General features: G+C 72.7%; 113 protein-coding genes and 1 pseudogene (1 of these 114 only partly in view). 50 read left to right on the top strand and 64 right to left on the bottom strand.

Going from position 1 to position 110,406, the window contains the following annotated elements; all coding sequences use genetic code 11:
* The 6 genes from KV205_RS10250 to KV205_RS10225 form a co-directional block, all read right to left on the bottom strand.
* Positions 1–998, bottom strand: the 5' portion of a protein-coding gene (locus tag KV205_RS10250; RefSeq protein ID WP_265863822.1) for an acyl-CoA carboxylase subunit beta. The gene continues 613 nt to the left of window position 1, outside the view; the window shows 998 of its 1,611 coding nt (coding positions 1–998); it begins with the start codon at positions 996–998; the stop codon falls past the left edge of the window.
* On the bottom strand, positions 995–2,692 hold the full coding sequence (locus tag KV205_RS10245; RefSeq protein WP_265863821.1) for an acyclic terpene utilization AtuA family protein: 1,698 nt from the start codon (positions 2,690–2,692) through the stop codon (positions 995–997). Before KV205_RS10245 ends, KV205_RS10250 begins: the two co-directional genes overlap by 4 nt.
* The gene (locus KV205_RS10240; protein WP_265863820.1) at positions 2,689–3,480 is read right to left on the bottom strand and encodes a TIGR03084 family metal-binding protein; all 792 of its coding nucleotides are present in this window, start codon (positions 3,478–3,480) and stop codon (positions 2,689–2,691) included. The genes KV205_RS10245 and KV205_RS10240 overlap by 4 nt, the downstream gene beginning before the upstream one ends.
* 200 nt (positions 3,481–3,680) lie before the next feature.
* A complete protein-coding gene (locus KV205_RS10235; RefSeq protein WP_265863819.1) occupies positions 3,681–4,271 on the bottom strand; it encodes a DUF664 domain-containing protein in 591 nt (196 codons plus the stop codon).
* 89 nt (positions 4,272–4,360) lie between these two features.
* The gene (locus KV205_RS10230) at positions 4,361–4,549 is read right to left on the bottom strand and encodes a DUF1272 domain-containing protein (RefSeq protein WP_265863818.1); all 189 of its coding nucleotides are present in this window, start codon (positions 4,547–4,549) and stop codon (positions 4,361–4,363) included.
* 102 nt (positions 4,550–4,651) lie between these two features.
* The gene (locus tag KV205_RS10225; protein ID WP_374214659.1) at positions 4,652–5,569 is read right to left on the bottom strand and encodes a DMT family transporter; all 918 of its coding nucleotides are present in this window, start codon (positions 5,567–5,569) and stop codon (positions 4,652–4,654) included.
* A 196-nt stretch (positions 5,570–5,765) separates the two neighbouring features.
* Here KV205_RS10225 and KV205_RS10220 point away from each other — a divergent pair, with 196 nt between their 5' ends.
* Both KV205_RS10220 and KV205_RS10215 read left to right on the top strand, forming a co-directional pair.
* Entirely contained in the window at positions 5,766–6,686 is a 921-nt protein-coding gene (locus KV205_RS10220; protein ID WP_265863817.1) for a LysR family transcriptional regulator, read from the top strand.
* 82 nt (positions 6,687–6,768) lie between these two features.
* Positions 6,769–7,428 (top strand): DNA alkylation repair protein, encoded by a 660-nt coding sequence (locus tag KV205_RS10215; protein ID WP_265864064.1) that lies wholly within the window; start codon positions 6,769–6,771, stop codon positions 7,426–7,428.
* Positions 7,429–7,461: 33 nt separating this feature from the next.
* Here the strand turns inward: KV205_RS10215 and KV205_RS10210 are convergent, their stop codons facing one another.
* Positions 7,462–8,214 (bottom strand): helix-turn-helix domain-containing protein, encoded by a 753-nt coding sequence (locus KV205_RS10210; protein ID WP_265863816.1) that lies wholly within the window; start codon positions 8,212–8,214, stop codon positions 7,462–7,464.
* A gap of 267 nt (positions 8,215–8,481) precedes the next feature.
* On the opposite strand from KV205_RS10210, the gene KV205_RS10205 reads away from it, so the two are divergent.
* From KV205_RS10205 to KV205_RS10195, 3 genes are read left to right on the top strand one after another with little or no spacing between them, the layout of a single operon-like run.
* Positions 8,482–9,153: a DUF4097 family beta strand repeat-containing protein gene (locus KV205_RS10205; protein WP_265863815.1), complete on the top strand. Its 672-nt coding sequence runs from the start codon at positions 8,482–8,484 to the stop codon at positions 9,151–9,153.
* A gap of 39 nt (positions 9,154–9,192) precedes the next feature.
* The gene (locus KV205_RS10200) at positions 9,193–10,203 is read left to right on the top strand and encodes an ATP-binding cassette domain-containing protein (protein WP_265863814.1); all 1,011 of its coding nucleotides are present in this window, start codon (positions 9,193–9,195) and stop codon (positions 10,201–10,203) included.
* Positions 10,200–11,000, top strand: coding sequence for an ABC transporter permease (locus KV205_RS10195; RefSeq protein ID WP_265863813.1), 801 nt, complete (start codon positions 10,200–10,202; stop codon positions 10,998–11,000). Before KV205_RS10200 ends, KV205_RS10195 begins: the two co-directional genes overlap by 4 nt.
* A 13-nt stretch (positions 11,001–11,013) precedes the next feature.
* On the opposite strand, the gene KV205_RS10190 is transcribed toward KV205_RS10195, so the two are convergent.
* Positions 11,014–13,878, bottom strand: coding sequence for an FAD-binding and (Fe-S)-binding domain-containing protein (locus KV205_RS10190; protein WP_265863812.1), 2,865 nt, complete (start codon positions 13,876–13,878; stop codon positions 11,014–11,016).
* A 51-nt stretch (positions 13,879–13,929) separates the two neighbouring features.
* Between KV205_RS10190 and serC the strand changes: the two genes are divergently transcribed.
* On the top strand, positions 13,930–15,048 hold the full coding sequence (serC, locus tag KV205_RS10185) for a phosphoserine transaminase (protein WP_265863811.1): 1,119 nt from the start codon (positions 13,930–13,932) through the stop codon (positions 15,046–15,048).
* 82 nt (positions 15,049–15,130) lie between these two features.
* On the opposite strand, the gene KV205_RS10180 is transcribed toward serC, so the two are convergent.
* Positions 15,131–16,135, bottom strand: a complete 1,005-nt coding sequence (locus KV205_RS10180) for a WD40 repeat domain-containing protein (protein ID WP_265863810.1) — start codon at positions 16,133–16,135, stop codon at positions 15,131–15,133.
* A 142-nt stretch (positions 16,136–16,277) separates the two neighbouring features.
* Between KV205_RS10180 and KV205_RS10175 the strand changes: the two genes are divergently transcribed.
* Both KV205_RS10175 and KV205_RS10170 read left to right on the top strand, forming a co-directional pair.
* Positions 16,278–16,481 (top strand): hypothetical protein, encoded by a 204-nt coding sequence (locus KV205_RS10175; RefSeq protein ID WP_265863809.1) that lies wholly within the window; start codon positions 16,278–16,280, stop codon positions 16,479–16,481.
* 73 nt (positions 16,482–16,554) lie between these two features.
* Positions 16,555–17,247, top strand: coding sequence for a GDSL-type esterase/lipase family protein (locus KV205_RS10170; protein ID WP_265863808.1), 693 nt, complete (start codon positions 16,555–16,557; stop codon positions 17,245–17,247).
* Here the strand turns inward: KV205_RS10170 and KV205_RS10165 are convergent.
* The gene (locus tag KV205_RS10165) at positions 17,244–17,651 is read right to left on the bottom strand and encodes a RidA family protein (RefSeq protein WP_265863807.1); all 408 of its coding nucleotides are present in this window, start codon (positions 17,649–17,651) and stop codon (positions 17,244–17,246) included. The two genes, KV205_RS10170 and KV205_RS10165, sit on opposite strands and share 4 nt — an antisense overlap.
* The gene (locus KV205_RS10160; RefSeq protein WP_265863806.1) at positions 17,648–18,073 is read right to left on the bottom strand and encodes a carboxymuconolactone decarboxylase family protein; all 426 of its coding nucleotides are present in this window, start codon (positions 18,071–18,073) and stop codon (positions 17,648–17,650) included. The genes KV205_RS10165 and KV205_RS10160 overlap by 4 nt, the downstream gene beginning before the upstream one ends.
* Positions 18,074–18,115: 42 nt before the next feature.
* Between KV205_RS10160 and KV205_RS10155 the strand changes: the two genes are divergently transcribed.
* On the top strand, positions 18,116–18,670 hold the full coding sequence (locus tag KV205_RS10155; protein WP_265863805.1) for a MarR family winged helix-turn-helix transcriptional regulator: 555 nt from the start codon (positions 18,116–18,118) through the stop codon (positions 18,668–18,670).
* An 18-nt stretch (positions 18,671–18,688) separates the two neighbouring features.
* On the opposite strand, the gene KV205_RS10150 is transcribed toward KV205_RS10155, so the two are convergent.
* Both KV205_RS10150 and thpR read right to left on the bottom strand, forming a co-directional pair.
* Positions 18,689–19,681, bottom strand: coding sequence for an aldo/keto reductase (locus tag KV205_RS10150; protein WP_265863804.1), 993 nt, complete (start codon positions 19,679–19,681; stop codon positions 18,689–18,691).
* Between the two features lie 188 nt (positions 19,682–19,869).
* Positions 19,870–20,454: an RNA 2',3'-cyclic phosphodiesterase gene (gene thpR / locus KV205_RS10145; RefSeq protein WP_265863803.1), complete on the bottom strand. Its 585-nt coding sequence runs from the start codon at positions 20,452–20,454 to the stop codon at positions 19,870–19,872.
* 33 nt (positions 20,455–20,487) lie between these two features.
* Here thpR and KV205_RS10140 point away from each other — a divergent pair, with 33 nt between their 5' ends.
* Entirely contained in the window at positions 20,488–21,000 is a 513-nt protein-coding gene (locus KV205_RS10140) for a GNAT family N-acetyltransferase (protein WP_265863802.1), read from the top strand.
* Between the two features lie 97 nt (positions 21,001–21,097).
* Here the strand turns inward: KV205_RS10140 and KV205_RS10135 are convergent, their stop codons facing one another.
* The 3 genes from KV205_RS10135 to KV205_RS10125 all read right to left on the bottom strand — a co-directional run bounded on the left by KV205_RS10135 (position 21,098) and on the right by KV205_RS10125 (position 23,459).
* A complete protein-coding gene (locus KV205_RS10135; RefSeq protein WP_265863801.1) occupies positions 21,098–21,337 on the bottom strand; it encodes a hypothetical protein in 240 nt (79 codons plus the stop codon).
* A gap of 274 nt (positions 21,338–21,611) precedes the next feature.
* Positions 21,612–22,958, bottom strand: coding sequence for an MFS transporter (locus KV205_RS10130; protein WP_265863800.1), 1,347 nt, complete (start codon positions 22,956–22,958; stop codon positions 21,612–21,614).
* A gap of 57 nt (positions 22,959–23,015) precedes the next feature.
* Entirely contained in the window at positions 23,016–23,459 is a 444-nt protein-coding gene (locus KV205_RS10125; RefSeq protein ID WP_265863799.1) for a MarR family winged helix-turn-helix transcriptional regulator, read from the bottom strand.
* A gap of 131 nt (positions 23,460–23,590) precedes the next feature.
* Here KV205_RS10125 and KV205_RS10120 point away from each other — a divergent pair, with 131 nt between their 5' ends.
* A complete protein-coding gene (locus tag KV205_RS10120) occupies positions 23,591–23,815 on the top strand; it encodes a ribbon-helix-helix protein, CopG family (RefSeq protein WP_265863798.1) in 225 nt (74 codons plus the stop codon).
* Here KV205_RS10120 and KV205_RS10115 read toward each other — a convergent pair.
* Positions 23,785–25,242 carry an NCS2 family permease gene (locus KV205_RS10115; RefSeq protein WP_265863797.1) on the bottom strand — a complete coding sequence of 486 codons (1,458 nt, stop codon included), beginning with the start codon at positions 25,240–25,242 and terminating at the stop codon, positions 23,785–23,787. The two genes, KV205_RS10120 and KV205_RS10115, sit on opposite strands and share 31 nt — an antisense overlap.
* Before the next feature lie 141 nt (positions 25,243–25,383).
* Between KV205_RS10115 and KV205_RS10110 the strand changes: the two genes are divergently transcribed.
* From KV205_RS10110 to KV205_RS10100, 3 genes are all read left to right on the top strand, one after another.
* Positions 25,384–25,665, top strand: a complete 282-nt coding sequence (locus KV205_RS10110; protein ID WP_265863796.1) for a DUF2530 domain-containing protein — start codon at positions 25,384–25,386, stop codon at positions 25,663–25,665.
* A 172-nt stretch (positions 25,666–25,837) separates the two neighbouring features.
* Complete coding sequence (locus KV205_RS10105) at positions 25,838–28,216, top strand: HAD-IC family P-type ATPase (RefSeq protein ID WP_374214658.1); 2,379 nt, start codon at positions 25,838–25,840, stop codon at positions 28,214–28,216.
* A 24-nt stretch (positions 28,217–28,240) separates the two neighbouring features.
* Entirely contained in the window at positions 28,241–29,140 is a 900-nt protein-coding gene (locus KV205_RS10100) for a hypothetical protein (RefSeq protein ID WP_265863794.1), read from the top strand.
* 26 nt (positions 29,141–29,166) lie between these two features.
* Here KV205_RS10100 and KV205_RS10095 read toward each other — a convergent pair whose 3' ends face one another.
* The 4 genes from KV205_RS10095 to KV205_RS10080 all read right to left on the bottom strand — a co-directional run bounded on the left by KV205_RS10095 (position 29,167) and on the right by KV205_RS10080 (position 34,570).
* Positions 29,167–29,598: a MarR family transcriptional regulator gene (locus KV205_RS10095; protein ID WP_265863793.1), complete on the bottom strand. Its 432-nt coding sequence runs from the start codon at positions 29,596–29,598 to the stop codon at positions 29,167–29,169.
* On the bottom strand, positions 29,598–30,014 hold the full coding sequence (locus KV205_RS10090) for an SRPBCC family protein (protein WP_265863792.1): 417 nt from the start codon (positions 30,012–30,014) through the stop codon (positions 29,598–29,600). The genes KV205_RS10095 and KV205_RS10090 overlap by 1 nt, the downstream gene beginning before the upstream one ends.
* Positions 30,015–30,191: 177 nt before the next feature.
* A complete protein-coding gene (locus tag KV205_RS10085; RefSeq protein WP_265863791.1) occupies positions 30,192–33,395 on the bottom strand; it encodes a sacsin N-terminal ATP-binding-like domain-containing protein in 3,204 nt (1,067 codons plus the stop codon).
* A gap of 236 nt (positions 33,396–33,631) precedes the next feature.
* Complete coding sequence (locus KV205_RS10080; protein WP_265863790.1) at positions 33,632–34,570, bottom strand: DUF3027 domain-containing protein; 939 nt, start codon at positions 34,568–34,570, stop codon at positions 33,632–33,634.
* 370 nt (positions 34,571–34,940) lie between these two features.
* Here KV205_RS10080 and KV205_RS10075 point away from each other — a divergent pair, with 370 nt between their 5' ends.
* The 4 genes from KV205_RS10075 (at position 34,941) to KV205_RS10060 (ending at position 38,569) form a co-directional block, all read left to right on the top strand.
* Positions 34,941–36,338, top strand: a complete 1,398-nt coding sequence (locus KV205_RS10075; RefSeq protein WP_374214655.1) for an MFS transporter — start codon at positions 34,941–34,943, stop codon at positions 36,336–36,338.
* Positions 36,339–36,502: 164 nt separating this feature from the next.
* Entirely contained in the window at positions 36,503–36,985 is a 483-nt protein-coding gene (locus KV205_RS10070) for a DUF2771 domain-containing protein (protein WP_265863788.1), read from the top strand.
* A gap of 7 nt (positions 36,986–36,992) precedes the next feature.
* Entirely contained in the window at positions 36,993–37,727 is a 735-nt protein-coding gene (locus KV205_RS10065; protein WP_265863787.1) for a futalosine hydrolase, read from the top strand.
* Entirely contained in the window at positions 37,715–38,569 is an 855-nt protein-coding gene (locus KV205_RS10060) for a 1,4-dihydroxy-6-naphthoate synthase (protein WP_265863786.1), read from the top strand. Before KV205_RS10065 ends, KV205_RS10060 begins: the two co-directional genes overlap by 13 nt.
* 21 nt (positions 38,570–38,590) lie before the next feature.
* Here the strand turns inward: KV205_RS10060 and KV205_RS36125 are convergent, their stop codons facing one another.
* Positions 38,591–38,974 (bottom strand): cold-shock protein, encoded by a 384-nt coding sequence (locus KV205_RS36125; RefSeq protein ID WP_308404074.1) that lies wholly within the window; start codon positions 38,972–38,974, stop codon positions 38,591–38,593.
* Positions 38,975–39,181: 207 nt separating this feature from the next.
* Between KV205_RS36125 and KV205_RS10050 the strand changes: the two genes are divergently transcribed.
* Positions 39,182–39,454 carry a hypothetical protein gene (locus tag KV205_RS10050; RefSeq protein ID WP_265863785.1) on the top strand — a complete coding sequence of 91 codons (273 nt, stop codon included), beginning with the start codon at positions 39,182–39,184 and terminating at the stop codon, positions 39,452–39,454.
* Here the strand turns inward: KV205_RS10050 and KV205_RS10045 are convergent.
* Positions 39,451–40,098: an HAD family hydrolase gene (locus tag KV205_RS10045; RefSeq protein WP_265863784.1), complete on the bottom strand. Its 648-nt coding sequence runs from the start codon at positions 40,096–40,098 to the stop codon at positions 39,451–39,453. The genes KV205_RS10050 and KV205_RS10045 overlap by 4 nt on opposite strands.
* A gap of 79 nt (positions 40,099–40,177) precedes the next feature.
* Between KV205_RS10045 and KV205_RS10040 the strand changes: the two genes are divergently transcribed.
* Genes KV205_RS10040 through KV205_RS10030 form a run of 3 tightly spaced genes read left to right on the top strand, consistent with a single transcriptional unit; the run spans position 40,178 to position 43,097 of the window.
* Complete coding sequence (locus KV205_RS10040) at positions 40,178–41,191, top strand: iron ABC transporter permease (RefSeq protein ID WP_265863783.1); 1,014 nt, start codon at positions 40,178–40,180, stop codon at positions 41,189–41,191.
* Positions 41,188–42,246: an iron chelate uptake ABC transporter family permease subunit gene (locus KV205_RS10035; RefSeq protein WP_265863782.1), complete on the top strand. Its 1,059-nt coding sequence runs from the start codon at positions 41,188–41,190 to the stop codon at positions 42,244–42,246. Before KV205_RS10040 ends, KV205_RS10035 begins: the two co-directional genes overlap by 4 nt.
* Complete coding sequence (locus KV205_RS10030; protein WP_265863781.1) at positions 42,243–43,097, top strand: ABC transporter ATP-binding protein; 855 nt, start codon at positions 42,243–42,245, stop codon at positions 43,095–43,097. The genes KV205_RS10035 and KV205_RS10030 overlap by 4 nt, the downstream gene beginning before the upstream one ends.
* Before the next feature lie 30 nt (positions 43,098–43,127).
* Here the strand turns inward: KV205_RS10030 and KV205_RS10025 are convergent, their stop codons facing one another.
* Complete coding sequence (locus KV205_RS10025) at positions 43,128–43,922, bottom strand: hypothetical protein (RefSeq protein ID WP_265863779.1); 795 nt, start codon at positions 43,920–43,922, stop codon at positions 43,128–43,130.
* A 41-nt stretch (positions 43,923–43,963) separates the two neighbouring features.
* Between KV205_RS10025 and KV205_RS10020 the strand changes: the two genes are divergently transcribed.
* Positions 43,964–46,549: a helicase C-terminal domain-containing protein gene (locus KV205_RS10020; RefSeq protein ID WP_265863778.1), complete on the top strand. Its 2,586-nt coding sequence runs from the start codon at positions 43,964–43,966 to the stop codon at positions 46,547–46,549.
* On the opposite strand, the gene KV205_RS10015 is transcribed toward KV205_RS10020, so the two are convergent.
* From KV205_RS10015 to KV205_RS09995, 5 genes are all read right to left on the bottom strand, one after another.
* The gene (locus KV205_RS10015; protein WP_265863777.1) at positions 46,546–48,021 is read right to left on the bottom strand and encodes an HAD-IA family hydrolase; all 1,476 of its coding nucleotides are present in this window, start codon (positions 48,019–48,021) and stop codon (positions 46,546–46,548) included. The genes KV205_RS10020 and KV205_RS10015 overlap by 4 nt on opposite strands.
* A gap of 61 nt (positions 48,022–48,082) precedes the next feature.
* Positions 48,083–49,168, bottom strand: coding sequence for an ABC transporter ATP-binding protein (locus KV205_RS10010; protein WP_265863776.1), 1,086 nt, complete (start codon positions 49,166–49,168; stop codon positions 48,083–48,085).
* A 2-nt stretch (positions 49,169–49,170) separates the two neighbouring features.
* Positions 49,171–50,001 (bottom strand): ABC transporter permease, encoded by an 831-nt coding sequence (locus KV205_RS10005; RefSeq protein WP_265863775.1) that lies wholly within the window; start codon positions 49,999–50,001, stop codon positions 49,171–49,173.
* The gene (locus KV205_RS10000; RefSeq protein ID WP_265863774.1) at positions 49,989–50,885 is read right to left on the bottom strand and encodes an ABC transporter permease subunit; all 897 of its coding nucleotides are present in this window, start codon (positions 50,883–50,885) and stop codon (positions 49,989–49,991) included. Before KV205_RS10000 ends, KV205_RS10005 begins: the two co-directional genes overlap by 13 nt.
* Positions 50,882–52,042, bottom strand: a complete 1,161-nt coding sequence (locus KV205_RS09995) for an ABC transporter substrate-binding protein (protein WP_265863773.1) — start codon at positions 52,040–52,042, stop codon at positions 50,882–50,884. Before KV205_RS09995 ends, KV205_RS10000 begins: the two co-directional genes overlap by 4 nt.
* Before the next feature lie 235 nt (positions 52,043–52,277).
* Here KV205_RS09995 and KV205_RS09990 point away from each other — a divergent pair, with 235 nt between their 5' ends.
* Together KV205_RS09990 and KV205_RS09985 are read left to right on the top strand one after the other, a co-directional pair.
* Positions 52,278–53,018 carry a GntR family transcriptional regulator gene (locus KV205_RS09990; protein ID WP_265863772.1) on the top strand — a complete coding sequence of 247 codons (741 nt, stop codon included), beginning with the start codon at positions 52,278–52,280 and terminating at the stop codon, positions 53,016–53,018.
* Positions 53,019–53,107: 89 nt separating this feature from the next.
* Complete coding sequence (locus tag KV205_RS09985; RefSeq protein ID WP_265863771.1) at positions 53,108–54,751, top strand: DNA repair helicase XPB; 1,644 nt, start codon at positions 53,108–53,110, stop codon at positions 54,749–54,751.
* A 72-nt stretch (positions 54,752–54,823) separates the two neighbouring features.
* On the opposite strand, the gene KV205_RS09980 is transcribed toward KV205_RS09985, so the two are convergent.
* Together KV205_RS09980 and KV205_RS09975 are read right to left on the bottom strand one after the other, a co-directional pair.
* Positions 54,824–57,955: a hypothetical protein gene (locus KV205_RS09980; protein WP_265863770.1), complete on the bottom strand. Its 3,132-nt coding sequence runs from the start codon at positions 57,953–57,955 to the stop codon at positions 54,824–54,826.
* A gap of 181 nt (positions 57,956–58,136) precedes the next feature.
* A complete protein-coding gene (locus KV205_RS09975) occupies positions 58,137–58,325 on the bottom strand; it encodes a hypothetical protein (RefSeq protein ID WP_265863769.1) in 189 nt (62 codons plus the stop codon).
* A gap of 282 nt (positions 58,326–58,607) precedes the next feature.
* On the opposite strand from KV205_RS09975, the gene KV205_RS09970 reads away from it, so the two are divergent.
* Positions 58,608–60,638: a UvrD-helicase domain-containing protein gene (locus KV205_RS09970; RefSeq protein ID WP_265863768.1), complete on the top strand. Its 2,031-nt coding sequence runs from the start codon at positions 58,608–58,610 to the stop codon at positions 60,636–60,638.
* 122 nt (positions 60,639–60,760) lie between these two features.
* Here KV205_RS09970 and KV205_RS09965 read toward each other — a convergent pair.
* From KV205_RS09965 to amcB, 7 genes and pseudogenes are all read right to left on the bottom strand, one after another.
* Positions 60,761–61,432 (bottom strand): annotated as a pseudogene (locus tag KV205_RS09965) (aminoglycoside phosphotransferase family protein); the annotation flags it as partial.
* A gap of 207 nt (positions 61,433–61,639) precedes the next feature.
* Positions 61,640–61,885, bottom strand: a complete 246-nt coding sequence (locus KV205_RS09960; RefSeq protein ID WP_265863767.1) for a helix-turn-helix transcriptional regulator — start codon at positions 61,883–61,885, stop codon at positions 61,640–61,642.
* Positions 61,885–62,376, bottom strand: a complete 492-nt coding sequence (locus KV205_RS09955) for a DUF2975 domain-containing protein (protein ID WP_265863766.1) — start codon at positions 62,374–62,376, stop codon at positions 61,885–61,887. Before KV205_RS09955 ends, KV205_RS09960 begins: the two co-directional genes overlap by 1 nt.
* A gap of 33 nt (positions 62,377–62,409) precedes the next feature.
* Entirely contained in the window at positions 62,410–62,994 is a 585-nt protein-coding gene (locus tag KV205_RS09950; protein ID WP_265863765.1) for a GNAT family N-acetyltransferase, read from the bottom strand.
* A gap of 51 nt (positions 62,995–63,045) precedes the next feature.
* The gene (locus KV205_RS09945; RefSeq protein ID WP_265863764.1) at positions 63,046–63,723 is read right to left on the bottom strand and encodes a pentapeptide repeat-containing protein; all 678 of its coding nucleotides are present in this window, start codon (positions 63,721–63,723) and stop codon (positions 63,046–63,048) included.
* 28 nt (positions 63,724–63,751) lie between these two features.
* Positions 63,752–63,928 (bottom strand): multiple cyclophane-containing RiPP AmcA, encoded by a 177-nt coding sequence (gene amcA / locus KV205_RS09940; RefSeq protein ID WP_265863763.1) that lies wholly within the window; start codon positions 63,926–63,928, stop codon positions 63,752–63,754.
* The gene (amcB, locus tag KV205_RS09935; RefSeq protein WP_265863762.1) at positions 63,906–65,042 is read right to left on the bottom strand and encodes a cyclophane-forming radical SAM peptide maturase AmcB; all 1,137 of its coding nucleotides are present in this window, start codon (positions 65,040–65,042) and stop codon (positions 63,906–63,908) included. The genes amcA and amcB overlap by 23 nt, the downstream gene beginning before the upstream one ends.
* 502 nt (positions 65,043–65,544) lie before the next feature.
* On the opposite strand from amcB, the gene KV205_RS09930 reads away from it, so the two are divergent.
* From KV205_RS09930 to KV205_RS09915, 4 genes are all read left to right on the top strand, one after another.
* Positions 65,545–66,915, top strand: a complete 1,371-nt coding sequence (locus KV205_RS09930) for a tetratricopeptide repeat protein (RefSeq protein ID WP_265863761.1) — start codon at positions 65,545–65,547, stop codon at positions 66,913–66,915.
* A 59-nt stretch (positions 66,916–66,974) separates the two neighbouring features.
* Positions 66,975–67,814 (top strand): glycosyltransferase, encoded by an 840-nt coding sequence (locus tag KV205_RS09925; protein ID WP_265864063.1) that lies wholly within the window; start codon positions 66,975–66,977, stop codon positions 67,812–67,814.
* 387 nt (positions 67,815–68,201) lie between these two features.
* Positions 68,202–68,915 carry a hypothetical protein gene (locus tag KV205_RS09920; RefSeq protein WP_265863759.1) on the top strand — a complete coding sequence of 238 codons (714 nt, stop codon included), beginning with the start codon at positions 68,202–68,204 and terminating at the stop codon, positions 68,913–68,915.
* Positions 68,916–68,983: 68 nt separating this feature from the next.
* Positions 68,984–69,490, top strand: a complete 507-nt coding sequence (locus tag KV205_RS09915) for a DinB family protein (protein ID WP_265863758.1) — start codon at positions 68,984–68,986, stop codon at positions 69,488–69,490.
* A 12-nt stretch (positions 69,491–69,502) separates the two neighbouring features.
* On the opposite strand, the gene KV205_RS09910 is transcribed toward KV205_RS09915, so the two are convergent.
* The 4 genes from KV205_RS09910 to KV205_RS09895 form a co-directional block, all read right to left on the bottom strand.
* Positions 69,503–70,177 carry a hypothetical protein gene (locus tag KV205_RS09910; protein ID WP_265863757.1) on the bottom strand — a complete coding sequence of 225 codons (675 nt, stop codon included), beginning with the start codon at positions 70,175–70,177 and terminating at the stop codon, positions 69,503–69,505.
* A gap of 183 nt (positions 70,178–70,360) precedes the next feature.
* Positions 70,361–71,401 (bottom strand): SGNH/GDSL hydrolase family protein, encoded by a 1,041-nt coding sequence (locus tag KV205_RS09905; protein ID WP_265863756.1) that lies wholly within the window; start codon positions 71,399–71,401, stop codon positions 70,361–70,363.
* A gap of 366 nt (positions 71,402–71,767) precedes the next feature.
* Positions 71,768–72,463 (bottom strand): copper homeostasis protein CutC, encoded by a 696-nt coding sequence (locus KV205_RS09900; protein WP_265863755.1) that lies wholly within the window; start codon positions 72,461–72,463, stop codon positions 71,768–71,770.
* A gap of 65 nt (positions 72,464–72,528) precedes the next feature.
* Complete coding sequence (locus tag KV205_RS09895) at positions 72,529–73,512, bottom strand: hypothetical protein (protein WP_265863754.1); 984 nt, start codon at positions 73,510–73,512, stop codon at positions 72,529–72,531.
* Positions 73,513–73,702: 190 nt separating this feature from the next.
* Here KV205_RS09895 and KV205_RS09890 point away from each other — a divergent pair, with 190 nt between their 5' ends.
* The 11 genes from KV205_RS09890 (at position 73,703) to KV205_RS09840 (ending at position 83,140) form a co-directional block, all read left to right on the top strand.
* On the top strand, positions 73,703–73,993 hold the full coding sequence (locus KV205_RS09890) for a heavy-metal-associated domain-containing protein (RefSeq protein WP_265863753.1): 291 nt from the start codon (positions 73,703–73,705) through the stop codon (positions 73,991–73,993).
* Between the two features lie 253 nt (positions 73,994–74,246).
* Positions 74,247–76,520, top strand: coding sequence for a cation-translocating P-type ATPase (locus tag KV205_RS09885; RefSeq protein WP_265863752.1), 2,274 nt, complete (start codon positions 74,247–74,249; stop codon positions 76,518–76,520).
* Positions 76,521–76,582: 62 nt separating this feature from the next.
* The gene (locus KV205_RS09880) at positions 76,583–76,864 is read left to right on the top strand and encodes a metal-sensitive transcriptional regulator (RefSeq protein WP_265863751.1); all 282 of its coding nucleotides are present in this window, start codon (positions 76,583–76,585) and stop codon (positions 76,862–76,864) included.
* Positions 76,865–77,020: 156 nt separating this feature from the next.
* Positions 77,021–77,395 (top strand): BlaI/MecI/CopY family transcriptional regulator, encoded by a 375-nt coding sequence (locus KV205_RS09875; protein ID WP_265863750.1) that lies wholly within the window; start codon positions 77,021–77,023, stop codon positions 77,393–77,395.
* Positions 77,392–78,303: a M56 family metallopeptidase gene (locus KV205_RS09870; protein WP_265863749.1), complete on the top strand. Its 912-nt coding sequence runs from the start codon at positions 77,392–77,394 to the stop codon at positions 78,301–78,303. Before KV205_RS09875 ends, KV205_RS09870 begins: the two co-directional genes overlap by 4 nt.
* A gap of 228 nt (positions 78,304–78,531) precedes the next feature.
* Complete coding sequence (locus KV205_RS09865) at positions 78,532–78,891, top strand: N-acetyltransferase (RefSeq protein WP_265863747.1); 360 nt, start codon at positions 78,532–78,534, stop codon at positions 78,889–78,891.
* 211 nt (positions 78,892–79,102) lie between these two features.
* Positions 79,103–79,993, top strand: a complete 891-nt coding sequence (locus KV205_RS09860; RefSeq protein ID WP_265863746.1) for a cyclopropane-fatty-acyl-phospholipid synthase family protein — start codon at positions 79,103–79,105, stop codon at positions 79,991–79,993.
* Between the two features lie 151 nt (positions 79,994–80,144).
* Positions 80,145–80,597, top strand: a complete 453-nt coding sequence (locus KV205_RS09855; protein ID WP_265863745.1) for a Fur family transcriptional regulator — start codon at positions 80,145–80,147, stop codon at positions 80,595–80,597.
* Between the two features lie 97 nt (positions 80,598–80,694).
* Complete coding sequence (locus tag KV205_RS36285) at positions 80,695–81,729, top strand: helix-turn-helix domain-containing protein (RefSeq protein ID WP_265863744.1); 1,035 nt, start codon at positions 80,695–80,697, stop codon at positions 81,727–81,729.
* A gap of 110 nt (positions 81,730–81,839) precedes the next feature.
* On the top strand, positions 81,840–82,007 hold the full coding sequence (locus KV205_RS09845; protein ID WP_265863743.1) for a hypothetical protein: 168 nt from the start codon (positions 81,840–81,842) through the stop codon (positions 82,005–82,007).
* A gap of 44 nt (positions 82,008–82,051) precedes the next feature.
* The gene (locus tag KV205_RS09840; RefSeq protein WP_265863742.1) at positions 82,052–83,140 is read left to right on the top strand and encodes a helix-turn-helix domain-containing protein; all 1,089 of its coding nucleotides are present in this window, start codon (positions 82,052–82,054) and stop codon (positions 83,138–83,140) included.
* A gap of 94 nt (positions 83,141–83,234) precedes the next feature.
* Here KV205_RS09840 and KV205_RS09835 read toward each other — a convergent pair whose 3' ends face one another.
* The 6 genes from KV205_RS09835 to asnB form a co-directional block, all read right to left on the bottom strand.
* Positions 83,235–83,417: a hypothetical protein gene (locus KV205_RS09835; RefSeq protein WP_265863741.1), complete on the bottom strand. Its 183-nt coding sequence runs from the start codon at positions 83,415–83,417 to the stop codon at positions 83,235–83,237.
* 217 nt (positions 83,418–83,634) lie between these two features.
* The gene (gene mshA, locus KV205_RS09830; RefSeq protein WP_265864062.1) at positions 83,635–85,002 is read right to left on the bottom strand and encodes a D-inositol-3-phosphate glycosyltransferase; all 1,368 of its coding nucleotides are present in this window, start codon (positions 85,000–85,002) and stop codon (positions 83,635–83,637) included.
* Positions 85,003–85,207: 205 nt separating this feature from the next.
* Complete coding sequence (locus KV205_RS09825; protein ID WP_265863740.1) at positions 85,208–86,773, bottom strand: class I tRNA ligase family protein; 1,566 nt, start codon at positions 86,771–86,773, stop codon at positions 85,208–85,210.
* A gap of 18 nt (positions 86,774–86,791) precedes the next feature.
* Positions 86,792–87,538, bottom strand: a complete 747-nt coding sequence (locus KV205_RS09820; RefSeq protein WP_265863739.1) for an SDR family oxidoreductase — start codon at positions 87,536–87,538, stop codon at positions 86,792–86,794.
* A gap of 134 nt (positions 87,539–87,672) precedes the next feature.
* The gene (locus KV205_RS09815) at positions 87,673–88,545 is read right to left on the bottom strand and encodes a hypothetical protein (RefSeq protein WP_265863738.1); all 873 of its coding nucleotides are present in this window, start codon (positions 88,543–88,545) and stop codon (positions 87,673–87,675) included.
* Between the two features lie 328 nt (positions 88,546–88,873).
* Positions 88,874–90,712 (bottom strand): asparagine synthase (glutamine-hydrolyzing), encoded by a 1,839-nt coding sequence (gene asnB, locus KV205_RS09810; RefSeq protein WP_374214654.1) that lies wholly within the window; start codon positions 90,710–90,712, stop codon positions 88,874–88,876.
* A gap of 152 nt (positions 90,713–90,864) precedes the next feature.
* On the opposite strand from asnB, the gene KV205_RS09805 reads away from it, so the two are divergent.
* Positions 90,865–91,620 (top strand): PIG-L deacetylase family protein, encoded by a 756-nt coding sequence (locus KV205_RS09805; protein ID WP_265863737.1) that lies wholly within the window; start codon positions 90,865–90,867, stop codon positions 91,618–91,620.
* Positions 91,621–91,657: 37 nt separating this feature from the next.
* Positions 91,658–91,936 carry a hypothetical protein gene (locus KV205_RS09800; RefSeq protein WP_265863736.1) on the top strand — a complete coding sequence of 93 codons (279 nt, stop codon included), beginning with the start codon at positions 91,658–91,660 and terminating at the stop codon, positions 91,934–91,936.
* Positions 91,937–92,008: 72 nt separating this feature from the next.
* On the opposite strand, the gene KV205_RS09795 is transcribed toward KV205_RS09800, so the two are convergent.
* Positions 92,009–92,665 carry a hypothetical protein gene (locus KV205_RS09795; protein WP_265863735.1) on the bottom strand — a complete coding sequence of 219 codons (657 nt, stop codon included), beginning with the start codon at positions 92,663–92,665 and terminating at the stop codon, positions 92,009–92,011.
* A 143-nt stretch (positions 92,666–92,808) separates the two neighbouring features.
* Here KV205_RS09795 and KV205_RS09790 point away from each other — a divergent pair, with 143 nt between their 5' ends.
* A complete protein-coding gene (locus KV205_RS09790) occupies positions 92,809–93,216 on the top strand; it encodes a DUF302 domain-containing protein (RefSeq protein ID WP_265863734.1) in 408 nt (135 codons plus the stop codon).
* A 95-nt stretch (positions 93,217–93,311) separates the two neighbouring features.
* Here KV205_RS09790 and KV205_RS09785 read toward each other — a convergent pair whose 3' ends face one another.
* The 5 genes from KV205_RS09785 to KV205_RS09765 form a co-directional block, all read right to left on the bottom strand.
* Positions 93,312–93,587, bottom strand: coding sequence for a hypothetical protein (locus tag KV205_RS09785; protein ID WP_265863733.1), 276 nt, complete (start codon positions 93,585–93,587; stop codon positions 93,312–93,314).
* A complete protein-coding gene (locus KV205_RS09780) occupies positions 93,584–93,955 on the bottom strand; it encodes a hypothetical protein (RefSeq protein WP_265863732.1) in 372 nt (123 codons plus the stop codon). The genes KV205_RS09785 and KV205_RS09780 overlap by 4 nt, the downstream gene beginning before the upstream one ends.
* 417 nt (positions 93,956–94,372) lie before the next feature.
* On the bottom strand, positions 94,373–94,789 hold the full coding sequence (locus tag KV205_RS09775; protein ID WP_265863731.1) for a hypothetical protein: 417 nt from the start codon (positions 94,787–94,789) through the stop codon (positions 94,373–94,375).
* 61 nt (positions 94,790–94,850) lie between these two features.
* Positions 94,851–95,462 (bottom strand): SMI1/KNR4 family protein, encoded by a 612-nt coding sequence (locus KV205_RS09770; RefSeq protein ID WP_265863730.1) that lies wholly within the window; start codon positions 95,460–95,462, stop codon positions 94,851–94,853.
* Positions 95,459–95,746: a hypothetical protein gene (locus tag KV205_RS09765; RefSeq protein WP_265863729.1), complete on the bottom strand. Its 288-nt coding sequence runs from the start codon at positions 95,744–95,746 to the stop codon at positions 95,459–95,461. Before KV205_RS09765 ends, KV205_RS09770 begins: the two co-directional genes overlap by 4 nt.
* A gap of 340 nt (positions 95,747–96,086) precedes the next feature.
* Between KV205_RS09765 and KV205_RS09760 the strand changes: the two genes are divergently transcribed.
* Both KV205_RS09760 and KV205_RS09755 read left to right on the top strand, forming a co-directional pair.
* A complete protein-coding gene (locus KV205_RS09760) occupies positions 96,087–97,163 on the top strand; it encodes a pentapeptide repeat-containing protein (protein ID WP_265863728.1) in 1,077 nt (358 codons plus the stop codon).
* Between the two features lie 40 nt (positions 97,164–97,203).
* Positions 97,204–97,722 (top strand): GNAT family N-acetyltransferase, encoded by a 519-nt coding sequence (locus KV205_RS09755; RefSeq protein WP_265863727.1) that lies wholly within the window; start codon positions 97,204–97,206, stop codon positions 97,720–97,722.
* A gap of 10 nt (positions 97,723–97,732) precedes the next feature.
* Here the strand turns inward: KV205_RS09755 and KV205_RS09750 are convergent, their stop codons facing one another.
* Together KV205_RS09750 and KV205_RS09745 are read right to left on the bottom strand one after the other, a co-directional pair.
* Positions 97,733–98,095 (bottom strand): VOC family protein, encoded by a 363-nt coding sequence (locus KV205_RS09750; protein ID WP_265863726.1) that lies wholly within the window; start codon positions 98,093–98,095, stop codon positions 97,733–97,735.
* Between the two features lie 51 nt (positions 98,096–98,146).
* Positions 98,147–98,533 (bottom strand): VOC family protein, encoded by a 387-nt coding sequence (locus KV205_RS09745; protein WP_265863725.1) that lies wholly within the window; start codon positions 98,531–98,533, stop codon positions 98,147–98,149.
* Positions 98,534–98,690: 157 nt separating this feature from the next.
* Here KV205_RS09745 and KV205_RS09740 point away from each other — a divergent pair, with 157 nt between their 5' ends.
* Positions 98,691–99,317 carry a histidine phosphatase family protein gene (locus tag KV205_RS09740; RefSeq protein ID WP_265863724.1) on the top strand — a complete coding sequence of 209 codons (627 nt, stop codon included), beginning with the start codon at positions 98,691–98,693 and terminating at the stop codon, positions 99,315–99,317.
* A 104-nt stretch (positions 99,318–99,421) separates the two neighbouring features.
* On the opposite strand, the gene KV205_RS09735 is transcribed toward KV205_RS09740, so the two are convergent.
* Positions 99,422–100,231 (bottom strand): class I SAM-dependent methyltransferase, encoded by an 810-nt coding sequence (locus KV205_RS09735; RefSeq protein WP_265863723.1) that lies wholly within the window; start codon positions 100,229–100,231, stop codon positions 99,422–99,424.
* Between the two features lie 16 nt (positions 100,232–100,247).
* Positions 100,248–101,060 (bottom strand): MBL fold metallo-hydrolase, encoded by an 813-nt coding sequence (locus KV205_RS09730; protein WP_265863722.1) that lies wholly within the window; start codon positions 101,058–101,060, stop codon positions 100,248–100,250.
* Positions 101,061–101,274: 214 nt separating this feature from the next.
* On the opposite strand from KV205_RS09730, the gene tpx reads away from it, so the two are divergent.
* Entirely contained in the window at positions 101,275–101,775 is a 501-nt protein-coding gene (tpx, locus tag KV205_RS09725; protein WP_265863721.1) for a thiol peroxidase, read from the top strand.
* 106 nt (positions 101,776–101,881) lie between these two features.
* Here the strand turns inward: tpx and KV205_RS09720 are convergent, their stop codons facing one another.
* Positions 101,882–102,130, bottom strand: a complete 249-nt coding sequence (locus KV205_RS09720) for a hypothetical protein (protein ID WP_265863720.1) — start codon at positions 102,128–102,130, stop codon at positions 101,882–101,884.
* A gap of 79 nt (positions 102,131–102,209) precedes the next feature.
* On the opposite strand from KV205_RS09720, the gene KV205_RS09715 reads away from it, so the two are divergent.
* Positions 102,210–103,601 (top strand): FAD-binding oxidoreductase, encoded by a 1,392-nt coding sequence (locus tag KV205_RS09715; RefSeq protein ID WP_265863719.1) that lies wholly within the window; start codon positions 102,210–102,212, stop codon positions 103,599–103,601.
* An 82-nt stretch (positions 103,602–103,683) separates the two neighbouring features.
* Positions 103,684–104,256: a dihydrofolate reductase family protein gene (locus KV205_RS09710; protein ID WP_265863718.1), complete on the top strand. Its 573-nt coding sequence runs from the start codon at positions 103,684–103,686 to the stop codon at positions 104,254–104,256.
* A 36-nt stretch (positions 104,257–104,292) separates the two neighbouring features.
* On the opposite strand, the gene KV205_RS09705 is transcribed toward KV205_RS09710, so the two are convergent.
* The 5 genes from KV205_RS09705 to KV205_RS09685 form a co-directional block, all read right to left on the bottom strand.
* Positions 104,293–104,919, bottom strand: a complete 627-nt coding sequence (locus KV205_RS09705) for a LysE family transporter (RefSeq protein ID WP_265863717.1) — start codon at positions 104,917–104,919, stop codon at positions 104,293–104,295.
* A 192-nt stretch (positions 104,920–105,111) separates the two neighbouring features.
* Positions 105,112–105,393: an antibiotic biosynthesis monooxygenase gene (locus KV205_RS09700; RefSeq protein WP_265863716.1), complete on the bottom strand. Its 282-nt coding sequence runs from the start codon at positions 105,391–105,393 to the stop codon at positions 105,112–105,114.
* An 86-nt stretch (positions 105,394–105,479) separates the two neighbouring features.
* Positions 105,480–109,241, bottom strand: coding sequence for an amino acid adenylation domain-containing protein (locus KV205_RS09695; RefSeq protein ID WP_265863715.1), 3,762 nt, complete (start codon positions 109,239–109,241; stop codon positions 105,480–105,482).
* A gap of 69 nt (positions 109,242–109,310) precedes the next feature.
* Positions 109,311–110,012 carry a maleylpyruvate isomerase family mycothiol-dependent enzyme gene (locus tag KV205_RS09690; RefSeq protein ID WP_265863714.1) on the bottom strand — a complete coding sequence of 234 codons (702 nt, stop codon included), beginning with the start codon at positions 110,010–110,012 and terminating at the stop codon, positions 109,311–109,313.
* 6 nt (positions 110,013–110,018) lie between these two features.
* The coding region (locus tag KV205_RS09685; protein WP_265863713.1) for an adenosylhomocysteinase at positions 110,019–110,406 on the bottom strand (388 nt) is incomplete at its 5' end.

Below are 110,406 nucleotides of genomic sequence, written 5' to 3'. Positions count from 1 at the left end.
TGCAGCCGCGCCCAGCCGGTCACCAGGCTCGTCCCGTACAGCGGCTTGAACTCGTCGAAGTCCGAGCCGTCGACGAGCCGGGCGATCACCTCGCGCGGGTCGAACGGGATCTTGAGGTCTCCGGGGACGATGCCGAGGAGCTCCTCCGCGTCGTACTTCGGGGGCTCGGCCGGCTCCCGGCCCGCCGCCGGATCGGGGTGCGCCTTGCGGTGGTTGAGGCGGGCGACGATCCGGCGGGCCTGGCGCAGGGCGTCGGGCTCGTCGACGGCGTAGTGGTCGGCGAGGCCGCTGGTGCGGGCGTGCATCTCGGCGCCGCCGAGGGACTCGTCGTCGCTCTCCTCGCCGGTCGCCATCTTGACCAGCGGCGGGCCGCCGAGGAAGACCTTCGACCGCTCCTTGATCATCACGGTGTGGTCGGACATGCCGGGGACGTAGGCCCCGCCGGCCGTCGAGTTGCCGAAGACGACGGCGATGGTGGGGATGCCGGCGGCGGAGAGCCGGGTGAGGTCGCGGAAGAGCGCCCCGCCGGGGATGAAGATCTCCTTCTGGGAGGGCAGGTCGGCGCCGCCGGACTCGACGAGCGAGATGACGGGGAGGCGGTTGGCGAAGGCGATCTCGTTCGCCCGCAGCGCCTTCTTCAGAGTCCACGGGTTGGAGGCGCCGCCGCGCACGGTCGGGTCGTTGGCGGTGATCAGGCACTCGACGCCCTCGACGACCCCGATGCCGGTCACCAGGGACGCCCCTACGGGGTAGTCGCTGCCCCAGGCGGCGAGCGGCGACAGCTCCAGGAACGGCGAGTCGGGGTCGACGAGCAGCTCGATCCGTTCGCGGGCGAGCAGCTTGCCGCGCTTGTGGTGCCGGGCCGTGTACTTCTCGCCGCCGCCCGCGAGCGCCTTGGCGTGCTCGGCGTCGAGGGCGACCAGTTTCTCCAGCATGGCGGCGCGGTGGGCCGCGTGGTCGGGTCCGCCGGTGTCGAGGGCGGAGGCGAGCACGGTCACAGCAGTTCCTCCGGGATGTCGAGGTGGCGCGAGCGCAGCCACTCGCCGAGGGCCTTGGCCTGGGGGTCGAAGCGGGCCTGGGAGGCGACGCCCTCGCCGAGGATTCCGGCGACGGTGAAGTTGAGCGCGCGGAGGTTGGGCAGCACGTGCCGGGTGACGGTCAAGTCCGCGGTCTCCGGGAGGAGTTCGCGGAACCTGTCGGTGGTGAGGGCGTGCGCGAGCCAGCGCCACTCCGCCTCTGTCCGGACCCACACGCCGACGTTGGCGTCCCCGCCCTTGTCGCCGCTGCGGGCGCCGGCGACGAGGCCGAGCGGGGCCCGCCGGGTCGGCGTCGTCTCGGGGAGCGGCTCCGGAAGCTCCGGATCCGGTACGGGTTCCAGGGCACGGGTCGTCGGCGGTACGGGCACGGGGGCGCGGGTCCCGTCGGGCAGCACCGCCGTGTGCGGGACCTCCCCGGCGGGGACGTACGCGCTGTCGAAGACCCCGTAGGGGGCACCCTTGCCCGGCGGGGCGGTCACATGGAAGCCGGGGTAGGAGGCGAGGGCCAGTTCGATCGCGGCCCCTGTCAGGGTGCGGCCGACCTTCTCGGGGTCGGGGTCGCGGACGACGAGCCGGAGCAGGGCGCTCGCGGTCTCCTCGGTGGGGGCGTCGGTGTGGTCGGTGCGGGCCAGGTCCCAGCGGACCTCGGCGGGCGGGTTCTTGGCCAGGGCGTCGTGGAGCTGCGCCCGCACGAGCTCCGCCTTGGCCCCGATGTCGAGGCCGGTGAGGACGAACACGACCTCGTTGCGGAAGCCGCCGAGCCTGCTGAGCCCGACCTTGAGCGTCGGGGGCGGGGCCTCGCCCCGCACGCCCTCGATCCGCACCCGGTCCGGGCCCTCCTGGGTGAGCCGGACGGTGTCGAGGCGTGCGGTGACGTCGGGTCCGGCGTAGCGGGCACCGCCCGTCTCGTAGAGGAGCTGGGCGGTGACCGTGCCGGTGTCGACGAGGCCGCCGGTGCCGGGGTGCTTGGTGATGACGGCGCTGCCGTCGGCGTGGAGTTCGGCGAGCGGGAAGCCGGGGCGGCGGAGGAGAGCGGGGTCGTGGCCGCGGAAGAAGGCGTAGTTGCCGCCGGTGGCCTGGGTGCCGCACTCCAGGACGTGGCCGGCGACGACCGCGCCCGCCAGCTTGTCGTACCGGTCGGTGTCCTCCGGCCCCCAGCCGAAGAACCACTGCGCGGGCCCGGTGACCAGCGCCGCGTCCGTGACCCGGCCGGTGACGACCACGTCCGCGCCGGCGGTCAGGCAGGCCGCGATGCCGGCGCCGCCGAGGTAGGCGTTGGCGGCGAGCGTTCCCTGCCGGGGCGGGAGTCGGTCGCCTTCGACGTGGGCGATCCGGACCGGCAGGCCCAGCCGCTCGGCGAGCGCGCGCAGGGCGTCGGCGAGTCCGGCGGGGTTGAGGCCGCCCGCGTTGGCGACGATCCGGGTGCCGCGCTCGTGGGCGAGCCCGAGGCCCTCCTCCATCTGGCGCAGGAAGGTCTTGGCGTAACCGGCCGAGGGGTCCTTGAGGAGGTCGCGGCCGAGGATGAGCATGGTCAGCTCGGCGAGGTAGTCCCCGGTGAGAACGTCCAGCTCACCTCCTGTGAGCATCTCCCGCACGGCGTCGAAGCGGTCGCCGTAGAAGCCGGAGGCGTTGCCGATCCGGAGGACGCGCTTCACGCGGCCCCCTTGGGGGCGCGGCCGTCGCCCGCCGGGCCGGCGAAGGCCTGGGCGATGCCGAGCCATTCCTCGGCGTCGGCGCCGACGGCGGTCAGGGCGGTGTCGTCGCGGTGGGCGCGCTGGGTCACGAGCAGGCAGAAGTCGAGGGCGGGCCCGGTGATCTTCTGAGCCGCGTCCTCCGGCCCGTACGTCCACAACTCGCCGCTCGGCGCGGTGAGTTCGACGCGGAAGGGCTCGGCGGGTGGGGTCAGGCCGCGCACGAAGTACGCGTAGTCCCGGGCCCGCAGCCCGATCCAGGCCACGTGCCGCAGCCGCGCGGTCGGCTGCCGTACGACTCCGAGGGCGTCGGCCACGTCCTGGCCGTGCGCCCAGGTCTCCATCAGGCGGGCGGTCGCGAGCGACCCGGCGCTCATGGCCGGCCCGTACCAGGGGAACCGCGTCCCGGGCGGCGCCTCGGCCAGGACCCGGTGCAGCCGCTCGCGGCCCTCGCGCCAGCGGGCGAGCAGGACGGCGGGCGGCTGGGCGGCGCCCTCGTCGGCGCCGTCGTCGACGAAGCGGTCGGGCGCGGCGAGCGCCTTCTCGGTCTCGGCGGCGAAGCCCTCGGGATCGGTCGCGGCGAGCAGCGCGGCGGCGTCGGTCCAGGCGAGGTGGGCGATCTGGTGGGCGACCGTCCAGCGCGGCGCGGGCGTGGGCAGCGCCCACTGCTCGGCGGTCAACCCCCTTACCAGTTCGTCGACTTCCTCGCTCTCGGCGCGCAGGTCGGCGAGGACGGCGGCGGGGTCGGACACGGTGCGCTCCCCTCGGGGGACGGGCGGGTCACGGGCGTGCGTGAGGAGCATGGCAGCCGGGCCAGAAACAATCAAGCGTGCTTGCTTTGGATTCTGCGTGCGGTTTCGGGCCGCCACGCCGGAGAGCCTGGAACGCGAGGAGGGCCGGGGGTTTCCGCCCCGGCCCCCCTCGCGTGCGCCCCTCAGGGCCTGCCTGACTCCTACTGACCTACCCGCCCGTCGACGCACTCCCGCAGCAGGTCCGCGTGCCCGCAGTGGCGGGCGTACTCGTCGATGCGGTGCACCATCAGCTCGCGGATCGCGATCTCGTCGGAGCCGACCCGTTCGCCCAGGTCGGCGTAGGCGGCGAGGGCGGCGTCCGTCGCCGCCTGCTCGCGCTCCAGGTCGCGGAAGGCCTCCGCGACCACGTCCGGGTCGGCGACGGCGCCGTGGAAGTCGGCGTCCCGCGCCCCGTACAGCTTCGGCTGCCGCTTGTCGTCGCCGAGCCAGCCGCGCCAGTCCCGCTCGACCTCGGCGAGGTGCCGTACGAGACCGAGGAGCGACATGGTGGACGGCGGGACGGAACGGCGGGCGAGCTGTTCGGCGTCCAGGCCATCACACTTCATGCGGAGGGTGAGGCGGTAGTCGTGGAGGAAGTCCTGCAGGGTCGCGAGCTCTCCGTCGGGCCCGGGGCCCTGCTTGTCGCGGGGGTCGTCGTCGGGGTCGACCCACATGTCGGGGTAGACGGTGGCCGTCGTCCAGCGCTCGGGGGTGTCGCGGGTCTCGGGGAATTCGAATTCGCGTGCGGTCATGTCTGCATCGTGGTACGCAACGGGCCGCGCCCGCCACCGAGTTGTTGTCGGTGACGGGCGCGGGCAGCACCACCGGGCCGGTTCCCGGCTCAGGCGGTGGCGGTCACGCGGGTCGGCCTGGCGACCAGTTCGCCGCCGCAGTTGGGGCAGACGTCGTGCATCGCGTCCGAGCAGGGAACGCAGAAGGTGCACTCGTACGAACAGATCCGGGCGGGATCGTCGAGGGCAAGGACGGTCGTCTCGCAGCGTTCGCAACGCTCGCGCATCTCAAGGGCCATGGCGCCATCCTGACCCATGGCCGAATACAGGTGGTCGCGCGGGGGGTTCGTACGGGGCCAGGACTCGACGGTTCAGGACTCGACGGTTCAGGACTCGACGGTTCAGGACTTGGCGCGGCGGCCGACCTGGGTCCGTACCGCGCCCATGCTCGCCGCGATGACGAGGGCGATGGCGAGCGCGTCGGTCAGGCCGAGGGCCTGGTGGAGGACGAGGAAGCCGGCGGTGGCGGCGATGGCCGGTTCCAGGCTCATGAGGATCGCGAAGGTGGGCGCGGGGAGGCGACGCAGGGCGAGGAGTTCGAGGGTGTAGGGCAGCACGGAGGACATCAGCGCGACGCCGAGCCCGAGGCCGATGGTGGACGGCACGAGCAGCTTGTCGCCCGCCGAGACGATGCCGAAGGGCAGGCTGATGACCGCACCGACGCCCATCGCGAGCGCGAGCCCGTCGGCCTGCGGGAAGCGGCGGCCGGTGCGGGCGCTGAAGACGATGTACGTCGCCCACATCGCGCCGGCGGCGAGCGCGAACCCGGCACCGAGCGGATCGAGCCGGCCGAGGCCGCCGCCGCCCAGGCCGCTGAGGAGCACGACGCCGGCGAGGGCGAGCCCGGCCCAGAGCAGGTTCACCAGGCGGCGGGAGGCGAGGACGGAGAGCGCGAGCGGGCCGAGCACTTCGAGGGTGACGGCGGCGCCGAGCGGTATGCGGGCGGCGGAGAGGTAGAACAGGATGTTCATGCCGGACATCGCGGCGCCGAAGGCGAGCACCGTGCCCCAGTCGGCGCGGCCGTATCCGCGCACCTTGGGCCGGCAGGCGATCAGCAGGACGACCGCGGCGAGGATGAGCCGCAGGGTGACGACACCGAGGGCGCCGGCCCGGGGCATGAGCAGCACGGCGACCGCGGATCCGAACTGTACGGAGAGGCCGCCGGCGACGACGAGCGCGACGGGGCCGAGGCGGGTGGCGCGAGTGGTGACCGGTGCGGTGGCGATGGCGGGGGCGGCCACCGGGGTGGCGGCGGCGATGTCCTTGACCGGGCTGTCCACCGGCGTACTCCTTGCCTTGCTGTGCTGCACATCCGAAGCGCGTCCGAAGCGCATCGAAGTCCACAGTAGTGGACTTCCGAGTCCAGAGTAATGGACTTCTGGGCTGGATCCGGAACCCGCCCTCTCGGTACGGACTCCTCCGCTTCACGCTACGAGCCTCCGCGCGGCACCGGAAATGCCGATTGCGCTGCGGTTATGCTCCGCACGCATGAGCCGCACGAACATCGAGCTCCGCCATCTGCGCTGCTTCCTCGCCATCGCCGAGGAGGGCAATCTGACCCGGGCCGCCACCCGCCTCCACCTCACCCAGCCCGCGGTCTCCCGCACCCTCGCCGCTCTGGAGAAACACCTCGGCGTGCGGCTCGTGGACCGCTCCACGCACCATCTGGCGCTGACGGCGGAGGGGCGGGGGTTCCGGGAGCGGGCGACGGCGGCGGTCGCCGCGTTCGACGCGGCCGTGGCGCCGGGCGGCGGCCCGCACCACCGCCCGCTGCGGCTCGGACACGCCTGGTCGGCCTTCGGCCCGTACACCACCCCCCTGCTGCGCCGCTGGCGGCAGGAGCATCCCGAGACCCCGCTCGAACTCCTCCGCGTCGACGACCGCACCGCCGGTCTGCTGCGCGGCGAGGTCGACGCGGCGCTGCTGCGCGGGCCGGTGGACGTGCCCGGCCTGGCGACCGAGGAGCTGCTGCGGGAGGCGCGGGTGGCGGCGCTGCCGGCGGACGGCGAGCTCGCGGCGCGCACGGAGCTGACGCTCGCGGACCTGGCGGACGAGACCGCCGTCCTCAACACGGTCTCCGGCACCACCACCCTCGACCTCTGGCCCCCGGACCACCGCCCCCGCGCGACCCTCACCGTCGCCAACACCGACGACTGGCTCGCCGCCATCGCTGCGGGCCGCGGCATCGGCGTCTCCTCCGCCTCGACGGCCGCGCTCCACCCCCACCCGGGCGTCACCTACCGCCCCCTCCCGGACGCCCCACCCCTCCCCGTCCTCCTCGCCTGGCGCCCCGCGACCCCCCACCCGGCGACGCCTGCTCTCCTCGCCCTCGCCCGCGAGATCGCCCGCCGGCCGGAGCCCGGCGCGGAAGGGTGACTGTCGGACCCCTTCCGTACGCTGGAGGCCGCGCCCGGGACGGCTGTGACACGAGGAGGTCGGCGTGACGGTGGACGAGGTGATGGCCGAGCTGGCCGGCCTGGAGGAGCCCAAGGTGCGCGCCGTGAACGAGCGGCACGGGGACGATCACGGGGTGAACCTCGGGAAGCTGCGGGCGTTGGCCAAGCGGCTGAAGACGCAGCAGGAGCTGGCGCGGGAGCTGTGGGCCACGGGTGACAGCGCCGCGCGGCTGCTCGCGCTGCTGGTCTGCCGGCCGAAGGAGTTCGGGCGGGACGAGCTGGACGGGATGCTGCGCTCGGCCCGTACGCCGAAGGTGCAGGACTGGCTCGTCGGGTACGTGGTGAAGAAGAGCCCGTACGCCGAGGAGCTGCGCGTCGCGTGGTCGGCCGATCCGGACCCGGTGGTGGCGAGCGCCGGGTGGGCGCTGACCGCCGAGCGGGTGGTGAAGAAGCCGGCCGGGCTCGATCTGCCCGGGCTGCTCGACGTCATCGAGGGGGAGATGAAGGACGCCCCGGACCGGCTCCAGTGGGCGATGAACACCACCCTCGCGCAGATCGGCATCGAGCATGCCCAGCTGCGGGCGCGCGCCCTCGCCATCGGCGAGCGGCTCGAAGTGCTCAAGGACTACCCGACCTCCCCCGGCTGCACCTCCCCCTACGCGCCGGTCTGGATCGGCGAGATGGTGCGCCGGCAGGAGGCGCGGGCGGCCACGTCTTCCTGACCCTCCGCCCGAGTCCTGACCCTCTGCCCCGAGTCAGTTCCCCTCGCCCTCCTGGGTGCTCGTCGGCGGCTGCACGTGCAGGATGTCCCGCGCCTGCTCCGCCGCGCGCGTGATGGTCTCGGAGATAAAGTCGAGGAACCGCGCGACGTTCTCCAGGCGCACGGCCGCCGGGGTGCCCGCCCCGAAGACGCCGACGCCCTCCCGCGCGGTCTCGGCGAGCCGGGTGTTGGCGCGGGCGCTGGCCATCGTCGACTCGTACCAGACGTCGGAGTCCACGAAGTAGCGGTCGCGGCGCCGTTCGTCGCGCTCCCGCCGCACCAGGCCCTGCTCCTCCAGGAAGGCGACGGCCTTGGAGACGGAGGCCGGGCTGACCCCGAGGTGCTGGACGAGTTCGGCGGCGGTGACGCCCTCCGCGTCGCTGAGCATCAGCCGGCCGAGCACCTGGGCCGACATGCGGTTCATGCCCGAGGACATGAGGACGCCGGTGAAGGTCTCCTCGTACGCGCGCACCTCCGCCGCGTCGCGCCCGTACGGCTGCTCGGGCGCGGTCGCGGCCTGCGGATCGCGCGGCGCGGTCGGCTGGTGGCGGCGCTGGGCGCGGTGGCCGGTGGCGCGCTGGGCGGCGTCGGCGCGGTAGGCGGTGGGGCCGCCGTTGCGCATGACCTCGCGGGTGACGGTCGAGGTGGGGCGGTCGAGGCGCCGGGCGATCTCCGCGTAGGCGAGGCCGTCGGCCAGTCCCAGGGCGATCTGCTGCCGTTCCTGCGGGGTGAGCCTGCCGCCGGGCATCGCGCCCTCCTTCTTCCGTCTTCCGGTCTTCCGGTCTTCCGCTGAGTCCGCGTAATGCCCCCACCTTAGCGTTCGCGCTCAACTCATTGCAACGCACCCGCCCCCTGACGTTGCATTAGACGTCAGCATCGTTGCAATGATTTCACCCATCTGGCCTGCAATTACTGGGATTCAGCGCATCTTCCTTGTTGCCACAACCATGAACGCAACGTAGCTTTCTCGATGTCGGAAACAAGAACCGGCACCCCACCAGACCAGGAGCTCACCATGCAGAAGTTCGCCACCACCACCGCCGTCTCCGTCGTCCTCGACGTCCCCGCCGGCCACGTCCGCCTCATCGCCGCCGACCGCTCCGACGCCACCGTCGAGGTCCGCCCCGAGAGCGCCGGCAAGAGCCGCGACGTGAAGGCCGCCGAGCAGACCGAGGTCACCTTCGCGGACGGCGTCCTGCGTATCACCGCCCCCGAGGGCAAGAACCAGATGTTTGGCCCGTCCGGCTCGATCGAGGTCACCGTCCAGGTGCCGGCCGGCTCCCGCGTCGACGCCAAGGGCGCCGCCCTCGACCTGCGCGGTGTCGGCCGCCTCGGCGACGTCGTCTGCGAGGCCGCGCAGGGCCCGGTCAAGCTCGACGAGGCCGCGAGCGCGCGGATCGCCCTCCAGGCCGGCGACATCACCGTCGGCCGCCTCGGCGGCGACGCCGAGATCAGCACCCAGATGGGCGCCCTCCACATCGCCGAGGCCGTCCAGGGCACCGTCTCCCTGACCACCAGCAAGGGCGACATCACCGTCGGCGCCGCCCGCGGCGTCTCCGCCTCGCTGGACGCCGGCACCTCGTACGGCCGGATCCACAACTCCCTGAAGAACAGCGACGGTTCCGGCTCCGCGCTGACCGTCCGCGCCACCACCAGCTACGGCGACATCACCGCCCGCAGCCTCTGACCGCAGCCTCTGACATCGGACCCCGAAGGAGTACCCAGCATGACCGACCTGGCCATCGCGGCGAACGGGCTGCGCAAGTCCTACGGCGACAAGACCGTCCTCGACGGGGTCGACCTCGCCGTCCCGGAAGGCACCATCTTCTCCCTGCTCGGCCCCAACGGCGCCGGCAAGACCACGGCCGTCAAGATCCTCTCCACGCTCGTGTCCCCCGACCCCGCCGGCGGCCCGATCCGGGTCGGGGGGCACGACCTCGCCACCGCCCCGCAGTCCGTACGGGCCGCGATCGGCGTCACCGGGCAGTTCTCGGCCGTCGACGGGCTGATCACCGGCGAGGAGAACATGCTCCTCATGGCGGACCTGCACCACCTCTCCAAGCGGGAGGGACGGCAGGTCACCGCCGACCTGCTCGCCCGCTTCGACCTCACGGAGGCCGCGAAGAAGCCGGCCTCCACCTACTCCGGCGGCATGAAGCGCCGTCTCGACATCGCCATGACCCTGGTCGGCAGCCCGCGGATCATCTTCCTCGACGAGCCGACCACCGGACTCGACCCGCGTTCCCGGCACAACATGTGGCAGATCATCAGGGAACTGGTCTCCGACGGCGTCACCGTCTTCCTCACCACCCAGTACCTGGAGGAGGCCGACGAACTCGCCGACCGGATCGCCGTGCTCCACGGCGGCAGGATCGTCGCCGAGGGGACGGCCGAGGAGCTCAAGCGGATCGTCCCCGGCGGGCACGTACGGCTCCGCTTCACCGACCCGGGCGCGTACGGGAACGCCGTCACCGCCCTGCCCCGGGCGGCGCGCGACGACGAGTCCCTCACCCTCCAGATCGCCAGCGACGGCACCCAGCGCGAACTGCACGCCCTGCTCGGTCAGTTGAACGCCGCCGGCATCGAGGCCGACGAACTCACCGTGCACACCCCCGACCTCGACGACGTCTTCTTCGCCCTCACCGGCGGAAGCGCCACGAGCAACGGCATCCCCGCCCAGACCGACGCCCCGACCGACGCCCAGACCGACGCCCCGAACAAGGAGAACGCCCGATGAGCACGAGCAGCACCCTGTCCCTCGCCGCGCGCGACTGCTCCACCATGCTGCGGCGCAACCTCCTGCACGCCCGCCGCTACCCGTCCCTCACGCTGAACTTGCTGCTCACGCCGATCATGCTGCTCCTGCTGTTCGTCTACATCTTCGGCGACACCATGAGCGCGGGCATCGGCGACGGAGGCGCCGACCGCGCCGCCTACATCGCCTACCTCGTGCCCGGTCTGCTCCTGATGACCATCGGCAGTACGACGATCGGCACCGCGGTCTCCGTCGCCAACGACATGAGCGAGGGCATCATCGCCCGCTTCCGCACCATGGCGATCCACCGCGGCTCGGTCCTCGTCGGGCACGTGGTCGGCAGCGTGCTCCAGTCGGTGGTCAGCGTGGTCCTGGTCGGCGCCGTCGGCGTGGCCATCGGCTTCCGCTCCCACGACGCGAGCCCGGTCGAGTGGCTGGCCGCGTTCGGTCTGCTCGTGCTCTTCGCCACGGCGCTCACCTGGATCGCCGTCGGCATGGGCCTGATCAGCCCCAACGCGGAGGCCGCAAGCAACAACGCGATGCCGCTGATCTTCCTGCCACTGATCTCCAGCACCTTCGTCCCGGTCGACGCGATGCCGGGCTGGTTCCAGCCGATCGCCGAGTACCAGCCCTTCACCCCCGCCATCGAGACCCTGCGCGGACTGCTCCTCGGCACCGAGATCGGCCACAACGGCTGGCTCGCCGTCGGCTGGTGCGTCGGCCTCGCGGTCCTCGGCTACTTCTGGTCGACGGCCAAGTTCGACGGGGACGCCCGGTAGGCCTCCATGGCCTTCACCGGTCCAGCTCCTCCGCAAGAACCTCCGCCAGATGGCGCACGTGGTACTCCGGTGCCAGGTGCGCCATCTGCGTTCGGCAGGAGAAACCGTCCGCCAGGACGACCGCGTCGGCGGGCGCGGACCGCAGGGCCGGCAGCAGCCGGTCCTCGGCGCAGGCCACCGACACCTCGTAATGGCCCGGCTCGAAACCGAAGTTGCCGGCCAATCCGCAGCAGCCGCCCGCCAACTCCCCCTCCAAGCCCGCCCGTTCGCGCAGCCTCCGCTCGGCCGCGTCGCCCAGGACCGCGTGCTGGTGACAGTGGGTCTGGCCGGTGACCGGCTGGTCCGCGCGGGGCGGGACCCAGTCGGGCGCCAGCTCCTCCAGGGCCTCCGCGAAGGTCCGTACGGAGGCGGCCAGTCGGGCGGCGCGCGGGTCGTCCGGCAGCAGCTCGGGCAGCTCGGTGCGCAGGGTCGCCGCGCAGGACGGTTCGAGGACCGCCACCGGCCGGCTCGCACCCCCTGAAGCCCCCTCCCCCGCCGCCATCACGTCGAGCGTCCGCCGCATCACCTTCCGGGCCGCCCCCAGCTGCCCCGTCGACACATACGTGAGGCCGCAGCAGACCCGCCCCGGCGGCAGCTCCACCCCGAGCCCGGCGTCCTCCAGGACCCGGACGGCCGCCTCGCCGACCTGCGGCGCCAGGAAGTTGGTGAAGGTGTCCGGCCACAGAGTGAGCGACGGCGCGCGGTTCGAGGCGCGCTGGGCGAACCAGTACGCGAAGGAGCGCTCCGCCACCCTCGGCAGCGCCCGCTCCGGCGTCACCCCCGCGAGCCGCGCCGCGAACGGCAGCCGCATCGCCGTGTTCAGGCCCCGCCCGAAGTGCGCCAGCCAGCCCGGCAGCCGCCCCATCGTCCAGTGCGAGCGCGGCCGGCGGAGCAGCCCGCCGGGGCCCGCGTAGTGCCGGTCCAGGAACTCCGCCTTGTACGCGGCCATGTCGACGCCCACCGGGCAGTCGCTGCGGCAGCCCTTGCAGGACAGGCACAGGTCGAGGGCCCCCATGACCTCCGCCGAGCGCCAGCCGTCGGTGATCACCTCGCCGAGCGCCATCTCGTGCAGGAGCCGCGCCCGGCCCCGGGTGGAGTGCTGCTCCTCCCCGGTCACCCGGTACGAGGGACACATCACGTCCGCACCCGGCCCCGACCCCGAACTCGGCGCCCCCACCCGGCACTTGGCCACCCCGACACACCGGGCGGCGGCCCGCCCGAGGCCCGCAGCCGAGCCCGCCACCGGCAACCCCTCGAACCGCAGCCCGGAGTCCAGCGGCTCGGGCCGCACGAGCATCCCCGGGTTCAGACCGCCGTCCGGGTCCCACAGGTCCTTGACCTCGCCGAAGAGCGCGACGAGCTCCTCCCCGTACATCTTCGGCAGCAGCTCCGCCCGCGCCTTGCCGTCCCCGTGCTCGCCGGAGAGCGAGCCGCCGTGGGCGACCACGAGATCGGCCACCGCCTCCGAGAAGCGCCGGAAGTCCCGTACCCCCTTGTCCTTCCCGTCCCACAGGTCGAAGTCGATCCGTACGTGCACGCAGCCGTCGCCGAAGTGCCCGTACGGGATCCCCCGGAGGCCGAATTCGGCAAGGAGGCCCCGGAACTCGCGCAGATACGCGCCGAGCCGGGCCGGCGGCACCGCACAGTCCTCCCATCCCGGCCAGGCGTCCCCGCCCCCGGGCAGCCTGGTCGCCGTGCCCGCCGCGTCCTCGCGGATCCGCCACAGCGCCCGCTGCCCGGCCGGGTCCGTGACCACGACCGCGTCCAGGGCGTCCGCCGCCCGCGCCAGCTCCCGGGCCGCGCCCGACCCGTCGACCTCGCAGAACAGCCAGGCCGCGCCCTTCGGAAGCCCGGAGGCGCCGCGCACGAGATCGGCGGCCATGCCCTCCACGGTCAGCGGGCGGTACGGCAGAAGGCCCGCCGCCGCGTCGGCGGCCGCGCTCTCGTCGGCGTACCCGAGGACGACGAGCACCGGCTCGGCGGGCAGCGGCACCAGCCGCACCTCCGCCTCCGTCACCACCCCCAGCGTGCCCTCGCTGCCGCAGAAGGAGCGGGCCACGTCGACACCGCGCTCGGGCAGCAGCGCGTCGAGCGCGTAACCGGAGATGCGGCGCGGCAGGCCCGCCGGATAGCCGGTCCGCAGCAGCGCCAGGTTCCGCGCGACCAGCTCCCGCAGCCCGGCCGGCGCGCCCTGCCCATCCTGCCCATCCTGCCCGTCCTGCCCGAGGCGCAGCCGCCGCCCGTCGTAGGTGAGGACGTCGAGCGCGCGGACGTTGTCGGCCGTCGTGCCCCAGGCGACGGAGTGCGCGCCGCACGCGTTGTTGCCGATCATGCCGCCGAGGGTGCAGCGGGAGTGCGTGGACGGGTCGGGGCCGAAGGTCAGCCCGTAGGGGCGGGCCGCCGCCCGCAGACGGTCGAGGACGAGTCCGGGCCGGACGACGGCGGTCCGGGCCTCCGGGTCGAGGGACACGACGTCGTCCATATGGCGGGTGAAATCGAACACGACACCCGTTCCGGTGGCCTGTCCACCGATCGAGGTCCCGCCGCCGCGGGCGACGACCGGCACCCCGTACTCACGGCAGACGGCGAGCGCGGCGGCCACGTCGTCGGCGTCGCGCGGGGCGACCACACCGAGCGGGACCCGCCGGTAGTTGGAGGCGTCCATGGTGGTCAGGGCGCGGGCGGTGGCGGAGAAGTCCACGTCACCGGCCGCACCGCCGGCGACGGCTGCGCGGAGCGCCGCCGCGAGGTCCCCGGCCGCGCCGTGTCCCGCCCCTCCGCGTGCTTCACGTGCTTCGTGTGATCCCACGACTACCCAGTGTCTCAGCCTTCGTCTCATCCGGCGGACATGCGTCTGCCCCGGCCGCCCCGAACCGATACGCTCCGCCTCGTGGCCGATATCCAGATTCCCGCTGACATGAAGCCCGCCGATGGCCGTTTCGGCGCGGGCCCCTCCAAGGTGCGTACGGAGGCGCTGGACGCCCTGGCCGCCACCGGCACCTCTCTCCTCGGTACCTCCCACCGCCAGGCTCCGGTCAAGAACCTGGTCGGCGAGGTGCGTGCCGGGATCCGTGACCTCTTCTCGCTGCCCGAGGGCTACGAGGTGATCCTGGGCAACGGCGGCTCCACCGCCTTCTGGGACATCGCGACGCACGGTCTCATCGAGAACAAGTCGCAGCACCTCACCTTCGGCGAGTTCTCGTCCAAGTTCGCGAAGGCCGCGAAGCTGGCCCCGTGGCTGGCCGAGCCGACCGTGATCTCCGCCGACCCGGGCACCCACCCGGAGGCGGTGGCCGAGGCCGGCGTCGACGTCTACGCCTTCACCCACAACGAGACCTCCACCGGTGTCGCCACCCCGCTGAAGCGGGTCGCGGGCGCCGACGAGGGCGCGCTCGTCCTCGTGGACGCGACCTCGGGCGCCGGCGGTCTGCCGGTCGACATCACCGAGACCGACGTCTACTACTTCGCCCCGCAGAAGTCCTTCGCCGCCGACGGCGGCCTGTGGCTCGCGGCCTTCTCGCCGGCCGCCCTGGAGCGCGCGAAGAAGATCCACGAGTCGGGCCGGCACATCCCGGAGTTCTTCTCGCTGCCGACGGCGATCGACAACTCGCTGAAGAACCAGACGTACAACACCCCGGCGCTCGCGACCCTCTTCCTGCTCAACGAGCAGCTGAAGTGGATCAACGGCCAGGGCGGTCTCGACTGGGCCGTGTCCCGCACGAAGGAGTCCTCGGACGCGCTGTACGGCTGGGCCGAGGAGTCCAAGTACGCGACCCCGTTCGTCACGGACCCGGCGAAGCGCTCGCAGGTCATCGGCACGATCGACTTCGCGGACGAGATCGACGCGGCCGCGATCGCCAAGGCGCTGCGCGCCAACGGCATCGTGGACACCGAGCCGTACCGCAAGCTGGGCCGCAACCAGCTGCGCATCGCGATGTTCCCGGCGGTCGACCCGGCGGACGTGCGCGCGCTGACGGCGTGCATCGACTACGTGATCGGCCAGCTGTAACAGCAGTTCTTGCACGTACGCCGTGTACGAGGGCCCCGCACCGGGCGTTTCCGGTGCGGGGCCCTCGTACGTCACCTAGGGGTCAGCCCTTGCGGAACAGGCGCTTCAGGCCGACCACGACGACGGTCGCGAGGCCGAGCACGATCACGCCGACCGTGAAGTTCCCCTGTTCGCCGTCCGTTCCGGTGGCAGCCGAACCGGTGCCGCCACCGGGCTTCTTGGAGTCCCCGGGACTGGTCGGGCCGGTGGGCTGCCCCCCGCCGCGCTCCACCCGCACCACCCGGCTCTGCTTCCCCTCCGAGCCGAACAGGAAGGCCGAGCCGTCCGGGGTGTACGTGACCGATTCCGCCTGGCCCTGGAAGGGGGCGCCGACGGAGGTGCCGTCGTCGGCGAGGCGCCCGTCCTTCCACGCGTACTCCTTGGCGAGGAGATAGCCGCGTAGGACGAGTCGGGTGCCGTCCGGCGAGAAGGCGCCGTCGGTCACCCAGGGGACCTCCCCGATGCGCTTGAAGACGTTCGTCCGGGTCGGGTCGAGACGTTCGGGGCCGGCGTAGAGGCCGCCGCCGTCCTCGTTCTTGCTGGCGATGTAGACCCGGCCGGTCTTCGGATGGACCATCAGCGCCTCGGCGTTGCGCGCCCCGTCGGCGTACTTCACGTCGTACTGGGTGGCCTTGACCGTCTGGTCCCCCAGCTCCTTCGGCTCGGGGAAGCGGTAGATCCAGACGTGGTTCCACGAGCCGTCGAGGTTGTCGCCGATGTCGCCGACGTAGATGTTCCCGTCCGGGCCGACGGAGATCGCCTCCATGTCGCGGGGGGTGCCGACGCCCTTCATGGTGAGGGTCGCGACGGTCTTTCCCGTACGGGAGTCGATGCCGTAGATCAGGGGCGCGTCCTGGTCGTTGTGCGTCCAGTAGATCCCGGGGTGGGCGCGGCTCGCGGCGAGGCCGCTGGACTCGGTGATCCTGGGGTCCTCGATGACGAAGTCCTGGTCGGCGTCCGCCGCCGCGGCCGGACCGGCGGCAGCCAGGGGCAGGCCGAGGGCGAGGACGAGGGCGGCGGCCCCGGAGACGCCGAGCAGTGATCGCATGACCCCAAGCCTGCCACGGGCCGCCCGGAGGGGGCTTGCGCACTCGTTCGGTGGATCTTTACCCGTTTGCCGGATCTGACGGTTCCGCGCCGGGTTCACTGTGCCCGATACGGAGAACTACCCTTCTGGACGGTTTGCGTGAGTGACCCCGTACGCGTGGGAGACGTACTGGCCGGCATGGCCACGCCGGGCGGGTGACAGCACGGCCGTCGACCTCGGCCGCGCCCAGCCCTCCGACACCTGCCGGATCTGTCACTTCGACGTGTGCCCGTCGCAGCCGGCCCCGGCCGGCTCCCCCGCCCTGCTCGCGCAGTGGCAGAAGAACGCCCGGGGCTGGACCGGCTGAGGCCTTGCGCGGTGTCCGGGATCACGTCGCCGGTCGACGCCGGTCGTGACCGGCCTCCGCGAGAATGTGCGCCATGCGTTTTCTGTTCGTCGGCGACAGCATGACCATCGGACGCGCCGGCGACTTCACCTGGCGGTACCGGATGTGGCAGCACCTCGAATCCGTGCTGCCCGGACCCGGTCCCGACGGATACGAGATCACCGGCCCGCGCACCGCGTTGTACGAGCCGGCCGACGACGCCGCGACCTCCGACGCCTACGCCGACCCGGCCTTCCCGGCCGCCGCCCGCCGCCATCTGGCCGGCTGGGGCGAGGGCTGGCTGCACATGGCGCCGCTGATCGGGGAGACGGTGGCGGCGACCCGCGCCGATGTGCTGCTGATCTCGCTCGGCCTGATCGACCTGGGCTTCTACACCAACAGCGACCAGACGGCGGACAACGTCCGCGCCTTCCTGGCCGCCGCGCGCGCGGCGAACCCGCACGTCCGGGCGGTCATGCTGCCGGTCATCCCGAACGTGCGGGCCGAGTACGACGCGCCGTTCGCCGCCGAGTGCGTCCGCTTCAACGAGCTGCTCGCGAAGACGGTCGCGGACCTGGACTCGGCGGCCTCGCCGCTGCTGCTCGGGACGATCCCGGAGTCGTACGACATCCACGCGGACACCTACGACGGCACCCACCCGGGCCCGACGGGCGAGCACAAACTGGCCGCGGCCTTCGCGAACGCCCTGCACCAGGCTTGGGGCGTGGGCGGCCCCTATCGGTTCTAGGGTTCCACCACCGCGTCGACCATCGCGTCGACCTCGATCTCGACGAGCCACTCGGGGTCGATGAAGCGGGAGACCTCGACGAAGGTGGTCACCGGCCGGACGGACGCGAAGCGTTCGCCGTGGGCGCGGGCCGCCTCCTTCCACCGGGTCACGTCGGTGAGCATGACCCGGGTGCGCACGACGTCGTCGAGCGAGGCCCCGGCCTCCGCCAGGGCCGCCTCGGCGATGTCGAGGCAGCGGACGGTCTGCGCGTACACGTCGCCGACCCCGGCGGTGCCGCCGCCGTCCGCGATGGGCGCGGTGCCGGCGACGGCGACATGGGCGCCCTTGCGGACGGCCCGGGAGAAGCCGATCTCGGGTTCGAGCGGCGAGCCTGAACCGACGTTGATCCTGGCGCTGTTCATGCGACGCGGACGAGGCGGTTGGCGAAGGTGGAGACCGTGTAGGTGCCGATGCCGAGGACGACTTCGAGCGCGTTCTGCCGGGTGTAGCCGTGGGCGAGGAAGGCGTCGAGTTCGGCGTCGGAGACGGCGCCCGAGGAGGCGAGCACCTGGAGGGTGAACCGGCGTACGGCGTCGAGTCGTTCGGGCGCGGGCGCCGGGCCGAGGGCGGCGAGCTTGGCCTCGTGCATGTCGACGCACAGGTGGCACTGGTTGCGGGCGGCGACGGCGAGGATGACGGTCTCGCGGGCGTGCGGGTCGAGGGTGGTCGACTCGAAGATCTCGTTGAGCTTGAGGAAGCCTTCGAGGGTGTGCGGGGAGGTCTCCTTGAGCGTCGCGGCGGCGCGCTGGATACGGGTGGGAAGGTCGAGAGCGTCGAGTGTCATGGCGGTCCCCCTGGCGAGTGGCGATGGGCGGGTGGCGCTACGATGGACAACATGGTTGACCATGCCGATGAGGAGAACGTAAACCAGGTTGTCGATCGCCGCAAGGGGATTCCCGAAAGGCAGGACGACACCCCCGGCTTCGAGCTGCCCCTGCTCCTCTTCGCCGGCTTCCGGACCCTCATCGACCGCCTGCACACCGAACTGGCCCGGCAGGGTCACCCCGAGATGCGCCCGGCGCACGGCTTCGCCCTCCAGGCCATCGCCGCCGGCCCGTACGGGGCGACCGCCAGCGACATCGGACGGCGGCTCGGGGTCTCCAAGCAGGCGGCCGGCAAGACCGTCGACCGGCTGCTCGCCCTCGGCTACGCCGAGCGCGCCGACGACCCGGGCGACGCCCGCCGCAAACTCGTCCGCCTCACCCCGTACGGGATCGACGCGCTCGCCCGCTCGGCCGCCGTCTTCGACGAGCTGCGCGCCGACTGGGCCGCCCGCCTCGGCGCCGACCGGGTGCGCGACCTGGAGGACGCGCTGCGGGCGGTCGTCCCCGCCGAGACCGCGTTCCGCCTGGACGCGACCAGCTGGCTCGGCGGGGTGTGAGCCACTGTCAGACGGCGCTCACCAGGCGAAGGCCTCCGGCGCCGGGCCGGGGCCCGGGAAGATCTCGTCGAGGCCGGTGAGGACCTCCTCGCTCAGCTTCAGTTCGAGCGCGCGCAGCGCGCCCGCCAGCTGTTCGGGCGTCCGCGGGCCGACGATCGGGCCCGTCACCCCCGGGCGGGTGAGCAGCCAGGCGAGCGCCGTCTCGGCCGGGTCCAGGCCGTGCTTGGCGAGCAGGTCCTCGTACGCCTGGATGCGGGCCCGCTCCACCGGGTCGGCGAGCCGCTCCGCGGTCCGGCCGCCGGCCCGGCGCCCGCCCTCGGCCTGCTTGCGGATGACCCCGCCGAGCAGCCCGCCGGCCAGCGGCGACCACGGGATGACGCCGAGCCCGTACTCCTGGGCCGCCGGGATCACCTCCATCTCGGCGCGCCGCTCGTAGAGGTTGTAGTGGCACTGCTCGCTGACCAGGCCGACCATCCCGCGCCGGGCGGCGGCCTCGTTCGCCTGGGCGATCTTGTAGCCGGGGAAGTTGGAGGAGCCGGCGTAGAGGATCTTGCCCTGCTGGATCAGGGTGTCGACGGCCTGCCAGATCTCGTCGAAGGGGGTGTGCCGGTCGATGTGGTGGAACTGGTAGACGTCGATGCGGTCCGTGCGGAGCCGCTTGAGGCTGGCCTCGACGGCCCGCCGGATGTTCACGGCCGACAGCCTGTCGTGGTTGGGCCAGACCGGGCCGGCGCCCTCGGCCATGTTCCCGTACACCTTGGTGGCGAGCACCACCTTGTCGCGGTGCGCCGGGTCCTTGGCGAACCAGGAGCCGATGATCTCCTCGGTGCGGCCCTTGCCGGCGGTCTGGCCGTAGACGTTCGCCGTGTCGAAGAGGTTGACGCCCGCGTCGAGCGCGGCGTCCATGATCGCGTGACTGGTGGACTTGTCCGTCTGCGGTCCGAAGTTCATCGTCCCCAGGACGAGTCGGCCGACCTTGAGTCCCGTGCGTCCGAGCTGCGTGTACTCCATGGGGATCAAGCCAACTGCCTGGAGTCCACTCGAAGCAAGGGCCGGAGCGGGGGCCGACGCATCGGGTGGCGGGCGCCGGGTGCGGGCTACTGGCCGCCCACCAACGACGCCACCGCGATGATCGCGAACATCAGGACGAGCACGCCGGCCATGATCCGGTTACGGGTTTTCGGGTCCACCCATCGAGGTTAACGCCCCCGCTCGGCCGCTCCGCCCAGGGGCCACGTGGCGATCGTCTCGTACCGCGGCTGCTTCCCCGCCGGACCGCCGCCGGGAAGGTGGCTGCGGACCAGGCACAGCTCGGTGACCTCCCAGCGGGCGCCCTCGAAGTTCTCGAGGCCGGCGACGAAGGGCCGCAGGTCGGTGTCGTTCGCGCGGGAGCGGGCGACGGTGAGGTGCGGGTGGTACGCACGGTGCTCGTCCATCGGGACGCCGGCGCGGCGCGCGGCGGCGTCGGCCCGCTCGGCGAGCAGCCGCAGCTCGTCCAGGCCGCCCGCCGCGCCGGTCCACAGCACCGCCCGCCCGAAGTGGCCGCCCCCGTGCAGCCGCAGCGGGAAGGGCGCGGTGCGGTGGGCGGCCCGGCCGAGGCGGGCGCGCAGGTCCGGGAGCAGTTCCTCGTCGACCTGGCCCATGAACGCGAGCGTGAAGTGCCAGCCGGGCCGCGAGGCCCAGCGCAGCCGGTCGGCGCCGGGCAGCTCGGCCAGCCGGTCGACCTCGTGGGCGAGCTCGGCGAGCTGCGCGGGCGGAGGGATGACGGCGGTGAAAAGCCTCATGGGGCGAGTGTGACAGGCACTAGCCTCGGGCGGATGGACACCATGATCAGGATCAGGCGGGGCGGGCCGGCGGACGTGCCCGCGATGCTGGCGATATTCGACAGCGCGGTGGTCTGGCTCAACGCGCGGGGCATCACCGCCCAATGGGGCACCGAGCCGTTCAGCGCCCGGCCGAAGACCGTGGAGGCGGTCGAGCGGGTGGTGACCGAGGGCACCCCGTGGATCGCGGAGATCGACGGCGTCCCCGTCGGGACCCTCACCCTCACCCCGCACCCGGGCGCGTACGTGGCCCGCGCGGACGAGCCGGAGCAGTACGTGCGCTACCTTGCGACCGACGGCCGGCGCCACGGCCACGGCGTCGGCGCCGCCCTCCTCGCCCACGCCGCCGACGAGACCCGCCGCGCCGGTGTCTCCCTGCTGCGCGTGGACTGCTTCGCGGGCAGCGAGGGCCGCCTCGTCCGCTACTACGAACGCCAGGGCTTCACCCGCACCGAGGCTTTCACGGTCGGCGACTGGCCGGGCCAGGTGCTGGAGCGGCGGGTCTGACGGCCCCCAGAGCCGTCTGTCCCGGTGGCCTGTCGTCTCGGGGAGAGCACCGAGGCCGCGCCCACGGACTCAGGGGCCCTGGGCGGCGCTCCCCCTGTCAGCCGCGACCCTGATGCGCCGGAACGTCGACCCCGACCTCGACGAACGGGGTCACGAGCACCTCGAACTGCTCCGCGGTCAGATTCCCTCGCTTCAGGATCCCTCGGGCCGCCGTGGAGATCGCGGCCCGGGCGTCGGAGTGCAGCCCGGCGAGGTGCGCGTCGAGCTCTGCGGCGCGGGGCAGGAGAGCGGTGCGGATCCGGTGGTCGAGCTCGGAGTTCTCAGCGGCGGACGGCACCGCTGCCCGGCGCCCCACCCCGTGTGGGCATTCGTCCCGCAGGGCGGGACGGGTGGGCACACGGGACGGCGCCCTTGCGGGCGCGTTCGGCACCTGCGCCTGGACCCGCACCGGGAGCGCGGCGCCCCAGGGGTGCGGGCACAGGCGCGGGAGCCTAGGCCCGGCAAGGGGCGCCGTCCGTTGTGCCCACCCGTTCCGCCCCTGCGGAACGTATGCCCACAATGGAGGTGGCACGGGGCACCGCCCAGCGGGACGAATGCCCGCAACGGAACCGCTACGCCGCCGTCGCCAGCCGTGCCCGGCGCTCGTCCGGGACGAAGCGGACGCTGGGGTGGCCATGGTGCCAGCGCATCGAGAGCTTCAGGCCGCCGACGCGGGCCAGGATCAGGCCGATGGTGGCCGCGGCGAGGAGGGAGACGAGGCCGCCGGTGGCGAAGCCGATGCGGGGGCCGAAGGTGTCGGTGACCCAGCCGAGCAGCGGGGCGCCGATCGGGGTGCCGCCGGCGAAGACCATCATGTAGAGGCTCATCACCCGGCCCCGCATGACCGGGTCCGTCGCCATCTGGACCGCCGAGTTGGCGCTGATGTTGACCGTCAGGCCGATCATGCCGATCGGCACGAGCAGCAGCGCGAACAGCCAGAAGGACGGCGAGAGCGCCGCCGCGATCTCCAGGGCGCCGAAGACGCCCGCCGCGATCACCAGCATCCGCAGCCGGGTCGAGGCGCGCCGGGCCGCGAGCAGGGCGCCCACCAGGGAGCCGGCCGCCATGAGCGTGTTGAGGAAGCCGTACGCGCCGGCGCCGACGTGGAAGATGCCCTCCGAGAAGGCGGTCAGCCAGATCGGGAAGTTGAAGCCGAAGGTGCCGATGAAGCCGACCAGGACGATCGGCCAGATCAGGTCGGGCCGCCCGGCGACGTAACGGAGTCCCTCACGCAGCTGGCCCTTGCCGCGCGGTGCGCGCTCGACCTTGTGCAGCTCGCTCGGCCGCATCAGCAGGAGCGCGCCGATCGGCGCGAGGAAGGACAGGCCGTTGATCAGGAAGGCCCAGCCGCTGCCGATCGAGGCGATCATGACGCCGGCGACGGCGGGGCCGATCAGGCGGGCGGACTGGAAGTTCGCCGAGTTCAGCGAGACCGCGTTGCGCAGCTGCCGCGGGCCGACCAGCTCGGAGACGAAGGACTGCCGGGTCGGGTTGTCGACGACGGTGACCATGCCGAGCAGGAAGGCGATCAGATAGACGTGCCAGACCTGGACGTGTCCGGTCAGGGTCAGTACGGCGAGGGTCAGTCCGCACAGGCCGAGCGCGGCCTGGCTGACCAGGAGCAGCTGTCGCTTCGGGAGGCGGTCGGCGATGACACCGCCGTACAGACCGAAGAGCAGCATCGGCAGGAACTGGAGGGCCGTCGTGATGCCGACGGCGGCGGCGGAGCCGGTGAGGCTCAGGACCAGCCAGTCCTGGGTGATCCGGGCCATCCACGTACCGGTGTTGGAGACGATCGCTCCGGTGAAGAACAGCCGGTAGTTCCGGATCCTGAGCGAGGAGAAGGTCCCCTTGCCCTGGCGGGGGTCGGTGGTGGGTTTATGGACGGGTGCGGAGTCTGCTCCGGGTCCCGTGCTCAAAGTGCGTCGCCTCCTTGGCGCCTCGGGTTCGTCCTGTGCGTTCCACAGGTGTGCGTTCTACAGGTGCGCGAGCTTCTCCAGGACCGGAGCGGCGGCGCGCAGCTTCGCCCACTCGTCCTCGTCCAGACCCTCGGCGAGGGAGGCCAGCCAGGCGTTCCGCTTGCGGCGGGACTCCGCGAGCATGGCCTCGGCCTGCTCGGTCTGGCTGACCACCTTCTGCCGGCGGTCGTCGGGGTGCGGCTCCAGCTTGACCAGGCCCTTGGCCTCGAGCAGCGCGACGATGCGGGTCATCGACGGCGGCTGGACGTGCTCCTTGCGGGCCAGCTCACCGGGGGTGGCCGAGCCGCAGAGCGACAGGGTGCCGAGCACCGACATCTCGGTGGGGCTCAGCGATTCGTCGACGCGCTGGTGCTTGAGGCGTCGGCCGAGTCGCATGACGGCGCTGCGGAGCGCACTCACGGCTGCGGCATCGTCGGCGGTGCCATGGGACAGGTCAGGCATGTCCTTAGCGTAACTCATTACTCTCTCTAAAGACCAATCGAAAACCTTCCGTCGCAATCTGTCACCCAAATGAGTGAGACCGATCCGGAAAGTGACGCGGGAGGGCCTTCCATGGCGCGAACCTGACGGGCATGGATTCGACCGTGCTCAGCCTGCGCATCGACGGAGAGCTGCTCGAACGGCTCCGCGGACACGCCGCCAAACGCGGAATGAGCGTCCAGGACTATGTCGTCCGGACGCTCATTCGCGAAGACTTCGACGAACGGTTCAAGACCGCCGTCGACGAGACGGAGAAGTTCTACGGGGCCTCCGACGCGCCCCGCGATCAGGTCAGGCCCAGCGCCGGCATCGCGTAGTAGAAGACGAAGACCGCCGACACGACGTACATCGCCACCGGGACCTCGCGGCCCCGGCCGGCCACGAGCCGCAGCAGGCTGAAGCTGATGAAGCCGATGCCGATGCCGTTGGTGATCGAGTACGTGAACGGCATCATCACCATCGCCAGGAAGGCCGGCATCGCGATGGTGTAGTCGCTCCAGTCGATCTCCTTGACCGACCCGGCCAGGATCAGGAAGCCCACCGCCAGCAGGGCGGGGGTCGCCGCCTGCGAGGGCACCATCGTGGCGAGCGGCGTGAGGAACAGCGCGACCGAGAACAGCGCGCCCGTCACCACCGAGGCGAGGCCCGTCCGGGCGCCCTCGCCGACACCGGCCGTGGACTCCACGAAGCAGGTGGTGGCGGAGGACGAGGTGGCACCGCCGGAGGCGACCGCGAGGCCGTCGACGAGCAGGACCTTGTTGATGCCCGGGAAGTTGCCGTCCTTGTCCATCAGCTTGGCCTCGTCGCCGACGCCGAGGATCGTGCCCATGGCGTCGAAGAAGCAGGACAGCAGCACGGTGAAGACGAAGAGGACGCCGGTCAGGACGCCGACCTTGTGGAAGCCGCCGAACAGGCTGAACTGCCCGAAGAGGCCGAAGTCGGGGCTGGCGACCGGGTTGCCGGGCCACTCCGGGGTGGTCAGGCCCCAGGAGGGGATGTCGGCGACGGCGTTGACGACCACCGCGAGCAGCGTCATCACGACGATCGAGATGAGGATGGCGCCCGGCACCTTGCGGACGATCAGCGCGAGGGTGAGCAGGGTGCCCAGGATGAAGACGAGCACCGGCCAGCCCATGAGGTGCCCGTCGCCGCCGAGCTGCAGCGGGACGGTGGTGTGGGCGGCGTCCGGGATCCGGGAGACGAAGCCCGAGTCGACCAGGCCGATCAGCATGATGAAGAGGCCGATGCCGATCGCGATGGCCTTGCGCAGGCCGACCGGGACCGCGTTCATCACGCGCTCGCGCAGACCGGTGGCGACCAGGAGCATCACGACGATGCCGGCCAGGACCACCATGCCCATGGCGTCCGGCCAGGACATCTTCGGCGCGAGCTGGAGCGCGACGACGGTGTTCACGCCGAGGCCGGCGGCGAGCGCGATCGGCACGTTGCCGATGACGCCCATGAGGAGCGTCGTGAAGGCGGCCGTCACGACGGTCGCGGTCACCAGCTGGCCGCTGTCGAGCTGGTGCCCGTACATGTCCTTGGCGCTGCCGAGGATGATCGGGTTCAGCACGATGATGTAGGCCATCGCGAAGAAGGTGGCGAAACCGCCGCGGACCTCGCGGGCGACGGTGGAGCCGCGCTCGGAGATCCTGAAGTAGCGGTCGAGACCGGAAGCGGGCCGCTGCTGCTGCGGCGCGGAAGGCTCCGGGGAGGTGGCCGTGGCGGTGGCCGTGCTGCTCATGGGTTGTCCTCGTATGGTCAAATTTGGCGGTTCATACGAAGGGAACCCGCCAGAGGCAAACCGTTTCAGTATGAACACATGAACGAGGGGGAGTCCATCTCCGCGCGTAGACCCCTGATTCCGGCGCCTAGACTGCCTCCCATGGCGAAGTGGACACCGAAGCACGAGGCACCCGAGCCCCTGGAGGGGCCCGTCGTCGCCACCATCACGGGCGGCACGATCCTCTGGTTCGTCCTGTTCCTCGTCCAGATCCCGTTCTACGGCTGGTTCGCCGACCGGGACCTGACCTCGTGGGTGTGGACCTGCCTGGCCGGCGCCGGCCTCGGCCTGATCGGCATCTGGTACGTACGGAAGCGGGACGCGGCGATCAAGCGGCACGCGGCGCAGCGGACAGCGGAGGGCGCGGCCGACCCCGACGCGTAACCCCGAGAGACCCCGGGGTCCGCGTCATACCTGGGACCCCTTCCGGTCCTCCCCCGGTCTGATCTTCGGACTTCTCGGCGGGTGAGCGGCCGCATCCGGTCGTACCGTCGAAAACATGACGCAGCGGGCGAAGATCGACACCGACGGCGGCGGAGCCGAGGTCCTGGCAGCCATGACGGCGGACGCTTCGGCGGCCGCCGTCGTCGTCCACCGCCCACAGGGCCTGACCGCCGCTCAGGTCGCCGAGCGGGTGGCCCGCGGCGAGGTCAACGACGTACCCGTACGGAGCTCCCGCTCCACCACCGACATCGTCCGCGCCAACGTCTTCACCCGCTTCAACGCGATCATCGGCGTGCTGTGGGTGATCATGCTCTTCGTCGCGCCGATCCAGGACAGCCTCTTCGGCTTCGTGATCATCGCCAACACCGGCATCGGCATCGTCCAGGAACTGCGCGCCAAGAAGACCCTCGACGGGCTCGCCGTCATCGGCGAGGCCAAGCCGACGGTCCGGCGCGACGGCGCCGCCGCCGAGATCTCCACCTCCGAGATCGTCCTCGGCGATCTCATCGAGCTCGGTCCGGGCGACAAGGTCGTCGTCGACGGCGAGGTCGCCGAGGCCGACAGCCTGGAGATCGACGAGTCGCTGCTCACCGGCGAGGCCGACCCCGTCGTGAAGAAGCCCGGCGACCGGATGATGTCCGGCTCCTTCGTCGTCGCCGGCGGCGGCGCCTTCACCGCCACCAAGGTCGGCCGCGAGGCCTACGCCGCGCAGCTCGCCGAGGAGGCGTCCCGCTTCACCCTCGTCCACTCCGAGCTGCGCACCGGCATCTCCACGATCCTCAAGTACGTGACGTGGATGATGATCCCGACCGCGCTCGGGCTCGTCATCAGCCAGCTCGTCGTCAAGGACAACGACTTCAAGGAGTCCGTGGCCCGCACCGTCGGCGGCATCGTCCCGATGATCCCCGAGGGCCTGGTCCTGCTCACCTCCGTCGCCTTCGCGATCGGTGTGATCCGGCTCGGCCGCAAACAGTGCCTGGTGCAGGAGCTGCCCGCCATCGAGGGCCTCGCCCGGGTCGACGTCGTCTGCCTCGACAAGACCGGCACGCTCACCGAGGGCGGCATGGACGTCACCGAGCTGCGCATGCTGAACGGTTCGGAGGAGGCGTACGTACGGAAGGTGCTCGGCGCGCTCGGCGAGTCCGACCCGCGGCCCAACGCCTCCCTCCAGGCCATCGTCGACGCCTATCCGGACTCGGTGGACTGGCGGTGTACGGAGTCGCTGCCGTTCTCGTCGGCGCGCAAGTACAGCGGGGCGGCGTTCAGCGAGGGCGACGGCGAGAACTCGACCTGGCTGCTCGGCGCACCCGACGTGCTCCTCCCGGCCGGCGACGCGTCCCTCACGGAGGTCGACCGGCTGAACGAGCAGGGCCTGCGGGTGCTGCTGCTGGCCCGTACCGTCCACGAGCTCGACTCGCCGGACGTGGCGAAGGACGCGCGGGCGTCCGCGCTCGTCGTCCTGGAGCAGCGGCTGCGGCCGGACGCCGCCGACACCCTCGCGTACTTCGCCGACCAGAACGTCACCGCCAAGGTCATCTCCGGCGACAACGCGGTCTCGGTCGGCGCCGTCGCCGGCAAGCTCGGCCTGCCCGGCGCCGAGAACACCGTGGACGCGCGCACGCTTCCGACCGAACGGGACGAGATGGCGAAGGCCCTCGACGAGGGCACCGTCTTCGGGCGGGTCACCCCGCAGCAGAAGCGCGACATGGTCGCGGCGCTCCAGTCGCGCGGGCACACGGTCGCGATGACGGGCGACGGCGTCAACGACGTCCTCGCCCTCAAGGACGCCGACATCGGCGTGTCCATGGGCTCCGGCTCCGAGGCGACCCGGGCCGTCGCCCAGATCGTGCTGCTCAACAACTCCTTCTCGACGCTGCCGTCGGTGGTCGGCGAGGGGCGCCGGGTGATCGGCAACATCACCCGGGTGGCGACCCTCTTCCTGACGAAGACGGTCTACTCAGTGCTGCTCGCGATCCTGGTCGTGGTCAGCCAGGTCGAGTACCCCTTCCTGCCCCGCCATCTGACCCTGCTGTCCACCCTCACCATCGGCGTCCCCGCCTTCTTCCTGGCCCTCGCGCCCAACAAGGAGCGGGCCAAACCGCACTTCGTCCGGCGGGTGATGCGGTACGCGATCCCGGCCGGCGTCATCGCGGCGGCGGCCACCTTCGCCACGTACCTCCTGGCCCGGCACCACTACACGGGCCCCGGCGCGCTCGACGCCGAGACCAGCGCCGCGACCCTCACCCTCTTCCTGGTCTCCATGTGGGTCCTCGCGATCATCGCCCGCCCCTACACCTGGTGGCGCATCGCCCTGGTCGCGGCCATGGGCGGCGCCTTCCTGCTCGTCCTCGTCGTGCCCTGGCTGCAGGACTTCTTCGCGCTCAAGCTGGTCGGCGTGACGATGCCGTGGACGGCGGTCGCGATCGCGGCGGCGGGCTCGGCGGTGCTGGAGTTCGCGTGGCGGTGGGTGGGGCGGCGGTTCCCGGCGTGAGGGGTGCGGGATTAGCGTGCCCCCATGTCCTTCGACACCGACGTGAACGCGCGGTTCGCCCGACGGGCGTGGCAGGCCATGGAGCCCGTGCACGCGGTGACGTACTTCGCGGCGGAGTGCCGGGAGGCGCACCGCGAGGTCGGGCTGCGGGGGTTCTGGATGGGGTACTTCGGGGCGCGGGCGGCGCCGTTGGGGGCCGTGGCCGCCGGGGTGGTGGAGGCCGCGTTCTACAACTTCCATCCGGCGATGGTGCGGCGCTCCGTGCCGGACGCGTGGTCGTACGCGGCGCCGGAGGCGGTGCTGCGGGCCCGGGCCGCGGGGGCGACGGCGGCGCTGCGGCGGGTCGCGCCCTCAGCCTCCGGGGCGGCGGCGGAGCTCGTACCGCTGCTCGCCCGGGTGGTGGCCGTGGCCGACGGGGCCGGGCGGCCGCTGTTCGCGGCGAACCGCGACGTACCCGCGCCCGAGGACCCGGTCGGCGCCCTGTGGCAGGCGACGACCGCGCTGCGCGAGCACCGCGGCGACGGGCATGTGGCCCTGCTCGCGGCGGAGGGCCTGGACGGCTGCGAGGCGCACGTCCTGTTCGCGGCGGCCGAGGGCGTGCCGCCCGCGACCCTCCGCGACAACCGCGGCTGGTCCGAGGACGACTGGCGGGCCGCCGCCGCCCGGCTGGCGGCCCGGGGGCTGCTGGACCCCGCCGGCGCCCCGACCGCCGAGGCCCGCGCCCTGCGCGCCCACCTCGAGTCCCGTACCGACACCCTCGCCGTACGCCCCTACCGCGCCGCCCTCGCCCCGGCCGAGGCCGACCGGGCGGTGGCGCTGCTGTGCGTCCTGGCCGACGAGATCCTGGCCTCGGGCACCATCCCCTTCCCGAACCCGATGGGGCTGCCGGCCCGGCGGGACCGTACGAGGGGAGTGCCGCGCTGAGCGCCGCGGGGCGCCGCGCAGAGCTGTCAGTCCTCCTCCACCCGCGCCAGGCGGGCCAGCAGAGCAACCGCCTCCCCCACCGCCACCGGCTCGAAGAAGCGGGTGTCGACGGACTCGACGGACTCGACGGCGCGGGGGGCCAGTCCGGCACCGGCCTCCGTGACGCGCAGGCGCTTCGCGCGGGTGTCGGTGGGGTCCGTCTCGCGTTCGATCAGGCCCTTCGTCTCCAGGGCCCGTACGACCTGCGAGGTCATCTTGACGTCGGTGCCGGCCCGGCGGGCCAGGGTCTGCTGGTTGGGGTGCTCGCCGCGGCCGTTCAGCCACCACGTGCAGGCGAGCAGGACGAACTGCACGTGCGTGAGCCCGAGGGGCGCCAGGGCCGCGGCCACGTCGCGCTGCCAGCGCAACGTGGCGTGCCAGAGCAGGAAGCCGGGGCTCTCCCCGGGGCCGAGGGCCATCAGCCCCGCGCCCGCTCGATCAGCGCGGCCACGGTCTCGGGCCAGTCGCCCGTGACGGCGGGGCCGATCTGCGGGCCGAGTTCGGCGACGCCGTCGCCGGTGATCCGCATGCGGTACGTCACCCTGGTCGGCAGCGCCTCGCCGCGCTCGATCCAGTGCTCGGTGCGCAGCACGAGCCCGCCGAACCGGGCCTCGTCCACGAACAGTTCGCCGTCGACGGTCTCGGTGACGACCAGGTGCACCGGGTCGTCACCGGCCGGGGCCATCTCGATCCGGGCGCCGGGCGCGAAGGGGCCGTCGATCCGGATGCTCGCGATGTCGGCGTTCCAGGTGCCCCAGTTCTCCACGTCGGCCCACAGGCGCCAGATCGCCTCGGGGGCCGCGTCGGTCTCGACGGAGTGCTCGTACGTCCACATGGTGGTCTCCCGTTTGTACGTCGCGTCTTCGACTTGTTGAGCTTGTTCAGCTTGTTGAGCTTGTTCGGCGACTTGCTCTACGCGGAGATTATCTGTGCGCAGACTATCGCGCAAGAGGTGTCCGCCGAGGACGGAGGCGGCCGCCCCGGGACGGGACGGCCGCCTCCGCGAACCCGATCAGTCGAACCAGCGGTCCCGCGCCAGCTCCGCCGTCCTCGACGGGTCCTCCAGCAGGGCCGCGACCTCGAAGCGGCGGGGCCACTGACCGGCCGCCCAGGCGAGGCCGGCGGCGACGCCCTCCAGGGTGGCGGCGTGGATGACGCCGTCGGGGGTGCGGCGCCAGTCGAGTTCGGTGCCGGCGGCGCGGAGTTCGTCGTGCTCGACGTAGGTGGCGGGGGTGGCCGGGCCGAGGAGGGCATGGACCGAGGAGGGGACCTCGTGTTCCTCGCCGGTCGTGGTGACCTCGGCCTCGACCGCCTCGCTCAGCCGGCGGACCTGGAACAGCTCGGCGAGCTCCGCGGCCCGCGCCGGGGCGACCGGCAGCAGCGGAAGCCCGGCCGTCAGGGGCAGCAGATCGGGCGCGTCGGCGACCAGCGCGTCGGCCGCGTCGACCACCACCAGCTCGCCGTCCACCACCGCCCGCAGCTCGTCCGGCAGCGTCACCTGCTCCGGGTCGAGATCGGCCAGGGCCGTGTACAGGGCGTGCAGTTGGGCGCCGGAGACCTCGCGGGACGGGTCGGCGAGCCGGCCGAGCAGCTCCGCCGCGCCGCCCGGCTCGTCGAGCAGCGCGGACACCGAGGTCCGCACGCCCAGGGCCCGCAGCACCTGCTCGTCCTCGAAGCCGGTCGCGTCGGCCGAGTCGTACAGCCCGATGAGCAGCGGATCCGTGCCGGCCGCCCGGAGCCCGGCGGGCCGGCGCCCGTCCAGGACGGGGTGGTCCCGCAGCCACCACGCCGTGTACGAGCGGACCGTCTCCGTCGTGCCGTCCGGCAGCAGCACCCGTACGGGCTGGGTCAGCGCGTCCCGCAGCGGCGGCCGCGCGAGCAGCGCGAGCGCCCGCGGCCAGGCGTCGTCGTCGACCAGGTCCAGGTCCCGTACCGCCACGATCTCCGTCGCCACCGGCGGCACCGGGGTCTCGGGCAGCCGGTCGAGCACGTCCTCGCACCACACGTCGACCGCGTCGAGCAGCCCCGCGTCGTCCGGCTCCGCGAAGTCGCCCTCGCGCGGCTCCAGTTCGTCCGGGTCCAGGACCAGGTCCGCGGCCCGCACCAGCTGGAAGCCGGCGAGCACCCCGCACGCGGCGAGCGGCTGCTCGCCCCAGCGCTCGGCGAGCTCGGCGTCCACGAAGGCGAGTTCGTCCTCCCGCATGACGGACGCGAAGGCCGAGCCCGGCATGACGAGTTCGCCCGCCGGGGCCGGCTCCCCGTCCTCGTCCGGCAGCGCGAGCGCCCCGAGCCACGGCTCGTCGCCGGGCGCCAGATCCGCGTCCCGTACGAGCGCGAGCACGGTCTCGGCGAGCTCGTCCGCGTCCAGCGTGTCGGCGTCCTCGTCCCAGATCTCCCCCGCGTCGAGCGAGGCGGCGACCGCCGCCCGTACCTGCGGCGTGGTGAGCACCGCGCGCGGCGTCGCCGGTACGGCGCCCAGCTTCTCCAGGACCGGGTGCGCGGCGTCCGGGTGGGCGACCTTCAGGCCGAGCCGGGCCAGGTCGACGGGGGTGTGCTCCTGCGGGAGCAGGACCTGGCGGGGGCCGATGGTGGTACGGACCCCGGCGGCCTCCGGCGCGCCCTCCTCGTCGTCGGCCGGGTACGAGGCGGCCGTCCGGGCCTCACCGAGCAGCGGCACCGGGAGTCCGGTCAGCCGGTCCGGGTCGACGCCGGCCAGCGAGTCGTACAGCCGCCACCACCACTCCGGCGCCCGGTCCACGCCCGCGAGCCGGTCGATCGCCTCCGTCAGCGGCAGCCGCCCGACACCCAGCGTGCGCAGCTCGACCCGGCGCTCAAGGCCCGCCGGCAGCAGCGTCGGGAACACCTCCGCGAGCACCGCGACGGTCTCCGCGCCCGCGCCCTCCACGACCTCCGCCTCGATCGGGCGCAGCGCGGGCAGCTCCTCCGAGGCGACGGCCGGCGCCAGGAACGCGATCCGCGGCAGCCGCTCCAGGACCGCCCCGCGCACCGCCCCGTCGAGGACGCCCTTGCCGAGCGGCCCCGGTACGAGGTCGAGGGTGCCGGTGCTCACCGGCTGCCAGTCGGCGAGCAGCTCCGCGTACGCCTCGCCCGCCTTCTCCACCAGGAAGTCCGTGAGCGGCCCGGGCGCCGGGTGCCGGCGCGCGGTGTCCAGCGGGAACGAGGCGATGAGCAGCGCCGGAATGCCCAGCGGCTCGTCGGTGGGGGTCGGCGCGTGCACGACCGGCGCGGTGCGCGGGAACTGCGGCGCGCCGTCCGCGTCCACCGGTACGGCCCAGGTGACCGACCAGTGCGGGCGCAGCCGCTCCTCGGTCGGCCGGTCCTTCAGGAGGGCCGGGTCGAGCGGGCCGGCGTGGCTGACGGTGCGCCAGCGGCGGGTGCCGGCGGCGGAGTCGGCGATGTGGGTGTAGCCGTCGCGGTCCTCCCGGGTGAGGGTACGGGTGCCCTCCGGGGTCTCGACGACGACCTCGGTGAGCCCGGGCAGGGTGAGCAGCAGCGCGTCGTCGACGGAGTCGAGCAGCCGCTGCGCCAGGCCCTCGGCGGCGGCGTCCCGCAGCGGCAGCACGACGACCGTGTCGTAGCCGTCGGGCGCGGTGCCCTCGGCGGGCAGCGGCAGGCGCAGCAGCGGTACGTGGCCGTCCCGGCGGCGCAGTTCGTCGCCCAGGCCCGGGCTGTGCCGGGCCACGTCGGCGGCCAGCTCGCGGGCCTCTGCGAGCGACCAGCGGACGCCGCCGTGGCGGCCGAGGACCGCCGGCTCGTCGGTGACGGCGAGCACGGCGGCGAACCCGACGCCGAACCGGCCCACCGCGCCGGAGCCGGCGTCCGTGTCCCGCTCGGTGCGCTTCGCGGACGCGCGGAGCGTCGACAGCGACTCCACGCCGGTGGCGTCCAGCGGGGCGCCGGTGTTGGCCGCGGCGAGTACGGCGGGGCCGTCGGCGCCGGCCGGGTGCAGGGTGAGCCGGAGCCGGCCGGTGACGGCGGCGCGGCGGGCGGCGTCCGACGCGTTCTGCGCCAGCTCGACGACGAGCCGGTCCCGGTAGCCGCCGAGGACCAGGTCCTCCTCGGCATTGGCGTCCTCCCGGAACCGCGCCCCGCCGGCCGCCCACGCGTCGAGCACGCTTCTGCGGAGCCGTGCGGTACCGAAGGGGTCGGTTCCGTCGGTCGACGTCCTGACGCTGACGCTCACGCCTGACTCCACTCTGCGGGACGGTTCGTTTCGGGGTACCGACCGGTTCCGAACCCCGGCCGGTGCCGAAGGTACCGCGCGAAGCGGGGTGCGCGTCGCGCCCCTTGCCGGGCCAAGGATTCCGCGCCTGAACGCCCAGCACGAGGGCGCCGCGCCCACCTCCCGTGTGGGCATTCGTCCCGCTGGGGCGGAACGTGTGCCCACAACGGGAAACGGCGAGGCGACGCCCGTGCGGGCGGGCACCGTGCCTACGAGTGCCCCAGGTCCTCCGACGCCCCGTCCGGCTCCGTCGTCGAGCCCGAGTCCTTCGCCGGGCGCAGCGGGAACTCGTCCGCCGCCATCGAGTCGAGGACCGGCGGCGCCGGACGCGGCGGCTTCGGCATGACCGCCGCCTCGGAGTGGCCGCCGCAGCCGTACGACAGGGACACGACCCGCCCGTCCGCCGGCGAGAACTCGTTCGCGCAGACGCCGAACGCCTGCTTCAGCGACCCCGCGATCGGCACCAGGAAGGCGCACGACTCGCACGTCGCCGGCGCCGCCTGCGCCATCGGGGTCTTCGCCCCGAACGCCTCGTCCCAGCGGTCCGCCGCCACGTGCAGCCCGTACCGCGAGAGCACCCGCGCCCGCCGCATCCCGAGCTCCTCCGCGACCGCCGCGATCGCGCCCCGCGACGGCGTGCGCGAGGTCAGCTCGGCGTCCTCCTCGTCGAGGTGGTCCACCATCTCCTCGGAGACGGCGGAGTTCGGCGGCGGCGCGTCCTCGCCCGAGTAGCCGGGCTCCAGGCGCAGGTCGTCCTGCTCCGTCGGCAGCAGGTCGCCGGGACCCATGTCGCCGGGGCGCAGCCGCTCGCTCCACGGCACCCACTCGGGGGCCATGAGGGCGTCGGGGCCGGGCAGCAGGACGGTTTCGTCAAGCGTGACGTTCTTGGCCCGGGACGCCCGGGTGACGGTCACGGCCCAGCGCCAGCCCCGGTAGCCGGGCTCCTTCGACTCGAAGAAGTGCGTGACGACCCGGTCGCCCTCGGCGACGACCTCCACATGCGCGCCGACCACGCCGGGCGCGGCCGCCTCGTCGGCGGCCTCCCTCGCGAGGTCTACCGCCTCGGCGCACAGACGGTCGGGGGTACGTACGGCTCGCGGGGCACGCGTGGCTCGCGGGGTACGGCTTCGCGTCGTCGCAGCACTCACAGGTCTCGCTTCTCTCCTACGCCGTCTCACGGGTGCGCCGGCCGAGGAGCGGGAGCAGGCGGGAGGGAGGTACGGGGCCGTGGGCGGAGCGGACCAGAGGGCCGCATCGACGTCCACGCCCGACATGTCTCTCGTGCTTCTCGCGTGTCTCGGGCACACCTATCGTCATCCATTCTGCGGGATGCCGAAGAGGCGCGCGGCCGAGAACATCCGCCGGTGGCGCGCTACGCACGCTACCCCGTTCGCAGCGCTCAGCCCACCTGCCCGCCCCAAGTGGCCCGCATCGCGGACCGCGGAACGGGGGCCTAGGCCCCCGGAACACGGCCCACAGGCCCCGCCGGGCCCTGTCAACGGTTCGTCCGACCGGTCCGTGGGGCACTATGACGGAGTGGCAGCCGCACGGTCTTCCGCACGATCCCACGATCATGCCGGGCCGCTCAGCCGAGCGGGCCGGAAGGTGGGCCGCGCCCTGCACCTGCCGTTCACGGGCACCGCGAAGGGCATCCGCAAGGCCACGCACGCCCACGGGGCGGGCGAATCCGGCCTCGGGAAACTGATCGAGCTGCACGCCGTGAACGGCGCCGGCGACGTCATGATCACCGTCGCGCTCGCCTCCACGGTCTTCTTCTCGGTGCCGACCGACGAGGCGCGCGGCCGGGTCGCGCTCTACCTCGCGATCACCATGGCGCCCTTCACCCTCCTCGCCCCCGTCATCGGCCCGCTCCTGGACCGGCTCCCGCACGGCCGGCGGGCGGCGATGGCGGGCGCGATGCTGACCCGGGCGGTCCTCGCCATCCTGATGTCGGGCGCAGTCGCGACCGGCGGGATCCAGCTCTACCCGGCGGCGCTCGGCGTGCTCGTGGCCTCGAAGGCGTACGGGGTGGTGCGCAGCGCCGTCGTGCCCCGCCTGCTGCCACCGAACTTCTCCCTCGTGAAGGCGAACTCGCGGGTGACGCTGGCGGGCCTGCTCGCCACCGGCATCGCCGCGCCGATCGGCGCCGGGCTGCAGACGGTCGGGTCGGGCTGGCCGCTGTACGGGGCGTGCGCGCTGTTCCTGCTCGGTACGTACTGGGCGCTGCGGCTGCCGCACAAGGTGGACTCGGCGCGGGGCGAGCGGCGGGCCCACCTGCTCACCCACGGCGAGAAGAAACCCAGCCTGCGGACGGTGGGCCCGGCGGTCCTGCACGGCCTCCAGGCGAACGCCTCGCAGCGCATGCTGTCCGGTTTCCTGATCTTCTTCCTGGCCTTCCTGCTGCGCGTGCACCCGCTGCCCGGGCAGAGCGCGGCGGTGTCGCTCGGCATGGTGGCGGTGGCGGCGGGCGTCGGCAACGCGTGCGGGACGGCGGTCGGCTCGCTGCTGAAGGAGCGGGGGCACGGGCCCGAAGTGATCATCGCCACGATGCTGTCGATCGTCCTCGGGACGGCGGTGCTGGCCGCGATCTTCTTCGGCGGCCTGATGGTGGCGGTCCTCGGCGCGATCGCCGGCCTGACCCAGGCCCTGTCCAAGCTGTCGCTCGACGCGCTGATCCAGCGCGACGTCCCGGAGACGGTGCGGACCTCGGCGTTCGCCCGTTCGGAGACGGCCCTGCAGATGGCCTGGGTGGTGGGCGGCGCGATCGGCATCTCGCTGCCCCTGAACGGCTCGGTCGGCATGGCGGTGGCCGCCGGCATCCTGGCGCTCGGCTGGCTGCTTGCCGTACGGGGCCTGGTGGCGGCGGCGCGGAAGCCGGGGCGGAAGGGCGGGGCGCGGAAGGAGAAGGTGGCGTAGGGGTGCGGGCGCGGAAGGGTGCGGGTCCGTACGGGTGCGGGCGCGGGAGGGTGCGGGTCCGTACGGGTGCGGGAGGGCAGGCGCGGGGCCCCGCGGGTGGGCTCGGGCGCGGCACGCCGTACCCCCGCGTGGCAGGACGGCAGGGGCCCGATAGCCTTCGGCTCATGACCGTTGCGTTCCTCACCCGTAAGCGCCGCCGGGCCGCCGTGGCCCTCGGGGCCGTCTCCGCGGGGCTCCTCGTCCTCTCCGCCTGTGACAAGCCGACCCCGGTTGCGACCGTGACGGTCGGGTCCAAGTCGGTGAACTCCGAGGCCGCCTGCTACAACGACGGCGACCCCATCGCGGAGAAGCAGATCGCCGCCTGCCTGAACAAGAAGTCCGAGCACTCCATCTCGGTCGACCCGTCCGACAAGGTCCGCTTCGGCGTCGACCCGGACATCGCCGACAACGGCTGGACGATCTTCCTGGGCGGCCAGGCGGCCGAGCCGGAGCCGTTCAAGAAGACGTACCGGACCATTCCGGCCAGCGCCTTCTTCTCCACCCAGACGGGCGAGGAGACCAGCCAGACGCAGGTCACGATCGTCGAGAACACCGGCAAGTCGGTGACCGGCATCTGGCACTTCGAGCTGAAGAAGAAGGAATCCTGATCCACCGGTGATCCACCGGATCCTCATCGTGACGGCCGTGGCGGCGGAGGCGGACTCCGTCGCCGCCGGCCTCACGACACCCCCCGCCGGGTCGGCGGGGCCCGTCGTCGACGTCCTCGTCGGGGGCGTGGGGCCCGCGGCCACCGCCGCGGCCACCGCCACGGCGCTCGCCCGGGCACACGCCCAGGACCGCCCGTACGACCTGATCGTCTCCGCCGGGATCGCCGGCGGTTTCCTCCCGCACGCCCCCATCGGCACCGTCGTCGTGTCCGACAGCATCGTCGCGGCCGACCTCGGCGCGCAGAGTCCGGATGCGCCCGGCGGCTACCTCTCCGTCGAGGAGCTCGGCTTCGGGCGCTCCGCGCACCCCGTGCCCAAGCCCCTCGTCGACCGGATCGCGGGCGCCCTCCCCGGCGCCGTCACCGGCCCGGTGCTCACCGTCTCCACCGTGACCGGCACCGCCGCGCGCGCCGCCGAGCTGGCGGCCCGTCACCCCGGGGCCGCCGCCGAGGCGATGGAGGGCTTCGGGGTGGCCGAGGCGGCCGCCGCGTACGGCGTGCCCGTCGTCGAGGTGCGGGCCGTGTCCAACGCCGTCGGCCCGCGCGACCGCGCCGCCTGGCGCATCGGCGAGGCCCTGGCCGCGTTGCGGGACGCCGTCGAGCGGCTCAGCCGCACCGTCTTCGTGACTGCTCTCGTGACCGCTCTCGTGGAGCCGGAGGAGTTCCCGTCATGCCCAAGCTGAAGATCGCCTACTCGCCGTGCCCGAACGACACCTTCGTCTTCGACGCCTGGGCGCACGGCCGGGTCCCGGACGCCCCGCGGCTCGACGTGACCTTCGCCGACATCGACCTGACCAACGGCTGGGCGGAGGCCGGGGACGCCCCGTACGACGTCCTGAAGGTGTCGTACGCGGTGCTGCCGTGGATCCTCGACGAGTACGCCCTGCTGCCCTGCGGCGGCGCCCTGGGGCGGGGCTGCGGGCCGCTGGTGCTCACCCGGGAGGCGGGCGACCCGGCGGATCTGGCGGGCAGGACGGTCGCGGTGCCGAGCGAGCGCTCGACGGCCTATCTGCTCTTCCGGCTGTGGGCGGCCGACACCGTCCCGGGAGGCGTCGGCGAGGTCGTCGTGCTGCCCTTCCACGAGATCATGCCGGCGGTACGGGACGGCAAGGTCGACGCCGGTCTCGTCATCCACGAGGCCCGCTTCACGTACCAGAACTACGGCCTGCACGCGCTCGCCGACATGGGCGAGCACTGGGAGCACACCACCGGCCTGCCGATCCCGCTCGGCGCGATCGTCGCCAAGCGCTCGCTCGGCGAGGACATGCTGCGGCGGCTCGCCGAGGCGGCGCGCGCCTCGGTGCGGATGGCCTGGGACGACCCGTCCGCCTCCCGCCCGTACGTACTCGAACACGCGCAGGAGATGGACCCGAAGGTGGCCGACCAGCACATCGGCCTCTACGTCAACGAGTTCACGGCGGACCTCGGCGAGCACGGCTACGCGGCCGTCCGCGGCCTGCTCACCCGCGCCGCGGCCGAGGGACTCGTACCGCCCCTCGGCCCGGACGCGCTGCGTTTCCCGTAACGGGCGGCGGCGATACGCCGGCTACACGTCGAGCTGGTCGGCGACCGCCCGCAGCAGGCCGGCGATCTTCTTGCCGTGCACCTTGTCGGGGTAGCGGCCGCGCTCCAGCATCGGCGTGATGTTCTCCAGGAGCGTGGTGAGGTCCTGCACGATGGACGCCAGTTCGTCGGGCTTACGGCGCTGCGCCGCGGCGACGGACGGGGCCGGGTCGAGGACCGTCACGGAGAGCGCCTGGTCCCCGCGCTGCCCGGCGACCACGCCGAACTCCACGCGCTGACCCGGCTTCAGGGCGTCGACTCCGGCGGGCAGCACCGACGAGTGCACGAAGACGTCGCCGCCGTCGTCGCGGGAGAGAAAGCCGAAGCCCTTCTCGCTGTTGAACCATTTGACCTTGCCGGTAGGCACGTCCGTTCCCTCGTCCTCGTACTCGATGGGTGTGCCGGGGTCCCGGCGCTGTGGAAAAGTCTGGAAGGAATTCTTGAAGCTGGAAGTCTGGAAGCGGAAAGAATGACAGCGGGTCACCGACCCGCCGGAACCCAGGCTAGTGGGCTGCGGCCCGGTGACAAGACGTCTCCGGTCCGTTCCCCTCGGCCTGGGAACTACCCTGGCCGAATGCGTAACGAAACCCCCAAGGCCCCGGCGCACGACAGTGCGCCCGGTGACGGGCTCGTCCGGGCCGGTGTGATCCTCTTCGGCGTCGGGGCGGTCGCGACCCTGGTCACGGTGGCTCCGCTGTTCCTCGGGACCGATCCGTTCCCGACCGTCGCCTACCTGGTGTCGATGCTGATGGGCGTCGGCTTCCTCGTCGCGGGCGCCGGGGTGCTGCGGTCGATCGCCGCCGGGCGGCGCCGGGCGCGGGCCGTGCAGGCCCGCCAGGCGCTCTAGCCGCGCAGGTCCTTCACGTACGCCTCCCACCAGGGGCGGAAGTCCGTCAGGTCGGTCAGGACCACGTCCGCGCCGGCCGCCCGCAGGCCCTCCGGGGTGTACGGGCCGGTGGCCACGGCCACCGAGAGGGCGCCGGCCGCCTCCGCGCCGCGGATGTCGCCGAGGTGGTCGCCGACGTACACCGTCGCGCCGTGCGCGCGCAGCGCCTCCGCCTTGCCCTCGGCCCACAGGCCGCCGACCACGGCGTCCGGGTCGATGCCGAGGTACGAGAGGTGCAGTTTGGCGTGCGGCTCGTTCTTGGCGGTGACGACCAGGGTCCGGCCACCCGCTTCGCGAACGGCTTGAATCGCATCCCGCGCGCCGGGCAGCGGAAGGCTCGACTCGATGGCGTACGTCGGGTAGAGGGCCCGGTAGCGCTCCACCATCGCGTCCACCCGCTCCGCCGGGAACCACTCGGCGATCTCCTGCTGCAGCGGCGGCCCGAGCCGGGAGACCGCCAGGTCGGCGTCGATCGTGACCCCGGTCTCGGCGGCGAGCGCCACATAGACGGCGTGGATGCCGGGGCGGGAGTCGATGAGGGTCATGTCCAGGTCGAAGCCGACGGTGGGGGCGGGGGCGGTGCGGGTGCCGGTGCGGGAGTCCATGCGGGCCATTGTGCCCAAGTGTTCGAATGAGGCCGGGCCGCCGTCTTGACTTAGCGAAGCCTTGGCTAACCTCATCTCCATGTCCGCTGCACGTACCCGACGCGCCACTCGGCGCGTCGTCGCGACCACGGCGGCCCTGGTCGCCCTGCTCGTCGCGGTCCTGCTCAGTCTCGCGGTCGGTGCCCGCGCCGTCCCGCCGCCCACCGTGGTCGACGCGCTGCTGCACGGCGCCACGGGCGACGACGCCGAGGTGGTGCGGCAGCTCCGGGTGCCGCGCACGCTGATCGGTCTGATGGTCGGCGCGGCGCTCGCGCTCGCCGGGACCGCGCTGCAGGGCATCACCCGTAACCCGATCGCCGACCCCGGCATCCTCGGCATCAGCCAGGGCGCCTCGGTCGGCGTCGTCCTCGCCCTCGCCTTCGCCGGGGTGCACACCCTCACCGGGTACGTGTGGTTCGCCTTCGCCGGCGCCGCGCTCGCGTCCGTCGCCGTGTACGCGATCGCGTCGAGCGGCCGGGGCGGGGCGACGCCCGTGAAGCTGGCGCTCGGCGGCGCCGCGATCAACGCGCTGCTGCTGTCCGTGACCACCGGCGTCCTGACGACGAAGGCGTCGGCGCTCGACGAGTTCCGGTTCTGGCAGATCGGCTCGCTGGACGGCCGGGACGCCCAGGTCGTCGGCCAGATCTGGCCCTTCCTGCTGCTCGGCGCGGTCCTCGTGCTGTCCGTGGCGCGCGGTCTCGACGCGCTCGCGCTCGGCGAGGACGTGGCCACGGGGCTCGGGCAGCGGGTGGCGACGGTACGGATCGTCGGCGGGGTCGGCGCGACCGTGCTGACCGGCGCCGGGGTCGCCGCCGCCGGGCCGATCGCCTTCGTCGGCCTCGCCGTACCGCACATCGCGCGGGCCGTGGTCGGCGGCGACCACCGCTGGCTGCTGCCGATGGCGGCGCTCATCGGGCCGGTGATGCTGCTCGTGGCGGATGTCCTGGGGCGGATCCTGTTCCCGCCGGGCGAGGTCCCGGCGGGTGTGATGACCGCGCTGATCGGCGTGCCGTTCCTCGTGACGCTGGTGCGCCGGAAGGCGGTGCCGGCATGAGCACCACGCAGATGCGGATACGGCCTCACGGCTACGGGGTCGTACGCGTCGCCGGGCGCGCGTCCTTCCTCGTGCACCGGCGCTCCGCCGTGGCCGCTGCCGTCCTGCTCGTCCTGCTGGCCGCCGTCGCGGTGGTGTCGCTGTGCGTGGGCGAGCGGTTCATCGGGCCCGGCGAGGTCCTGCGGGTGCTGCTCGGCCCCGAGGAGTCGCTGATCGTCGAGGAGCTGCGGCTGCCGCGCCTGGAGACGGGCCTGATGGTCGGCGCGGCGTTCGGCGTCGCGGGCGCCCTCATCCAGACCGTCGCCCGCAACCCGCTGGCCAGCCCCGACGTCATCGGCATCAGCCAGGGCGCGGGGGCGGTCACGGTCGCCGCGATGACCTTCGGGCTCGCCTCGTACAGCGTGATCCCGTACGTGTCGATCGCGGGCGGGCTGCTCGCGGCCGGGCTGGTGTACGTGTTCGCGTGGCGGGGCGGGCTGCACGCGACGCGCTTCGTGCTGATCGGCATCGGTTTCGCGATCGCGCTGCGTTCGCTGACGCATCTCTTCATGACGAAGGGCGACTACCTGGTCGCCCAGCAGGCGCAGATCTGGATGACCGGCTCCCTCAACGGGCGGGGCTGGGACGAGGCGGCGCCGCTGCGCTGGACGCTGCTCGTGATGCTGCCGGCGGTGCTGTGGGCGGCGCGGGCGCAGCGCTCGGTGTCGCTCGACGACGACACGGCGACGGCGCTCGGGGTACGGCTCGGGCGGGTCCGGCTCGGGCTCGTGACGGTGGGCGTGGTGCTGGCGTCGGTCGCGACGGGCGTCGCCGGGCCGGTCGACTTCGTGGCGCTGCTCGCGCCGCAGATCGCGCGCCGGGTGACCCGGACGGCGCAGATCCCGCTGCTGTGCTCGGCGCTGCTCGGCGCGCTGATCGTGGTCGCGGCCGATGTGCTCGGCCGGCGGCTCTTCGCGCCCACCGAACTGCCGGTGGGCGTTCTGACGGCGGCGGTGGGCGCCCCGTATCTGATCTGGCTGATCGTGCGCGGTTCGCGCACCGGAGGTGGGCGTTGAGCAGGCTGACGACCAAGCTGGAGACCCGGCTGAGGACCCGTGGGCTGACGCTCGCGTACGAGGAGCGGACCGTCGTCCACGAGCTGGACCTGGCGATCCCGGACGGCAAGGTGACCGTCATCGTCGGCCCGAACGCGTGCGGCAAGTCCACGACGCTGCGGGCCCTCGGGCGGCTGCTCAAGCCCAAGGGCGGCGCCGTCCTGCTCGACGGCGAGGAGCTGGCGAAGCTCCCGACGAAGCGCGTCGCCCAGAACATCGGCCTGCTGCCGCAGACCCCGGTGGCCCCGGAGGCGATCACGGTCGGCGACCTGGTCGCGCGGGGGCGGCAGCCGCACCAGGCGTGGTGGAGGCAGTGGTCGGAGGAGGACGAGCGCGCGGTCGTCGACGCGATGGCCCGGACGGACGTCACCGCCCTGGCCGACCGTTCCGTGGACGAGCTGTCCGGCGGCCAGCGCCAGCGCGTCTGGATCGCGATGGCCCTCGCCCAGGAGACCGACCTCCTCCTGCTCGACGAGCCCACCACCTACCTGGACATCGCCCACCAGGTCGAGGTCCTCGACCTGGTCCGCCGCCTCAACCGCGCCCGCGGCCGCACGATCGTCCTCGTCCTCCACGACCTCAACCAGGCCGCCCGCTACGCCGACCACCTCGTCGCCATGAAGTCCGGCCACGTCGTCGCCGAAGGGGCCCCGGAAGAGGTCGTCACCGCCGACCTCGTCCGCGACGTCTTCGGCCTGAACTCGGTCGTCGTCCCCGACCCGGTGACGGGCTCCCCCCTGGTGGTCCCGGGCGCGCCCTGGTCGGGAGACGGGGCGGGAGAGACAGAGCAGGACGAGGCGGTACGGGGGTAGGGGCGGGGACCGGACCGAGACCTGGTCGCCTCAGGCCCTGCGGGCGCGCCACAGCAGGTACAGCGCCGAGAGGATCGCCGCGGTGCGGAGGGTCCAGGGCCAGGTGGTGGAGAGGGCGGCGCCCATGGCGGCCTCGCCGGGGGCGATGGGGGCGCCCCAGCGGCCTTCGACGCGGCCCCAGAGCCAGATGGCGCCGCCGGCGGCGACCAGGCCGGGGAGGGTGAGGGCGGCGATGCGGCGCTCGCGGGAGAGGTAGGCGAGGAGCCAGCCGGCGGCGACGGGGGGTACGGAGCCGAGGGCCGCGCCCGCGAGGAGCAGGAGGGCCGACGCGAGGAGCAGCGGGCTGCCGAAGCGGGGGAGGCGGAACTTCCGCTTCGCCTCCGGAGCCTCTTCGGCCTCCTCCGGCTCCTCCGGCGCCTCCCCGGACTCCTCGTCGTCCTCGTCCTCCTCCGGCGGGGGCTTCAGGAGCTCCGGGATCTCCACGCCGCCCATGAAGCCCGCGACCTTGCCGGTCGGATCCGCCGCGTCGGCGGCCGCGCCGTCCCACCAGTCCGCCGCCCGCGGAGACGGAACCTCCGCATCCGGAGCCTCCACCGGCGGCGCCGACGGCACCGGCGCCACCCGCCCCACCACCTCGTCCGGCGTACCCAGGTCCCCGAGGATGCCCCGCACCCCCTCGCCCCGCACGGCGCGCCGGCGTTCGATCTCGTCGCGCAGGCCCGAGACCAGCTCGCGGCGCTCGGCCGCCGGGAGCTGTCGCTGCTGCGCCAAGTCCCCGATTCGGCTCAGATAGTCGAAGACCAACCGGTCGTTCTCGATCCCCACGGCACGACGGTAGCGCCTGTACAGGGGCTACCGTGGTCCGGATGGGGATCGGTGGGATCGGTGAGCTCGACCGGGAGGCGCACGTGCCCAAGGAGACAGGCGTCGGGACCGGCGCCGGCGCGGCGCCGCGGACGCTCGCGGAGGCGCTCCGCGCGGGTGGGGACGAAGGGCTCGCCGCGCTGCTGCGGGCGCGGCCGGACCTGCTGTCGCCGGTGCCGAACGACCTGACGCAGCTGGCGACGCGGGCCGGCACCCGCGGTTCCGTCGTACGGGCCCTGGAGCGGCTCGACCGGTTCGCCCTGCAGACGGCCGAGGCGCTCGCGGTGGCCCCCGACCCCGCCCCGTACCCCGTGCTCCTCGCCCTCCTCACCGGGGACGGGACCGGCGCGGCGATCGACCCGGACATCGAGGCGGCGCTGCCGCGCGCCGTCGCCGTGCTGCGCGAGCAGGCCCTGGTGTGGGGCGACGACGAGCGGCTGCGGCTGGTGCGGACAGCGCGCGAGCTGCTCGCGCCGTCGCCGCAGCACCCCTCCCCCACCGGGCTCGGCCCGAGCGTCGCGGAGGCCACGGCCGGGATGTCGCCGGGCCGGCTGCAGGAGATCATCGCGAACGCCGGGCTGCCCGCGACGCACGACCCGGTGTCGGCGGTGGCGGCGCTGACGGAGCTGTTCACGGACCGTACGAGGATGGCGGCGCTGCTCGACACGGCGCCGCCCGACGCGCTCGCGGTCCTGGACCGGCTGGTGTGGGGGCCGCCGTACGGGGAGGTGACGGCCGATCCGGCGCCGCCGGTGCGCTGGCTGCGCGACCGGGGCCTGCTGCTTCCCGTCTCGACGCGGACCGTGGTGCTGCCGCGCGAGGCGGCGCTGCATCTGCGCGGCGGGCGGGCGCACCGTGCGCCGGAGCCGGTGGCTCCGGCGGTGACGGCGGCCCGCGAGTACCGTCCACAGGTCGTGGACAACGCGGCGGCCGGCCAGGCGCACACCGCGCTCGCCACCGTCGAGGAGCTGCTGAAGTCCTGGGACCAGGGCGGGCCGCAGGTGCTGCGGGCGGGCGGTCTGGCCGTACGGGACCTCAAGCGCACGGCCGCCGCGCTCGACGTGTCGGAGCCGACCGCCGCGTTCTGGCTGGAGCTCGTCCACGGGGCCGGGCTGCTGGCCTCCGACGGCGAGGCCGACGAGCGGTACGCGCCGACGCCCGCCTACGACGACTGGCTCGACCTGCCGCCCGCCGAACGCTGGGCCGGGCTCGCCGCCGCCTGGCTCGCCGCGACCCGTACCCCTGGCGTGGTCGGCGGCCAGGACGCCAAGGGCCGCACGCTGTCCGCGCTCGGCCCGGGCCTGGACCGGGCGCAGGCCCCGGAGGTACGCCGCCGGGTGCTCGCCCTGCAGGCCGCGCTGCCGCCGGGCGCCGCCGCCGACCGGGAGGCGCTGCTCGCCCGGCTGCGGTGGGACCGGCCGCTGCGGGGCGCGGCCGCCGAGGGGCAGGGCTCCGGCGCCGGCGCCGCCCTCGCCGACCTGCGCGAACAGCTCGCCGTCTGGACCCTCGACGAGGCCGAACTCCTCGGCATCACCGGCCGCGGCGCCCTCGCCACGCCCGCCCGCGCGCTGCTGAACCTGCCGCTGGCGGAGGCGGCCGCGGACGACGCGCTTCAGGGGCACTCCCACGACTGCGAGCCGTCCGTCGCCGCCTCCCGCGCGGCGACCCTGCTCGCGCCGCTGCTGCCCGAGGCCGTCGACCACGTCCTGCTCCAGGCCGACCTGACGGCCGTCGCCCCGGGGCCGCTGCGGCGGCCGCTGGCCGACACCCTGGCCGTGCTCGCGGACGTCGAGTCGAAGGGCGGCGCGACCGTCTACCGCTTCACGCCCGCCTCCGTACGGCGGGCGCTCGACGCCGGGCGCAGCGCCTCCGACCTGCAGGACTTCCTCACCGCGCACTCGCGCACGCCGGTGCCGCAGCCCCTCTCGTACCTCATCGACGACGTCGCCCGCCGCCACGGGCACCTGCGGGTCGGGGCGGCCTCGGCGTACGTGCGCTGCGACGACGACACCGTGCTCGGCGAGATCCTCGCCGACCGGCGCGCCGCCGCCCTCCGGCTGCGCCGCCTCGCCCCGACCGTCCTCGCCGCGCAGGCGGACCCGGCCTCGCTCCTGGAGGGCCTGCGGGCGATGGGCTACGCCCCGGCCGCCGAGTCCGCCGAGGGCGACGTCCTCATCACCCGCGCCGACGCCTACCGCACCCCGCCCCGTACCGCCCCGGCCCCCGTCCCCGACGGCCCCCCGGCCCCCGACGCGACCCTCCTCAAGGCGGCGGTACGGGCCATCCGCGCCGGCGACCACGCGGCCACGGCCGTCCGCAAGGACCCCACAACCCCCCTCGCCCCCGGCCAACTCCCCCGCACCACCCCCGCCGACACCCTGGCCACCGTCCAGGCCGCCGCCCTCACCGGCTCTGCGGTCTGGATCGGCTACGTCAACGCCGAGGGCGCGGCCAGCCAGCGCGTCATCGCCCCGGTGCGGGTGGAGGGCGGCTTCGTGACGGGTTACGACCACACGGCCGACGAGGTGCGCACGTACCCGCTGCACCGGATCACGGGCGTGGCGGAGCTGGTGGAGGAGGATGGCTAGAGCGCGAAGGTCGTCAGCACCGCCGCGTGGTCCGACGGCCACTCGTTCGCCGTGAAGTCCGGCCACGGGGACGGGGTGCCGGTGACCAGGGTGCGGGAGGCGAGGGTGCGCAGGCCGTGGGCGTTGTGGAGGATGAAGTCGATGCGGTCCTGGGGCTCGGGGGCGCCCTGGTGCGGGCCGTCCTCCGGGTGGACGGGGTGGATCGGGGACCAGGTGTGGCCGGGGGACGCGGTCGGGTCGGGGTGGGCCTCGCGGTAGGAGTCGCGCAGGCCGGCGGCCTCGGCGGCCTTGGTCACCGGCCAGGGGACGTCGGGCCAGTCGAGGTGGGAGGGGGCGTTGAAGTCGCCCACCAGGACGACGGACCGGTCCTCCCCCGCCTCCTTGGCGATACGGGCCAGCGTGTCCCGCATCTGGGCGAGCCGGATCTCCTCGTGGGCGATCAGCTCGTCCGCCGGGAGCCGGTCGAAGGCGGACTCGTACGGCCCGTACGGGGTGTAGTGGAGGTGCGCCGTCCAGACGTCGACCTCACGACCGGTCTCGTCGATCCGGACGCGGACGCCGGCCGCTCCGTAGAAGCCGACCTCGGGGTCGCCGAGGCGGGCGACGATCGGGTGGCGGCTGAGGATGCCGAGGTTCTCGCCGGCCGCGTGGTGGTGCCAGCCGAGGGCGGCGGCCAGTTCCCGGGTGGCGAGCTGCCCCGTCTCCTGGAAGCCGACGACGTCGGCGCCGCAGGAGCGGAGCACCGCGAGCTGCTTGGCCCGGTAGTCCTCGACGAGGCCGCCGCCGAGCCACAGGTTCCAGCTCATGACCGTGAGTTGATGTCCAGTCAGACCAGCAAGCGAGGCCGGGGTGACGGCGGTGAGGGCCTCCCGTACGGTCCGGCCCGGGGCCGGGGCGATCGGCGTCACCGACGGGACCGCGAGCACCGCACACCCCGCCGCCTCCGCCGACGCGACGCCCGTCGGGGTGTCCTCGACGGCCACGCAGCGCGCGGGCTCGACGCCGAGCGCGGCGCAGGCGGCGAGGTACGGCTCCGGCTCGGGCTTCGTCGTCGCGGTGTCGTCCGCGGTGACCGTGACCGTGAACCCGGGCGCGCCGAGCGCCGTGAGCGCGGCGACGACGGTGTCGGCGACGGCCCGGGGCGAGGCGGTGACGAGGGCGGTGGGGACGCCCTCGTCGGCCAGTGCGGTCAGCAGGTCGAGCGCCCCGGGCCGCGGTACGACGCCCGCCCGTACCCGGTCGGCGAACTCCCGGTGCAGCTCCGCCGCCAGCCCCTCCGCGTCAAGGTCGCTTCCGGTGGCGAGCCAGGCGGCGGTGTGCTCGACGGCACGGCCGAGGACGTCGGGCCGGTCGGCGTCGGTCAACGGCCGGCCCGCGACCTGCTCCACCGCCTCCCACCACAGTCCCTCGGTGTCGACGAGCGTGCCGTCCATGTCGAACAGGACGGCGTGGAGCGGGCGTTCAGGGCTCACGTACTTCACTCTCTGTTGCTTCGGGTGGCGCGACCACGGGCCTGCGGCGACGGGCGCGCGACTACGGGCGTGCGGCGACCAGCACCGGGCGTTCGCGCAGGGTCACCGTCACAGCATCCCCCGCCGCGAACGCCGCCGCCTCGTGCGTCGCCAGATCCGCCTTGACCTCGGTGGTGTCGGCGAGCCGCACGGTGAGCCGGGTGGTCGCGCCGAGGAAGGCCGTCGCGACGACGCGCGCCGAGCACGCGCCCTCCGCCGAGACCCGTACGTCCTCCGGTCGTACGAGCACGTCCACCGCCCCCGTACCGGAGGCGGGCGTCTCGCCGTCCACCGGCAGGCGCCGGCCGAGTACCTCGACGGTGCTGCCGTCGAGGTCCCCGGGGATCCGGCTCATCGTGCCGACGAACTCCGCGACGAACGCGGTCGCGGGCCGCCCGTACAGCTCGGCGGGCGGCGCGCACTGCTCCAGGCGGCCGGCGCGCATCACGGCGACCCGGTCGGCCATGGACAGCGCCTCTTCCTGATCGTGCGTCACGAACAGGGTGGTGATGCCGAGTTCGCGCTGGATGCGGCGGATCTCCTCGCGGAGGCTGAGCCGCACCTTGGCGTCGAGCGCGGACAGCGGCTCGTCGAGCAGCAGGACGCGGGGGCGCAGGGCGAGGGCGCGGGCGAGCGCGACGCGCTGCTGCTGGCCGCCGGACAGCTGGTGGGGGTAGCGGCCGGCCTTGTCGCCGAGGCCTACGAGGTCGAGCAGCTCGGCGGCCTGCGCCTTGCGCGCCGCCTTGGCGACCTTGCGCATGCGCAGGCCGAAGGCGACGTTGTCGAGGCAGTCGAGGTGGGGGAAGAGGCTGTACGACTGGAAGACCATGCCCGCGTCGCGCCGGTGCGCGGGCACGTGCGTGATGTCCTGGCCGTCGACGAGCACGGCGCCGGAGTCGGGCTGCTCGAAGCCGGCGAGCATCCGCAGGGCGGTGGTCTTGCCGCAGCCGGACGGGCCGAGGAGGGCGAGGAGTTCGCCGGGGGCGACGGTGAGGTCGAGCCCGTCGAGGGCGGTGGTGGCGCCGAACTGGCGGCGCAGTCCGCGGAATTCGACGGTGGCGGCGGAGGCCGTGTCCGTACGCGGCGCGGAGGGGGCGGTCACGGTCATGGTCATCCCTTGGAAGTACGAGTGGAACGTCCGCCGGCCCCGGAGAGGGCCAGGAGCAGCACCCAGGTGACGAGGAGGCTGAGGACGGAGACGGCCACGGACATCTGCGCCTGGGAGCCGGAGATGTTCACGATCCAGACGGCGAAGGGCCGGAAGCCGAGCAGCTGGGCGACCGTGTACTCGCCGAGGACCAGGGCCAGGGCGAGGAAGGCCGCGTTCATCAGCGCGCCGCGCAGATTGGGCAGCACGGCCCGGACCAGCGCCTGGGTGCCGTTGGCCCCGCAGCTGCGGGCCGCCTCGACGAGGGTGCGGACGTCGACGGCCTGGAGGCCCGCGTCGAGGGCGCGGTAGGTGAAGGGCAGCGCCATCACCACGTACGCCAGGACGAGGATCACCGGGAAGTCCGGGTTCTGCAGCGCGACGAAGGTCTGGAAGAGGGGCGTGCGGGCGAGGTGTTCGGGGCCCCATTTCAGTACGGTGCCGAGGCCGGCGACGAACGCGATCGGCGGCACCACCAGCGGCAGCGAGCAGACCGCCTCGACGACCGGCTTCAGGCGGGGCGCGCCGAGCCGCAGGGCGACCAGCGCGGGCACCATCAGCAGCAGCACGACGGCGATGGTGACGGCGGCCAGCGCGAGCGAGAGCAGCAGGCTGGTGGTGAAGCCCTCGGCGCCGATGATCTTCGTGTACGCGTCGACGTCGAGGCCCTGCCCGGGCACGTCGACGGTGAAGATCACGGAGGCGGCGAGCGGCACCAGGAAGTACAGCCCGGCGAGCCCGAGGACGAGCGGGCGCCATGCCTTGTACGTACGGATACGGATCAGGCGAGCCATCGCGAACTCCGGCGTTGCAGGGGCAGATAGACCGCCATGACGAGCCCGGCGATGACGACCATGTCGAGGCTGAGGGCGAGCGCCACGTTCTCCTGGCCGACGAGGACGTTGCCGGAGATGGCGTCGGAGATCTGCAGCGTGACGAGCGGGACGGCGCTGCCGACCATCGCGGCGGCGGTGGCGTACGCGGCGAAGGCGCTGCCGAAGAGCAGCACGAGCCCGCCGAGCAGGCTCGGCAGCAGCACCGGCAGGGCCACGTGGCGCCAGTACTGGAGGCCGGTGGCGCCGTTGTTGCGGGCGGCCTCGCGCCACTGGGTGCGCAGTCCGTCGAGGGCGGGGGTGATGGTGAGGACCATCAGCGGGATCAGGAAGTACAGATAGACGAGGACGAGGCCCCAGAAGCTGTAGAGGCTCCAGCCCTTGTCGGCGAGGCCGAGGTGCCGGGTGAGCACGCCGGAGTTGCCGAGAGTGGCGACGAACGCGAAGGCGAGCGGGACGCCGCCGAAGTTGGCGAGCACGCCGGAGGCGGTGAGCACGGCCTCGCGCAGCGCGCGGGAGCCGGAGGACACGACGGCCTGGGCGAGCGGCAGCCCGAGCAGGGCGGCGAGTCCGGCGGCGGTGGCGGAGAGCTTGACGCTGCCGAGCAGGGCGGTGAGGTACGCGCCCTGGAGGGAGGCGGTCAGGTTCTCCGTACCGTACGAGCCGACGCCGGTCGCCGGGTCGTCGACGGTGAGGGCGCCGCCGAGCATGGCGACGGCGGGGACGCCGAAGGCGATCGCGGTGAAGGCGAGCAGCGGGACGGCGGCGAGCCAGGCGGGGGCGCGGCGCCGCCGCTTCCCGGACGCGGTCCGGGGAGCGGCGGCCTCCGTGAGGGAGCCGGTCATCCGGAGACGGCCTTGCCCCAGCCCTGGGCCAGCGTCGTCTTGGCCTTGGCCTGCTGGGCCTCGGTCGGGAAGGCGGGCACGCCGGAGACGGCGGGCAGCCTGAGCGCGGCGTCCTTGTCGAGGGTGCCGGCCTTGTCGAGGGCGGGCATCAGGACGGGGCGGGCGAAGCCCTTGAGCCACAGGTTCTGGCCCTCGGCGCTGTAGACGTACTCCTGCCAGAGGCGGGCGGCGGCCGGGTGCGGCGCGTCCTTGTTGATCGCCTGCGAGTAGTACTGGGCGTAGCGGCCGTCGGTGGGGACGGCGACCTTCCAGTCGAGGCCCTTGGTCTTGAACTCCTCGGCGTAGCCGGCGTTCAGGTAGTCCCAGTCGATGGAGATGGGCGTCTCGCCCTTCTCGACGGTGGCGGGGGTGGACTCGACGGGCGTGTAGTTGCCGTTCTTCTTCAGCTCGGCGAAGAAGTCCAGGCCGGGCTGGATGTCGTCGAAGGAGCCGCCGTGGGCGAGGGCCGCCGCGTAGACGCCGCCGAAGGCGGAGCCGGACTTGGTCGGGTTGCCGTTGAGGGCGACCTGGCCCTTGTACTCGGGCTTGAGGAGGTCCTTGAAGGTGGTGGGGCAGTTCTTGACCCGCTTGGCGTCGCAGCCGATGGAGACGTAGCCGCCGTAGTCGTTGTACCAGCGGGCCTTCGGGTCCTTCTGGCCCTCGGGGATGTCGTTCCAGGCGGTCACCTTGTACGGGGCGAACAGGCCCTGCTGGGCGCCTTGAAGCGCGAAGGAGCTGCCGAGGTCGAGGACGTCGGGGGCGCGGTCCTGGCCCTTGCGGGAGGTGACGGCGTTGATCTCGTCCTGGCTGGAGGCGTCGGGGTTCTCGACCTCGACCTTGATGCCGTACTTCTTCTGGAAACCGTCGATGAGGGCGCCGTAGTTGGCCCAGTCGCGCGGCAGCGCGATGGCGTGCAGCGTGCCCTCCTTCTTGGCCGCCGCGGCGAGGGCGTCCAGGCCGCCGAGGTCGGCGGCGGAGGTGGCGGTGGCGGCGTTCTTGCCGTCGGCGGTGGTGGTGCCCTCGGGCGCGGCACCGCAGGCGGTGAGGGCGAGCGCGGCGAGGACGGCGAGGGAGCCGCCGAGGACGGCGTTTCTCGGGAGGGTCGCGGGGACGGGCACGGCTTCTCCAGGAGCTTCGGGGGCGAGAACTTGTCTGAACAAGTCGGCCTCAGTACGCCGGGTGTGGATGACCTGAAGGTGAACGGAAGCGGAACGGATCCCCGCTATTCACTGCACAATCAAGCCTGTTCGGGATCGTTTCCAGCCACGCGCCCCCTGGTCTACGCTGAAAGCGCTGCACACAGAGCTGTGCACAGAGCTGTGCACAGCAGACAACCGGGGGGAACGGAAGACGATGACCGCGCGCCACGAGCAGATCGCCGCGGAGCTCCGGCGGGCGATCCACCGCGAGGAGTACCCGGTCGGCGCGCACCTGCCCGCCGAGACCGAGCTCGCCACGCGGTACGGCGTCTCGCGCGGCACCGTCCGCCAGGCCGTCGCCGCGCTCGCCGCCGAGGGCCTCATCGGCTCCCGCCAGGGCGCCCGCCGGGTCGTCCTGGCCCCGCGCCGCAGCCAGAGCTTCGCCGAGCTGCGCAGCTTCGCCCAGTGGGCCCAGGCCATGGGCCGCACCGCCACCGGCCGGGTCGTCGCCCAGGAGTACCGCCCGGCCACCGCCGAGGACGCCGCCCGCCTCCACCTCCCCCAGGGCACGCCGCTGCTCAACGTGCTCCGCCTGCGCGGCCTCGACGGCGAGCCCGTACTCGTCGAGCGCACCGTCTACGCCGACTGGATCTCCCCCGCCGTCGAGGCCGTCGACCCCGACTGCGCCTCCGTCACCCAGCGCCTCTACGAGGACACCGGCCTGGTCTTCGCCCACGGCGAGCACGTCATCGACGCCATCTCCGCCGGCGCCCGCGACGCCGCCCTCCTCGCCGTCCGCCGCACCAGCCCCCTCCTCCGCGTCCGCCGCGTCACCACCACCCACGACGGCCGCCCGGTCGAATGGTCCGACGACCGCTACCGCCCGGACGCGGTCAGCTTCACCGTCCACAACGCGATCGGCCACAACCCACTGATGCGCACCCCGGCGGGGTAGCGCCTCTTTCCCTCGCGTCAGGCAGACTGGATGTTTGGCCTGCAGGTTCCGGTCTGGAATCCGGCCGCGCGGAAGGGGATGCACGCAACGTGAACGGTCCACTCATCGTCCAGAGCGACAAGACGCTCCTCCTGGAGGTCGACCACGAGCAGGCCGACGCCTGCCGGCGGGCGATCGCGGCGTTCGCCGAGCTGGAGCGGGCGCCCGAGCACATCCATACGTACCGGGTGACGCCGCTCGGGCTGTGGAACGCGCGGGCGGCCGGGCATGATGCCGAGCAGGTCGTGGACGCGCTCGTGGAGTTCTCGCGGTATCCGGTGCCGCACGCGCTGCTCGTGGACGTCGCGGAGACGATGGCGCGCTACGGGCGGCTCACGCTCAGCAAGCACCCCACCCACGGGCTGGTGCTCACCACCACCGACCGGCCGGTCCTGGAGGAGATCCTCCGGTCGAAGAAGGTCCAGCCGCTGGTCGGGGCGCGGATCGACCCCGACACGGTCGCCGTGCACCCGTCCGAGCGCGGGCAGATCAAGCAGACCCTGCTGAAGCTGGGCTGGCCGGCCGAGGACCTCGCCGGGTACGTGGACGGCGAGGCGCACCCGATCGACCTCGCCGAGGACGGCTGGTCCCTGCGCCCGTACCAGCAGCAGGCCGTCGAGGGCTTCTGGCACGGCGGCTCCGGCGTCGTCGTACTGCCCTGTGGCGCCGGAAAGACGCTGGTCGGCGCCGGGGCGATGGCGCAGGCCAAGGCGACGACGCTGATCCTGGTCACGAACACCGTCTCGGCCCGCCAGTGGAAGCACGAGCTGGTCAAGCGGACCTCGCTGACCGAGGACGAGATCGGCGAGTACAGCGGTACGAAGAAGGAGATCCGGCCGGTCACCATCGCCACGTACCAGGTGCTCACCACCCGCCGGAAGGGCGTCTACCCGCACCTGGAGCTGTTCGACTCGCGCGACTGGGGCCTGATCGTCTACGACGAGGTGCACCTGCTGCCTGCGCCGGTCTTCAAGTTCACCGCCGACCTCCAGGCCCGCCGCCGGCTCGGCCTCACCGCCACGCTCGTACGGGAGGACGGGCGCGAGTCCGACGTCTTCTCACTCATCGGGCCGAAGCGCTTCGACGCGCCGTGGAAGGAGATCGAGGCGCAGGGCTACATCGCGCCCGCCGACTGCGTGGAGGTACGGGTCGACCTGACCGACTCCGAGCGGCTGGCGTACGCGACGGCCGAGGCGGAGGAGAAGTACCGCTTCTGCGCGACGACCGCGACCAAACGCAGGGTCACCGAGGCCCTGGTGAAGAAGTTCGCCGGGCAGCAGATCCTGGTCATCGGCCAGTACATCGACCAGCTCGACGAGCTCGGCGCCCATCTGGACGCCCCGGTGATCAAGGGCGAGACGTCGAACGCGCAGCGCGAGAAGCTCTTCGACGCCTTCCGCAACGGCGAGATCAGCGTCCTCGTCGTGTCCAAGGTCGCGAACTTCTCCATCGACCTCCCCGAGGCCACCGTCGCCATCCAGGTCTCCGGCACCTTCGGCTCCCGCCAGGAGGAGGCCCAGCGCCTCGGCCGGGTGCTCCGCCCGAAGGCCGACGGCCACCAGGCGCACTTCTACTCGGTCGTCGCCCGCGACACCATCGACCAGGACTTCGCGGCCCACCGCCAGCGCTTCCTGGCCGAGCAGGGGTACGCGTACCGGATCGTGGACGCGAGCGAGCTGCTGCCCGGGAAGTGACCCGGCTCAGACGTACGGGACGGCCCCGCCTTGCCCGGCGGGGCCGTCTCCTTCTTCAGCTCCGGCCGGGTGTCAGTTCACCACCCGCACCGAGTCGCAGCCCAGGAAGGTGTACACCTGCCCGCCCGCGGCCCGGTACTTGCCCTTCAGACACGCCCTGGTCGTGTCGGGGGTCAGCCCCGACTCGCTCGGCTTGAAGTGCAGGACGAGGTCGGTGTCGCCGTCGCGGGTCCGTTCGTCCAGCTCGTAGGAGTCGCCCGGGTGGCCCCTGCCGTGGATCTCCTGCGCTCCGGCGGGGGTGGCCGTGTTGAACAGGCGCTCCCGCAGGCCCCAGTAGGTCCGGGACACGTCGATGCCCGTCGCGCCGAAGTCCAGCGGCAGCCCGTACTCGCCGGCCCGGGTGGTCAGCGCGGCCAGGGTGGCGTCGGTGTTGAGGTTGATCGAGTTCGGGAAGCCGCCCGGCCGTACGTTGATCGCGATCGGCACGACGCAGTCGATGCGGAACGTGGTGGACGCCGTGTTGTTCCCCGGGTCCGGGTCGACGTCCTCCGGGTTCTTCAGCGCCAGCGACGAGTCGAGCCGTACGTTCTTGACGCCGGGCGTGGTGCAGGAGAGCCGCGCGGTGTACGTGGCCTTCTGGGGTGTGCCGATGCGCAGCGCCGTCTGCTGGACGGTCTCCGTCGCCGGGGTGACGCTCACGCCGGCGTCGGCGGTGGCGCGGGTGGTCAGCAGGGTGTCGACCGGGCTGGACGGGCCGGCGTTGGCGACGGTGGTCTCCAGGGTCGCCGTGGCGGGCTCGCCGATGAGCACCTCCAGCGGGCTGGTGGCCCGGGTGCCGGTGATCGACACGTCGGCCTTGGCGATGACCTTGGTGTCCGCGGTGGCGGTGTTGTCGGCGGGCCGTGAGTCCGGTCCTGCCAGGTTGACCACGGCCGCGCTCGCGCTGATCGTCTTGGGGCCGCCGTTGCCGTAGACGAGGTCGGCGGGGACGAGCGCGCTGATCGTGTACTGCCGGTGCGCGCCCTGCCGCACCTCGCTCAGGTTGCAGGTGACGGTCCGGCCGGAGATCCGGCAGGGGCCGGTCGTGGCCGGGTCGGTGACGTCGGCGGGCAGCTCGGTGGTGATCTGGGTCGAGGTGGCGGAGTTCGGCCCCTTGTTGGTCACGCCGACCGTCCAGGTCAGGCGCTCGCCGGCGGCGACCGGGTCGGGGGCGTCGGTGAGGGTCAGGGCGAGGTCGGTGGTGTTGCGGAGCCCGCGGATCCGTGCGTCCTCCTCCGCCGTCGGGAGGGGCGGGTCCTCGCTCACCGGCGGCGCGCCGCCGGCCACCGGGAAGCGGTTCGGCATGTACGTCTGGACGCGGGCCCAGTCGTCGTGGCCGGTGAGCTTCTCGTCGGTGCTCATGTTCGCGCAGTCGGCCGGGCCGGTCGCGTCGATGTTGACGATCTGCTTCGCATCGCCGTCGTCGCCGCCGTCCAGCGGGTTGTCGCCGTTCCAGTCCGGGTTCTGGTTCAGGGGGACGGTGCTCACGCCGCCCGCGCCGTTGGAGAAGACGAACTGGTTGACGGGGTCGCGCGGGTCGAGGACCCGGTTCTCGTGGAGGTCGTCCTCCTTGAGCTCGGGCAGCACCGCCGTGGACCGGCCGGGATCGGTGGCGTTGGGCGGCCGGCCGTCCAGGGTGATGCGGGCCGGGGAGAAGTCGACGATCGTGCCGCCGCCCACGCGCGGGATGCCGCCCTGCACGGAATAGCTCATGACGCTCACGTAATTGGGCTTGCAGTTGGGCTTGGCGTCCGTGCCCGCGTGGTGCAGCCCGAGGTTGTGGCCGAGCTCGTGCATGAAGGAACCGGGGTCGGTGCGGTAGAGGATGATGTCCGTACCGGAGCCGTAGCCGCCGCTGTTGCAGCCGGTGTCGGGGCCGGCGCCGTCGGTGTCGACGTCCTGGGTGGTGTAGAGGACGTAGTTGAACGCCTTCTGGCGCAGCAGCTGGAAGTTGCGCGCCTTGGTGTCGCGGTAGTCCGCGTCGAGGTTGCAGTTGGCCAGCGGGGCCGCGATCGGGTTGCCGCCCCCCAGGTCGTCGCCGACGACGCAGTCGGGGTCCTGGGCGTCCGGCCGGCCGTCGCCGTCGTCGTCGATGCCGTTGTTGCAGTTGGCGGTGTAGTCCTCGACGCCGAGTTCGCGGTCGTTGCAGTTCGCGTCGGCGCCGTCGATGCCGTTCACGCCGTCGTTGTCCAGGCCGTCGTTGCAGGTGCCCTCCGGCGCGCCCTCCATGGCCGTCTTGTCGTGGAGGCCGCCGGAGTCGACGTGCAGGGTGACGCCGTCCACGCCGTTCGGGTTGGACAGCGGGGCCACCGCGAAGGCGTGCTCGACCGCCTGGATCGCCTCGTGCGACGGCTCCGATCCGGCCGAGTAGTCGAGCTCGACGAAGAGGTCCTTGTGGAGCGGGTCCGCCTGCAGGCCCGGGAGGTCGACGGCGACCGAGTTGTCCGGGTTGCGCACTCCGTAGCGCTCGTAGCGGTCGGCGATCCCGTCCTGGTCGGCGTCGCTGTGCTTGCTGGTGGTGATGGTCACGCCGACGGCGGCGCGCTTGCCGTCACCGGCGTTGGGAAAGTTCGGGTCGCCGTCGCCGATGGCGCACACCTGCCCCTGCGGGTTCCCCTGGCGGTCGGTGCACGGCGGGTTGGGCGGCGGGGTGAACCCGTACGCGAGGGAGTCGCCGGTCCAGGTGTCGTTGAGCGCGTTGTACGTGAGGTTGAGGTCGATGTCCTGGTTCTGCGGACTGATGTCCATCCGGTCGTCCGCGAAGTTGGCGCCGCCGTCCTCGTCCTTGATCTGGATCCCTACGGGGAACGTGGTCTGGTTGCCCGAGAGGGTGACCTGCTGGGTGAAGACCCACGGGTTCGGGATGGTGCTGGCGTGGAAGGCGTCGTCGGAGACGATCCGGCCGGTCTGGAGCGCGTTGTCCCCGATCTTCACCTCCGGATAGAATTCGCCCTCCTCGTCGATGCCGTCGTCGGGGACCTCGAAGCGTTCGAACCAGTCCAGGCTGACGGTGACGGTCATGCCCAGCGGGGGCGGGTCGGCGGCCTCGGCGGGTACGGGAAGCCCCGGCGCCAGCCACAGGCCGGGGAGCAGCAGGCCGAGGGTCGCGGTGAGGGCGGCGAGACGCCGCCGGAGGGACAGGGGTGGTCGGGTGGGGACGGGCATTCTGCCTCCGCGTGCAAGCGCATCCTGCTCGACGCACAGGAAGGGGTACGCGTGCGGAGCGAGGACTCAGGTGCTCACGGATCGTGCCAGAGGCGATCACGAAGAGTGACGACTTTTCGGGAGCCGAACGCGAGTTCCCCTCGAAGGAGTGAACGCTCCCACCCCCGCTTGGGCGGTCGGATCAGTCCGGCCCGTTCGCGTACTCGGGTCGGGGCGCCCGTACGCCCGCCGCCGCGTGGTCGTCGTACGAGCCGAGGAGTACGACTCCGACGGCGGCGGCGCCGAAGGCGTGCACGGCGCGGAGGGCCAGGCCCAGGCGGCGGGATATGGGGCTCGTCATGGAGGTCAGGGTGCTGGTCGTCGCGGTCATGCATCCATCATCCGAAACGGACATTCCGAACACATCGGCCCAGGGGTCGAACCGGGGTCCCCCGTGAGTCGGACCTCACCCCCTACGGGTCCCCCAGGAGTCCCCCACAGGGACCGGCAGGCCCCCCCGGGCGAAAACCATTCGCGCCCCGCGCCCGCCCGGCGTTAAACTCGACGGCTTCCCCGCCTCCCGTACACGACTCCGTACGTGGAGCGCCGCCGCCCGGTCGGAAACCGGCGGCCACCGTGATGTGTCCGCGCCGTACCCACCGGAGGCCTCAGCATGTCCGTCGACGTCGACGATCCGCTCGCGCGCGAGCGCGCCCACCTCTCCGCCTCGCGCGCCGCGCTGCGCGCCATGCGCGAGGACGTCGAGTCGCTCGACATCAAGGACGTCACCGCGAACTGGGTCAACGCCGTCATCCTGACGCGCCAGATCGAGGACCGCATCAAGGCCCTCGCCGACCTCGCAGACACCCCGCTCTTCTTCGGCCGGCTCGACTACCTGCACACCACGCAGGAGGGCCAGCGCTTCTACATCGGGCGCCGGCACGTGCACGACGCCGACGGCGACCCGATGGTGATCGACTGGCGTGCGCCGGTCTCGCAGCCGTACTACCAGGCGTCGAAGAAGAACCCGCAGGACGTCGGGCTGCGGCGGCGCTTCGGGTACACGGGCGGCGACCTCACCGCGTACGAGGACGAGCACCTCTCCGACCCGGCGGAGCTGGAACGGACCAGCCGTCTCCTCCAGGCGGAGATCGAGCGGCCGCGCGTCGGCCCGATGCGCGACATCGTCGCGACCATCCAGCCCGAGCAGGACGAGATCGTCCGCTCCGACCTGTCCGGCACGGTGTGCGTGCAGGGCGGCCCCGGTACGGGAAAGACCGCCGTCGGTCTGCACCGTGTCGCGTACCTCCTCTACGCGCACCGGGAGCGGCTCGCCCGCACCGGCACGCTCGTCATCGGGCCGAACCGGTCCTTCCTCCACTACATCGAGCAGGTGCTGCCGGCCCTCGGCGAGCTGGAGGTGAAGCAGGCGACCGTGGACGACCTGGTCGCGCACGTGGAGGTGCGCGGTACGGACGAGGCGGCGACCGCCGTCGTCAAGGGCGACGCCCGGATGGCGGAGGTGCTGCGGCGGGCGGTCTGGTCGCACGTAACGCTGCCGACCGAGCCGCTGATGGTGGTGCGGGGTTCGCGCCGCTGGCGCGTCCCGGCGTACGAACTGGAAGAGATCGTACGAGAGTTGACGGACCGTGACATCCGTTACGGGGCGGCCCGCGAGGCCCTGCCGCAGCGCATCGCGCACGCCGTCCTCGTACGGATGGAGCAGGCGGGCGAGGCGCCGGACGACCGGGTGCAGAACGCGGTCGCGCGCAACGCGGCGGTCAAGGCGGTCGTGAAGGAGTGCTGGCCGGCGGTCGAGCCGGCCAAGCTGGTCCTGCGGCTGCTGAGCGACCCGGACTTCCTGGCCGAGCACGCGGCGGGTGTGCTGAGCGAGGACGAGCAGAAGCTGCTGGTCTGGGCGAAGCCCGCTCGTAGCATGAAATCCGCGAAGTGGTCGGCGGCGGACGCCGTCCTGATCGACGAGACGACCGACCTGGTCGAGCGCACCCACTCGCTCGGGCACGTGGTGGTCGACGAGGCGCAGGACCTGTCGCCGATGCAGTACCGGGCGGTGGGGCGGCGCTGTACGACGGGTTCGGCAACGGTCCTCGGTGACCTCGCGCAGGGCACCACGCCGTGGGCGACGGAGAGTTGGGCGCAGGCGCTCGCGCACCTGGGCAAGCCGGAGGCGCTGGTGGAGGAGCTGACCGCCGGTTTCCGTGTGCCGCGCGAGGTCATCGCGTACGCCTCGCGGCTGCTCCCGCACATGTCGCCGGGTCTGGCGCCGGTGGAGTCGGTCCGTGAGAATCCGGGTTCGCTGGAGATCCTGCGGTCGGAGCCGGCGGCGCTTGACGCGAGCGTGGTGGCGGCGTGCGTCGAGGCGCTGACGCACGAGGGCTCGATCGGTCTGATCGCCGCGGACGCGCGGATCGCGCCGCTGGCGGAGGCGCTGGACGCGGCGGGGATGGCGTACCTCTCCCCCGGCGAGGAGACGACCGCCGAGTCCCGGCTGACCCTGGTGCCGGCCTCGCTGGCGAAGGGCCTGGAGTACGACTACGTGGTCCTCGACGAGCCCTCGGCGGTCGTGGACGGCGAGCCGGACGAGCGGACGGGCCTGCGCCGGCTGTACGTGACGCTGACCCGTGCGGTGTCGGGCCTGGCGGTGGTGCACGCGGCGGAGCTGCCGGAGCAGCTGACTCCCTGATCAGTGAATTCGGGGAGGGCCTCCGTCCACGTCCGGTGGGCGACGGCGGCGAGGACCGGGTTCCGGCCGCCGCCGTAGTAGGCCTCGGTCACGATGCCCCAGCACAGGGCCCAGCCGCGGCCGCGCGCCCAGGTCGCGTCGTCGACCTGGGCCGCCGCGCGGAACAGCGGGCGCGTCTCGGGGGTGAAGAGGGTCCAGGCGGCCATGGTGTCGACGGCCGGGTCGCCGGTGCCGAGGCCGCCGAAGTCGATGACGGCGCTGAGCCGGCCGTCGCGGGTGAGCAGGTTGCCGGGCAGCAGGTCGCCGTGGACCCAGACCGGGTCGCCGTCGTACGCGGGGAGGCGGAGCACCGACTCCCAGGCGGCGGTGGCGCGTTCGGCGTCGAGGAGGCCTTGGGCGGCGAGTGCCCGGATCGCCCCGGGCATGTTGCCGTCCTCCCAGTCGGTGACCGGCCCGCCCCGGAAGGAGGTGGGCCCGCCGCTCGCGTCGGCGGCCCGCAGCGCGACCCCGAACCGCCCCAACTCCCGTGCGGCGTGCGCCAGATCGGTGAGCGGCGCGGCGTACGCGTCCTGCCCGTCCAGCCACTCGCACACGGACCACACCTGCCCGTACCCCTCGCCCGGCACCCCGCATCCCACGGGCACCGGCACGTCGAGCGGAAGCCCGGGCGCGAGCCGCGGCAGCCACCGCTGCTCCTTCTCGGCGTCCCCGGCCGCCCAGGTGGCCTTCGGCAGCCGCACGACATGCCCGTCCCCGAGCCGGAACATCGCGTTGTCCGTCCCGGCCGTCGCCATCTCCCGTACGGGCAGCCCGGCCCACTGCGGGAACTGGGCGGCGACGAGCCGGCGGACGAGGTCGGCGTCGATGCGCGTCTGCGGCTGCATGCGTGCGAGGCTACGGCCGGCGGCGGCGAGGCCGCCACGGAGTTTGCGTCTCCCCAGGATCTCCCCGGGTACGGCGCCGGGATGCCGGCGGAATCGGTCAAGGGCGGGCGGGATCGACTATGACGCGTCGGCCGGCACGATCGATTCGCCCGCGGTGTCGTCGGCCTCCCAGCGCAACAGGTCGCCCGGCTGGCACTCAAGCACCTCGCAGAGCGCGGCGAGCGTCGCGAAGCGCACCGCCTTGGCGCGGCCGTTCTTGAGCACCGCCAGGTTGGCGGGCGTGATCCCCACGCGGTCGGCGAGGTCTCCCACGGACATCTTCCGCCTGGCCAGCATCACGTCGATGTCGACGGCGATCGGCATCAGATCACCTCGTCCAACTCGGCCTGCATCCGCGTCGCTTCGACGTCACGGGCGACGGCCTGGGCGAGCAGCATCCGCAGCACGAGCACGATGAGCGCGACGCCCAGGATGGCCACACCGATCCCGCCCATGATGAGAGTGACGCCCGGGTCGTCCCGCTGGCCGGGCGCGTTGATGGCCGTGACCGCGAACCACACGAGTGCAGCCGCGACGATCGCACCGATGATGACGTCCACGTACCGGAAGGCGGCGCGGGAGAACACGGTTCCGCGTCGCACCATCGTGACCAGTCGCCATACACAGACCATGGTGACCTGGGCCGTCCCGATGCCCAGGATCGTGATCACACGCAGCGGGGTCAGCGGGAGCGACCCGTCCTCCGGGTCACTCCCACTGACCAGCACCCACACCATCAACGCCTGGACGAACACGGTGCCGGTGAGCACCACCACGAGCACGGCGCGCAGCGCGCCCACTGCCAGCTTTCCCATTGCCCCACCTTTCCATCGACCTACGATGGAAATCTATCGAATCTCGATAGATTCGGCAAGGTTGGACCGAAGAGCCTCCCACCTCTCCCGCCGCATCCGGTGGAGCACACAGGCCTTCAGCGGCCCCTCGGGCGCGCTCGGGTCCTCGAAGTCGTCGGCCGGATCGCGGGTCATGCCGAGTCGCCGCATCACGGCCTGGGACCTGAGGTTACGCACGGTCGTCGACGCGACGATCTCCGACAGCCCGAGCACGCCGAACCCGAACTCCAGACAGGCCCGCCCGGCCTCGGTGGCGTACCCGTACCCCCACGCGTCCCGCTTCAGCCGCCACCCGACGTCCACCCCGCCGTACGGCAACCCCTCCCCCACCCGGTCGAGCCCGGCCCGCCCCAGGAACTCCCCGGTCTCCCGCGACTCCACCGCCCACCACCCGTACCCGCGCGCCGCGAACTCCTCCCGCATCCGCGCCACGGTGGCATCGCTCTCCGCCCGGCTGAGCAGCTCCCCCAGATGCCTCCGGATCTCCGGATCGGCATTCATCTCCGCCCAGGGCCCCAGGTCCTCCTCCCGCCACGCCCGCAACACCAGCCGCCCGGTCCTCAACTCAACTCCACCCATCCCTCCAGCGAACCGCGTCGGACCGGCCCGGTCGACCGGTTAATCCCTCCTTCAGACGTCGCCGACGGTGATCCCGAGCTCGCCCACCAGCGCCTGCGCCAGCTCACCCTGCTGCTCCGGCCCGATCCGTACGCCCGCGAGGTGCGCGATGCCGCGGACGGTGGAGAGGTCGTTGCCCCGCAGGTCGGCGCCCCGGTATCGCCCGGCCCCGAACTCGGCGCGCCTGAGCGCGCAGTCCGAGAAGACGACCCCGGAGAGGTCGCAGTCGGTGAAGACCGCCTCGGTCAGCACGCACTCGTGAAAGACGACGGGCCCGGTGGCCCGCACCCTCTCGAATGTCGCGTAGTCGAGCTTGCAGCGCTCGAACAGCACATCGTCGAGAACCACTCCGCTCAGGGCGGCACCGAGCAGCTTGCAGTCACGCACCAGCACGCGACTCAGCCTGCTCTCGCTCCAGCGAGCGGTCCCCAGCTCGCTGCCGCCGATCTCCACGTCGTGCGCGACCAGTCCCTCGAACGTCGCGCGTTGTGCCCGTACGCCGTCGATCCGACCAGTGAGCAGCCGGAGGTCGGCAAGGTCGAGCGCGCGGAGGTCCGCGCCGGCGTAAGCGAAGTCCTGCATGACTCCGCGCGGGCTTTCAAGGGTGTCGACCTTCGCCAGGTGAAGCCCCGGCTCGTCCAGGTCGGGTGTGGTGACCGTGACGCGGTCGAAGGTTCGGGTAGTGGCCACAGCGCTCCTCTGGGGTTGGTCCGGGGTGTCAGGACTTCTGGTTCCAGTTGTCCCAGGTCGGACGGTTGTCGAAGGTGGGCGTGGGGTTGTCCCAGGTGGGGCGGTTGTCGAAACGGGCGACGGCCTGGCTGCCCGCGGCCTCCAGGAGGGACCGGAATCCCTCGGCCGAGTGCATCACGAGTTCACGGGCGGTGTTCGGCGGCATGACGGGTGACTCCTTCGATGAGGGCGATCTTCGCGGTGCTGCAGTACCGGGTCCTGGTGCCGTCCATCCGTCCGCCGTGCTCGAAGTAGCGGTTGGCGGGATGGCCTCCGCCGCAGAAGGCGAAGTACGGGCAGGTGGCGCGGCAGGCGTCCACGCCCTTCCAGAACTCGGTGATCCAGGGGGTGCGCTCCTCGGCCTCTGCCACGAGCAGGTCGAGGCCGTCGCAGAGCACGTTGCCGGTGGTGAAGTCGCCGTACCGGTCGTCGGTGAAGCCGGCCAGCTCCGGGGAGAGCATGACCACTCCGCCGTCGTGGGCGACGGTGGGCAGCGGATCCCAGGGGTCGGATGCGGCGCCGACCGCCGGCGCACGGTCGTCGATCACGGCGCGGGCGAAGTCCATCACCCGCGACATCTCCCGCAGCCGCACGACCGGGTTCGCACTCCAGGCCTCGGCGAGGGCCTGCCAGAAAGCCGCCGCACGCTCGGGATCGGCGTTCGCGGAGCGGTGGTTGACGCCTTCTTCCTCCTCGACGTTGACGCCGAGGGCGGTCACTCCGAGCTCGGCGAAGAACCCGTAGAAGCGGGCCGCGTGGGCGGGGTCGGGGTCGGAGACGACGGCGATGGCGGAGAACGGGATGCCGTGCCGCCGTAGCCTCTCGATCCCCCGCATGGTCAGCCGGAAGCCGGGGTGACCGGCGAGCGTGAGCCTGTGTGCGTTCAGGTCCTCGGGGCCGTCGATGCTGACGCCCACGTGTACGTCGCGCTCCCGCAGAAAGGCGCACCAGGCGTCGTCGAGCAGGACGGCATTCGTCTGGAGGGAGTGCTTCACTCCCCGGAACGGGGCCATGAGCGCGGCGAGGTGCTCGCGGCCGGCCGCGAGCGGTTCGCCGCCGTGCCAGACCACCTCGAAGGCGGGATCGTCGGCCGCCCAGCCGTTGACCGTCCTCGCCACGGCCTCGGCGACGGGTACGGGCATCAGGTGCGCGATCCTGCGGAAGGGCAGGTAGCAGTAGGTGCAGTCCATGGGCAGGCACAGCGTGGTCGGCTGCAGCACCACCGCGCGCGGCACCGGCGCGAGCCGTGAGGGGGTGGACGGTGCGGCGCGGACGGTCACAGCGCGGCCTGGATGTTGTCGGCGGACGCCGTCCACTCGACGCCGTTCCCGCCCCGGAGGTGCGCGATGCGCACCTCTCGCCCGTCGCCGTGCAGTTCATGCGTGACGGCGGTGAGCTCCCCCTCCGCCCCACTGGCCGTGTCCCGGACGCGAGTGCCCAGCAGCGGATGCCGCTCGTACCCGTCCGACCGACCGGATACGACCCCGCCGCCTCGGCCCGCCGCATGAACCGCACCCACCCGGAGGCGGCCCGCATCCGCAGGGCGCGGCTGGGGGCGCCGGGGGGTGAGGCATCCCGGACTTCGGGGATCCGCGCATCGGCCGCGCCCTTGTGGCGCGTGTGTTCGGGGGTGGTCATCCGCTGTTCCTCTCCTCGGGGGAGCACTGGTCGTCACCGCTCCCGAGCGGACACGTTCAGTGAACCGACGATCACGTCGTGTCGGTACCGTGATGACATGAGGGACCCGTTCAAGCCGTTCAAGATCGTCCGAGGGGGCAGGAGTTGACGGGGAGCCGAACACCGAACACCGAGCTCGCCGCCGTCATCGCGGAGGCCGGGATCACCTACTTCGCGCTGGCGCGCGAGATCCGTGCCATCGCTGCGGAGGCCGGGGAAACACTCAGCACCGGGCCGTCAGCCATCGCCTATTGGGTCGCCGGCGGCAAACCGGCCGGACAGACCCGTTCATACGTCGCCGAAGCTCTGTCACGAAGGATCAAGAGGAAGGTGACGGTCTCCGAGATCGGTCTAGGCTGCGCTGGCACCAGGGAGGCCAGGGAGGCTATGGGCGCCGATCCGCTGGCCACCGCCACCGACCTCGGGAGGTCTGTGATGCTCCGCCGCAGGGAATTCCTCGACACCGCCTTCGCTGCGGCCGCTGTCGGCCTCCCCCTCACCTACGACCACGAGGCCGTCGCAGCCACGCTCAAGGCGGCGAAAACCAGGGGCTGCATCGGCACGGAAGAGGTCGCCACCGTCCGACAGCTCACAGAGGTGTTCCGAGGCGCGGACGACAGGCTGGGTGGCGGACACGGTCTGACAACGGTCACCGCATATCTGACAGACACCGTGGTCCCCATGCTGGAGGGGCGATTCCCGTCGGATGCCGTCCGCCGGGACGCCTTCGGGGCGGCTGCTCAATTGGCCTGCCTGATCGGGTGGAAGCATCACGATCTCGGCCGCGAGGGCGTCGCCCAGCAGTACTACCTCGTCGGCTACCAACTGGCGTGCGAGTCCGACCCGCGCGGCCACGGAGCGTGGATGATGCGGGCGTTGACCCACCAGGCGCTGGATCTGGGCCATCCGGGCTCCTGCGTCGAGCTGGCGGAGGAGGCGCTACGGCGTGCGGCGGGCCGCGTCGACAGGCAGACCGAAGCCCTCCTGCTGGTCACGTGCGCCAGGGCGTACGGGAGCAGCCGGGAGGGCGGCAAGGCCGCCCGTGCCCTGTTGGCAGCGGAGGACGCGCTGTCGGACACGGGCGACGCCGTGGCTTCGTACGCCGCGGGTTCCGGACCGGTCACGGCCACGGTTGCCTCGCACACGGGCAAGACGCTGACGGCGATGAAGGACTACCCGGCGGCCGAACGGCACTACCGCACAGCGCTGGCAGGCCGCGCGCCGGGCACCTACCAGCGCGTACACGGCCTGACCATGGTGAACCTGGGGAGCTCGGTGGCCGCCCAACACCGGCACGAAGAGGCCGTCGGCCTGTGGAACCGAGCGATCGACTTCATGGAGGGCGTGGTCTCCGACCGGAACCGGCAGCAGATCAAGGCGATTCGGGCGACGGCGGCCGGCTACCGGAGGCGCGGGGTGTCCGGGGCCGCGAGCTTGGAGCAGCGCGCCGCCGCGCTCCTGCGGGGCCGGGCGTGACGGGCCAGCACGCGGACGCTGACGCGGACCGGCTCTCGCTCGGCGTCGTCGTGCTCACCATGGGAGATCGGGAGCGAGAGCTTGATGCCCTGCTGAAATCGGTCACCGACCAGGAGGGAGCCTCGGCGACGGTCGTCGTGCTCGGGCAGGGGGTGGGGCTGCCGGAGCTGCCCGCCGGGGTGGCGGGCGTCCAACTGGCGGAGAACCTGGGGATTCCGGGAGGGCGGAACGCCGGGGTGCGGTGGTTGCGGGGGCGTGGGGGCGTGGATGTGGTGGTGGTCCTCGATGACGACGGGCTGCTGCCGAGGACGGACACGCTGCGGCTCGTGCGGGAGGCGTTCGCAGAGAATCCGGGGCTGGGGGTGGTGGGTTTCCGGATCGTCGACGAGGAGGGGCGGACGCTGCGCAGGCATGTGCCGCGGCTGGGTGGTGCGGATCCGGCGGAGTCGGGGCCCGTCACGACGTACCTGGGCGGGGCGCACGCGATCCGTATGAGCGTGATCGAGGAGGTCGGCGACTTCCCGGCTGAGTTCTTCTACGCGCACGAGGAGACCGACTTCGCGTGGCGCGCGCTCGACGCCGGGTGGGAGATCCACTACCGGGCGGACCTGCTGCTCCGGCACCCCCGCACGGAGGCGTCACGGCACGCCGTCTACTACCGGAACACGGGCCGGAACCGCGTGTGGCTCGCCAAGCGCCGGCTACCCGCGGTGCTGGTGCCGGTGTACCTCGCCTCGTGGGCGGCGTACACCCTGGTCCAGCGGCCGCCGCTGCACGGACTCAGGGCGTGGTGGGCGGGGTTCTTCGAAGGGGTGCGTGTGCCGTGTCCGCCGCGGCGGCCGATGCGGTGGCGGACGGTGTGGCGGATGGCCCGGCTCGGACGGCCTCCGGTGATCTGACGGCGCCCCGACCGGGACGTGGCCGGGCGCGCCCCGGTAATGCTCGACTCCCTTAATAGGTAAGTACTGAGGGAGAGAAGAACTCCCCAAACCAACCCCCTCCGTCCCCCAACTGGCCATCTCACACGATCGGGTGACAGATTGTCCGGAACTCGGACAGGTGCGGTACGGTCGGCCTCGACAACGGCATATGCAACAACTCGGCCCCCGGCAGGACGGCAATCCTGACCGAGGGCCTACCGATTAGGAAGCAAACCCTTCCCAATGGATGTTTCGAAGTCTAACGCGGGTACGCCCGCATCTCCCGCTCCGTTCGAGATTCCCGCCGACGCGCCACGCTCAGGAGTGATCCACGTACGGCACCGGCACCGCGCACGGTTCACCGTCGTGGGGAACGACCTCCTCCAGCATCCGACGCTCTCGGGGCTCGCGATCGGGCTCGGGGCCCACATCCAGTCGCTGCCGGACGGCGCCGACGCCTCCGTGAAGCGGCTGACGCTGCGCTTCCGCGAGGGTGAGATCTCGATTCGGCGGGCGCTCAACGAGCTTGCGGCGGAGGGTTACTTGGAGCGGCGGAAGGTGCCGCTCGGAGGTGGGCGGTTCGCCACGCGGCTGATCTGGTACGACAAGCCCCGGGCCGCCGCGCCCGTGCCGGAGCCGGAGCCCGTACCGGTACCCGTACCCGAGCCCGTACGGGAAGAAGCACCGCCACCACCACCGCCGCCGCCGGCCGCGCCGCCCTCCGGGCCCGCCGCCGCCGTTCTCGCGCGGCTGCGGACGGTCGATCCACGTCTGTTGCTGTCCCGGCGCGACGTGGAGCGGCTGGCGCCCGCCGTCGACGAGTGGCTCGGGCTCGGGATCGGCGGCGCGCAGATCACGCGGACGCTCACCACGGCCCTGCCACCCGCACACGTGCCCATTCACCACCCGGCCCGCTTCCTCGCGTACCGGCTCGCCACCCAACTGCCGCCACCGGCACCCGCCGAGGAACCATGGGCGGTGCCGTCGGCCGTACCCCTTGTGAGCTGTGACGGTTGCGAGCGGGCTGTCAGGACGTATGAGGAGCATCCGCTGTGCGAGGAGTGCAGAGACGCGGCGTGAGCGGGCGGCGCATCGACTCGACGCAAATTGGCTCGACAACGGGCGGCGGCATCGGCGAACCTCGCGCGATGACCAGAATCTCCGACACGCCGTCCGCGTGGGACGAGCGCGCCCAGCTCACCACGTTTCTCGACTACGCACGCGACACCGTCCGCACCAAGTGCGAGGGCCTCTCCGAGGAGAACGCCCGCAAGGCGCTCCTGCCGGGGTCGCCGCTGATGACCATGAGCGGGTTGGTCAACCACCTCCGCTGGGTCGAGCACTGGTGGTTCGAGGTGATCTTCCTCGGCGAGGAGGACCGGGGGCCCTGGACGGAGGAGGATCCCGACCGGGAGATGCGGATCGCCGTCGACTTCCCGCTGGCGCAGCTGCTCGACGAGTACGCCGAGCAGAGCGCCCGTTTTCGCGAACTGGTCGCCGCAAGCGACCTGGACACGAAGGCCAAGCGGCCCGTCCGCGGCGGAACGCACGTCGATCTGCGCTGGATCCTCCTCCACCTCACCGAGGAGACGGCCCGTCACAACGGCCACCTGGACATCCTGCGCGAGATGCTGGACGGCGCGACCGGCGACTGACGACCCCGGCCACTAAGGGTTGTTCAGAGCGAAGTCCTGACGGGTGTTGTTGGCGGCGTTGGGGCTCTTGATGTTGTTGTTGACGGCGATGTTGTTGAACATCGGGATGACACCGTTGAGGTTGATCGGCAGAATCGGCCCCAGACCGCCCCCGTTCCCGCCGTTGCCCCCGTTCCCGTTGCCGTTGCCGTTGCCGCATTCGCCGCCGGTGATCGCCGTGACGTCGCTGTCCACCTCGCCGACGAGGGGGTCCGGCAGAGTACCGTCCTCGTCGACATGGACCCTGTTGGTGACGCTGCAGGGAGCGTCCGCGGCGACGTTGACCGTCAGGAGGATCGTCGACGTCTGGCCGGCTCCCAAGGCGTCGGCCGTGCACGTCAGCACACTCATGCTGCCCACGATGTTGCAGGTGAACGGGGCTGCGGCCTGCACGCTCGCGGCTTTGAGCCCGGTCGGAAGCTCATCGGTGACGTAGATGCGGCGGGTGGCTTCCGTGCCCGGGTTGCTGACGGTGATGCGATAGACGCCCTGCCCGCTTCGGGGGAAGTCGCCCTCGTGCGTCTTCGTGATCCTCAGTTGCGGCTGGGCGTAGGCCGGCGTCACGCCGACCACGAACGGCACCACCACGCCCAGCCCCGTGACGGTGGCGGCAGCGACCATCCACTGCCGCGACTCCCGTGTCCTCATCCATCAGCTCCTGTCCTGTGAAGGTACGGCCTGCCTCCGCAACGACACCCCCACCCCTCGGACACGGCGCCGACAACGCCCTCACCCGATCACCGAGCCGATCACGACCGACCAGCCCAACGGCCCCCATGTACGGCAGCCCAGGCCGGTGACGACCTGGGGCTGCGGTTCAGACAGGCGGCCCTACCGGGTGAGGACTTCCTCCACCTTCGTGGCCACGTGCTCGGCCTGGAGGTCGCGGCCCTTCTCGTTGGGGTGGGCGTACCAGGGAATCTTCGTGCCGAAGATCTCGACCTGAGAGGTCTCAAGCAGGCCGCCGATGCCGCGGTCGGCGCCGTCGCAGGCCGTGTTGGCGCCGGTGGTGGCGTAGAGGTCCACGAAGTCGGCGCCGGCGTCGGTGGCGACCTTCTTCATCACGTCGTTCAGGCGCTTCTGGACCTGGTCGAGGACCGGCAGGGCGTCCTGCGGGACGTCGGCGAACGGCAGCTCCGTCTGACCGGGCGCCGCGGTCAGGCACTTGGTCGTGTCGGCCGGTACGAGCCGGGGGTAGCCGACCAGGACACGATCCGCGGCCGGCGCGAAGTACGCCATGCGGTCGAGCATCTCCTCCAGTTCCCAGCCGACCTGCTCGAACCGATCGTCCAGCCACTGCTTCCCGTCCCCGGACCCGAAGAACTCGGCACACTCGACGGCCGGCTGGTCCGGGTCCACCGGCGTTCCGGGCAGCAAGGCGTGCTCGTCGGAGCGCAGCTTGTCGGAACACTGCTTCAGGATGCGGACGAAGCCCACCGTGTTGCCGCCCATGCCGCCCACGACCAACTGGGTGGTGTCGGCCTTGAGCGCGTCCTGCTGCGGCGGAACCTTCAGGTCGGGAATCAGAGGGAAGGTCTGCTGTTCCTGCCAGAAGTGGTGGACGAGGGCGCCTCCGCAGGAGACGTCCGACTGGACGTCGAGCGTGATGCCCTTGTCCGCGAGTCGCCGGGTGGCGACGGCGGGGTAGTTCTCCTGCGCCTGGAAGCAGAAGGCCCGGTTGGGGTCGTCCTGGTGATTGGTGGGCGCGATGCCGAAGTTGGCGGTGTACGAGTCGCCGAAGAAGACGGTCGGTACGGGGTCGGTGGGCGCCGCGGCGGCGCTGCCCGTCGGGCCGGCGAGCGCCAGGCAGCTGCCCAGCGCGACGGCTGCGGCGGCGAGGCGGCGTGCCAGGGGGGTGGTCGTCTTACGCATGGCCGAAGACATGGCTGTGCCCTTTCATCGGTACGCACGGGAGTGGCAGGCAAGATCTGAAACGTTCCGTATTCAGCCATGTACGGAACGTGATCTTCCACTTGGTGCGCACCGCAACCAGGTCTTCTCGGCCAATCTCCGCGCAGTTCGTCATCTCGCCTGGTCAGAGCAGGCGAAGGGGACGAGCGAGCCCGGCGGGGCCGAGGTGATCGCGACCCGAACGAGGAGGGCCCCCCGCCCCCTTACGGGGCGAGGGGCCTCGGCGCGCGGTCGGCCGTGTCGTACACGAGGGCGACTGCCGGAGGTGCGTACAGCGACCGGAACGGTCCCCTCCGCGCGATCGTCCGGAACGCCGCCTACGCGCGCCTACGCGTCCAGGGCCGCGCGCCACTCCCGTACCGCGGCCACCGACACCGGGGCCGTCCAGCCGCCGGGGCGGGCCGCGCCGCCGATGTGGAAGGCGTCGAGGCCGGCGGCGCGGAGCTCGGGCAGGTGGTCGAGGCGGAGGCCGCCGCCGACGAGGATCTGCGGCTCGTAGCCGGGTTCGCCGGTGCGGGCCCGGGCGGCCTCGGCCTTGAGGGTGGCGAGGCCGTCGTCGACGCCGGTGGCCGCGCCCGCCGTGAGGTACGTGTCGAGGCCGGGCAGGTCCGCGAGCTGCTTGCGCAGCGCGTCGCGGTCGGCGGCCCGGTCGACGGCGCGGTGGAAGGTCCAGTGGCAGCCGTCGATGACGGCGATCAGCCGCTCGACCGCGACCAGGTCCGGTTCGCCGTCCGGGGTGAGGAAGCCGAGCACGAACTCGGTCGCGCCCGCCTCGCGGAGCTCGGCGGCCCGCCGTACGAGCACCTCGATGTCACCCGCCGCGAAACCGTCCGTCAGCCTCAGCATCACGCGCAGCGGGATGTCCACCGCGGCGCGGATCGCCTTGAAGCCGGTCGTGGACGGGGTGAGCCCGTCCGCCGCCATGTCGGTGACCAGCTCGAGGCGGTCCGCCCCACCGGCCTGGGCAGCGACCGCGTCCTCCTCGTCGAGGGCGATCACCTCCAGCACTGCACGGTTGCTCATCGAGTCCGTTCCTCCATGGATCGCACGACGCCGCCTACAGGTCTAGTCCAATGTTCGGGACCAGACTAGCCGTGCGCGTGGGCTCCCGCATCGTGTCCCGCGTCGTGCCCCGCCTCGGACGGCGCCGGGAGAGCCGTACCCGCGCCCCCGGCCCGTACGGTGAAGGCCGCCGTACGGACCTTCCCCTCGTGCTGGAAGTCGAGGAAGAGGCGGTACGTGCCGGAGCTCGGCGCGGTCGCGGTGAACGAGACGTCGGGTCCGGGGCCGCCCTCGTTCGGGTGGACGTGCAGGTAGGCGAGGTCGCCCTCGCGCAGCGCGACCAGGTGGCCGTAGGCGCCGAGGTAGGGCTCCAGGTTCGTCACCGGCTTGCCGGCCTTGGTGACGGTGAGCCGCAGCTCGCCCGCCTTGCCCGGGTCGAGGGTGCCGCCGAGGCGCACCTGGTAGCCGTCGACGTCGGCGGTCGGGTTCACCGGCGGCATGGGCTTCGGGGCGTACGCGCCGGGCACGGACAGGTCCACGCCGAGCGTGACCCCCTTCGCGCCCTTCGCGCCCTTGTCGGCCGGCTTGAAGTCGGCGAACGCCTTGTACGCGCCGGCCGCCGGCAGGTCCGCGTCCACGGTCCAGGTGCCGTCGACGGCCTTCACCGGGTGCAGGTGGCGGAAGACGGTGAGGTCGCGCGAGGCGACGATGAAGTGCAGTTCCTTGCCGTGCTCCGTGGTGAACGCGGTGACCTTCTTGCCGGCCGCGTCCTTGATGGCGAACTTCAGGGTGCTGCGGCCGACCGCCGGGGTCGGGGTGTCGAGGGCGAGGGTGTAGCCGCCCTCGGAGACCTGCAGGCCGCCGGCGGCGGGTGCGCTCGCCGCGCCCTCGGCGTGACCGGCATGTCCCTCCGCGGCCCCCTCGCCCTTCGGCGCCGCCTCCGCGTGGCCGCCGTGCTCGGCCTTCTTCGGCTCGTCGACCGGTCCGACGCCCTTGCCGACCCCGTACGCGGTCCCGAAGGTCGCGGCGAGCGCGGCGGCAAAGGCAGTGATCTTCACTCCGGTGTTCATGGCTGCTCTCCCGTACGTGGGGTGGCTGGGTTCTTCACCTTCAATGCACCTCACCATACCCCTGGGGGGTATCAAGTCAAGTCGAATCCGTACTTGCACGGGATACGGGAGGGGGGTATACATGGACTCACACCGATACCCCCCGAGGGTATCCACCGGCCCAAGCGGGTCACTGACGACGGAGGACGACATGGGTTCCTGCTGCACCCCCGACAACAGCTGCCACACCAACGCCGCCGAGGCGACCACGGCCACCGCCGTCGCCGACGCCACCACCACGGTCTACGCCGTCACCGGCATGACCTGCGGCCACTGCAAGACCGCCATCACCAACTCCGTCAGCGCGCTCGACGGCGTCATCTCCGTGGACGTCGACGTGGCCGGCGGCCTGGTGACCGTCACCACCGGCGGCGCGCCCGACGACGCCGCCATCGCCGCGGCGGTCGACGACGCCGGCTACGAGCTGACCGGCCGCGCCTGACCGACCGGCTCGACCGGCGCGCCGCCCGCGCCCACCGGCCGCCGGGGCCAGGGCCGGGCCCCGGCCCCCGAACCCGCGCCATCGCGTCACGGCGCGTGCCGCACGCAGGCGAGTGAACCGAAGGGCGCGCCGGGGGAACAGACCCGAGCGCGCGCAGCCCCCGAGGGACGAGGGGGCGAGCACGCACGGGGCTGTGAGCCCGGCTCAAAGCGCCCGGAGGAGAACCGAGCCTCCAGAAAAGAGGAGCAGCCTCATGACAACGACGACCCCCGGCACCGCCCAGGTCGAGCTCGCCATCGGCGGCATGACCTGCGCCTCGTGCGCGGCCCGGATCGAGAAGAAGCTCAACCGCATGGACGGGGTCGAGGCCACCGTCAACTACGCGACCGAGAAGGCGAAGGTCACCTTCGACGCCGACATCGACGTCTCCGAGCTCATCGCGACCGTCGAGGCCACCGGCTACACCGCCAAGGAGCCCGAGCCGCCGAGGACCGAGACCCCCGGCGCCGGCGCCGCCGACGGGCCCACCGACGAGGAGAAGGCCGACGCCGAGCTGCGGCCGCTGAAGCAGCGGCTCATCACCGCCGTCGCCCTCGCCGTACCCGTCATCGCCATGGCGATGGTCCCGGCCCTGCAGATCGAGTACTGGCAGTGGCTGAGCCTCACGCTCGCCGCGCCGGTCGTCGTCTACGCCGCCTGGCCCTTCCACCGCGCCGCCTGGACCAACGCCAAGCACGGCGCCGCGACCATGGACACGCTGATCTCGGTCGGCACCATCGCCGCGTTCCTGTGGTCGCTGTGGGCGCTGTTCTTCGGCACGGCCGGCACCCCCGGCATGACGCACCCCTTCGAGTTCACCATCGCCCGCACCGACGGCGCCGGGAACATCTACCTGGAGGCCGCCGCCGGCGTCACCGCCTTCATCCTGGCCGGCCGCTACTTCGAGGCCCGCTCCAAGCGCAAGGCGGGCGCCGCGCTCAAGGCGCTGATGCAGCTGGGCGCGAAGGAGGTGACCGTCCTCCGTGACGGCCGCGAGGTCACCGTACCGACCGCCGAACTCCAGGTCGGGATGCGCTTCCTGGTCCGCCCCGGCGAGAAGATCGCCACCGACGGCACCGTCGTCGAGGGCTCCTCCGCCGTCGACGCCTCCATGCTCACCGGCGAGTCCGTGCCGGTCGAGGTCGGCGTCGGCGACGCCGTCACCGGCGCCACCCTGAACGCCGGCGGCCGCCTGGTCGTCGAGGCCACCCGCGTCGGCTCCGACACCCAGCTCGCCCGCATGGCCAAGCTCGTCGAGGACGCCCAGAACGGCAAGGCCGCCGCCCAGCGCCTCGCCGACAAGATCTCCGCCGTCTTCGTGCCGATCGTCATCGCGCTCTCGCTCGGCACCCTCGGCTTCTGGCTCGGCACCGGGCAGGGCCTCACCGCCGCCTTCACCGCCGCCGTCGCCGTACTGATCATCGCCTGCCCCTGCGCCCTCGGCCTGGCCACCCCGACCGCCCTCATGGTCGGCACCGGCCGCGGCGCCCAGCTCGGCATCCTGATCAAGGGCCCCGAGGTCCTGGAGACCACCCGCAAGGTCGACACCATCGTCCTGGACAAGACCGGCACCGTCACCACCGGCCGGATGACCCTCATCAAGGTCCACACCGCCGCCGGTACGGACGAGACCGACGTGCTGCGCCTCGCCGGCGCCCTGGAGCACTCCTCCGAGCACCCGATCGCCCAGGCCGTCGCCTCCGGCGCCGCCGCCAAGGTCGGCACCCTGCCCACCCCCGAGGACTTCGCCAACATCCCCGGACTCGGCGTCCAGGGCGTCGTCGACGGCCACGCCGTCCTCGTCGGCCGCGAGAAGCTGCTCCAGGAGTGGGCCATGGAGCTCACCCCGTCCCTCCGGGCCGCCAAGGAGGCCGCCGAGGCCGCCGGCAAGACCGCCATCGCGGTCGCCTGGGACGGCGAGGCCCGCGCGGTCCTCGAAGTCGCCGACGCCGTCAAGGAGACCAGCGCCGAGGCCATCCGGCGGCTGCGCGCCCTCGGCCTCACCCCGATCCTGCTCACCGGCGACAACCAGGCCGTCGCCGAGGCCGTCGCCGCCGAGGTCGGCATCGACGAGGTGATCGCCGAGGTCATGCCGCAGGACAAGGTCGACGTCGTCAAGCGCCTGCAGAGCGAGGGCCGTTCGGTCGCCATGGTCGGCGACGGCGTCAACGACGCCGCCGCGCTCGCCCAGGCCGACCTGGGCCTGGCCATGGGCACCGGTACGGACGCCGCCATCGAGGCCGGCGACCTGACCCTCGTACGGGGCGACCTGCGGGCCGCGGCCGACGCCATCCGGCTCTCCCGCAAGACCCTCGGCACCATCCGCTCGAACCTCTTCTGGGCCTTCGCCTACAACGTGGCCGCCCTGCCGCTCGCCGCGGCCGGACTGCTCAACCCGATGATCGCCGGCGCCGCGATGGCCTTCTCCTCGGTCTTCGTGGTCGGCAACAGCCTCCGCCTGCGCGGCTTCCAGGCCGCCGACAGGTAACACCCCGTAACACCCCTTCCAGCGCCGAGATCTGACGTGACGTACTGACGGGAGAGGCCGCCGTGGCCGGTTACGTACAGCAGAAGGAAGACATCATCAGACGCCTCCGGCGCATCGAGGGCCAGGTCCGGGGGGTGCAGCGGATGGTCGACGAGGACACCTACTGCATCGACGTCCTGACCCAGGTCTCCGCGATCAACGCGGCCCTCCAGTCCTGCGCGGTGGCCCTCCTCGACGAGCACCTCAGCTGCTGCGTCACGGAGGCCATCGAGGCCGGCGGAGACCAGGCCAAGGTCAAGGTCGGCGAGGCGTCGAAGGCGATCGCGCGCCTGATCCGGACCTGATCCGGACCTGATCCGGACCTGACGTACTTCCGAGGGCGGTTCCACACAGGAGCCGCCCTCCGGGCCGTCCACCCACTCACCGTACCCCTGGGGGGTATACCTGAGCGGGTGTGGCGGCCCGTACGATGAGCCGCCCGGAGCGGGGAGGGGATGCACGTGCGCCGGCTGGGAGAGCTGGAGGCCGAGATCATGGACCGGCTGTGGGCCTGGCAGCGGCCCGCCACGGTCCGCGAGATCGTCGACGACATCAATCTGGGGCGCCGGGTCGCCTACACGACGGTGATGACCGTCGCGGACATACTCCACCGCAAGGGCTGGCTGCGCCGCGAGAAGTCGGGCCGGGCCTGGCTGTACGAGCCGGTGCGCAGCCGCGAGGAGTACACCGCCGGGCTCATGCAGGACGCGCTCGGCGACAGCCAGGACCGGCCCGCGGCGCTGCTGCGCTTCGTGGAGACCATCTCCGACGAGGACATGGCGGCCCTCGACGCGGCGCTGCGCACCGCCCGGCGCGCCCAGGACGCGGACCGATGAACCACCACACCCTGCCGCCGCTCGGCCTCCTCCTCTGTACCGGCTTCCTCGTCCCCTGGCTGCTCGTACGGGCCCGCTGGGCGCAGCAGGTGCCGCGGCTCGCGCTCGCGGTGTGGGTGGCGAGCGGTGCGCTGTTCACCGGGTCCGCCGCGCTGCTGCCCGCCCAGCTGATCCTGCCGAGCCCGACCGGCCACCGGCTCAGCGACGCGCTGTTCGCGCTCCGGCTGCCGACCGCCGAGGAGTTCCTGGCGTTCACCGCCCTCGAGTACACCTCCCTCGGCATCGCCCTCGGCGTGTTCGCCGCCCCGGTCACCGGCTTCGTACGGGTGCTGCTGCGGGCGCGCCGGCAGCGCGGCCGGCACGCCGAGACCCTGCGTCTGGTCGGGCGGTACGACGCGGGGCTCGGCGTCACCGTCCTGGAGCACGAGCGGCCCGCCGTCTACTGCCTGCCCGGCCGCTCGCGCCGCGTGGTGGTGTCGTCCGGCGCCCTCGACGCCCTGACCGGACCGCAGTTGGCCGCCGCCCTCGCGCACGAGCGGGCGCACATCGCGGGCCGGCACCATCTGCTTGTCGCGGCGGTGGAGGCGTTCGCGGCGGTGTTCCGGCATCTGCCGCTGGCCCGGCACGGCAGCACCGCCGTACCCCTGCTGCTCGAAATGGCCGCGGACGACCGGGCGTTGAACCGTTGCTCGCGCGACGCGCTGGCCACCGCGCTGTACGCACTGGCCTCGGGACGGGCACCGCGGCAGGCCTTCGGCGCGGGCGGCCCCTCGGCCGCGCTGCGCATGCGCCGCATCCTCACCCCGCACAGCGCCGGGCACCCGGTGCTGTGGGGACTGGCGACGATCGCGGCGGCCGGCCTGGCGGCCGCCCCGCTCATCATCGCCTGCTGCTCGTTCCCGAATTAATTACTAAGGGAATTCGTAGATTTCACATCGGTCACACTCCGTACGAATTCCCGGCTATTGTGGGTATGTTGGCGTTCAGCTCGGCACGTCGAAGGGTACGAACCAATGCAGCTGGCGGACGTGCGGGCGGCGGAAGCCGCCGACGCGACGACGATATCCAGGCTGCTTGCGGAGTGCATTCGGGACAGTTACGCGGAAATACTCGGCGAAATCCCCACCCGGCGGCTCGTGTCCGCGCAATGCGCACTCCCCCGTATCCGCGCGGAAATTGAAATTCCCGGCGGGGCGCCGGGGTGGCTCGGCTGGCTGGTGGCGGCGCGGCCGGACGGCACCCTGCTCGGCGCGGTGGCCGGCGGCGTGCCCGTACCGGGCGAGGGCGAGCTGTACGCGCTCGCGGTGCTCCCCGGATCCCGCCGCGCCGGCATCGGTACGGCCCTGCTCGCCGCGACGAGCGAGCGGATGCGGGCCTACGGGGCCACCGAGCAGCGGCTGACCCTCCCCGCCGACCCCGACCCCTCGCTCCCCTTCTACGAGCACAGCGGCTTCGTCCCGCTGGGCGGCGGGACCCGGCGGAGTCGCCCGCTCTGAGCCCGGGCTCCTCGGACTTTCCCGCTCGCCCTCGGCGCGTACGCCTCCTCCGCGCGCCCCCGTGGCAGACACACGCCATCGCGTGTTCACGCCCCCGGATCCGCTGGAACCGGCCATCCGCCGCAGGTCAGGATGGAGCCCAGCGGCGCGGCCCCGGCGGCACGGGTGCCCCGCCCGGACGGCACGGACCGAGCGAGCCCCTGGAGGAGCGATGCACACACCGAGCGGCACTTCCCTGCCCGTCGTGCCCGTGCCCGCACCGCTCGCCCCGGTCCTGCCGTCCCGATACGACCTGCCCGCCCCCGGCGCCGGGATCCGGCTCCCGTCCGACACCCTTCCCGGACTGGAATCGGTCTCCCCCGGCGACGAGGACTCGGTCTGGCTGCACGACGCGCTCCTCGGCCCGCACAGCGCCGACATCGTCCGGTACCTCGGTCTCGCCCGGTCCACCGGCGGCCCCGTTCTCGATCTCGGCTCCGGCGCCGGACGGCTCGCCGTCCCCTTCGCCCGGCACGGCTTCGCCGTGGAGGCCGTGGACCGGGACGGCCCCGCCCTGGAGCGCCTCGAGAACTGGGCCCGGCGCATCGGTCCGCAGGTCGCCGGGCTCGTCGTGACCACCAGGGCCGACCTCTCGGAGCTGCGGCTCGACGGCGACTACCGGCTCGCGCTGCTCGCGGGCGCGATGGTCTCCGCCGTACCGCCGCAGGCACGGCCCCGGCTGCTGCGCGAGATCGCCTCGCACCTGGGGGCGGGCGGCGCGCTCGCGCTCGACTACACGGCGCATCTGCTGCCCGGCCTGGTCGCCGAGCCGCAGCGCACCTGGGCCTTCCAGGTGCCGCGCTTCGACGGCATCGACGAGTGGGTGGTGGCCCGGCAGACCTTCGACCTGCGGACGATGAGCGAGCGGATCACGTACTACTCGGCCCGTACCGGAAAGCTCTCCACCGAGCGGGTCGTGCTCAGCACCGACAAGTGGATCGTGGACGGCGAGCACCTGGCCGCCGAACTGCACTCCGCCGGCCTGCACATCGAGGGCCGCCGCCGGCACCGGATCGACGACCGGACGGAAAGCGTGCTGCTGGTCTGCCGGACGGACGACTGAGCCTCTCCCCCGCTCCCGCACGCACACCTGGCCGAGGATCCCCTGACGCCAGGGATGGGCAAGAGGTACGATGCCCACAAAGGTTTGGGCCGACCAGGCATCGAGACCGGGCATCGGGGCCAGGCATCGGGTGGCGGGCGAGGCGGAGAAGATGGCAGTCGTGGAAGAGCTGACGGGCCGCGAGGCCGTGATCCAGCGCCTGCGCGACGTCGGCCTGCGCGTGACCGGTCCGCGCCTCGAGGTGCTCACCGTGCTCGCCGCCGGCGGCCATCTCGACGTGGAGGCGATCACCGCGACCGCCCGCGAGCACCTCGGCACCCTCACCAGCCAGGCCGTCTACGAGATGCTGCGGCACTTCCAGGAGACCGGCCTGGTCGGCAAGTTCGACCGCCCCGGCCTGCCCGCCGTCTTCGAGATCTCCGGCCCGCCGCACCAGCACGCCCTGTGCGTGCGGTGCGGCCGCGTGGAGAACGTGACGGCCACCGCCCCCGCCCCGCCGCGCGGCAGCCTGCCCGAGTGGCAGGTCAGCGACGCCGAGGTGGTCTTCAAGGGCCTCTGCCCGGACTGCCACGACACCGCGGAGCAGGAGTCCTCCGCGCGCTGAAAGCGTGCGAACTCCATGCGACACGTTCGATTTTGTGGCAGGGTCTAGCGGGGCGTTTCAACAGGATCCGCGCGATCCGAGGGGAGTCTGCTGCGTCGTGTCCAAAAACGCCGCCGGAGCGCGTACGGGGAACGAGCAGGCCCTCGCGCTCTACCAGGAGTTGCGCAGCACGACCGGCGAGTCCTTCGACGACGTGGCGCACCGGCTCGACCTCAGCAAGGCCGAACGGGAGCGCTGTCACGAGGAGTTGGTCGCCCTCGGCCTGATCGACGGGGCGAGGGGCCAAGCCCCGGGCGGAACCCCCGCCGTCGTCGCCCCCGACGTCGCCCTGCTCCGCCTGCTCCAGCACGAGCGCGAGCGCCTGGAGAGCCGGCTCGCCGAGACCAGCCGCGCGCACACCACCCTGGAGACGCTCGCCGGACCGTTCCTGCGGGCCGGCATGGAGCCGGGCTCCGAGGTCGAGGTCGAGATCGTGGAGGATCCGGCCAGGATCGGCCGGGAACTGGCCGACCTGACGAACACGGTGCGAACCTCCGTCCATTCCATGCTCACCGGCTCGGTCCGCCGCGAGGAGATGTCCCTCGAACTGGCCCGGGACCGCGACCGGGTGGCCCGCGGCGTGCTCGTCCAGGCCATGTACAGCCACCGGGTGGGCCAGGTGCCCGAGATGATCCAGCACCTCGCCGAGCGGACCGCGCTCGGCGTCGAGGTGCGCCTGTCCGCCGTGGTCCCGATGAACATGGTCCTCGCCGACGAGAACTTCGCCCTGCTCCCCACCGACCCGCACGACCCGAACTCGGCCGCGATCCTGGCCCGCGGCCCGGGTCTGGTGCGCTCCTACCGCGCCCTCTACGACTACTGCTGGCACGCCGCCACCCCGTACGGCCACGAGGAGCCGGCCGAGCCCGGCGGCGACGGCCTGTCCGAACAGCAGCGCGCCGCCCTGCGGATGCTCGCGTCCGGCATCAAGGACGAGCAGGTGGCCCGCAACCTGGGCGTCTCGCTGCGCACGGTGAGCCGTCTCATCTCCGAGGTCATGCAGGAACTCGACGCCGCGAGCCGCTTCGAGGCCGGGGTCAAGGCCGCCCGGCTCGGCCTCCTCGACGGCGAGCCGTACGAGCAGTCGACGTAGCCTGATCTCGGGGACGCGGGCGAGCACGGACACCACGGCGCAGGCGAGCACGGCGAACACGGCGAACACGGCGTAGACGGCAAGGCCGAGTCGACGACGAGGGGGGCGGCATGACGACGGCGGAAACCCGCGCGCCCGAACCCCACGCGCCCCACGCGCCCCACGCACTCCACTCCCCCCGCTGCGACGACGTGATCGTTCCGCACTACCGCGAGCCGCGCAGCGGCGACGGGCTGAGCGCACAGCAGCGGGCCGCCCGCGCCCGGCACGTAGCCTGACGATTTCGACGGTGGAACCACGACGACGAGGGGGAAGACGCGCCATGGCTGCGACCGACGACACCACGGGCGGCGGCACGACTGGCGGCGCCGTGTCCGCCGCCCACCACGCCCACCAGCAGCGACTCGTGCCCGTCTACCAGGAGTTACGCAGGCGAGGGGTGTCCAGCTTCGCCGAGGTGACCACCGAACTCGGGCTCACCGACGAGGAGTACGAGCGATGTCGGGCCGAACTGATCGCGCTCGGCCTGATCGTGCCGACCACGCGCACCCACGCCACCATCGCCGACGTCCGCAACACCGCCTGGCGCCCGGACGCCGACACGGTCGCGGCGGTCGACCCGGAGATCGCCCTGCTCCGCCTCCTCGACCGCGAGCGGGACCGGCTGCGGGAGCACCTGGCCGAGGCGGACCAGGCGTACGCGACCCTGGAGGCGCTGGCCGGCACCTTCCTGCGGGCCAGTGTGCTCGCGGGCTCCGAGGTCGAGGTCGAGGCGCTGACCGACTACCGGCGCATCCAGCAGGCCCTGGACGACATCATCGACGTCATGCAGGAGAGCTCGGCGTCCATGTACCCGGGCGGGCCGAGCCGCGAGGTGCACGATGTGACGCTCGACCGCGACCGACGGCGCCTCGAACAGGGCATCCGGGTCCGGGCGATCTACGCGCACGAACACGCCACGCGACCGGACGTCGCCGAACTGCTCGACGCCCGCGCGGAATTGGGGGCGGAGATCCGGGTCGCCGCGGTCGTGCCGCTCAACATGATCATCATCGACCAGCAGTACGCCATGCTGCCGATCCGGCCCGAGGACGCGCGCAAGGGCGCCATCCTGGCCCGCGGCCGGGCCCTGGTCCGCTCCTACCTCGGGCTCTTCGAGCACTGCTGGCACACGGCCGTGCCGTACGGCTCCGGGGCCACGGCCGAGCGGGGCGGCGACGGGCTGTCCGAGCAGCAGCGGGCGGCGTTGCGGATGCTGGCCACCGGGATGAAGGACGAGAAGATCGCCCGCAGCCTCGGGGTGTCGCTGCGCACGGTGAGCCGGATGCTCTCGGAACTCATGCAGGAATTGGGCGCTGCCAGCCGTTTCGAGGCCGGTGTGCGCGCGGTGCGGATGGGCTGGCTGGACTGAGCCGACGGGCACGGAAAAGGCCCCGTGATCGTGGCAGGACGATCACAGGGCCTATTCCGTCGTTTTGCTCGTTCGAAATATGCCGCCGGATATTTCAGTTGCCGGGCGCCGGGGTGGGGACCGGCCAGTTGTCGTCGGCGAGCATCAGGCGGGGCGCGTCGTTCGGGGCGTCGGCCTCACCGCTGGTGGCGGCGATCGTCGCGCCGCCGGCGACGGCCAGACAGGCCACGAGGGCGAGCGCGAACTGACGGAAGGTCTTGTTCATGGTCTTGTTCATGATTCCTCCAGGAGTTGGAATGTGAATTCCGGCTTCTGGGGGCCCGTGCCGCCGGGCGTTCCCTGAAGACATCTCCATTCTGTCGGCCGCTCGAGGGCGAATCCAGGGATTCTCTCTGCGTGGACCCGCCATGGCGTGAGTGCGTCAATGCGCCACCACAGGAACGGAATTGGCGCATCCTGAGCGCTCCTAACCTTTGGTCGAACCAAAAGAGATGCTAAACTCGTGCTACGGCCTTCTCGTTCCTCCAGGAGAGAGGGGCCGCCGGGGCAGGGGCGTGCCGCCGCCCTTGCCCCACCCGTATCGTCGCCGGCGGCTGCCGCCTCGCCCTCGCGTCCTCGTACACGTCGATCGTCCGCGTGGCGGAAGCGCGCCAGCTCATCCCCCGGGCGTGCCGGGCCGCCGCCTCCCCCATCGTGATCCGCGCCTCGGGGTTCCGGGCCAGCCACAGCAGCCGCCGGGCGTACTCGACCGGGTCGTGGCCCCGTACGAGCAGCCCCGACACCCCGTCCCACACCGCCGTCGGCAGCCCGCCGACCGCCGCCGCGAGCACCGGCGTCCCGCAGGCCTGCGCCTCCAGGGCCACCAGGCCGAACGACTCCGAACGCGAGGGCACGACGAGCACGTCCGCCGCCCGGTAGTACTCCGCGAGCCGCTCCTGCGGCACCGGCGGGCAGGGCTTCAGCACGTCGTCCACACCGAGCTCCGCCGCGAGCCGCCACACCGAGCCCTGCTCGGTCGCCCCCGAGTGCCCGCCGACCACCGGGACGACCATCCGGTGCCGCAACTCCGGTGCCATGCGGAGGAGTTCCGCGACTGCCCTCACCAGCACGTCCGGGCCCTTCAGGGGCTGGATCCGCCCCGCGTACAGCGGGACGAAGGCGTCCGCCGGCAGCCCGAGGCGCGCGCGGGCCGCCGCCCGGCCGTGGGCCGGGGCAGACGCCGGGGCAGACGCCGGGGCAGACGCCGGGGCGTCCAGCCTGGCGAAGGTCCGCAGGTCCACCCCGGGCCGTACGACCTCCGTACGCGCCGGGTCCGCCCCGTACAGCGTGCGCAGCGCCTCCGCCTCGTCGCCCGTGTTGGCGATCAGCCGGTCGGCGTCCCCCACCACCTGGTGCTCGCCCCGGACCCGCAGCTCGGGCTCCGGGGTGTCGCCGTCCGCGAGGTGCGCGTTCTTCACCAGGGCGAGGGTGTGCGCGGTGTGCACCAGCGGTATGCCCCAGCCGAACGAGGCGATCCGCCCGGCCTGCCCGGACAGCCAGTAGTGCGAGTGGACCAGGTCGTAGGGACGGGGCCGGCCGCCCCTGCGGCCCTCCTTGAGCAGCGCGAGCGAGAAGGGCACGACCAGGTCCGGCATGGCCTCCTTCGGCAGCGGCCGGCGCGGCCCGGCCGGCAGGTGCCGGACCCGGACGCCGGGCTCCAGATCGACCAGGCCGGGCAGGCCCTCCCCGCGGCAGCGGGTGAACAGGTCGACCTGGACGCCCTGTTCGGCGAGGGCCCGGGACAGCTCGACCATGTAGACGTTCATTCCGCCGGCGTCCCCGGTTCCGGGCTGGTGGAGCGGGGAGGTGTGGACGCTGAGCATGGCGACGCGCAGGGACACGAGGGGCTCCTGTGGGAGGGCCGCGTGCCCCCGCGCGTGGCGCGCCGGTCACGCGGCGGGGAGGGGGTATCCGTTCCTTGGTGCGGGTGGGACAAGTACGTGACTTCTTAGGGGCTTAGAAGCCGGGGGCTGTACGAGTGCGGGTGCGGGTACGGGTGCGGGTACGGGTGCGGGTACGGTTCGGGGCTCAGAATCCGAAGACCGGACCGGACGGCGGCGCGAGCCGCGTCCCCGGCAGCGGCGCGATCAGCGCCGACCAGTCCACCGGCCGCCCCGTTTCCACCTGAAGCGCCGCCGCCAGCCGGTCCGCGCCCTCCGGCATCACCGGCCGCGCCCAAGCGGCGAGGGCCGAGGCAACCGCCAACTGTGCGGCGAGCGCGGGCAGATGACGGCAGTTGGTGGTCGGCCGGCAGCGCTCGTGCGCGTTGACGTAGCCGAAGTCGGCGGCCGAGCGGACCATCTCGTCGAGCACGGCCACCGCCCGCCGCGGGTCGAAGGCGTCCGGCCCGTACGCCTCGCGCAGGTCGTCCACGGCGCGGTGCAGCCGGCGCTCCAGGACCGCCCAGCCGGTGCCGCCGGGCATCGCCTGCGGCGCCACCCCGTCGCACTCCTCGCGGACGGCCGCGAAGAGCCGGGTCAGCCAGCTGTTCCAGCTCTCGTCGAGCTCCTGCCGGGCGGCGGCGAGCCGGTCGCGCTGGTGCACGGTGCGGCGCCCGGTCGGCCGGGCCTGCAGGACGTGCCGGCGCAGGGTGTCGGAGCCGTACTCGGTGAGCAGGTCGAGCGCCCACACGTTGCCCTCGCGTACGCCCTCCTCCACCACGTACGACTCGTTGACGTTGAACTCCTGCGGCAGCTTGATGTCCTGCGCGAGCAGCAGCACCGGCAGCAGCACGGCATGGCAGAAGGAGTGCCCGAAGCCGCAGAAGTGGATGGTGCGGCGCGGCAGCGGGCCCTTGGGGTCGTAGCCGAAGAGGTGCATCGCCGCCGCCTCGAAGCAGGCGTCGATCCGGTGCTCCGGGAAGCCCTCGACGGGCACGTCGAGCCCCCACTCCGCCGGATGCCCGACGGCGATGTCCGGCAGCCCGTCCTCGACGAGGGACTCGCACAACGCGGCGAGGCGGGGCGGGAGTTCGGCCATCGCCCAGTAGTCGGACAGCTGGTCGCGGAACGGCTCCAGGGGCACGTACAGGCGTCGGCAGCGCTTGGCGACCGCCGGGGCGTCGCACATAGAGCAGCGCGGCGCGATCAGGTCCCCGCCGTCGTTCGGCCGGGCGCACTCGTGGCACATCCCGCCGTCGCTCGACGCCCCGCAGTGCGCGCAGGTGCCGGTCACGTGCGCCCCGTACAGCCAGCGCTCGCACGGCTCGCAGTACGGCAGGAGGCGAGTGCGCGGGGCGATGACCCCCTGCGCGTACAGCCGGCTGAAGAGGTCCTGCACCCAGCGCGCGTACCCGCGGTCCTTGCGCGGCTTCACGATGTGGTCGAACGCGACACCCGAGCGCAGCCAGTCCGCGGTGATCGCGGCGCGGTAGCCCTCGGCCACCTCCTCCGGCTTGCGGTTGTGGCGCAGCGCTCTGACCTCGACCGAGCTGGCGTGATCGGCGGTGCCGGTGGTGAACCGCACCGGCTCGCCCTCGGCCCGCAGGAAGCGGGTGAGGACGTCGGCGGCGACGTACGGGCCGGCAAGGTGGCCGATGTGCAGTTCGCCGTGGGTGGCCGGAGGGGTCGCGGTGATCCAGACGGGCGTGTTCATGGGACCTCCTTGACGCGGTCAGCGAGGTTCGAAATGGAAGGAGCGGATGAAGCAGTCGCGGGGCTGCTCGACGGCGTAGACGATGCATTCGAAGAGCGCCTGGGTGGTGAGTTTCTCGTCGGGCGCTATTCCGTCCGGATTCGCTCCGTCCCATTCCGCGTGGCGCGGGTCGGAGGTCGAGAAGTCCGGCGGGAAGAGGGAGAAGACGCGGACGCCGGAGGGCCGGAGCCGGCGGGAGAGAATGTCGGCGAATCCGGCCTGGGCGCTCTTCGCCGCCCAGAACGCCTCGTGCGCGGCGCCCGCCGCGGCGGCCGAGGCGCCCTCGGCGTCGCGCACCGCGACCATGTTCACGATGTCGGGCCGGAGGGATCCGCGCAGCAGCGGCAGGAAGTGCTTCACCATCAGGACGGTGCCGCCGGCCGTCGACTCGATCGTCTCCACGATCTGGTCGTCGCTCGCCGCCTCCAGGTCCATCCCGTCCAGCCACCGCGCCCCGTTGTTGACCAGCAGGTCCACCCGGTCGGTGCGTTCGCCGACCCGGGCCGCGAACTCCCTGATCTCGGCGGGCCGGCTCAGATCGCACCCGAAGGCGTGGATACGGTCCCGGGCCGAGCCCATGACCTCGGTACGGGTCCGCTCGGCGGCCTCGACGGTGCGGGCCGACACATAGACCTCGGCCCCGAGGTGGGCGAATCCGACGGCGAGCGCGCGGCCGAAGTAACGGCTCGCCCCGGTCACGACGACACGCAGATTCTCGAATTTCATGTGCGTCTGCTCTCCCCACGGATACGGCACGGGAACGGAACGGGATGGGATGCGCTGTGGCCGGTCGGTCGTTTCCTTCGCCATTCAGCGTGGCAGAGGGGTGGAACGAAAACCCTGGCCGGAGGGGTGCGCGTTCACGCCTTTGCGTGGATACGCCAGGGGAGTTCGAGCCGCGCGAGGACGTGGGCGCGCTTGTCGTGGACCCGCACGGTGGTGGCGGTGGCGGACACGCGCACCGGCCCGCCGGGCGTCCCGATCCGCGTCACGGGACCTCGGACGACGGTCCCGTCGATGGCTCCGGCCGCGGCGAACGCGGTGGCCCCGGTCAGCGCGAGCCGCGGATGCCAGCCGCCCACGGTCAGCGCCCGGGCAGCGATTCCCCCGTCGGCCGTCTCCCGGAACGCGGCGATCTTGGGGAGCGGTGAGGTCGGGGCGTACCCGAGGAGGTGAGCGGCGCGGGCGCGGAGCGCGAGCAGGGCGCGCTCCGGGTCGTGGGCCGGGGGGAGGTGGCGGGCGTCCACGAGGACGTACGGGTTCCCGTAGCGGACGAGCGTCACGGGCACGCCGTCGAGGAGGTCGACGGGGCGGCCGGTGGGCAGGGTGTCGGGCGCGTCGGGTGCCCTCTGGAACTCCACCGTGTACGCGCCGTCTTCCTCCGGCACACACCGCACGGTGTCCCCCGTGGTCACCGCCCTCACCGTGACCCCACCTCCCCCCTGGGCCACGACACACGCGAGCAGCGAGTGCCCGCACCCGGCCCGGAAGTCGAACCCGTGGGGGCCGCCGCCGGGCATGGCCTGGACGAAGCGGTAGTCGAGGCGGTGGGGGCCGGACGCCCCGTACAGCGCGATCTTGTTGAGGTGGGGGTAGGGCGTGCCGGCGAGGGCCCGCCGAAGCTGCGCGAGCTCGGAGCCGAGGGCGAGGGCGCCGGGGGGAAGGTGGTGGAGGGGCAGGACGAGGGTGGGGCTGGGGGCGCCGTGGGCGAGGACGACGTGAGCGGTGACCATGCCGTCCCGTTGGGGCTGGGCGCCGGCCCACCGCGGGCGGGTGGCCGCGCCCCCTCCGCCATCCCGTTGTGGGCGAACCCCCGCGCCCCTTCCCCCATCCCGTTGTGGCCGAGCCCCCGCCCCCTCCCCGCCATCCCGTTGTGGGCATTCGTCCCGCAGGGCGGTGGGGGTCCCCCCGACGAAGTCAGGGGGAGGGTGGGCTACACGGGACGGCGCCCCTGGCGGCGCCTCCGCCCCCTGCACCCCCGCGCCCCGAGCGCCCGCGCGCAACGGTGCGGCCCGGCCCGCAGGGGCTGACGCCGGCCCGGGACGCCAAGGTCCCGCGCTTTCAGGCCGCACAACCCACCGGTATCCGCATCCCCTGCACAACCTCCGCCCACAGCTCATGCACCGCCACCCCCCACAGCGCCAGCGCGACATGCTGGTTCGGCCGCTCCAGGTGCCGGGCCAACAGCCGGTTCACGCGGTCCGCCCGCACCTTCCCGCCAAGGACCAGCCGCGCCGGCGAGAGCAGCTCCCGCACCGTGTCGAGCAACGGTCCGCCCGGCGCGATCATCGCCGCGATCGGCAGCGTGAACGGCTGCTTGGGCCGCTTCAGGACGCCCGCCGGGAGGAGCTCCGCCCCCGCCTCGTACAGCGCCCGCTTCCCCGTCCGCTCGCCCACCGGCAGCTCGCGCGCGTGCGCGACCACGCCCGGCTGGCAGAACGGCATGCGGGCCTCCACCGCCCACGCCATGGACAGGTGGTCGACCCGCCGCAGGTGGTACGCGGGCAGCCGCCACCGCGTCTCGAAGGCGGACACGGCCGACAACCGATCCCCCTCCGCGGAGCGGAGCTCCTGCTCGATGCGGTCGGCCGCCGACCCCTGGTCGGCGATGAAGGCGGCGTACGAGGACGTGTACAGGTGCTCCCGCAGCAGCCGCGGCGCCGCCGACAGCGCGTCCGCGTACGCGCCCGCCCAGTCCACGCCGGGCGGCGCCGTGAGCGCGGCCCGCATCCGGTCGTACCCGCCGAAGAGCTCGTCCGCGCCGTCCCCGGAGAGCGCGACGGTGAAGCCGTTCTCGCGCACCGCCCGGAAGAGGGCGTAGGTGGAGAGGGTGATGGGGTCGGCGTTGGGCTGCCCGAGGTGCCGGACCGTGCGGGTGAGCAGGGAGGGGATCTCGGTGGGGTCGACGGTGACCTCGTGGTGCACGGTCCGGGCCCGGCGGGCGACGGAACGGGCGTACGCCGCCTCCGAGTCGGGCCACTTGCCGCGGTAGGTGAGGTGGAAGGTGTGCAGCGGCGGCGCGTCCGTCTCGCGCGCGTGCTCGGCGGCGAGCGCCGTGACGAGTCCGGAGTCGAGCCCGCCGCTGGTGATCGCGCACACCGGCGCGTCGGCGGTGGCGAGCCGCCGCACCTCGTGCCGCAGCACGTCCTGCGTGTCGCCGAACGGCGCCGCCGCCGCGTACGGGGCCCGCCGCCGTACGACGGGGGCGCGCCCCGGCCTTACGAGCGCGGTCGCGCCGGGCGGCAGGACGCTGATGCCGTCGAGGGCGGTCTGGGAGGTGTACGAGGTACGGGTGGCGAGCACCGTGTCGAGCGCGTCCTCGCGCGGGGCGATCCGCACGCCCTCGAACGCGAGCAGCGCCGGGATCTCGGACGCGAAGCGGGTGGCGCCGTCGTACGGGTCGTGGTGGAGGTGGATCGGCTTCATGCCCATGTCGTCGACGGCGAGGACGAGTTGGGCACCGCCGCCGGGGCCGCTGCCGGGCCGCAGGTCGAGGACGGCCACCGCGAACATGCCGTCCAGGTGCTCGGCGAAGGCCGGCCCGTACTCGGCGTACAGCGCGGGCAGCAGCGTGCCGTCGCAGCGGTCGGGGAAGCGGTGGCCGCGGGCGGCGAGGCGGCGGCGCAGTTCGGCGTGGTTGTAGATCTCGCCGTTGAGCACGGCGAGGATGCCGGGGAGGTGGGGCAGCCGGTACGGCTGGCTGCCGCCGCACGGGTCGGTGACGGCGAGCCGGTCGCAGCCGAGCGACCAGCCGGGGCCGCTGAGCACCTGGTGCTCGTCGGGGCCGCCGTGCCGCTGGCGGGCCGAGACCGCGGCGAGTTCGGCCGGGTCGGGACGGGCCGCGTCCGTGCCTGTGTGCGTGCCTGCGCCTGCGGCGAGGGAGCCGAGAATCCTGCACATTGCCGGTCGCCTCCGGATCACTTGACCACGCGTCAACTTGTCTTACCAATGATTTGAATCTACCAAGTTTTTGGATGGCGCGTAAGTGCCATGTCCGGTTCACGCCAGGACTTGGCCTTGCGACACCCCCGCCACGCCAACAGGCTGGCCTCATGGAGGACTTGGAGACCGACTTCGCGACCGATCCGAACGTGCGTCGCAGTGCGCCGGAATCGCTGCTGGTGGTGGCCGCGCACCCGGACGACATCGAGTTCTGCGTGAGCGGCACCGTCATGCAGTGGATCGAGCGCGGCACCCGCGTCACGTACTGCATCGTCACGGACGGCGGTGCCGGCGGTTACGACCCCCTGCTCCCCCGCCAGGCCATGGCGGACCTGCGCCGCGCCGAGCAGATGCACTCCGCCAAGCTCAGCGGCGTCGCGGACGTGCGCTTCCTCGGCTACCCCGACAGCTTCGTCGAGGCGGACGTGAAGCTCCGGCGCGACCTGTGCCGGGTGATCCGCGAGGTGCGGCCGCAGCGGTGCATCGTCCCCTCCCCCGAGATCAACTGGGCCCGCGCGGCCGACCTCCACCCCGACCACCGCGCCGTCGGCGAGGCCTGCCTGCGCGCGATCTACCCCGAGGCCCGCAACCCCTTCGCCCACGCCGAGCTGCTGAGGGAGGAGGGCCTGGAGCCCTGGATCGTCCACGAGCTCTGGCTGATGACCGGCCCGACCCCCAACCAGTACGTGGACGTCACCCCCGTCTTCGACCGCAAGGTCGAGGCCCTGCGCATCCACACCTCCCAGACCGCCCACTTCGACGACCTGTCGGGGCTGCTACGGGACTGGCTGAGCGAACACGCGCGGGCGGGCGGCCTGCCGGCGGGGCGGATGGCGGAGGCGTTCCAGATCGTCCACATCGACTGACGCGCCTGGGGGGGCGGGGCCTTCTGCGGTGGGCCGGATGCCAGCCCCGGGCGCCTCGGCCACCCCGCAGGCGTCGGGGGTGACGGTCATGGGTGCGGCGAGCATGGCCGCCGCCGACGGGCACCACCCGGGCACCAACTACCGGATCAACGGCGGCTCGTGGCACAACGTGCAGTACAACCTGGGCAACGGCTACTGCGCCGACCTCAACCTCTCCATCGGCGAGAGCGGCTACATCGACATCCAGGCCTGTAACTACGAGGGCAGCACGGCGCTGAACTGCAGCGCCGTCCGGCGGGTCAGCGCCAACGGATGACGTGCCCGCCCGGAGTCGCCGCCCGGTCCGGGCGGCGACTCCGGGTCCGGGGCCGCGGCCGACCGCGCGAAATCACGCAGGGTTGCGCGGGAAGAACGTGACGGTGATGGGGTTGGGGGTGGGGTACGGGAACTCGCCGCCGGGCAGGCAGTTCTCGCCCTCCACGGTGCCGAGGCCGTCGCAGTGTTCCGCGCTCAGCCGCATGAAGACCGTGCTCGTGTGCTCCCCGGGGCTCAGTGGAGGCAGCGGCGCGGTGGCGAAGTAGGTGAAGGGGAGCCCGGACTCCCTGTCGATCTCGGTGAGGCGCACCGTCTCCGGACCGAAGGTGAAGCTCCGCTCCCGGACCGTGCCGATGTCGTTGACGACGCGGACGCCGCGGAACTTCGCGAGGAAGTCGTCCATCGGCGCGGGGCGCTGGGGCGTGTAGCCCGCGGGGTACACGGCCCCTTCGGCGCTCGGCGCCGTACCCCACGAGGGGAAGGTCCTGACCCACCGCTCGCCGACGAACGCCTCGCGGCAGGGGGGCGGGCCGATGAGCCGCTGGGTGACGTCGAGGAAGTCGTTCTGGTCCCGCCCCTCGAAGTAGCAGACGTGCTCGGCGGGAGGCTGGGCCTGGGCCTGGGGCCGGGCTTCGGGCTGGGGCTGGGCGCCGGCGCTGCCGGGCAGCCCCATGACCAGGGCGAGCGCGGCGGAGGCGACGGACGCGGCGGCGGTTCTGAGCTGTGTCATGCGGCGAGAATGACCGGCCCGCCGAGCCGCCCAACCCCGGACACGCCGCCCCTCTGCCACATGGCCGAGCGCGGGCGGGTGTGCAGTACCCTCAATACCCAGGGGGGTATCTAACGTCGGCCGGAACGACTGGAGCGCACACCATGGACCATGTGGACTACGGCATCCCCGTCACCCTCGACCTCCCCTTCGCGGACGCCGTCGACCGCGTGCGCGCGGCCCTCGCCGAGCAGGGCTTCGGCATCCTCACCGAGATCGACGTCCAGGCGACCCTGAAGGCGAAGATCGGCGCCGACATCGAGGACTACCTCATCCTCGGCGCCTGCAACCCGCCCCTCGCCCACCGCGCCCTGGAGGCGGACCGCCACATCGGCCTGCTCCTGCCGTGCAATGTGGTGGTACGGAGCGCCGACGGCGAGCCGGGCCGCACCGTCGTCGAGGCGATGGACCCCCAGCTCATGGTCTCCGTGACGGGCCGCCCCGAACTGGCGCCGGTCGCCGAGGAGGCGGGGGCGCGGCTGCGGGCGGCGCTGGGTTCGCTGACGGGTTGAAGTGGGTGGTGGGTGGCGCTGGGTTCGCTGACGGGTTGAAGTGGGTGGTGGGTGGCGCGGGGGTCGCTCCGGTCCACAACTCGCGACCACCGCGTTCAGAGCAGGTGCGGTGGCGGCACGATCAGCACCACGGCGATCAGCCGCGGCCGCAGCCGGGGAAGAGCCTGGGTCTCGAACCAGCCACCACAGGGCAGCGTGTGCCGGCGGGCAGTGCCGGGGGTGGGCTCACCGAGCTCGGAGGGGTCGATGCCGAGGTTGGCAAGGTCGACGATCTGGTCAGCGAGGACCTTCACCTCGTCGCGTACCAGCTTGGGATAGCTGGCCTCATCCTCGGCCTGGAACGCGCAGTCCCACATCCACTCACCAGTCACCGGCTGGACCCGCTGCCCGTGGCGAGGCCTGCCTCGGCTGCGGCAGCACGGCGGATACCACTGATCTCGGCGGCGATACCGAGTGCGGCGGGCGGGTCGGCGGCTTCCTCGGCGGCCGCCTCCAACTCGCGCAGCCGGGCCGCAGTCTCGGGGTGCCGGGCGATGGCGACCTCGACCGCCCAGGCCTCTGCGAACACCCGCAACGGTGTCGCCGACGTCTCCGCGCGGGCGCGCGCGGTGGCGGCCGCCCGATCCTGGTCGAACTGCGGAAGCAGGTGAGGGGCAACCTGGGCGAGCGCGGAACGGATCGCCTCGGCCTGCACGGGCGGCTGCGGTACGGCGGCGGGGTTGTGGGCGGGCTGACTCATGCCGCTTCGCTCCCTTCGTCGAGATCGCCGTTCATGCGCTCAGGCTCCCATAGAAGTCCCTTCGGAGGTGACTCCATGATGCTGGGGCCGCTCCGGTGGCCCGCCGCCACGCAGCTCACACCACAGCGTCTTCCCGTACGACCCCTGCTCCACGCCCCACCTGACCGCCACCGCCTCCACCGACCCGAGCCCCCGCCCCGATACTCGGCCCCCTCCCCCGCCTCCCGCGGTACGGGCCACACCCGCGGCGTGCGCGGCGGTCACCCGTACGGTCACGGACGCGCCCTCGCCGACGTGCCGAATGACGTTCGTCAGCAACTCGCTCACACAGAGCCTCAACTCGCCCTCGTCCTCACCGTCGCCGCCTGGGCGCCGTTCGTCGAGGCGGTCCGGTGCGGGATCTGAGGCCTTAGGGGGTCAGGGCGCCCAGTACCAGCAGTACAGGCTCAGGCCCTCCTCCGCGCGCCTGCCGGCCAAGGCCGCCAGGCGCTCAAGGAGGCCGACCGCCGTCTCGGGGGAGACCTCGTCGCCTATCCCGGTGACGATCTCGGCCCAGGTGAGGGCTGTGGTGCGAAGCCGATCCGTTCCTGCGCCGATCAACGCGGCGCGGAGCGGCTGTGGAACAGCGAAGACGGTGAAGCCGTCGTTGGCCATGGGCACCACATGCCGGAGGGGACTTTCCGCCCCCGTCAGCAGAACCTCCCACCTCGGAACCGCGTCATCCGGATAGATGCCGTCACATCGCACGGCGGGAAAGTCGTGGCTCTTGCGCGGACCTACGCGCCTTGCGGACTCGTCGTCCCCGGCGAGGAAGAACTCTCCTATGAGCACCATCTGCCGATGATGGCATGCCTCGATATTCGGGAGCCCGGCCCACTGATGGCTCCGCCCCGAGTCACCACGGGGTGAGGTGGAAGCCGCGGTCGCGCCAGTCCGTGAAGGTGGCCGGGCGGCCGGCCACCTTCAGCGGGAGGATCTGGTCGCACGTGGCGCGGCTGTCGAACCACATCTCGCCGCGGTGGGGGCCGGTGACGACCAGGAGGGTGCTGAAGCCGCAGCCGCCCTCCTGGAGGTAGACGGCGCCGGCGGTCTTCCGCTCCTCCAGGACCCCGCACTCGTCGTCCCAGGCCGCCCAGGCCTCCGCGTCCTCGCGCGGTGGCTCGCGGTCGCCCAGTTCGGCGTCGTACGCGGCGTACGAGTCGGGGTGCGGGAACGGCTCGGTGAGGAGGTCGTAGTTGGTGTCGGAGTCGCCGTACCAGACCCAGCCCCGCGGCCCCCGCCACAGCGGGCGGAAGCCGGTGCCGCGGCTGACGCGGGACAGGTGGTCGCGGTAGGCGTCGGGGAAGGTGATCCCCAGGTCGGCCTCCGCCTCGCAGATCTCGGCCTCGGTCAGCGGGGGATGCGCCGGGTCCACGTAGGTGTCCCAACGGCCGGGGATGACGAGGTCGTGGCGGTGGCCGCGTGACAGGCGCAGGTACTCGGCCGACCAGTCGCGGCCGCTCGTCATCCGTTCAGGACGCCGGAGAGGGCGGCGGCGGCCACCAGCAGCAGGACGAGGGCCGCGGTGGCGACTCCGAGCATGGCTATCACCTTGACGGGCGTCGACAGCTGCGTACGCGCGATCTTCACGTTGGTGAGCATGGCCAGCGCGCCCAGTACGCCGCCGATCAGCCCACCGACGGCGACCAGGGCCAGCGGGAGCACGGAGAGCGCCTTCTGCCAGGGCGTGAGCCCGGCGAGGGGCTTCTTCTTGTCGACGGGAGCGAGGGGACCGAGCTGCGGCTGGGACATGTCAGAGCTTTCTGTCACGAGCGGGAGAACGAAAGAAGACGACGCCCCGCCCGACGGGCTCGCGGGGCGCCCGATCGTATCCGGCCGGATGGCCCGCGAACAGGACTCGCTTCCGAGCGGCGGGGTTAGGCCGAGTGCCGGGGTGTGGCGGGCGGTGGGGAGGGGGGTGGTGTGGCATGGGGGTGTGCAGAGGAAGTGGGACCTGGGGCGGCTGCGGGTGCTCGCGCGGAGGCAGGCGACCGGGCGGGCGGAGGGTGGCCCGGCTGCTCAGCCGCGGCCCGGGGCGGGGGCGGGGGCGCGTGGGAGCCGGTTGCAATGGTGGGCGCTGGGGGCGTCCGCGTTGCCGGGGCTGGCCGCGGTGGCGGCGGTGTGGTTCACCTGGGCGCAGGTGGGTCAGGCGGCCAAGGAAGTGCGCGTCGCCGAGACCGGGCAGATCACCGACCGGTTCAACACCGCCATCGCCAATCTGGCGTCGACGTCGCCGCACGTGCGGCTCGGCGGCATCTACGCCCTCGGCCGCATCGAGCAGGACTCGCCGCGCGACGACCCCGCCGTCACCTCCGTGCTGTCCGCATACGTACGGGACCGGGCGCCGCTGTCCGCGAGGAAACCGGCGCCGGCGGGCAAGCCGCACGTGCCGCCCTCGGACGTCGCCGCGGCGCTGACCGTGCTGGCCAACCGCCGGGTGACGCCCACGCCCTTTCTCGTCGACCTCAAGGAGGTCGACCTCCGAGGGCTCGAGTACGAGGACGCCCCGGTCTTCGGAGACCTCGATACCGCCAAACGCAACTTCCGCTACGTGGATCTGTCGGGCTCGGATCTGTCCGACAGCAACCTCTCCTGGGCCGACTTCCACAGAGCCACCCTGGAGGACGCGAAGCTGACAGACGTGCTGGCGTCGGAGTCGGACTTCCGCGAGGCTTTGCTCAACACCGCGGATCTGACCCGCGCGACCCTCATCGGCTCCGACTTCACCGACGCCCAGCTGCCCTTCGCCGATCTCTCCGACGCCGTGCTCAGCAAGGCTGACGAAAGCGTCGGTGTCGTCGCCCGGAACACCGAACTCGTCGGCGCGCTGCTCTGGGGCACCAAACTGACCGGCGCCGATCTGCGCGGCGTGAACCTGCGCGACGCCTATCTCGCCGAGGCCGACCTCACCCGGGCCGATCTGACCGGCGCGAACCTGAACGGTGCGAATCTGAGCGGCGCCGACCGCACCTTCGCCGAGACCGGCGCCACCCTGGCCCGGACCTCGCTCCGGAACGCCGATCTGCGCAGCGCCGACCTGCGGGACGTCGATCTCCGGAGCGCCGATCTGCGCGGCGCGGACCTGCGCGGCGCGCGGCTGGCCGGGGCCCGGCTCACGGGTGCGAGGACCGATGCCACGACGAAGGGCCTACCGGGCGAGGCGGGGTGACATTGATCAATTTTCCTACGTACGGGGTACGTTGGCGCGCATGACTGGATTTGGACTCGCGCCCGGCGTCTGGCCGCCCGCGCCGATCCGTACCGAACGGCTTGTGCTCCGCGCCGCGGAGGCGCGGGATCGGGCGGCGTTCGTCGAGCTGTTCGCGTCGCCGGAGGTGGGTACGTACATCGGGGGCGCGCAGCCACGCGAGGAGCTGGAACGTGCCATGCCCGAGGTGCCGGGGCAGCGGCCCGGGGTCTTCGTGGTCGAGTGCGGCGGGGCGATGATCGGCACGGTCACGACCCTCGACCGGCCCGACCCCGGGCAGGCCGAGGCCGAACTCGGCTATCTGTTCCTGCCGGAGGCGTGGGGGCACGGGTACGCGGCCGAGGCGTCCGCCGCCGCGCTCGGCTGGCTCGCCCGCGCCCTGCCCGGCACGTCGGCGCTGCTCCGTACCCGGTCCGCCAACGAGCCCTCGATGCGGCTCGCGGCGAAGCTGGGGTTCACGGAGGTGAGGCGGTACGAGGAGTACGGCGCCGAGCAGTGGCTCGGCGTACGGACCCCCTGAGCGAGTGGGCTCAGGGGCCGACGTACTCGTAGACGCCGCCCTCGGGGTGGCGTACGACCGCACGGTGGCCGTTCGGGGTGGGCTGCGGCGGCATGACCACCGTGGCGCCGGCCGCGACCGCCGCCTCGACGGCGGCCGGAAGGTCGCCGACCGTGAGGGTGGCGCTCACCCCGGCGACCCGCTGCACGGCCTCGTCCGGGCCGCTGTACAGCAGGAACGGCCCGACGGCCGCGAGCCGTACCCCCGCGAAGGCGAAACGCTCGGCGGTCCGGCCGGTCAGGCGCTCGTAGAACGGGACGGCCGCGTCAAGGTCGTCGACGCGCTGGCGGGCGATGACGGAAGCGATCACGGAGTCGGTCACGGAGTCGGTCACGAAGTGGGTCCTTCCAGGGGCGAGTAACGCCGGGGCGGCGCCGGGGCGCCGTCACGCCTTGGGACGCTGGCGCAGCGAGATGCGGTTGCCGTCCGGGTCCGCCGTCTCGATGCGGATGCCGAAGCCGTAGTCCTCCGGCTCCTCCTCGTCGAAGACGACCCCGCGGTCGCGGAACACCTTGAAGTCCGCCCGCAGGTCGTCCGATTCGAGGATCACCGGGCCGGGCGTGGCGCCCCGCTCGGCCGGCTGGCCGGCGGCGGCCGGGTGCGACCAGAGGAGCAGCTCGACCGGGGTTCCCGGGACGCCCACGGTGAGGAAGCGGCCGGCGGGGTTGGGGTAGTCGATGCGCTTCTCCAGGCCGAGCTGCTCGGTGTAGAAGCGCAGGGCGCGGTCCTGGTCGGTGACGTAGAGCGTGACGTACATGATGTTGGTCAGCATGGCTCTCTCCATGGGGCTGTCGGTCGGTCTCAGAGCACTGACGGACGCCGGGAGGGGAGTGTGACCGGTCTCGGGAACCTTTTTCCGGAACCTTTTTCGGCGGAGAGTGCGTCCGTTCCGGGGTACGTCTGATCGACCGCGCCCCTGGAGGCCCCGTATGACCACCACCACCGCCGCCCGCTACCTCTACCTCGCCCGGCACGGCCAGGCCACGGACGACGAGAGCGCGCTGACCGAGGCGGGGCGGCGGCAGGCCGGGCTGCTCGGGGAGCGGTTGCGCGGGGCTCCGCTGGCGGCGATCCACCACGGGCCGCTGGCCCGGGCCGAGGAGACCGCGCGGCTGGTGGGCGCACGGCTCGACGGCGTACCGCTCGTGTGCGACGAGGCGGCCGGGGACTACGTGCCGTACGTGCCGAAGCGCGAGGAGCTGCCGGCGGAGTCGGCGGACGCGATGCTCGGCTTCCTGGGCGGGTTCCCGGCGGCGGAGCGGGAGCAGGGGCCGGGGCTCGCGGCGGCGGCGCTCGCGCGGTTCACCGGGCCGGTGGCCGGGGACGAGCCGCGCCACGAGCTCGTCGTGACGCACAACTTCCTGATCGGCTGGCTGGTACGGGCCGCGCTCGACGCGCCCGAGGCCCGCTGGCTGGGCCTCAACCACGCCAACGCGGCGCTGACCGTGATCCGTTACGCCCCCGGCCGCGCGCCCGCGCTGCTCCTCTTCAACGACACCGGCCACCTGCCGGCGGAGCTCCGCTGGACGGGCTTCCCGCCCGAGCTCCACATCTGAGCTCCACGTCTGAGCTCCACGTCTGAGGCGGGCCTGCGGACGCGCGTCAGGCCGCCGCGCGGCGAAGTCCGCCGGCGTCGCAAACCGCACCTCCGCCGGAGGCCCTAGCCGGCCGGCCTCCGGCCCCGTACCGCCCAGGCCCGCGCCGTGAGCGCGATCGAGCCGTCGCGTTCGAGCGGGACGGCCTCGGCGTACGCCGTACGGACGCGGTCGCGGTCGCCCGGGGCGAGGGAGGTGACGTAGGAGGGGGCCGGACCCTGGCCCGCCAGGAACGGCTCCCAGAGGTCGCCGAAGCCGGTGAAGTCGGTGGGGACGTCGATCGGGGCGGTCATGACGTCGGTCAGGCCGGCCTCCGCCCACAGGCCGCGCAGGCGTTCGGGGCGGCAGACCGGGAAGCGGCGGCCCTCGTCGAGGGCGACGGCCGCGGCCGGGTCGACGGTGGCGACGGCGTCCCAGAAGCGGCGCAGGAAGCCCGGGGTCTCGGCGTAGTCCCAGACGTACGCGGCGACCAGGCCGTCGCCGGGGCGGACCGCGCGGGCCATCTCGGCGGCGCCGGCGGCCGGTTCGGGCAGGAAGTTCAGGGCCAGGCCGCTGACGGCCACGTCGTACGCGCCGTCCGGCACCGGGAGCGCCGTCGCGTCGGCGACGGCGAAGGAGCCGGCGACATTGCCCCGGGCCGTACGGACGAAGGGCTCCGACAGGTCGACGCCCAGGAGGGCGCGGGGGCGGCAGCGGTCCGCGACCGCGGCCGAGAGGGCGCCGGTGCCGCAGCCCACGTCCAGCCAGCGGAGGCCGGCGCCCGTTCCCGGTCCCTGGCCGAGCCATTCCGTGAACCGGGCGGCGACGAGCCGGCTCCAGCGGCCCATGTACCGCTCGTACGCCTCGCCGCTCGCCCATACGTCGCTGCCGCCCATGGCACCGCCCTTCTCCTCAGTCCAGCGTCTCCTCCTTACCCGGCGCGAGCCAGCGCAGGCGGTCCGCGAGGTCCGGGTCGGCGGCGAAGGCGGCGGTGATGCGGGCCGGATCCTCGGCGAGGTGGGTCCAGGAGTCGAAGTGCAGGGGGATCACCCGGCGGGCGCCGAGGGTACGGGCGACGGCGGCGCCCTCGGCGGCGCTGAGCGAGAAGGCCAGGTCGCCGGTGGACGGGAAGTGCGCGTCGCCGAAGTGCAGGAAGGCGGTGTCGAGGGCGAAGCGCGCGCCGATCTCGGCGAGCGCGTCGTGGCGGACGGTGTCCCCGGAGACGTACAGCGTCCTGTCCCCCGTCCTGTCCCCCGCCTTGTCCCCCGTCCTGTCCCCCGTCTCGATGACGAAGCCGGTGACCGGGCCGGTGGCCTGCTCGGTGCCCTCGGGGCCGTGCCGGGCCGGGGTCGCGGTGACGGTGACGGTGGTGGCGCCGGCGGTGACGGTACGGGTCTCCCAGGGCGCCAGTCCCTGCGCCCGGCCGCCGAGGCGGGCCGCGGCCTCCGGCGTCGTGAGGACGAGCCCGGCCCGGCCGAGCACCTCGCGGCCGGCGCGGTCCAGGTTGTCGGCGTGCTGGTCGTGCGAGAGCAGCACCAGGTCGACCGGCGGCAGCGCGTCGGCGGCGAGGGCGGGGCCGGTGGTCCGGTGGAGGGGGCGGGCCGCCGGGTAGTCGGCGGGGGCCGCGTCGAAGGCGGGGTCGGTGAGGACGGTCAGCTCGCCGATGCGGAGCAGCACGGTGGCCGTGCCGATGTACGTGGCGGTGATGGTCGGTGCGGCGGTCATGACGCCTCCTGTGAAGGGGGTTCGACTCGACGCCGAGGAAACTAGACCGATCGGTCTCGGTTCGTCAACTGAACTTAGCAGTTCAGAAGTTGTTCACCCCTGGCCGCCGCCGAGCGGAATACGATCGGGCCGTCGGAGGCTGATCACAGCTGACGACATCACCATCCTCAGCACCACCAGCAGCAGTCAGCACTCAGTCGAAGGAGAGATCCTCATGGCGCAGGTCGCGCTCAAGGGCAACCCCGTTACGGTCGACGGCACCCTGCCCGCCGCGGGCAGCCAGGCTCCCGCGTTCACCCTGGTCGGCGAGGGTCTCGCGGACAAGTCGCTGAAGGACTTCGCGGGCAGGCGCAAGGTCCTCAACATCTTCCCGAGCGTGGACACCCCCACCTGCGCCGCGTCGGTCCGCGCCTTCAACGCCAGCGCCGCCGACCTCGACAACACCGTGGTGCTCTGCATCTCCGCGGACCTGCCCTTCGCGCAGGCCCGCTTCTGCGGCGCCGAGGGCCTGGAGAACGTGCAGAACCTCTCCACCCTCCGCGGCCGCGAGTTCCACACCGACTACGGCGTCTCCATCGCCGACGGCCCGCTGGCCGGCCTGACCGCCCGCGCGGTCGTCGTCCTCGACGAGGACGACAAGGTCCTCCACACGGAGCTCGTCAACGAGATCTCCCAGGAGCCCAACTACGAGGCCGCCCTCGCCGCCCTGAAGTAGCCCCCGCGGCACCCCGGCCCCACACCCCGGCCCCGCACCCCGCACGCACCCCGGGCCCACCCGTCGCAGCACCGTCGCGCCGGGTGGGCCCGTGGCGCGTACCGGCCTACGCTCGGAACATGTCCTCACATACGCGCACCAACTCCCGTACCGGCAACGGCTCCGGCTCGTCCCTCTCCCTCTGGTCGAAGAACTCCTTCCTCTCCATCGGGTCCGTCGGGTCCTTCATGTCGATCGGCTCGGTCGGGTCGTCGTTCTCGATCGGGTCCGTCGGGTCCTTCCTGAGCGTCGGGTCGCTGCTCTCCGCGCGGTCCGTGCTCTCCGTGATGTCGTGGCGGTCGGCGCGGGCCGTCATGAGCTCGCGGTGCGTGCCGCGCGGGCGGAAACTGGAGAAGTAGCGCGGCCGCAAGGCAGGGGTGCCACGGAGGCATGTCATGGGCGGCACGGCGGTGGAGACCCTGCGGGAGCGGCTGCGGGGCGAGGTGATCGGACCGCAGGACGCGGGGTACGACGAGGCGCGCACGGTCTACAACGCGATGGTCGACCGGCGGCCCGCGGCGATCGCGCGGTGCGCGGACCCGACGGACGTACGGGCGGCGGTGCGGTTCGCCCGTGAGAACGGCGTCGACCTCTCCGTGTACGGCGGCGGGCACAGCGGCGGCGGCCTCTGCATGGTCGACGACGCGCTGGTCGTGGACCTGTCGCACGGGCTGCGCTGGGTACGGGTCGATCCCCGGTCCCGGACCGCGCTGGTCGGCGGCGGCAGCCAGCTGGGCGACCTGGACCACGAGGCGCACGGGCACGGGCTCGCGACGCCCGCCGGGATCATGTCGACGACCGGCGTCGGCGGGCTCACCCTGGGCGGCGGGCACGGGCATCTGACCCGGGCGTACGGGCTCACCATCGACAACCTCCTCGCGGCGGACGTGGTGCTCGCGGACGGCACCACCGTCACCGCCTCCGCCGAGGAACACCCGGACCTCTTCTGGGCGTTGCGCGGCGGCGGAGGCAACTTCGGCGTCGTCACCGCCTTCCGCTTCGCGCTGCACCCGGTGGACACGGTCGGGCTCGGCGTGACGCTGTGGGAGCCGGAGCACATCGGCGCGGTGCTGCGCTGGTACCGGGAGTTCCTGCCGGCCGCGGCCGAGGACCTGAACGGCTTCTTCGCCACGCTGGTGGTGGCGCCGGGGCCGCCGTTCCCGGAGGAGATCCACCACAGGAAGATGTGCGGCGTGGTGTGGTGCACCACCGGGCCCACGGACGAGGAGAGCCTGGCGAAGCTGTTCGTGCCGGTCTCCGATCCCGCCCCGCCCGCCTTCCACTTCGCGACACCCGTCCCGTACCCCGGGATCCAGTCGATGTTCGACGAGCTGATCCCGAAGGGTCTGCAGTGGTACTGGCGCGGCGACTTCTTCGACCGGATCACGGACGACGCGATCGACGTGCACCGCTCCTTCCTGGAGGACATCCCGAGCGAGCTGTCGACCATGCACCTCTACCCGGTCGACGGCGCCGCCCACCGCCTCGGCCCGGTGGACACGGCGTGGGCCTACCGCGACGCCGTCTGGTCCGGCGTGATCGCCGGCATCAGCCCGGAGCCGGGCGACGCGGGCGCGATCCGCGACTGGGCGGTGAACTACTGGGAGGCGCTGCACCCGCAGTCGATGGGCGGCGCGTACGTCAACTTCATCGGCCAGGACGAGTCCCGGGACCGGGTGAAGGCGACGTACCGCGGGCACTACGAACGCCTGGCGGAGGTGAAGAGGACGTACGACCCGGAGAACGTCTTCCACCACAACCAGAACATCCGTCCGGCCGACCGATGAGTTTCTCGGTGATCATGGGTCGTAGTAGGTGTACGTGAGACCACCTGGACCGCTTGGACCACCGAGATCCCGAGGACACACCATGCGCAAGCTCATCGCCTCCGCCTTCGTCTCGCTCGACGGCGTCGTCGAGGCCCCGGGCGGCGAGCCCGGCTACCGCAACTCCGGCTGGACCTTCAAGCACACGGAGTTCCTGCCCGAGGCCTTCGAGCTCAAGGGCCGCGAGCAGCAGGAGGCCACGGCGATGCTGCTCGGGCGTACGAGCTACGAGGCGTTCAGCCCGGTGTGGCCGGACATGGCGGACTTCGCCGACTACAAGGAGATGCCGAAGTACGTGGTGTCCACCACCCTCGGCGAGGACGACCTGGTGTCGAACTGGGGCGAGACGACGATCCTGCGCTCCCTCGACGAGGTCGCCGCCCTGAAGGAGACCGAGGGCGGCCCGATCATCGTCCACGGCAGCGCGAGCCTGGTCCGCGCCCTCGCGGACGCGGACCTGATCGACCGCTACCACCTGCTGGTCTTCCCGCTCCTCCTCGGCGCGGGCAAGCGGCTCTTCAGCACGACGGACAAGGACGCGCAGAAGCTGCAGCTGGTGGAGCAGGAGGCGTACGCGAACGGGGTGCAGAAGCAGGTCTTCGACGTGGTGCGCTGACCCGCCCGCGCGCGGCGGGATCCGTGGGATCCGCTCTCACCCCACCAGCCGCACCGCGAGCACCACGATCAGCGTGCTCGACGCCAGGGCCGTCGCCAGGCGGCCGCGGGGACCGGTGAGGGTGCGGCCCAGGAGGGTGCCGCCGGTGGTGAGGAGGAGTTGCCAGCTGGCGGAGGCGAGGAGGGCGGCGAGGACGAACGCGGTGCGCTCGGGGGCGGAGGACGGGGCGGCCGGGCCGGTCGCGAGGATGAGGGCGGCGAAGTAGATCACCGTCATGGGGTTGAGGATCGTGATGCCCAGGAAGGTGAGGTAGGCGCGGGCCGGGCCGGGGCCGGGGGCGCCGTCGTCGCGTGAGGCGAGCGCGCCGGCGCGGTGGGCGCGGACGGCCGTCCAGGCGGCACGCACCGCGAGGACGACCAGGACCACGGCGGAGACCCACCGCAGCGGGGTCATCACCGGGGTGAGCAGCGGGACGAGGACCGAGCCGCCCGCGACCGCGAGCAGCGCGTACACGCCGTCCGCCGTCGCGACGCCGAGTGCGGCCGAGGCGCCGGTGCGCCAGCCCGTACGGGCCGTGACGGCGACGAGGTAGGCGCCGACCGCGCCGACGGGGATCGCGATGCCGTAGCCGGCGAGCAGGCCGGCGACCGCCGCGGTGATCACGCGACGGGTGGGGTCGCGCCTCCGGGGGTGCCGGGCTGCTGCTGTCGGCGCGCGGCGGCGACGACGTGGCAGGCAGAAGCGGCGGGGCGAGTGATGGCGGTCATGGCCCGTAGGGTGCCGCCGCGCCCCGCCCCGCCGCAATCGGTTTACCGCGGTCGGCTTACCGCGTTCGGCTTACCGCGGTCGCGCGGCCTACGGGTTCAGGATCACCTGCACCGCCTCGTCCACCTTCGGCATCACCGGCGGCGTCCCCATCTCCTGGAAGATCGGCGTCGCCTTCTCCACGAAGGCCTGGAACGCCGCCTCCGACTCCCAGAAGTCCACGATCCGCCAGCCGCCGGACCCGTCCGGGCCGGCCGCGTGGGCGAGGAACCCCGGCATCGGGAACCAGGGGGCCGAGGTGATCTGCTCGGTGGTGCGGCGGTAGATCTCCTCGGTGCCGCCGGGGATCTCTACGGTGACGATGACGGCCATGGGTGCTCCCGTACAGAGGATGGAGTGGGTCCCGACCAGCACAACAGCCGGGACCCCACCCCGCACGACCATGTCCGCCGAACGAACTACCTCCCCATCCGGTAGCGGATCTTCTTCACCAGCTCCTTCAGCTCCGGCGCCCGCAGCAGCCCGTAGTGGTCCGCGTCCAGCTCCACCACCGTCGGCGGGCGCTCCGACCAGCCCGTCGCCTCCTCCAGGAAGGAGTAGTCGTCGCCGCGCGCCTTGAAGACGGTGACCGGGCAGGACACCGTCCGCTCGGTCAACTCACGGAAGGTGTACGTGAATTCGAAGGTCTTCTCGACGATCGCGACGATCCGCCCGACCAGCTCCGGGTCAAGGGCGGGGAAGCTCTCCGCCACATGCTTCACGAACGACTCGGTGTCCGACACCGACGCCGGCACCTCCCCCAGCGCGCCCGCGAAGACCGACCACAGGATCTGGGTGAAGCCGGGGTTCGCGTACGAGGCGCCGCCCGCCGCCGACTCCGCCCGCACCTTCGGCGAGCCCGGCGCGATCAGGAACAGGTGCTCCACCTGCTCCCCCGCCGCCTCAAGGCGGTGTGCCGCCTCGAAGGCGACGCGGGCGCCGAAGGAGTAGCCCCACAGGGTGTACGGGCCCGAGGGCTGGCGGCGCCGGATCGCGGCGACGTCGGCCTCGGCCATCTCGCGGATGGTGGCGTACGGGCTCTCGCCCCGGTTGATGCCGTGCGCCTGCACCCCGTAGAAGGGGCGGTCGAGGCCGATCTCCTCCGCCAGGAAGCGCAGGTTCATGGTGTAGCCGCCGAGCCCGGGCCAGCAGTACACCGGCGACTGCGCGCCGGCCGCGTGCAACCGTACGAGTCGGGAGGCGGGGGCCGCGGCGGCGCCGTCCACGCGGTGGGCGAGCTTCTCGATCGTCGGGCACTCGAAGAGGATCTGGAGCGGCAGCCCCGGAGCGGCATCGCCCTCCGGGTCGGCGAACGCGCGGTTGATCTTCGTGATCAGCGCGACCGCGATCAGCGAGTTGCCGCCCGACTCGAAGAAGTCGTCCTGGACGGAGACCGCCTCGACCTCCTCGTACTTGAGCGCCGCCGCCCAGATCTCCGCGAGCCGCCGCTCGGTGCGCGTACGGGGCGGGACGTGCGGGCGGCCGTGCAGGCCCGCGTTGACGAGGGCGAGCTCGCCGAGCGCCTTGGTGTCGACCTTGCCGTTGGCGGACAGCGGCAGCCGGTCGAGGACGACGACCCGGTTGGGGATCATGTAGTCGGGCAGCTGCCGGACCAGGTCGTCGCGGATCATCTCCGCCGGGCCCTTCATGTGGACGGTGTCCTCGTACATGCCCTCGTCGAGCCGCTGCTGCTCGCTGACCCGGCCGCCGACGAAGAAGTACGACGGCCCGGTCGGCCGGCCCGCCTCCGCCAGGACCTCGTCCATGCGGCGCGCGGCGGGCAGCGGGTGACCGGACATCGAGCTGTAGCCGGAGGACATGAACCCGAGGCCGTGGCCGCCGAGTTGGAGCCGCTGGAGGGCGCGGCCGAGGTCGATGTACGAGCGCCAGGTCTCCGCGCCCCGGCTGATGACCGTCACGCCGAGCGAAGCCCGCTCGTACACCGCCTGGTTGATCGCGATGACGTGCTTCTTCTCGACGACCCCGTCGGCGATCCGCACCAACTCGCCGCCCTCGTACGCGTACTGGCCCGCGTCCAGGTCGGCGATCCGGCCCGGGTGCGCCTGGACGTACAGATCCACCTCCGGACCGGACGCCGACTCCCCGTCGTACGGGGTGAGTTCGAAGGTCGCCAGCTCGGTTCCCTCGCCGCCGCGCACGGGGCGGATGTCCAGGCCGAGCGGCGGCAGGATCTCCTCGAAGAGGCCGACCATGTGGCCGGTCTCGATCTCCAGGACCTCGCGGATGTTGTTCTTGTAGACCGGCTCGATCGCCTCCCAGGTGCCGTGGAAGCCGAAGCGGACCAGCGGATCGCCGTCACCCGCCCCCGGCTCCATCGGCTCCATCAGGTACAGCTGGTGGTGCACCGGGTGGTAGTAGTACGTGCCGGGCTCCAGGCCCGCGACGCCGCGCAGCTCCACGTACAGACGGGTCGCGTAGAGCGCGCCCGGCGAGGCGTAGCCGTACTTCGGGAGCAGCCGCTGCTCGCTGTGGAACTGGCCGAACCAGCGCAGGATCTCGCCGAGGTCGGCGGCGGTGAGGGTGCCGAGGGCGCGGGAGCCGATGGCCTCGGGGCGGCGGGCGAGGGCGGTGAGGACGTCGGCGCGGGTGACCGGGCCGCCGTCGTAGAAGCGGTAGGTCTTGCGGGCGAAGACGGTACGGCGCATCCGCTCGCTCGCGGTGCGGCCGGGGAGCTCGACGACGGGGCGGCCAGCGAGGGCGGCGGCGTCGAGGGTGCCCGCGTTGGACAGCTGCGCCTTGACCTGGAGCTTGGACTCCTTGGACTGGTGGTGGGCGCCGTGGTTGCCCTGGTCCATCAGGGCGGCTTCCTTGGGGGACAGCTCGACGCAGGCGACCAGGTTCTGGAAGCCGGTGCGCGGCTCGTTCTTGACGATGACGGCGGCGTTCTTGACCCAGTCGTGGTCCTCGATGGCGAGGGCGATCTCGTCGAGTTCGACGCGGAAGCCGCGCAGCTTGACCTGGTTGTCGGCGCGGCCGGCGAACTGCACGGTGCCGTCCTCGTCGAGGGTCGCCAAGTCGCCCGTACGGTAGAGGCGTTGGCCGTCCTCGCCGGTGACGAACTTCTCGGCGGTCAGCTCCGGCCGGTCCAGGTACCCCCGCGCCACCTGGACGCCGCCGATGCACAGCTCGCCGTCCCGTATGTGGAAGGCGGTCTCGTACGCCGGTCTGCCGATCGGTATCGCGGCCGGTCCGGCGGCGACCGTGGCGCGGTCGACGGTGTGCGAGGAGGCGTTGATGGTGCACTCGGTGGGGCCGTACAGGTTGACCAGGTCGGCGTCCGGCAGTTCGCCGAGCACCTGAACGGCGAGGTTCCGGGACAGGATCTCGCCGCCCGAGTAGACCCGGCGCAGGCTGGTGCAGGAGGCGAGGCGCTCGGTGTCGACGAGGGCCTGGAGGAGGGTCGGCACGCACTGCAGCATGGTGACGTCGTGCCGCCGCACGGTGTCGATCAGGCCCTCGGGGTCGCGGTAGACACCGGGCGGGCCCATGGCGACGCGGGCGCCGACGGCCGGGGCGAGGATCTCCCACTGGGCGGCGTCGAAGCTCATCGGCGTCTTCTGGACGACGGTCTCGCCGGGGCCGAGCCGGTGCTCGGCGGCCATCCACTCCATCTGGGAGACGATCGAGCGGTGCTCGACCATCACGCCCTTGGGCTTGCCGGTGGAGCCGGAGGTGTAGATGACGTACGCGAGCTGCGACGGATCCAACTCGGCGTCGACGATGGGCTGTTCGGCGCCGGCGGTGCGCCAGGCGTACTGGACGGCGTCCCTGAGGGTGACGACGGTGGTGCCGGACGGGGCGAGCTCGGCGACGCGGTCGCGGAACGCCTCCTGGGTGAAGACGATCCGGGCGCCGCTGTCCTCGATCATGTAGCGCAGCCGCTCCTCCGGGTACTCCGGGGAGAGCGGCACATAGGCGCCACCGGACAGCACGACGCCCCACGTGCCGATCACCAGTTCGAGCGACGGTTCGACGTGGACGCCGATCCGCTGGTCGGCGGTGACGCCGAGGGTGCGGAGGTACGTGGCGAGGACGGCGGCGCCCTCGTGGAGCTCGTGGAAGGTGAGGGTGTCGTCCTGGAAGGCGACGGCGATGTGGTCGGGCCGCGCGTCCGCCTGGGCGCGCAGCAGCCGGTCGAGTGTGGGTAAACGGGTCGACATAAGGGTCCTCTTCACTGGCGTGAGTGAAAGGGGTGGGCCCCGGTCCACCAGGACCGGGGCCCGCCGCCCTCAGCGGTAGATGAGAAGTTCCTGCTCCGTCGCGCCCGTCAGCTCGTACCGCGTCCTGACCAGCGGGCGTCCCGAGTAGATGCGGATCAAGGTGGCCGCATCGCCGCGGAAGCGGGCCGGGGCGCGGCCCTCGACGGCGTTGCCGAGGTCGACCTCGCCGCCGCCCCGGTCCGCCAGGACGCCGACCAGACGCGGGGTCTCCCGCTTGCGGCTGGTGACGGAGAGCAGCGGCAGGGCCAGGTCCAGGGCCTCGCCGCAGTAGGCGCCGGGCTCGCCGAAGGCCTCCCGTACGTCCCCGGCGTGCACCCACTCGCCGAGCGCGACCGCGTCGAGCCGGCCGTCCGCCCGCTCGGCGATCACCGGGCCGGCCTCGGTGAAGCCGCGCTCCAGCTCGTCGAGGACCCGGCCGAGCGGCCAGTCCTCGCGCTCGGCCACGTCACAGGCGTTGGCCTCCGGCAGGAACACGCCCTCCTCCAGCCGCCCCTCGACGATCCTGACGAGCGCGGCCCCGCAGTGCGCGAGCACCTGCCGGGCGGTCCAGCCGGGGCAGGCGGTGCGGTTGGCGTACGCCTCCTCCGGCGTGCGCCGGAGCAGCGGCATCAACAGGTCCCGTTCCGTGGTCAGGAGCCGGTCCGGGAGCCACGGGTCACGTACGTCGACGTCGACGTCGGTGCCGGTGTCGGTGTCGGTGTCGGTACACATACGGCCTCAGTAGCGGTAGTGGTCCGGCTTGTACGGGCCCTCCACCAAGACGCCGATGTACGATGCCTGCTCCGGGCGGAGGGTCGTGAGCCGCACGCCGAGGGCGTCGAGGTGGAGGCGGGCGACCTTCTCGTCGAGGTGCTTGGGGAGGGTGTACACGCCGATGGGGTAGTCGCCGGTCTTCGTGAACAGCTCGATCTGGGCCAGGGTCTGGTCGGCGAAGGAGTTCGACATCACGAAGGACGGGTGGCCGGTCGCGTTGCCGAGGTTGAGGAGGCGGCCCTCGGACAGGACGATGACGACCTTGCCGTCGGGGAAGGTCCAGGTGTGGACCTGGGGCTTGACCTCGTCCTTGACGATGCCGGGGGTGCGGGCGAGGCCGGCCATGTCGATC

Origin of the sequence: Streptomyces sp. SKN60 (genome assembly GCF_026236535.1) — a bacterium.
Classification (GTDB): domain Bacteria; phylum Actinomycetota; class Actinomycetes; order Streptomycetales; family Streptomycetaceae; genus Streptomyces.
The sequence above is the reverse complement of the archived record's forward strand: the minus strand, read 5'-3'. Positions and strand labels throughout refer to the sequence as shown.

Coding starts and splice junctions, on each gene's coding strand:
- KV205_RS10235 (WP_265863819.1), bottom strand. CDS start 4,271: ATGACCGCACGCGAATTCGAATTCCCCGAGACCCGCGACACCCCCGAG.
- KV205_RS10230 (WP_265863818.1), bottom strand. CDS start 4,549: ATGGCCCTTGAGATGCGCGAGCGTTGCGAACGCTGCGAGACGACCGTC.
- KV205_RS10220 (WP_265863817.1), top strand. CDS start 5,766: ATGCCGATTGCGCTGCGGTTATGCTCCGCACGCATGAGCCGCACGAAC.
- KV205_RS10215 (WP_265864064.1), top strand. CDS start 6,769: ATGGCCGAGCTGGCCGGCCTGGAGGAGCCCAAGGTGCGCGCCGTGAAC.
- KV205_RS10210 (WP_265863816.1), bottom strand. CDS start 8,214: ATGCCCGGCGGCAGGCTCACCCCGCAGGAACGGCAGCAGATCGCCCTG.
- KV205_RS10205 (WP_265863815.1), top strand. CDS start 8,482: ATGCAGAAGTTCGCCACCACCACCGCCGTCTCCGTCGTCCTCGACGTC.
- KV205_RS10200 (WP_265863814.1), top strand. CDS start 9,193: ATGACCGACCTGGCCATCGCGGCGAACGGGCTGCGCAAGTCCTACGGC.
- KV205_RS10195 (WP_265863813.1), top strand. CDS start 10,200: ATGAGCACGAGCAGCACCCTGTCCCTCGCCGCGCGCGACTGCTCCACC.
- KV205_RS10190 (WP_265863812.1), bottom strand. CDS start 13,878: ATGAGACGAAGGCTGAGACACTGGGTAGTCGTGGGATCACACGAAGCA.
- KV205_RS10180 (WP_265863810.1), bottom strand. CDS start 16,135: ATGCGATCACTGCTCGGCGTCTCCGGGGCCGCCGCCCTCGTCCTCGCC.
- KV205_RS10170 (WP_265863808.1), top strand. CDS start 16,555: ATGCGTTTTCTGTTCGTCGGCGACAGCATGACCATCGGACGCGCCGGC.
- KV205_RS10165 (WP_265863807.1), bottom strand. CDS start 17,651: ATGAACAGCGCCAGGATCAACGTCGGTTCAGGCTCGCCGCTCGAACCC.
- KV205_RS10160 (WP_265863806.1), bottom strand. CDS start 18,073: ATGACACTCGACGCTCTCGACCTTCCCACCCGTATCCAGCGCGCCGCC.
- KV205_RS10155 (WP_265863805.1), top strand. CDS start 18,116: ATGGACAACATGGTTGACCATGCCGATGAGGAGAACGTAAACCAGGTT.
- KV205_RS10150 (WP_265863804.1), bottom strand. CDS start 19,681: ATGGAGTACACGCAGCTCGGACGCACGGGACTCAAGGTCGGCCGACTC.
- thpR (WP_265863803.1), bottom strand. CDS start 20,454: ATGAGGCTTTTCACCGCCGTCATCCCTCCGCCCGCGCAGCTCGCCGAG.
- KV205_RS10140 (WP_265863802.1), top strand. CDS start 20,488: ATGGACACCATGATCAGGATCAGGCGGGGCGGGCCGGCGGACGTGCCC.
- KV205_RS10125 (WP_265863799.1), bottom strand. CDS start 23,459: ATGCCTGACCTGTCCCATGGCACCGCCGACGATGCCGCAGCCGTGAGT.
- KV205_RS10120 (WP_265863798.1), top strand. CDS start 23,591: ATGGATTCGACCGTGCTCAGCCTGCGCATCGACGGAGAGCTGCTCGAA.
- KV205_RS10115 (WP_265863797.1), bottom strand. CDS start 25,242: ATGAGCAGCACGGCCACCGCCACGGCCACCTCCCCGGAGCCTTCCGCG.
- KV205_RS10110 (WP_265863796.1), top strand. CDS start 25,384: ATGGCGAAGTGGACACCGAAGCACGAGGCACCCGAGCCCCTGGAGGGG.
- KV205_RS10105 (WP_374214658.1), top strand. CDS start 25,838: ATGACGGCGGACGCTTCGGCGGCCGCCGTCGTCGTCCACCGCCCACAG.
- KV205_RS10100 (WP_265863794.1), top strand. CDS start 28,241: ATGTCCTTCGACACCGACGTGAACGCGCGGTTCGCCCGACGGGCGTGG.
- KV205_RS10095 (WP_265863793.1), bottom strand. CDS start 29,598: ATGGCCCTCGGCCCCGGGGAGAGCCCCGGCTTCCTGCTCTGGCACGCC.
- KV205_RS10090 (WP_265863792.1), bottom strand. CDS start 30,014: ATGTGGACGTACGAGCACTCCGTCGAGACCGACGCGGCCCCCGAGGCG.
- KV205_RS10070 (WP_265863788.1), top strand. CDS start 36,503: ATGACCGTTGCGTTCCTCACCCGTAAGCGCCGCCGGGCCGCCGTGGCC.
- KV205_RS10060 (WP_265863786.1), top strand. CDS start 37,715: ATGCCCAAGCTGAAGATCGCCTACTCGCCGTGCCCGAACGACACCTTC.
- KV205_RS10050 (WP_265863785.1), top strand. CDS start 39,182: ATGCGTAACGAAACCCCCAAGGCCCCGGCGCACGACAGTGCGCCCGGT.
- KV205_RS10045 (WP_265863784.1), bottom strand. CDS start 40,098: ATGGACTCCCGCACCGGCACCCGCACCGCCCCCGCCCCCACCGTCGGC.
- KV205_RS10040 (WP_265863783.1), top strand. CDS start 40,178: ATGTCCGCTGCACGTACCCGACGCGCCACTCGGCGCGTCGTCGCGACC.
- KV205_RS10035 (WP_265863782.1), top strand. CDS start 41,188: ATGAGCACCACGCAGATGCGGATACGGCCTCACGGCTACGGGGTCGTA.
- KV205_RS10020 (WP_265863778.1), top strand. CDS start 43,964: ATGGGGATCGGTGGGATCGGTGAGCTCGACCGGGAGGCGCACGTGCCC.
- KV205_RS10010 (WP_265863776.1), bottom strand. CDS start 49,168: ATGACCGTGACCGCCCCCTCCGCGCCGCGTACGGACACGGCCTCCGCC.
- KV205_RS10005 (WP_265863775.1), bottom strand. CDS start 50,001: ATGGCTCGCCTGATCCGTATCCGTACGTACAAGGCATGGCGCCCGCTC.
- KV205_RS10000 (WP_265863774.1), bottom strand. CDS start 50,885: ATGACCGGCTCCCTCACGGAGGCCGCCGCTCCCCGGACCGCGTCCGGG.
- KV205_RS09990 (WP_265863772.1), top strand. CDS start 52,278: ATGACCGCGCGCCACGAGCAGATCGCCGCGGAGCTCCGGCGGGCGATC.
- KV205_RS09980 (WP_265863770.1), bottom strand. CDS start 57,955: ATGCCCGTCCCCACCCGACCACCCCTGTCCCTCCGGCGGCGTCTCGCC.
- KV205_RS09975 (WP_265863769.1), bottom strand. CDS start 58,325: ATGACCGCGACGACCAGCACCCTGACCTCCATGACGAGCCCCATATCC.
- KV205_RS09970 (WP_265863768.1), top strand. CDS start 58,608: ATGTCCGTCGACGTCGACGATCCGCTCGCGCGCGAGCGCGCCCACCTC.
- KV205_RS09960 (WP_265863767.1), bottom strand. CDS start 61,885: ATGCCGATCGCCGTCGACATCGACGTGATGCTGGCCAGGCGGAAGATG.
- KV205_RS09955 (WP_265863766.1), bottom strand. CDS start 62,376: ATGGGAAAGCTGGCAGTGGGCGCGCTGCGCGCCGTGCTCGTGGTGGTG.
- KV205_RS09950 (WP_265863765.1), bottom strand. CDS start 62,994: ATGGGTGGAGTTGAGTTGAGGACCGGGCGGCTGGTGTTGCGGGCGTGG.
- amcA (WP_265863763.1), bottom strand. CDS start 63,928: ATGCCGCCGAACACCGCCCGTGAACTCGTGATGCACTCGGCCGAGGGA.
- KV205_RS09925 (WP_265864063.1), top strand. CDS start 66,975: ATGGGAGATCGGGAGCGAGAGCTTGATGCCCTGCTGAAATCGGTCACC.
- KV205_RS09915 (WP_265863758.1), top strand. CDS start 68,984: ATGACCAGAATCTCCGACACGCCGTCCGCGTGGGACGAGCGCGCCCAG.
- KV205_RS09910 (WP_265863757.1), bottom strand. CDS start 70,177: ATGAGGACACGGGAGTCGCGGCAGTGGATGGTCGCTGCCGCCACCGTC.
- KV205_RS09905 (WP_265863756.1), bottom strand. CDS start 71,401: ATGCGTAAGACGACCACCCCCCTGGCACGCCGCCTCGCCGCCGCAGCC.
- KV205_RS09900 (WP_265863755.1), bottom strand. CDS start 72,463: ATGAGCAACCGTGCAGTGCTGGAGGTGATCGCCCTCGACGAGGAGGAC.
- KV205_RS09895 (WP_265863754.1), bottom strand. CDS start 73,512: ATGAACACCGGAGTGAAGATCACTGCCTTTGCCGCCGCGCTCGCCGCG.
- KV205_RS09890 (WP_265863753.1), top strand. CDS start 73,703: ATGGGTTCCTGCTGCACCCCCGACAACAGCTGCCACACCAACGCCGCC.
- KV205_RS09885 (WP_265863752.1), top strand. CDS start 74,247: ATGACAACGACGACCCCCGGCACCGCCCAGGTCGAGCTCGCCATCGGC.
- KV205_RS09870 (WP_265863749.1), top strand. CDS start 77,392: ATGAACCACCACACCCTGCCGCCGCTCGGCCTCCTCCTCTGTACCGGC.
- KV205_RS09860 (WP_265863746.1), top strand. CDS start 79,103: ATGCACACACCGAGCGGCACTTCCCTGCCCGTCGTGCCCGTGCCCGCA.
- KV205_RS09855 (WP_265863745.1), top strand. CDS start 80,145: ATGGCAGTCGTGGAAGAGCTGACGGGCCGCGAGGCCGTGATCCAGCGC.
- KV205_RS09845 (WP_265863743.1), top strand. CDS start 81,840: ATGACGACGGCGGAAACCCGCGCGCCCGAACCCCACGCGCCCCACGCG.
- KV205_RS09840 (WP_265863742.1), top strand. CDS start 82,052: ATGGCTGCGACCGACGACACCACGGGCGGCGGCACGACTGGCGGCGCC.
- KV205_RS09835 (WP_265863741.1), bottom strand. CDS start 83,417: ATGAACAAGACCATGAACAAGACCTTCCGTCAGTTCGCGCTCGCCCTC.
- mshA (WP_265864062.1), bottom strand. CDS start 85,002: ATGCTCAGCGTCCACACCTCCCCGCTCCACCAGCCCGGAACCGGGGAC.
- KV205_RS09825 (WP_265863740.1), bottom strand. CDS start 86,773: ATGAACACGCCCGTCTGGATCACCGCGACCCCTCCGGCCACCCACGGC.
- KV205_RS09820 (WP_265863739.1), bottom strand. CDS start 87,538: ATGAAATTCGAGAATCTGCGTGTCGTCGTGACCGGGGCGAGCCGTTAC.
- KV205_RS09815 (WP_265863738.1), bottom strand. CDS start 88,545: ATGGTCACCGCTCACGTCGTCCTCGCCCACGGCGCCCCCAGCCCCACC.
- asnB (WP_374214654.1), bottom strand. CDS start 90,712: ATGTGCAGGATTCTCGGCTCCCTCGCCGCAGGCGCAGGCACGCACACA.
- KV205_RS09805 (WP_265863737.1), top strand. CDS start 90,865: ATGGAGGACTTGGAGACCGACTTCGCGACCGATCCGAACGTGCGTCGC.
- KV205_RS09800 (WP_265863736.1), top strand. CDS start 91,658: ATGCCAGCCCCGGGCGCCTCGGCCACCCCGCAGGCGTCGGGGGTGACG.
- KV205_RS09795 (WP_265863735.1), bottom strand. CDS start 92,665: ATGACACAGCTCAGAACCGCCGCCGCGTCCGTCGCCTCCGCCGCGCTC.
- KV205_RS09790 (WP_265863734.1), top strand. CDS start 92,809: ATGGACCATGTGGACTACGGCATCCCCGTCACCCTCGACCTCCCCTTC.
- KV205_RS09780 (WP_265863732.1), bottom strand. CDS start 93,955: ATGAGTCAGCCCGCCCACAACCCCGCCGCCGTACCGCAGCCGCCCGTG.
- KV205_RS09775 (WP_265863731.1), bottom strand. CDS start 94,789: ATGGTGCTCATAGGAGAGTTCTTCCTCGCCGGGGACGACGAGTCCGCA.
- KV205_RS09770 (WP_265863730.1), bottom strand. CDS start 95,462: ATGACGAGCGGCCGCGACTGGTCGGCCGAGTACCTGCGCCTGTCACGC.
- KV205_RS09765 (WP_265863729.1), bottom strand. CDS start 95,746: ATGTCCCAGCCGCAGCTCGGTCCCCTCGCTCCCGTCGACAAGAAGAAG.
- KV205_RS09755 (WP_265863727.1), top strand. CDS start 97,204: ATGACTGGATTTGGACTCGCGCCCGGCGTCTGGCCGCCCGCGCCGATC.
- KV205_RS09745 (WP_265863725.1), bottom strand. CDS start 98,533: ATGCTGACCAACATCATGTACGTCACGCTCTACGTCACCGACCAGGAC.
- KV205_RS09740 (WP_265863724.1), top strand. CDS start 98,691: ATGACCACCACCACCGCCGCCCGCTACCTCTACCTCGCCCGGCACGGC.
- KV205_RS09735 (WP_265863723.1), bottom strand. CDS start 100,231: ATGGGCGGCAGCGACGTATGGGCGAGCGGCGAGGCGTACGAGCGGTAC.
- KV205_RS09730 (WP_265863722.1), bottom strand. CDS start 101,060: ATGACCGCCGCACCGACCATCACCGCCACGTACATCGGCACGGCCACC.
- tpx (WP_265863721.1), top strand. CDS start 101,275: ATGGCGCAGGTCGCGCTCAAGGGCAACCCCGTTACGGTCGACGGCACC.
- KV205_RS09720 (WP_265863720.1), bottom strand. CDS start 102,130: ATGACGGCCCGCGCCGACCGCCACGACATCACGGAGAGCACGGACCGC.
- KV205_RS09715 (WP_265863719.1), top strand. CDS start 102,210: ATGGGCGGCACGGCGGTGGAGACCCTGCGGGAGCGGCTGCGGGGCGAG.
- KV205_RS09710 (WP_265863718.1), top strand. CDS start 103,684: ATGCGCAAGCTCATCGCCTCCGCCTTCGTCTCGCTCGACGGCGTCGTC.
- KV205_RS09700 (WP_265863716.1), bottom strand. CDS start 105,393: ATGGCCGTCATCGTCACCGTAGAGATCCCCGGCGGCACCGAGGAGATC.
- KV205_RS09695 (WP_265863715.1), bottom strand. CDS start 109,241: ATGTCGACCCGTTTACCCACACTCGACCGGCTGCTGCGCGCCCAGGCG.
- KV205_RS09690 (WP_265863714.1), bottom strand. CDS start 110,012: ATGTGTACCGACACCGACACCGACACCGGCACCGACGTCGACGTCGAC.